Consider the following 115,343-nt stretch of genomic DNA (forward strand, 5'->3'; position numbering starts at 1 on the left):
AATGTTCGCAATTCTTTCTAAAGAGCCTATTTTTGAGATTTTTCATTCTTCAATTTTTGTTGCATTCTTTTCTGCAATGATTGTTGGACTTGCGTTCGTACTGCTTAACCGCATATTTTTCCACCTTCCTGCAGCCGACTGCACAATTGGCGCGCTTAATTCGCTTTACTTAAATTCCAATAATATTGGATTGCCGGTTGCAACTTATATTCTTGGAAATCCTGCACTCGTAGCGCCAATTTTGGTTATGCAACAGGCCGTTTTTACTCCTGTTGGCTTGACGGTTCTTGACATCACGACTACCGGCAAATTCTCGCTTAAGCGTATTGCTCAGCAGCCTTTGAAGCAGCCGCTTTTAATTGGATCTCTTGGCGGAATTGTGATTTCTGCAATTTCAGCTAAAGTCGGATATTTTCCTGTGCCGAATTTTTTATACGATCCTATTAAAATGATTGGCGATTCTGCAGTTCCTATGATTTTGATGGCTTTCGGCATGTCGCTTTACGGAAGTAGACCTTTGCAGAAGAATTCAAATCGCGCTGCGATTGCAACGGTTGCAGTGCTGAAGAATTTGATTATGCCAATTATTGCGTTTTTGCTGGCTTACTTTGTGATGGGTTTTCGCGGGGCGACTTTGTACGCGTGCGTTGTGTTAGCCGCGCTTCCAACAGGCCAAAACGTTTACAATTATGCTGCTAGATACAACGTTGGCTTAAGTTTCGCTCGCGACGGAATACTGTTTTCCACAGTTACCAGCCCGATTTGCATAGCTGTAATCGCCGCCATTTTGGGGTAACTAATTCTCGCTCCAAGCGCAATCACGCGCAATCCAAGAATATAAAAAGTCCCTTGCACGCATTACGCACAAAGGCCTTTTTATATTAGTCTCTACTGTATTCAGCACCATTCAGCACTAAATACAAGCGGTATTAGCTACGAATCTTACGGAACGCTGCACCAGCACCAGCCAAAACGCTAGCAGTCAAAACAATCAAAGCAATACCAACGCCAGTCTTAGGCAATCCTTCACCCTGAGCAGCAGTACCATTCGTTACAGTAATATTCGTCCAACCAAGCTGATTGCCCTTATCATCAACAAAAACAACCGTATGCTTGCCAGAATAGCCAGCTGGGAACATGACATCAAACTGAAGCTTACCATTAGTCGTGCGAGTAACAGTCATATAATCAGCACCATTAACACCCTTAAGAAGACGTGGGCTAGAGTAAATGAACGCATAAGCACGGTCGTGATGATTACTATTCAACCAATCAATGACCGTCTGGTTGTTAGAAATGTTCAAAGTCACTCTGTTAACAGCGCCAGCAACGGCAACATTATTAGCGCCAACCGTAAGCATGCCCTTCAACCCTGGCAACAAGTCAGCAACAGAAGCTGGAGCAGCAGGAATACCAGCATGTGGAGTCGTCGCAGCAGGAGTTGATGCAGGAGCAGACGACGTAGTCGTTGCAGATGGAACATCAGCAGATGGAGTTGTTACAGATGGAGTGTCATCCGATGGCGTAACAGACGGGGTAACCGATGGGTTATCACGATGAGGCGTCACAGGAGTCACCGGCTTTGGAGCTGGATTCTTATGCTCCGGAGCCACCTCCGGATTCTCATGCTCCGGAGCCACCTCCGGATTCTCATGCTCCGGAGTCTTATGCTCGGGATTCTTATGCTCTGGAGCCACCTCCGGATTCTTATGCTCCGGATTCTTATGCTCCGGAGTCTCATGCTCTTGTTGAAGTTCCTTAGTTTGCTTTTCCTGCTTTACGAGTTCTTCCTTAGCCTTAGTAATACCCTCATTAGCCTCTTTTAGGAGATCCGGCACGGTTTTAAGCTGTCCCTGAAGCCCTTTAAGCTCTTCAGCCGCATTATTGTATGCTGCCGAGTTCTTTGTTAATTTGTCAAGCCTGGCTTGAGTGTTTTTAACATCAGCTTCAATATCCTTAACAGAATTGCGAATTTTTTCCGCATTAGCATAAGCTCTAACCAAGCTCACAGCCTTATCGTTCAACACTTTGAAAGCGTCGGCAATCTTTTGAGCATTATCCAACTGTTCTTGAAGCTTTAGCTTATCGTCACCAGTAGCATTCTTAACCTTTTCCTGCAAGGCTTTAACATTATCTTCTGCCTTCTGCTTCAACGAAAACGTATTCTCAGCCTTCTTATCGGCTTCAGCTTGAGCCTTCTCAAAATCTGCATCACTAATAGCGCCATCATTCTGTTGCACATTCGTGCTTGGATTTGTAGAAGATTGTGATTGCACAGCAAACACAGTAGAAGCCGCAGGCACAGCAAGCGCTAGTCCAGAAACCAGCGTTGCAGCGGCAGCGAAAGCAGCAATCGCTTTCTTATTTAACATAACTCATCCTCTATTCTTTCTCTTCACGAATAACGTGGGAGAATCTAAGAGCCAAAAATCGCATTAAGCTTAAACGAAATTTCGACTTCTATAAACTAAAAATAATGTATACGGTGGGTAATATACCCCCCCCCTAAGCAAAATCAAGATTTTCACACAAAACGCACGTCATTTTTTACACAAACTTTGCTCAAACTAGCACACCATCAAACCATTAAAAATAGAAAACCTATTTCCAGATTGCAGCTACCTTAAGGCAAATATCTAGAGCCGCCGCATCTTCAGCCTTAGCAGAAGCCTTAGCAGCAGGACTAAACTTACCATTCAAAGCATCAGCATAAATCTGCTTCGTACCAGGAAAGCTGGGAAATCAGCAGCTTAAAAAAAAATTAGTGTATATAAAGCTAATAACTCCATAGTTCAAAATCTTGCCAATCGAAAGGAGCACCTGTAACACTAATCGGAAGACACTCAATATTTGGATAGCCTCTCAAAACAGATGGAAGTAACCTCAGATTTCCAATTCCAGTCTTCAGCAAAAAATATTGAACAAGAGTTAGCTCAACGAAACAACGATCAACAGAATCCACATTCGCTTCCATAACTTGGCCAACCTGCTTAGCAGTACGCGGCTTTCTAGGCGCAGAAAAAACGTTATTAAACATACGACCGTGGTGCGCTGCCCTATTACGAAGAAGATTGAGCGATTTCAACCAACTCTTCATCTCTACAGCTGTTAAACCAAACTCATCAGCAATAGCGTTCTGATCATTTATTGGGGAGAATCCATACAAATAAGATAGAGAACCCCAATCTAGCATTTCTGTAGCAACCCATATAGGAAGCTTCCCGCTGTAATACAGCTTATGATGCTTAACAAAATCATCCCTTGAATCCTGCAGAGTTCGGTTATATTTTTCTCTCCATAGCTCATACTCTTTACTACTTGCTTCCAACAAATCTTCTTTGAGATGTATAAGCGGATCAGTCTTCCCAAGTTGATGACCAAGCGATGCTCTCAATGCCGTCTCAATCGGAGCCATACATGCAAACACACAAGTACGAAGAGATTGATCAAAGTTATATATCCTAATCACATCATCAAAATCTGCATCGCTTCTAAAAGTGTCACTTCTTCTCGCAACATCCTCACCGGGCAATAATTTCCTAAACGGATACCAATACCCAGATAAGCGATAATAATTAATATTTTTGATAAGATCAGCAGCACGAGACTCATCCCGTATTTTCATTCCGCGACTCTTCAGAAGCTCAATTTGCTGGTCATACGTCTTAAACGTCTTCGTTGGCTTTTCAGACACGCTAACCTCACATAAAGAAAACCGGCCCTGGACTCTTTCGAGCGGAACCGGTCATGATGTTTAAAGCATAACAGGTCGCCTACACAACACGCCAGTAGCCAGTCCCCATCACTCACGACTCCTAATTACTCGAAAATAGTACATTCACTCACAGATTCTTCTCTTAAATGCACACTGTTTAAGCCACAAATTACTAACATGAGCAAAAAGAAACAAACGCGGGCGACATATAAAAGTATTTATTAATTAACGCAAAACCATTGAAAACACTACTGTTTTGCTATATGGATTTCACGAAATCAAGGGTAAAAATATGCTGGATTTTCACGAAAATCAAGGTATTATTTCTCTAAATCTTCACGAAATCAAGGGTATCGCGCGATTTATATTTAACACAAAATAGGGGTTACGTTTTAGCGACTCAGCGAATCGAGACGAGCGCGGAAAGACGGCCAATCCGTGCGCATCGCCGTAAGCAGCTTCAACTTCGGCACGTCGTCAATCGGCACCCACTTAATTTCCATACTCTCGTCGTCGTGCGCGCACGGCTCAACCCTATGCCCTGGCTTTTCAAACGCAAAAACCGTTGTATAACGCCAGTTTCCGTGGCTTTCGCAATACGCTCCAACAACATCAATATCTTGAGACGTTATGTTCGCTTCTTCAAACGACTCGCGCAATGCTCCCTCAATTGCGCTTTCACCGTCGGAAATTGCGCCGCCAGGAATCCCCCACGTGCCACCTTCAGCGCTCCAAAGCGCGCGATGCTGCATCACAACGTGCGTCACGCGCCCAGTGGCCTCATCTCGCCTAGCAAGCAGCACGCCAGCAGCACCATTATGACCCCAATGCCTACGACCACAATCGCACATAATCCATCCGTCTCCTGGCTGATGCACGTTTTCTTTAGGCACTTCTACGGAAGCTGGATCGTTCTTCGCGCAATCTTCCTCAAGAGTATTCTTATTCCACAAATCCGGCCACGCGTACCCAAGCTCGGCAACCATATTGCGAAGCAGCGGCAAGCTGATTCCAAGAACACCATGAGGATCTCCCTGAATCCCCTCAATAAAAGCTCCGCCAAAACCTTCTAGCGTAAAGGATCCTGCCACTTCCAGCGGTTCGCCAGTTTCTACGTACGCGCGAATTTCCGCGTCACTCATTTGCGAAAAAGTTACGCTTGCATGACTTGTTTTGCACACGATTTTGCCGGTTTTTGCGTCGATTAAGCAGTGACCAGTCCACAGTTGCCCTGTTTTGCCACTCATATTCTTGATTCTCTCAAAAGCAATTTCGGGCATGTGCGGCTTGCCGTAGCATTCGCCATCGAGCAAGAACATGGAATCGCATCCAACAATCAGTACGCTGTTGCAATTTTTAGAAGATTTATTTAGATGATCAAAATTGTGAATATCGAAAGTTTTTGTAGGCACAGTTACGCCTGAAAAGTCACGAGTTTGCGCGGTATCTACGTTATGCGTTACATCTGCTTGGCAGTCACTTGCTAAAGCATTACTAGTAGTTTTCGCAGCTCCCGTAGTTTCAGCAACTTCTGCTTCCAGCGGATACCCCACAATCAAATCGCCACTAGCCGAAGCAGCTGCATCTGCCACACACTTCCACGAATTGTACACTGCAGAAGCCTTCGCGCGAGCCAAAATCGAAACGCGCTGCTCAGCGCTCAACTCTTCAACGCTTGTTCCGCGCTCACTAGCCGCGTCTTGCAACGCCGCCGGCTCATCCACTTCACTTTCGTGAATCACAGGGATTACGCCAGCCGCCGCCAAAACAGCTCTACGCGCAGGCGACTTTGAAGCCAAAATCAACGTAACTGCCATACTTTACTCTTCCTTTTATCCTTCGCACAATCTATTCGCGAGTTATTTCTACACCCTCAGAATCAACCGGCACGTGAAGCACACGCCAGCCATCGCGCGAAAGCCACGGCTTTGCAATTGCGTCGATTTTTTGAGCAGCACTCTTTTTATACTCGGCATCTCCTGCATAAAATACAGCAACGCACGATCCTGCTCCCGAAATTGCTGCCGCAAAACCAGCCTCGCGCAACGCTTCAACCAGCTTCCATGAATCTTTCATAAGATTTGCACGATACGGTTGATGAAGAGCATCTTGGGTCGCCGCAAAAAGTAACGCATTTCGAGAAATATTAGATTTTACTGCACCTAATTCATTTTCAGAATCGCTATTTAACTCACCAAATGCAACCGGAAGAATTGCAGCGCGCGATACGTTAAATATTGCGTCACCATACGGTACTTTTGCTGGAAGCGCGCGCCTAGCAAGCTCTGTAGAAAGCTCAAAATTAGGAACGAATACCGACACAGAAATATCTTGCGAAACTTTGTATCGTACAGTATGAAAACCGGTAGAAAGCGGAGCTTCGCAATCTCCAGCCACGCGCACAGAACCTTTGCCTTCCCCAGCATCAAGCTTCCAGCTCATCGTCAAACCACCAAAAACCGCAGGAGCTACGTTATCTGGATGGCCTTCAATTGAGGCCGCAATTTCAAAAATTGCTTCGCGATTAAGCTCGCCTTCGTGCGCAAAAGTCCAAGCAGCAGCAACAGCAGCCACAATCGCCTCTGCGGAAGACCCCATACCGCGCGCTTGCGGAATCTGATTATGCGCTTCTAAAGTAAACCGTAAGTTTGGTAAACCAAAAATTTTGCAAGCTTTGCGAAAAGTTGATACAACTAAGTGCGTTTCATCTTTTTGAAGCGTATCCTCGCCTTCGCCGTGAATAATTACGCGCACGTTTCCAGCATAATCAAGCGAATCAAGCGAATTTTTAGACTGATTATCATCCAGAGTAAAAACTAAAGAATCCGCATAATCAAACGCAATTCCTGCAGTATCAAACCCAGATCCAAGATTTGCGCTGGTTGCTGGAACTCTAACTGACACGCTGTTGCATACTGGTTTCATTTCGCACCTTTTTCGTTAGAGCGTTTACTTAATAATTCGCAAAGCAAGCGGCTTGCCCAACACAAAATCTAAATCTTGCAAATCCTTACAAATAGATTGCACAGTAGTTTTAGAACATTCGCGCACAAGAACGCGCATACTTCCAGGCCCGCCAAGACCGCACTGTGGGCAATCCGACTCCCCTTCAGCCTGCGCGTATTGCGCTTCACAAGCCGAAGCCAAACGCTCAGCCTTAACGCCATAATCTGCAAAAACATCCATAACTTCGCCGCGCAAAGCCAAAGAAGTATCTTCCATATTGCAACGAATCACAAAATCTGCCCTAGTCTGTTCACTAGAAGCTGGCACGTACTTGTTGTACATTGGCACGCCAAAACCGGAGCATCCGCGCACAAGATTTCGAGCCGCACTAACAACATCTCCAACAACAGCGCTTGCTGTTGGAGCGCCGCCGGCACCGCGTCCGTAGAACATTAAGTCGTCTGCAGCTTGAGCCTTAACAAATACAGCGTTAAAACTGCCATGAACCGATGCCAAAGGATGTTCCGCACCAACAAGCGCCGGATACACACTAACGCTTACTCCTCCATACGAGCTTGGCTCGCCGTCGCCATCGTCGTCGCAGTGCCTCTCAACTGCCGCAAGAAGCTTAATCACGCGCTTTTCCACGCTCGCTGCCGCAATATCTTCAGCCGTAATCGCGCTAATTCCCTCAACAGAAACGTCGTCAATACTTACTGGCATTTGGAATGCAAGAGTTGCAAGAATAGCAGCCTTATTTGCAGCGTCGAATCCTTCAACATCTCCGGTTGGATCCGCTTCCGCGTAGCCTTTTTCTTGAGCTGCGCGCAAAGCCGAATCAAAATCAAGTCCTCGCACTGTCATTTCGTCAAGAATATAGTTTGTAGTGCCGTTTACTATGCCAAAAATTTGCGTAATTTCGTCACCAATAAGAGACTCTCGAAGCGGACGAAGAATAGGGATCGCGCCTGCCACTGCCGCCTCAAAGTACAAGTCAACTCCATGACTTTCAGCACATTCGTATAATTCCGGACCAAACTTTGCAAGAAGCGCTTTATTAGCTGTTACAACAGATTTTCCGTGACTCAGCGCGCTTTTTACAAAAGTATGCGCCGGCTCAAGTCCGCCAATAAGCTCGACTATAATATCAATGTCTTCGCGAGTACATAAAGAGGCGGTGTCTGTAGTTAGCAAATCGCGCTTAATCCAAGGCGCATCAACTTCTTCCGGGCGTAAGCACGCAACTGCTGCAAGCTCAATTTCAGCACCAGTTCGCTTCTTAAGCTCATTGAACTGTTCAACTATTAGTCGCGCTGTTTGAGACCCAACAGTTCCAGCCCCAAGTAGACCTACGCGAATAGTTTTAGTCGACTGATTGCTTTGCATAACTTTCGCCTCCTTCGTTGATTTATTTTATATTTTATTTTTATGCGATTATTTTTTACTCGCTTTTACACAAATAACATTAGCAAATTAAGAAGTATTGAAATAATCAAAAACGCTATTACTCCAACAGTTCCGTACAATGCTTTGTTGCCAGCTTTATTCGGAAGTTCTTGCGGAGCATTGAAGAATACAAGATACTTGCGGCGGCGAACTAGCAAAACCACGCCTACTATAAGCATGGCAATCATAAACATCCCATAAATTCCAGCTAGAATAAAACCGGTTGGTAGGCTAGTTAATTCCTGACGCGACATCTTTTCTACGTCAATCATATTTCCGCTTGCATCAACCAGCTGCTTTTCCAACCACATTGCAACTATGCTTCCTTGGAAATTCACAATCATATGAAGGAATATGCTGTAGCTCAATTTGGACGTACGAATATAAATGTAGCCAAAAACAAGTCCAAGTCCAAATGCGTAGAAGAATTGGAACACGTTCATATGGAAAAGCGCGAAAGCAAGTGCAGAAAATACAATAGCTCGCTTTTCTCCATACACGCGCAAACGAGAAAGCAACTGTTTTCTAAAAAGCCATTCTTCCACAATTGGCGCAAGAATTACCACAAATATGAAGGTTTCCCACATATTTCCCGCTGCAATAGTGTCTGAGACGCGATTTTCTGCTTTTCCGCCGCTAAGAACTGTTGCTAGGAAAATGCCAACTATATTACCAATGTACATAATCGGTATGCACACAGCAAAGAAGCCGCCAAATTGGCTAAATTTCATAGAGAATTGTCGAGTTTTTGCAGCAGGAACAGTGCGCATAATAAGCATTGCTATTGGCAAAGCGACTAAATACTGCGAAATATCCGACACAAGTAATGTGTTAAGAGAGTCGCTTAGCATGCTCTTAGGCACAAACTGCGAATAAAGAACTCCAAGAACATAGGCAACAGCAATCCAAACTACTAGGAATACGCATAAAGACATGCCAATAGTTCCTTGACGTTTGCGCGCTAACAAATAAGTGTCGTCGCGCCATGAATTTTGCAAATCTTGCATACTTATTCCTTTTTGTTTCTGCTTTTGTTGCTGTTTTTGCTTCTGCTTTTGTTGCTGTTTTTGTTGCTGTTTTACAGTTGATTAAATTATTTCAGAACGCCTTCAATAAGCTTTGTGATTAAATCGCTATAGCTTATTCCGGTTGCTTCCCAGGCTTTTGGATACATGGAAATTGGCGTAAATCCAGGCATTGTGTTGATCTCGTTAAGAATTACGCGGCCATCTTTAGTTACGAAAGAATCCACTCGACTTAATCCTCTTCCATCTGCCGCCTTGAATGCTGCAAGCGCTGTTTTGCGAACGCGCTGCAAAGTTTCTTCCGGAAGATCGGCCGGAACTTCAATATGCGAAGCTGCAGAATCCATGTATTTACTGTCAAAATCGTAGAACTGATCTTCACCAGCCTGACGCTTGTCTAGCACAACTTCTCCAGGCCAGCTCGCCTGAGGCTCTTCGCCGTCGCGAGCGGCAAGAACCGCGCACTCAATTTCTCGCGCGTCAATTCCTTGCTCTATCAATACTCGCCAATCGTGCTTTGAAGCCTCAAAAACTGCATCTGCTAAAGCTTTAGCATCGCGCGATTCAACTTTTGTAACTCCAAAACTAGATCCTGCACGGCTTGGCTTTACAAAAAGCGGATACTCTAGTTTTGCAGCTTCAACTTGCGCAAGAATTTCGTTTGCATACGCATCAAAATTGTTCGCCGCATCGCTTGCAAACTTTCGCGCATCCAGTGCGATTCCAGGAGCAACATTAATTCCGGCAGCCTTAAAAAGTTGCTTCGCGTAATACTTATCCATGCACGCAGCCGAGGCTAAAACTCCGCAACCAACGTATGGAACTTGCATCATTTCTAGCAAGCCTTGCAAAGTGCCATCTTCGCCGTTTGGCCCGTGAAGAACCGGAAACACTGCGTCAATATGACCCAAACTTGTAAGCGTGCCGTCTGCTTCTCGCACCAAAAATCCGTCTGCGCCTTTAGCTGGGTCTAGCACAACATCGCGCGTTTCAGCAGTTTTTGTTATTACCGGAAGCTCTCCTTCTTCCATGTGGAAGTTACGAGGATCTTCTCCGCCAACAATCCACTCGCCTTGCTTTGTGATTGCAATACGTACAATCTCGAATCGACTTTCGTCTACAGCACTGAGTACTCCAGCAGCCGATATGCAAGAAATCGAATGTTCGTCTGCTTTACCGCCATACAAGAACACTACACGCTTTTTCGTCATTTTTTTCCTTTATATATTTTATTTTTGATTATTTTAATTATTTACGATTATTTACGATTATTTACGCGCGCTACTTTTCGCAAAAGCTACTTACTCTTCGCAAACATCGTCGTCAAAAAGCATTGCGAGCATTTCTTGGCAGGAAATTCCTTCTTCAAGCACGCGAGCCATTGCGCTTGCGAGCGGAGTTGCAACGCCTAATCTCTTGCCCATTGCCACAACTGCGCTTGTAGTTGGCACGCCTTCCGCAACACCATTGCTCACAGCGGTTGCTTCTTCAACGCTCATGCCTTTTCCAAGATTTGCACCGAAAGTGTAGTTGCGGCTTAATGGTGATCCACAAGTTGCAACTAAATCGCCAAAGCCTGCAAGACCTGCAAAAGTGCGCGAATCTGCGCCTTCTGCAACGCCCAAAGCCGTCAATTCTGCCAAACCGCGAGTTTCGATCATAGCCGCCGTGTTTTCGCCGTATCCTGCGCCTCGAGCCATGCCAACTGCGAGCGCAACCACGTTTTTAAGCGAGCCGCACATTTCTACGCCGATTACGTCGGTTGACACAAACGCCTTAAAGTAGCTGTTTGAGCAAGCTTTTGCAACTACTTCTGCCTGAGACTTTTCTACGCAAGCAACTACTGCTGCAGCCGGATGGCGAGAGGCTACTTCCTTGCTTAAGTTTGGTCCGGAAAGTGCAGCGAAACGGTTACGCGGCAAGTTCAATGCTTCGCACACGACTTCATCCATACGCTTGCCGGTTGTGCGCTCAATGCCTTTCATAAGCGAAACAACAATCGCGTTTTGTGGAATCAAACCCACGAATTCTGCTAAGGCAACGCGAGCAAATTGTGCCGCAATAGCCACAACTACAATATCCGCGTTCGCAACAGCTTCCGCTCGATCCCCAGTTGCGGTCATGTTTTCTGGAAGTTTTTCTACGCTTGGCAAGCGCACGCCGTTATGATGATGGTCGCGAATTCCTTCAACGATTTCCGGCTCTATTGCCCACATCGTCACTTGATTTCCTGCGTCCGCAAGCACTTGACCAAACGCAGTTCCCCAAGCACCAGCACCCAACACCGTAACGTTCATGTTTACGTCCTGCCTTTCGGTTTGAAGTTTCGTGGGCTGCGTTATAGTTTCGCGCATTTCGCAAGCTAATTTGCAGCTCAATTTTGACTTATAATCACACTATTACTTAATACTACACACGCCGCTTTACGGGATTTTAAAAAGATACTTTATTTTATTCTTCCGTATATTTTTTATTCTTCCGTAACGCGTTTCATCTGCCTGTAATCAAAGTATCCAGCAGGAGCTTTTTCGCCGCGAATCTCTTCCATAATTTGCGTCATGCGCACTCGCACGCGACGAGCAAGCTCTTCGGCAGATTCCATTGGAGGCAATTCTCCCCAATTTTCGCTTCCCTGCAGCAAGTCGGAATAATCAAGCTGAGTATCGTAGCACATTACAACGTTTTTCTTCGGCCAAGGCCACCAGTGGTTAATGCTTGCAGCACCCCACACAACCGCGCAAAATAGCGGAATCTGATGTCCTAGTCTGCGCGAAGCTTCGAGCGCAATAATTCCAATTCCAGGCTTCATGCTCATAGGCCATTTTTTAGGATCGCGCGTTAAAGTGCCTTCTGGCCAAATGCTTAAAGGTCTTCCGTTCGTGAGGATTTTGATTGATTCTTCCTCAATTTCGCGCGCTTTTCCACTTCTGCGCGGAACCGACTGCATACCTACTAGCTGGAACCATTTTCCTAAGATTGGCCAGTGCGCTAGTTCTGCTTTTGCCATGTAACGAGGTCTACGACCTTGGTGGAATAGCGCTGTCATTGGTATAAAAACGTCAAACATTGTAACGTGCGTGCAAGCGGTAATAAACACGCCTTCTTCTGGCACGTTTTCTAATCCCCACGCCTTTACTTTGCAACGCGAACGCAATACGCGCGACGTTCCTTCAAGCAACCTTTCAGCGGCTTTAGGATTTTGCGCGTTGATTTCTGCCGTGTTTGGCGTCCGCGCGCCAGTTGGGTAGTAATAAGTAGGATCAACTAACTTGTGTGCGCGCGCTAAGCGTTCTACTTGCTCATCACTGAGCGGTTTAACTGCGCTTCTAGGCGAAGGTTTTCCTTTAGATACCATACGTCTATTGTGCCGCACACTATAAACCTGCGCTAAACCTGCTTTCTTAACCTTTTGTTTTTACCAGCGCCTTTGAAATCAGCCCATGCTTAGGCGAGCAAACCCACGAAAGCACAAAAAGCACCGTTGCAACAAGCACAATCGTGCCGCCTGTTGCAGTATCAAAGCTCCAAGAAATATACATGCCCACAATCGACGACGCGCAGCCAATAACCGGCGCCAAAATCATCATTATAGGCAGCCTATCTGTAAGCAGTCTTGCGGTTGCAGCAGGTGTCACCAGAAGTGCAAGCACAAGCACGTTTCCAATAATTTGTACGGAAACAACTACTGCAATCGCCACCAGCACATACAGCATTCCATCTAGCCATGCCACTGGCAATCCCATTGCGCGCGAAGTTTCGCGATCCATCGACACACACACAAGCTCTTTGTAGAACATGCTCAAAAGCGTCAAAATAATCAGCCCTGTAACAGCTACAACAGCAATATCGGAGTCCGGAATGCCTGTAATTGAGCCAAATAAGAAGGATTCCAAAGAGCCGGCGTAGCCCGAAGCTTTTGATATTATTACGATTCCGAGCGCGAAAGCAGATACGAAAAATACTCCAATAAACGAGTCTTCGCGAAGCCTTCGATTTTGGCTAAAAATAGATACTATTAGCGCGGTTGCGACTCCTGCTAACGCGCCACCAAGAAGCAGATTACCTTGCAATACGAAGGCGATTGCGAGGCCTGGAAACACGGAGTGCGCTACAGCATCTCCAATAAACGCCATTCCTCTAAGCACTACATAGCATCCGACTACGCCGCAAATTACGCTAGAAAGGCATGCCACAATAAGCGCTTTTAGCAAAAACCAAAGGTCCGGATTGCTTAAGTCTTGTATAAATTCGATTGGAGATAACATTTATTTTTCCACCTCTATTTTTTCCCTATTACTTGCTCAACTGCTTTAATAAGCGGATTTTCAGGCGCTACATGGAAAGTTTGCACCCACTTCTCCGCGGTCAAATTTTGCGGCTCGTCGTCTCCAACAATAGTGCCATCAAAAAGCATGATTCTTGAGCATGAGTTAATCGAGCCAATTATGTCGTGAGAGCTCATAAGAATTGCCTCTCCAGACTTTGCTAAATCCAAAAACAGGCTCGTAAGTAACTCCTGAGTTGGCATATCAAGACCAGTAAATGGTTCATCTAACAGAAGCAAACGCGGCTCTCCGGCAAGCGCTCGCGCAACCAGCACGCGCTGACGCTGGCCGCCGGAAAGCTCCCCAATTGTTCGGTCTCGAAAATCAGCCATTCCTGTGCGGTGAAGCGAGGCAAGCGCAATTTCGTAATCTTCTTTTTTTGCGCGACGAACGTAGCCAATGTGGCGAATCCTGCCCATCATCACCACATCTAAAACAGAAAGCGGAAAATCCCACGCAATATCATGTCTTTGCGGCACGTAACCAACGTAAGATACGCGCGAATTTACACTATCGCCTTCTGCGCTAGGAGCTTTAACTTCTAGTTTTCCAGCGTGCGGAATCAGCCCCATAATTGCGCGGAAAAGCGTTGTTTTCCCAGCGCCGTTCGCACCCAGTAACCCAACGAATTCGCCACTATTGATAGTAAAAGAAACGTCTTTTACAACAGCTCGATTTGCGTAGCTTACACTCAAGTTTTGCGCGTTAATAACAGTACTATTTTCGCTAATATTTTTATTCATAAATCCCATCCACTTCGCTATCACTTCGCTATCACTTCGCTATCACTTCAAACATTTCGCTAAAGAATCCGCGTTAGCTCGCATCATATCCACGTAAGTTCTAACCTTCGCGTCGAAAGCGTCACCATAAATTGGGCAAACTTTCACATGTGCTTCGGCTGCAAGCTCTTTAAGCACAGACGAGCGCGAAATCAAATTCGGCTCCAAAAACACTGCAGGAATTTCCAAGTCGCGCAAAATTTGCGAAAGCCTACGCCTATCTTGCACGCTTGGCTCGCTTGAAGGGTTAATTGTTACAAATCCTGCAATATTTACGCCATAAGCTTTACCTAAGTATGCAAAAGCGTCGTGCGTTGTGACCAAATTGCGGCGCTCTTTTGGAATTGATGCAACTTTTTTGCGCATATACGCGTCTACATCGAGAAGCTTGTTAATATAACGATCCGCATTTGCGCAATATTTACGAGCATTTTTAGGGTCGACTTCGCAAAGTCTATCTGCTATTGTTCGCACATAAGCAATTCCGTTTTTTACTGACTGCCATAAATGCGGATCAATATCTCCGTGAACGTGTTTTCCTAAAACAGCCTGCGGAAGCTGATACAACTTTTCGCGAGCAGCACCTAAGAAACGATACCCCTGCTCTGCAGGAATTTCTTTCAGCGCGTTAGTTGGAACTTCCACAACCACATCTTGCGGATTGTAGTACACACGTTTTGGCGCAGCAGAGCGCTTTTCTTGCAAAGTATCCACTCGGTACATAAACCCGTGCGACGCCAAATCGTATGCTAAATCGGCATGACCTTTATTCAAAACCACGCGAGCTCTTCGCTTTTTCGCTACTTTCTGCGCATTTACGCCAACAGCAAAACGCATTCTTGTATTACCTAAACTTGCAACTCTTGTACCTTGAGCATCCAAAATATCCGCATGCCAATCAAGCGTATACACTCCCGACTTGCTAAAAGCCCAGCTTAAATGCGTGTGCGCATCCGCCGGCAAGTCCACGTGATCTTCGTCGCTAATTCCGTTCGCTGAATTTACGTAAGTTTCTACGCTTCCAAAAGTGCCTGTAAGGTAAGCGAATAATGCTCCAGGTCCTTTTACTTTTGTTGCAGTTAAGCGGATTCTGTCAGAGCGCTTCATGTTGTATGCGTTTGGCTTTATTACGGTTGCGCGTCCTTCTTTTGTTACTGTTGAAGGCGCGTTTGATTGTGAAGACTGCGAAGATGTAGAAGATTGCGATTCTTCAGAAGATTTAGAATTTTGCGATTCTTCAGAAGATTTCACAGTTGCAGATTTCACAGTTGCAGCTTCTGCTCCAACTTGCGCAGCCATGCGTTCTGTAGCAAGACCAAGCCAAATAGTGTCCAACGACACATCTTCGACCATTGGAATAATATCCGCCGCATGTTTCACGCTTTCTTCAGCAAGTTGCACATTTGGCACGCCTTTTCGCAAATTTGCGTCTAAAGCAGTAATAACACCATGCTCCTCAAGCATCATGTAATTACTAAAAGCCACATCCGCATACACAACGTCTCGAATTGAACGCAATCGTGGCTCGTAAGAGTGCGGATCTGCATTATCAGGTACGATTGAACTCACATTTGCAGCATCCCCTGCTACATTCGCCACCATATCACGCAAAACGCCTGTAGTTGTAACTACATTAATGCGACCATCGCGATGTCCTGCACGATTCCCGTTAACACTACCACAAGCAGAAAGCGGCAAAATAAGCGCGACGACTGCAATTGCACCAATCGAAGAAAACAAAGTTTGCTTTACTCTTCTGGGCCTATGAATCACCCTCACACACTCCTACTACTAATAGCGCAACAGCCAGTTGAAGTTAATAAGTCCGCGATTGTAGAGATACCAAATCCCTGCACCCAAAACGCCAAGCACAGCAATAATTCCACCAGCAAGAAGCGAATAAGCAAGTAAAGGATTTCGCTTAAATAATCCTTTTACACCTTTTGCTTCAGACTTCGCAACATCGTCATTATCGTTCAATTTCTGTCGGTACAAACTTTTAGCGAGCCTCTTGTTACTAATTTTTGAAACAAGACCTTTATGCTTTTTAGCTTTTCTTGGTAATTGTTTTCCAGAGTGTGAATTGTTCAATCCTAAACCACGACCACCAACAAAAGGATTTCCGCCAAAACGAGAAGGATCAGCAGGTTTTGGTGGATTATAAGGTACAAAAGGATCACCTTTTCTGCCTCGTGGATCCTTTTTTCCATTATCTTCGCGACCGTCAGCATACCCCATTGGCGTTTCTTGTGGATCAACACCAACAGCAACATGAATATTGCGAGTTACTGTAGAATTTCCGTCAGAAGCTTGGAATTGCAATGTGTAATATCCTGGTTCGTCGAAATCCCAATTTGCATGAGCATGCGTATTTGCAGGTATTGTATAATCTGTTGCTCCTTGAGTGGAGAAGATCTCTTTATCTCCGCCGCCCAAACCTCCAAACATCCAAACGCGTACGTTTCCAGGACCTTCAACTCCTGTTAGGCTCAATTGAGTTGGCTTATGCGGATTCATAGACTGATTATTCCAACCCATCCATGGCACACCATCAATTTGTGTTTGCGGTATACGATACACGCCGTTAGTTTTACCAGCATCACCAACCGCGAATACAACTGTGTCTGGGTCTCTAAATACGTGGCTTCCTGTCACATCTTCTTGCACAGCCATATCAACTTTATTTGAATCGCCAGTATATACAGCAATATCAACGTGACCGTGGTCTATAACAAGTTTGTCACCCTTGATGTCTTTGAACTTTGTCACAACAGATTGCTGCTTTTTAGTATCTTGCTTTCCGCTTTTAGTGTTATGTTCTGCATTAAAAAGACCACCGTTATTACTTCCAGCAAATCCTTGTTGTTGCATTTTTGCTCCAGGCCATGGAGTCACATAAACAGTGTTGTTGTTACCGTTAATGAAGAAAGATCCGTTGCTTTGTTGCACATTAATGCTGTGATCCTCACTTTGAGAATCGTCATTATCATCAGAATCTTCGTCGTCTTCGTCACCGTCAAAAGACGCGCCGTCATAATCAGCAAAATCCCCAGCTGTTACATCATGATTAGTTACATGGAATGTATAAGTCTGCTCAGAACTTTGTTCCTTGCCACCAATGGTAGCAGTAGCCTTCATTTTTAACTTGTACACGCCAGGACGGTTAAAAGACCAATACATGTGCGAATGCTTGCCGTTAGTATCAGCAATGTCAACATCTTTCGGCCATCCGTCAGCAGAGCCAAGCATTTTCTCATATTCCTCACCGCTGCGAATGTACATAAAAACTTCGCCGTTGTGTGGTGCTTCTATGCCAGTTAATGACAGTTTGACTGTTGGATCAACTGAAGTAGAACCAGCTCCCGTATATAACGGTCTAGTATCTAAACCTGGCCATAATGCACCAGTTTCCCCAGCTCCCGACTGATCAAAGAACCAGACTACACCTTCGCGAGTTGTTGCGTAGATTTCTTTTATTACCGGATTGTCCTCATCTTTGGAAAGCTGCATGATGTTTTTAGAACCGACTTCAAAAATAAGTCGATTCGTATCGTAACGAGTGCCATCATGATCTTTACTTTCAAATGCATCACCCAAGGTGCCTAATACCATACGCTGGTTTGCAGCATCAAAGAAAGTTGCAAAAACGTCAGTGTGACCTTTATACGCGTGGCAGATTACAGCTTTATTATCAGCCGCAGGTTGCGAAGCAGTACGATCCAATCTAGCAGCCGTACACGCTTCAAAATTGGCTTCTTTTATGGCGGTAAAATCTTTAGAAGATTTCTTTCCGCTTACAGCAGTTGTGTCACCGCCATTGTCAGCAAAAGCCGCTGGAGTTCCAACCATCATGCCACACAAGCACACGCCCACCAACAAAGCGCGAGATAATTTCTTTATACTATTACGAACCATTTTCGTCACACCATTATTTCCACTGAGTACCATCAGATTGCATATTGTCTGATTGAGAATATTGAGAATTATTAATTGGTGACATTACTGTAGTTTCTTGATCACGCACTAGATTTGACAAAGTACTGTCGCCATTCGCACTATTCACAGAATTTGCATTATTTGCATACTGTTGATTAGCTTGTGCAGAAGCTTGCTTAGCGAGCGCAAGATTTCGCGCTTTCTTGCTTTTAACTACAGCTATTAGCACAAAAATCACAATAATTACGGCAATGATAGACACAAAAATAGCTATGATCTGAAGAACTAAAGCTGTATCGTCACTGTTTTCAGATGCTTTGTGAGAGTGCTTATGCTTGTTGTGAAGAAGTTTGTGATGATTGTTAGTTTCATCTTTTGTGGATTGATTGTTGTCTTCTTCATCTTGATTCTCTTCATCACCTTCGTTGCCACTTGCTCCAGCAGCAGCGCCCGCACCTAAAGCAGCCTGCGGATCTGTATTGTCTCCAACTGCAAAATTAAGAACGCGAGTATCGCTTACTTTTCGTCCATTCTTCAATTTTCCGGAAAAAGTGAGCTTTACATGATAAATTCCAGGCTTAGAAAACACCCAATTCACGTGAGTATGAGCATTGGTTTCAATCCAGCTGTTTTGCGGATATCCTTTAGTACTATCCCAAAGTTGCTGTGGATTATTGTTGCCATTTTCTAAGTAAACGTGCAATTTACCTGGGCCGCTTACTCCTTCAAGCGAAAGATTAGCCCCTCGATCAAGCTCGTTAAGCACGCCACCTTCCTGCGTATTCCAACCAAGCCACGGCACATCAGGATTCTGAGTTTGTGGAATTACGTAAAGCTTTGTTCCTGGCTTTTCGCCAATAAAACTGTAAGCAGCGTCATCAGGCATAGGGATTATTGAATTGCTACCTAATTTAAATACCACATTTTCTGGGTCTCGCCACACTGGCTCATCGCCAGTATCGTCGCGAATTTTCAATTTCCATTTGCCGTCGATTAGCGTTGGTCCAAAATCAGCATGACCCGCTTGAATCATAACTGGCTGATTACCTTCAGTAGCATAAGCAGTTTCATGCATTGGATTTGGTACGCATAAAGATGTTACCAAAGCTACTAAAGAAAATATGAGCGCAAGCAATGCAGTAGAATATACATACTTTCTTTTTACTCGCAATGTTTCATTTTGTTTGTAATTCATTATTTAAACTTTCTAGTGATAATACGAATATTATTTACAACAATTTCAATTTGGAACGCATCAATGCTCCACATGCACCAGTTATTGTGCATAAGCCAACGCTCGCGCTTGAAACCGCAGCCGCAACCCACTTAGTTGAGGAACCGCTAGCTTTCTTATCCTCTGGATTATCTTCATACGCTTCATTAGGTTCTTCATCGTATTGCCTTGTACTTTGCGAAGCATGGCGTTCATTATTCTTAACAAAATCAGAGTTATTGACAGAACTATTTCTGGACTTATTGCCAGAATTATTATCTGTTCTCACGAAATTACGAACAGTCTGACCACTTTTCTTAGAGCTCTTGTTCTTAGTATGAGTTCCGCCAGAAGTTTGTCTCGATGAATTATTCAACGATTTTCCGCTTGAATTTTCTGTTCTCATAAAAGAGCTAGCGCTAGAACCAGAACCAGAACCAGAACCAGAACCATTTTGCGTATTATTTTTAGAACTATTCTTAGGATTATTCTTACGATTATTGCGATTATTGTTTGTGCGATTTAATTTTTTGCCAGATTTATTAAAGAAATTAGATTCGAATCGGAATCCACCGTTAGAGCTAGATCCGAGTAATCCAGAATTTGCAGCACCGCCGAATACGCCTTTCAAGAAGCTCCTGCCACCAGCAAAATGCTTAGTTTTATTTTTGCGCTTATTATGACGCTTATTATGTCTCTTACCATGGCGCTTTTTTCTATGAGGATTATCATCATCCTCCGAATCAGAACCACTTTGATCATCATCGCCATCATTGTTATGAGAGTGAGGAACACCCTTCATCTCAATAACATAATCGCAAAACTCATCAAACATTTTATTACGGTAAAGTTCACCGTTCTTTAAAATTAATGAAGGACGAATCGTTGCACCTTGCATTGTTGCATCAAGTTTTAGATCCAACTTGCTGCTCACAGCACCAGGAATGCGCTTAAATTCGCTTTCTCCTTCCTTTTTCATCAACCAAACATAGTCCTTAACAATGGAAGTTACAGGATTTGTAGGGTCATCGGTTGGCTCACCAGTAATGCCATCGGTTGCAACATGAGGGTTAAGCAATACTGTTTTCGCATGTAAAGTATCTCCTGGTTTGAAGCGCTTATACGGAGCAATTGCTTTTACTACAGGATGACCGTCAGCACCGTGATCTTCAACAACTATGGTTGCGGAGGCAGTATCTTTTCCAACTTGCGTTTTGCCTTCAGTTGCGTGAGCATACACTTTCATCTTGTTCATTGCAGGCTCAGCTGGAAGCTGCAATCTCTCAGCAAAAAGAGTGGTTCCATACGCGTCAGGGCCTTCGTCAGCGCGCACATATCTCCACTCAATGCGAGCACCCTTCGGCTTGTTAACTACTTTTAAGTCTAAACCGCCATAACCTTCGTATGAATGATAATGTGGATGAGGTCCGGAATCACGAATATTACCGATACGCATATCGCCGCCATCATCTTTATCCGTGTCTTTATGCTCTTCAGAAGCTTTGTGCGCTTCTTCATCATCATCAGGATTAATAAAATCACCGCGACGATGCAAATCAAGCGTTTCCGTAAGGCCAGCAGGAACTTCCCCTGAATATGTGTCTTCTACTTCAAACGTATATTCTGCAGGCTCAGTTGTAATCTGCTTTTTAGTGTTTTTATTTGTAATAGTTGCTGATACTTTTAGCTTATACACGCCAGGTTGCGTAAATCCCCAGTTTGCATGAACGTGACCGGCAGTATGTTGATGAATCACACCAGGTAGCATGAATCGACTGCCATCAGTATCAGGTTCGTCGTCTAAATCATTCTCTTCAAACGACAATTTCTTCGAATTTGTACCAATGCCACTGGTAGTCCAAAGCAGAATGCGACCGTTCATTGGTGCAGTAACTTGCTGAATTGCAATATCTGCTGTTGCGTCATCTGCGTGAGATGCGCCAACTAAAGATGCAGCATAACCTGTGTCCCAACCTGGGAAGAGAGGATTTCCTTTTTGGTTTCCAGAAATATCGAGATAGTAGTATTCAGTAGCGAGCGCAGGAAGCTGCGATTTTGTAGTATACGTGCTTTTTGCTACGCGCAAAGTAGTATTTTCAGGCTTTAAGAAAGTGGCACCATCTTTTTCGACGGCCATAATGAACTTACCCTTGTATTGAATTGGATAGAATACGTCCGTATGACCGTGACTTAGCACTTCCTTTTTTGTAGGATTGTATTTTTCGCCAGGATTACTATTTTCTAATGCAACCGCAGGTTTTGCAGCACTAAATCCTGATGCCAGCACGGCAAACGCAAGTATTGCAACACTTGCCATTGCAAAAGCGCGTTTCGCAATATTCTTAATGACCTGAGTCATAATTATTATTTCGCTCTCTACACTTCATCTTCTCTATTTCGCCTATTCGCGCTCTTCTTTCACGAATGACTATTGAAGATATCTTAACAACGTCTATCAATAATAATAATGATTCTCATTAATTGCAAGTCAACACTCCGAATAAACAAAAACGCTGGCAGCTTAAAGCAACCAGCGTTGATTATTTAATAATTTTTAATATTTTTAGCTAAAATCCTTAGCCTTCTACAATATCAGCATTAAGGCAAGTCTTAAAATGACGTAACGCCCACTCGTGCCCTGCAGGATCAAAACTTGCCACGGCATCCTTATGAACCACAATCTTAAATCCAAGATTATACGCATCAACAGCAGTGTGCAACACGCAAATATCCGTGCAAACTCCCACCAAATGCAACTCCTCAATGTGACGTTCGCGAAGCTTAATCAGCAAATCCGTGCCATTAAACGAAGAGTAGCGAGTCTTGTGAATGTAATACACATTGCTTTTATCTTTATTCGCTTCGTAAAAATCGCCAAGCGTGCCATATAACTTCTGGCCGTGAGTTCCGGCGATATTGTGAGGCGGGAAAAGCTTAGTTTCAGGATGATACGGATCGTTCAAATGATGCGTATCAATCGCAAAAACCACGAACTCACCAGCGTCAAGAAATTCCTGCGAAATCTCAGTAATACGCTTCTCGAGCTTTTGCGCAGGCTCGCCCACAGTAAGAGAGCCGTCGCTTGCCACGAAATCATTCGTATAATCAATGTTAATAAGGGCTTTATTCATACTTACTCCTTGCGATTATCACCATTTAATCACTACCTTGCGGCAAGTGCGATACTCTGCTGCTTCTTATGACTGTTTCCAACCACATTTGCCGGAAAAACTCCGGCTTTTGCGCGACGACCTGCTTTCGCTCTTGCTTGATGTGGCGCGAGTTTCGGGGGATTTCTCTCCTAGCGATTTTGTTTACGTTATTCTTGAGTATAGTCTATGAGTTTTGTAACTGATTTAGTTTTTCGGTTTTGACGAGGCTAGAAAATTTGTGTTTGCGTGCGTCCCGTCCTTCGGGCGCTCTGGCTGCTACAGGCGCTTATTGTGTTCGCCTATATTTAAAGAATGTAGCTTCTCAGTCCTCTTTTAGCACTGAACACAATTTTTCCAGCCTCTCAACACACTAAATGCCAACACAAAACTCATAGACTCGTTAAGTTTGTTACGAAAGTGCGTGGTTTACTAAGTGCAACTAAAGTCGCATATTTAAGCTGCGGGTTGGTGCAACTATCTATTTTTTTTATTGTCTGTTTAGTGCGAAAAATCTCAAATCTCTACCACACTGGTATTCGTATACTAAAGTCGCAAAACAAACTGTGGGTTGGTGTGTGGTAGGAGTGACTAGCGTGATGCGTGCGGCAGCATGGAGTATGAAAAAAGCGGGGAACAATCAAGTTCCCCGCTAGAAGATTAATGCGGCAGCGTGCTAGTCTCCCACACCCTATCGAGTGCAGTACCCTCGCCGTGTCAGGCCTTAGCTTCCGGGTTCGGAATGGGACCGGGCGTCTCACCTGAGCCATGACCACCGCAAAACTATATTATACACTCACCAACAGTGAGTGGCAACGTGGCGGTTTGGGAACCGGACATGAACGCGAGCAATAAAAGCTTTTACTAACCAATCGTTAAGCGAATCGTTTAATACTCCATGATGCTAGAAAATAATACTCAAGTTTCAAACTAGCCCCTCCCAAAAAAGCAGAAGGGAAGAATGTCACCATCGCCCGTTAGTACTGGTCAGCTCCACCCCTTACAGGGCTTCCACGTCCAGCCTATCAACCACGTGTTCTACATGGGGGCTCACACACTAAAGTGCAAGGAATGCTTATCTTGGAGCAGGCTTCCCGCTTAGATGCTTTCAGCGGTTATCCCTTCCGAACGTAGCTAACCGGCAGCGCCACTGGCGTGACGACCGGCATACCAGAGGTTCGTCCACCCAGGTCCTCTCGTACTATGGGCAGGTCTCCTCAACATTCCAACGAGCGCAGAGGATAGAGACCAAACTGTCTCACGACGTTCTGAACCCAGCTCGCGTGCCGCTTTAATCGGCGAACAGCCGAACCCTTGGGACCTGCTCCAGCCCCAGGATGCGACGAGCCGACATCGAGGTGCCAAACCATCCCGTCGATATGGACTCTTGGGAATGATCAGCCTGTTATCCCCGGGGTACCTTTTATCCGTTGAGCGATGCCACGTCCGTACGCCGGCACCGGATCACTATCTCCGACTTTCGTCCCTGCTCGACCCGTCAGTCTCACAGTCAAGCCCGCTTGTGCGATTACACTCAACACCCGATTGCCAACCGGGCTGAGCGGACCATTGAGCGCCTCCGTTACTCTTTAGGAGGCAACCGCCCCAGTTAAACTACCCGCCAGGCACTGTCCCTAACACGGATAACGTGCTGAGGTTAGACGCCAGATATGGAAAGAGCGGTATTTCACCTGTCGACTCCACGCAAGCTAGCGCCCACGCTTCACAGCCTCCCGCCTATGCTACACGATCCACACCTAACGACAATACCAAGGTATAGTAAAGGTCCCGGGGTCTTTTCGTCCTTCTGCGCTTAACGAGCATCTTTACTCGTACTGCAATTTCGCCGGGCTCCTGGCCGAGACAGTGGGGAAGTCGTTACGCCATTCGTGCAGGTCGGAACTTACCCGACAAGGAATTTCGCTACCTTAGGATGGTTATAGTTACCACCGCCGTTTACCGGGGCTTAAATTCACCGCTTCACCGAAGTTAACGGATCCTCTTAACCTTCCGGCACCGGGCAGGCGTCAGAGCGTATACAGCGGCTTACGCCTTCGCACGCTCCTGTGTTTTTGGTAAACAGTCGCTACCCCCTAGCTTGTGCCACCCCCAACAGCTCAACAGTGTGAAACCATATCACCATCAGGGGTCTCCCTTATGCCGAAGGCACGGGAGTAATTTGCCGAGTTCCTTGGCCAGGATTCGCCCGATCGCTTCGGTATACTCTACCAGACCACCAGTGTCGGTTTAGGGTACGAGCGGAATCACACCTCACGTTGAAGCTTTTCTTGGCAAGCAGGATCACCGGAATCAGCCTTACAGCCTACCCATCACGCCTCAGCTTTAACATCCCCCGGATTTACCTAGAGGACAGCCCACACGCTTAGCCACGGAAAACCACCTCCGCAGCCGGCTACCTACCCGCGTCACTCCCACGCTAACCTACTACCGATACGCTCCCAACACAAACAAGCCAACAACCCCGAAAGGAAGCCAGCTTGCAAATGAAGGTTAGTACTCTCAGATTCAGTTCGAACGGTGTAACACCGGTACGGGAATATCAACCCGTTCATCCATTCGACTACGCCTGTCGGCCTCGCCTTAGGACTCGACTCACCCGGGGACGACGAACGTGGCCCCGGAACCCTTAGTCATCCAGCGGACGGGATTCACACCCGTCTCTCGCTACTCATGTCTGCATTCTCACTCCTGTAAAGTCCACGACACGTTCACACGGCCGCTTCACCCCTTACAGGACGCTCTCCTACCCCGCATGAAATAAATCATGCAGCCGCGTCTTCGGTGGCGTGCTTAAGCCCCGCTACATTGTCGGCGCGGAACCACTAGACCAGTGAGCTGTTACGCACTCTTTCAAGGATGGCTGCTTCTGAGCCAACCTCCTGGCTGTCTATGCGACTCCACATCCTTTCCCACTTAGCACGCGCTTCGGGACCTTAGACGACGATCAGGGCTGTTTCCCTTTTGACGACGGAGCTTATCCCCCGCCGACTCACTGCCGTGATAAACCTAACAGGTATTCGGAGTTTGGCTGCTATTGGTACCCGGTATGGGCCCGCAAGCATCCAGTAGCTCTACCCCCTGTAAGCAATAACACGACGCTGCACCTAAATGCATTTCGGAGAGAACCAGCTATCACGGAATTTGATTGGCCTTTCACCCCTAACCCCAAGTCATCCCCCCAGTTTTCAACCTAGGTGGGTTCGGTCCTCCACACGGTCTTACCCGCGCTTCAACCTGCTCAGGGCTAGATCATCCCGCTTCGGGTCCAGGACATGCGACTAAAACGCCTTTTAAAACTCGCTTTCGCTACGGCTCCCCCACCCGGGTTAGCCTCGCCACATACCACTGACTCGCAGACTCATTTTTCGATAGGCACGCCGTCACCCCACAAGAAGGCTCCGACGGATTGTAAGCGCACGGTTTCAGGAACTATTTCACTCCCCTCCCGGGGTGCTTTTCACCTTTCCCTCACGGTACTAGTACACTATCGGTCAGACAGGAATACTTAGGCTTACCCAACGGTCTGGGCAGATTCACGCGGGATTCCACGAGGCCCGCGCTACTTGGGAATAAGCATAAAGAGACATCGCACGACAAGCTACGGGGCCATCACCCTCTACGGCTGGGAATTCAATCCCATTCACCTAGCACGACATTTTATCACTCTTCTCAACCCCGTCAGAGGCTGAACAACCAATCCCACGACCCCGAATGCGCAACACCTGACGGTTATCACACGCACCCGGTTTAGCCTGATCCGCTTTCGCTCGCCACTACTCACGGAGTATCCTTTCCTGCAGGTACTGAGATGTTTCACTTCCCTGCGTACCCCCCACAAAAACTGTGGTGACCACCCATAACAGTGGCCGGGTCTCCCCATTCGGAAATCCTCGGATCAAAGCCCACTCGGCAGCTCCCCGAGGCATATCGCAGCCCGTCACGTCCTTCATCGGTCCTGTCTACCAAGGCATCCACCATACGCCCTTACCAGTGACACACACCAGTAAGAAACCTAACAGCAAAATTCTCTAGACAACAAATCATCACACTAAACGATCACAAAACGATCAAGACGACTCCACCAAAATGGAGCCGGTCGAAAATCAGTAAAAGCAAAAACATGAAACCCTAAAAAGAATCTCACATAATCACTCGCGTCCACTATCCAGTTCTCAAACCACCACAACACCAAGAACCCAAGCCAAACACTCAAAAAGCATCAACCTGAAATCCAAGGATCGCAAAGGACCGCAACCCCAAAACAAGGGGGGTGGCAATCCGGGAACCCAAAAGCATGCCCAAACATACTCATTCAAAAAACGTTAACTATTGTTTTCCACACCAGTAACCACACTCAATCCGAGCGTGCACAAAAACTCCGTAGAAAGGAGGTGATCCAGCCGCACCTTCCGGTACGGCTACCTTGTTACGACTTAGTCCCAATCACGAGCCTCACCTTAGACGGCTCCATCCCAAAAGGGTTAGGCCACCGGCTTCGGGTGCTGCCCACTTTCATGACTTGACGGGCGGTGTGTACAAGGCCCGGGAACGCATTCACCGCGACGTTGCTGATTCGCGATTACTAGCGACTCCGCCTTCACGTAGTCGAGTTGCAGACTACGATCCGAACTGAGACCGGTTTTAAGGGATCCGCTCCATGTCACCATGTCGCATCCCGTTGTACCGGCCATTGTAGCATGCGTGAAGCCCTGGACGTAAGGGGCATGATGATCTGACGTCATCCCCACCTTCCTCCGAGTTAACCCCGGCGGTCCCCCGTGAGTTCCCGGCATAACCCGCTGGCAACACAGGGCGAGGGTTGCGCTCGTTGCGGGACTTAACCCAACATCTCACGACACGAGCTGACGACGACCATGCACCACCTGTGAACCTGCCCCGAAGGGAAACCACATCTCTGCAGCTGTCAGGCACATGTCAAGCCCAGGTAAGGTTCTTCGCGTTGCATCGAATTAATCCGCATGCTCCGCCGCTTGTGCGGGCCCCCGTCAATTTCTTTGAGTTTTAGCCTTGCGGCCGTACTCCCCAGGCGGGACGCTTAACGCGTTAGCTCCGACACGGAACCCGTGGAATGGGCCCCACATCCAGCGTCCACCGTTTACGGCGTGGACTACCAGGGTATCTAATCCTGTTCGCTCCCCACGCTTTCGCTTCTCAGCGTCAGTAACAGCCCAGAGACCTGCCTTCGCCATTGGTGTTCTTCCCGATATCTACACATTCCACCGTTACACCGGGAATTCCAGTCTCCCCTACTGCACTCTAGCCCGCCCGTACCCGGCGCAGACCCACCGTTAAGCGATGGGCTTTCACACCAGACGCGACGAACCGCCTACAAGCTCTTTACGCCCAATAATTCCGGATAACGCTTGCGCCCTACGTATTACCGCGGCTGCTGGCACGTAGTTAGCCGGCGCTTATTCGAAAGGTACACTCACCCGAAGGCTTGCTCCCAATCAAAAGCGGTTTACAACCCGAAGGCCTTCATCCCGCACGCGGCGTCGCTGCGTCAGGGTTTCCCCCATTGCGCAATATTCCCCACTGCTGCCTCCCGTAGGAGTCTGGGCCGTATCTCAGTCCCAATGTGGCCGTCCGCCCTCTCAGGCCGGCTACCCGTCGAAGCCTAGGTGGGCCATTACCCCGCCTACAAGCTGATAGGACGCGACCCCATCCCATGCCACTAAACACTTTCCCAACAAGACATGCGTCAAGTTGGAGCATCCAGCATTACCACCCGTTTCCAAGAGCTATTCTGGAGCATGGGGCAGGTTGGTCACGCATTACTCACCCGTTCGCCACTCTCACCAACCAGCAAGCTGGTCAGATCCCGTTCGACTTGCATGTGTTAAGCACGCCGCCAGCGTTCATCCTGAGCCAGAATCGAACCCTCCACGAAAAAATTCAATGAAGAGCCAACAAAAGGCTCCAAAAAATAAGAAAAAGACGAGACATTCTTTAAGGAAAGAACATCCCACAAAACCTCACCACCATTTAACCATCTCTCAGGCACCCCACAATCTGTGAGGCAGGCAATGAACTGGCAATAATTAACTAATAAGTAGTACAGACACGCTCTTGAGTTCTCAAACCACCACCACACCAGCCGGCTCAATCAACCCCAAAGAGAAGAACCAGCCGCGCTGAGCAGCAAGAGATAAACTTACACCAAACCCAACCAAAACGCAAACCCACCCCACAAATCAGCCACAAAAACGTTGGAAATACTAGCATCCTCCGGAGTGTCGAAAAACTAGAAAAAGTAACTAAAAATACGTGCGTTAAAGAAATCCGCCAAAGCAGCAATATTCGGCTCACCATATTGATCCACCAACTGCAACCAACGGCAAGCATTTTCTTCACCAAATCGTGCAGCTTTGCAACGATACTCTTCAACAGTCAAAAAACGAGGCGGAATAGACTTACTATTGTATTTATCCGCAACCATAACAATTTCTTGTTCAACAGTTTGCGGCTTATAGTCGTCCACAGGAAGCGGCAGGTTTTGCAGAGCAACCTGTTCGCGAGTCAACCCAACTCCAGTATGATTGCGCGCAAACTGGGCAGCTTCCTCGCTAAAACCACATTTAAGCAAATAGTTGTATCCACGCAATCCGTGCAAAATATAATTCGGACCGTCAAAACTCAATTCGCCATCAAAATTTGCGGATCCATCTTTCTTCAGCACAAAATACGTGCCAATATCGTGCAACATTCCACCAATAAAAGCAGCGTACTCATCAATAGGTTGCTTTGGCGCACGTCCACCTTTAATAGGCGGAAGATCAGAATAATTATCCCCAATAAGTTTTTTAATACAAGATTGTGCGAGTTTAGAACGCTCCAAAATAGAAGACGAACACTTTGTTTTAGACTCAAGCAACATATTGCAATGATGCGCAATTTGCCAAGAGATTGTGGCAATTACCACACAATGACCGTGAATAAGGTTGTAAGCAGATTCAGAAGGCGCAGTAGTGCGATGCAATTGCTCTACCTGGCTAAAATCAGGCAAATCGGCATTTTTTACTGCATCGCACTGTAGCGTTTCTTCTGAATTGTTACGCATTTTATTCACGATTCCGTATTCATGATTCTGTATTAACAATCATGTATTTACAATTCTTTATTCAAGATTCTTTATTTTCCGCACGCGCAGCATCTTCTACAGCCTGTACAACGGCATGAGTTACGTTGGCGGCGTCAAGATTAGTTTTATCGCCACTAAAATTCGCGTTAGATGCCTTTGCTTGCGCCTTAAGCGGCACAGGACTAATGTTCCCAGTGTTTGCAAGTTTTTCATCTGCAAACAGAACATTAGCTGCAGCAATATCACGAGCGTTCATAACTGCAGTCTGCTCCGCATCAGTAGGCCGAATATCAGAATCAGCCTGCGTGGCAGTTTCAACAGCTGAAGCGCCTTGCAACGATTGCACTGCACGCTGCGAATAATCTTCACGACTCAAGCGTGGAGGTCTGCGCGTAGAAACAAACAGCGGCTGCACTTCGACCACAGGATTATAAGGCGCCAAGCCGAACCACTTAACTGGAGTTCCAGCAATATGACGAATCGCATACTTCATTTTTAGTGACAATGCGCCACGCACAGAAATATTAGACTCCGGCATTAAAGCCTTATGCAGCAGAACGTAACGTATTGGACCAATATCTGGATCCGCATCAACCTTTGGATACACAGATTTTTGACGAGGAAGCTCGCCGGTATGCGACAAATCGTGCATAATTTGATGCAAATAAGCCGGTATAGATGGCGAAACCTTAAAACCTAACTTTATTTTTACACGGAACAAATAATCCGTACCAAAATTTTCGACGCAATACTCACGCGTAAACGGAGCGTCGTCGGTTTCCACAGATACAGCCCACCAAGCTCTAGCTCGCTTAGGATGGTCAGCAAAAATGGAGAAGAAAATTCCAGTATCAAGTCGCTTCATTTCGCGATCAGAAGTCAAGTAAACAATATTGTCGGCAAAATACGGAATTCTAAAATCACCATGTAGCTTATCGAGCACAGGCAGGAAGTCTTTAGGTTTCATATGCAAACGCTGCGATCGCTCTATCTTGGTACCGTCTTTCCAAGTAACCATGATTGTTAAAATCGAAGCTCCAAGAAGCATGGTAAACCAGCCACCGTGCATAAACTTTGCCATGGAAGCAATGAAGAACATAAGCTCAATCATTAGGAAGATTACAGCAAAAGCAAGAGCTGCAAAACGCTTCTTCTGATACCACATATGAACCGTAAGCAAAATGGTTGTTGCTAGCATTGTAAGCGTTAACGCCAAGCCGTATGCGCCAGAAATATGTTCAGAGTCGCGGAAAACAGCAAGCACTGTAATAGTCGCAACGCAAAGCACAACATTCACTACAGGAATATAAAGCTGTCCACGAGTGCGTGCAGGGTAACGAACCTGCAAATGCGGCATCCAATTAAGGCTAGTAGCTTCAGAGACCATAGTGTATGCACCAGTAATCAAAGCCTGAGAAGCAATAATGCCAGCCGTTACAGAAAGAATAACTGCAATATATCGAACATTAGGTTCGAGCATTTGGAAGAATGGATTTAATCCTTCAACAGACCACAATGATTTATCGTTCTGATGTTGCAGCATCCACGCGCCCTGCCCAAAGTAATTAAGCAGCAGAGCAACTTTAATAAACGGCCACGTTGCGTATACGTTTCCTCGACCAACATGGCCCATATCTGAATACAACGCTTCCGCACCAGTAGTAGAAAGGAAGATTACGCCCATAACTGCCAGACCCTGCACGTTGTGCGAGCTGAACAGGAATTCCACACCATAAATTGGGTTAAGCGCTTCAAAAATAGTCCAATCTTGGCCAATATTCATAACTCCAACTAGCGCAAGGAAAGCAAACCAAAGCATAACTACTATGCCGAATACTTTACCAATACGCTCAGTTCCGCGCTGTTGAACAGAAAACAGTATGACGATGATAACAACCGTAATCATCATCGACAAATTCTCGTTTTCTAAGAATATTGGTTTAAACGCTGCAATAGTGCGCAAACCTTCTACTGCGGAAGAAATAGAAACTGCAGGAGTTAGCACAGAATCTGCCAAAAATGCAGCTCCGCCAATCATTGCCGGTATTGCAAGCCACGCACCCTTTTTGCGCAAAAGTGAGTACAGTGCAAAAATGCCACCTTCGCCTTTGTTGTCGGTTCGCATTGCAACGAATACGTATTTGACTGTTGTAATCAACGTAATTGACCAGAATAAGAGCGAAAGCATGCCGAATACGGTTTCGCGATTAATATTTTGCAATCCGCCTTGACCGGCCAAAAAAGTTTGAGCAGTATACAAAGGCGATGTACCAATATCGCCATAAACAACACCAAGAGCCACAATAGCCATGCCCAAGGTAAAGCGGTCAGAGCTTGTTTGCAGCTTTGCCCACCATCTGCCTAAAGGACCTCTAACAGCACTGGCAACAAGCTTTTCTGCTTCCTTAACTTCCTGAGCCTGCTGTTGAGCCATTACTTTTCGCTCTTCACGAGTTGTTGTTTTTTGAGACACCTTTGGTGCCTTTGTAAAAGACGCAGCTCGTAATATAGCATCCTTCGAACTCTTAGTAGTCTTCGGACTCTTCTCGGAATCTTTCGCGCCGTTGCGAGGATCCTTTGTGCCATCTTGTGACGGCACAGTAGTGCGTGACTTCGTCATGCTTAATTGTTCCTCCTAGGTAAGGCTCTTCTTGATGCCACAAGAAGATGCAGTCACCTTGCCCTTCACAGTTTTATTTCCGTACTTGGATATTGTATACAACGATAGCTATATAGTGCAAAAAATCTTTAGAAATCGTTGAAAAATAAGGATTATTAAGATTGGCTTTTTGCTTAAAATCCGTAAATTTTCTTCGTGTTTTCTCTAGTTACTTTAGCCGCCTTCTCAAGCGAAATATCGAGTACATTAGCAAGCACTTGCAAAGTATACGGAACCATATAAGGCGCGTTTGGCCGCCCTCTGTAAGGCATTGGCGTTAAATACGGCGCATCTGTTTCTACAGTTATGTGACTTTCGCCAATAATCCTGGCAGACTTACGCAATTCTTCGTTTCCTTTGTAACTTAAAGTTCCGGAAAAACTTGCGTACCAGCCGTGTTCTTTTAGTATTTGGGCTAAATCTTCGCCGCCTGCGTAGCTATGAAACACTGTTCGTTCAGGCGCTCCGTCTTGTAATAAAACTTTTACTACGTCTTCGTGCGCGTCACGATCGTGAATTTGCAACGGAAGATTCAGCTCTTTTGCGAGCGCAATATGGTCACGAAAAGCTTCTCTTTGTGCAAGCCTCGCAGACTCTCCTGTGCGAAAATAATCCAAACCGGTTTCTCCTATTGCAACAACTTCTTTTGGATGCGCAATTACAAGCGAACGCAAATGTTGCATAGCTTCGTCGAATGGAATATCGTGATACGGCTTATAAACTATTGGCAATCCGTCTGGACCTTGTGCTCCCCTGTGTCCGTGTAAAACGGCTTCGTTTGGGTGTATTGCAATTGCTGCACGAACGCAAGCCGCGTGTGATGCGGCAAACGAAATTGTCGGCTCCCAGTCTGGGTATTCGCAACCTACTTCTAGCATGTTGGAAACTCCAGCAGATTTTGCTTGCTCAACCAGATTATCTGTAGTTGGTTCTGCTATTAAGTCGCGTCCTTTTTCTGCTAATTCTTGGTTAAGATTATGCGCAAAATCAACGACACTAAGCATATGCGTGTGGTCGTCCGCAATTGTTACGCCGCTTTTTATTAGATTTTCCCATACTTTAGATTCTTCGGTTAATTCAGGCGCCCAATTATGCTCGCGATGATGTTTACTCATATTTTTAAGTCTACTCGCAAATAAAACAGTATTTTTACCAGCGATTTTTCTTCCAGCGATTTTCTACAAATACTTTTCTACAAATACTTTGTATGCTTACAAAATTGTTTTGCGAATTGCGTCGTATTGAGATTTAACAAGGCGATAGTAAGATCCTTTTTCTTCCATAAGTTCCTCATGCGTACCGCGCTCAACAATTTCACCATGGTCTATTACGCAAATCAAATCAGCATTTTCAATAGTAGAAAGCCTGTGTGCGATTACAAAAGACGTACGATTTTTAAGCAACTGAGCCAATCCTGCTTGTAGAGCTTCTTCCGTACGCGTATCAATATTGCTGGTTGCTTCGTCGAGGATCAAAATACGAGGATCTGCCAAAAGTACGCGCGCAAAAGAAATAAGCTGCCGTTGACCTGCGGAAAGAGTAGCTCCTCGCTCCTCAATTTCAGTGTCGTAACCTTTATCCATTTCACTAATAAACTCGTGCGCGTGAACAGCTCGAGCCGCCGCCTCAATTTCTTCGTCAGTTGCGTCTAGTTTTCCGTATCGAATGTTTTCGCGCACAGTTCCGCTAAAAATAAAGCTATCTTGCAGCATTACGCCCATTTGTTTTCTAAGCGACGCTAAGGTTACTGAGCGCACATCGTGGCCGTCTATAGTAATCGAACCTTCTGAAACATCGTAGAATCTAGAAAGAAGACTTACTAAAGTAGTTTTTCCAGCTCCTGTTGGGCCTACTAAAGCAACGGTCTGCCCAGGCGAAACGTGCAAGTCAACCAGGTTCAAAATCGGCCTTCCGCCTTCTTCGTAACGAAAAACAACGTCGTTTACATCGACCTTGCCACTAATTTGCGGCAATTCTTTAGCATCCGGCTTATCTACAATATTCGGCTTAATTCTTAGAGTTTCAAAAATTCGCTCCAAATAAACTGAGCATGTTACGAGCTGCGTGTAAAAGTTTCCAATATTTACTACTGGATCCCAAAATGTAGTCGAGTACCATACGAATGCTATAAGCGTTCCCGTGCTCACGTTCATTCCGCCTAAATTCGACACTCCAACGTAGTACAAAAGCGCTATTGCAGCGGTTTCAATAACTGAAGCTCCAGGCCAAAGCAGCATTTGAAACCTAACGTTTCGCATCCATGCGCTTCTTACTTCTGCTTGCTGATTCTGAAAAGTTTCGTATGCTGCAGACTCTCTTGCAAAAGTTTGCGTTGTTTTTACGCCTGCAATTGATTCGTGCAAATACGCGTTTAAATTACTTTGCTTGTTTGATAGTTTTTTAGACGCTTTTCGTTGCAGAATTTGCAAAACGCGCGTCCAGATTATAAATATTGGAAATAGCGCTAAGCTCCACAACGCCATTCGCCAATCTATAACGAACATTGTTATTAATGTAATAATCAGCACAAAAACGTCTGAAAATACGTTAATAAATCCCGAAGAAAGCGTATCCGAAAGCGTGTTTATGTAGTTTACTATGCGAATCAGAATCTTTCCGTGCGGGCGCGAATCAAAATAATCAAAAGATAACGATTGCACATGCGTAAAAATATCGCGGCGCATGTCTCTAATTATCATCTGCCCAATTCGCGTAATTGCAAGCGTTCTGTACGCTAAGCCCAGCTCATACAGCACAATAAGCACAATAAAAACCGCAATAATTGCGTATAAGTACGTGTAGCTTTTCTGCGGCAATACCACGTCGATTAGCATTTTTGTAATCATTGGCATTGCTGTCATAATTATGCTTCCGCTTATAACTACCAGAATTACGAGTAGAAGTTTAGTTGCGTACGGTTTCATGTATTTTTTAACGCGCATAAGCTCATGCACATTCACATGCTCTTCTTGTTCTTCGTCTTCGCGATAAGTGTTTCGTTGCGCCATTTCTACTCCCCCTTCGTTTCAAATCCTGCAGATTTGCCGCTTTGCAATCCAAGCTGCTTCCTGTAAATCTCCCAGTATCTTCCATGCTGAGCCACAAGCTCCGCGTGAGTGCCTCGCTCTACGATTTTGCCGTGATCTAACACAACAATCATGTCTGCATCTTTTACGGATGAAATTCTGTGCGCAATTGTGATTACAGTGCGCGTGCCGTCGAGTTTCTTTAGCTCTTGCTGAATATGCTCTTCTGTTTCCATATCTACAGCAGAAGTTGTGTCATCCATAATTAGGATTGCAGGATCGTTTGCTAAAGCGCGAGCTAAGCTTAAGCGTTGCTTTTGGCCGCCAGAAAGACCAACTCCGCGCTCTCCTACTACAGTTTCGTAACCTTCTGGCATGCTCATAATAAAATCGTCAGCCGCTGCGATTCTAGCCATTCTGCGAATCGTATCGTCTAGTTCTTTGCAATTTTCTTTATCTTGAGGCAAACCGAAGCCAATATTTCCTGCAATCGTGTCCGAAAACAGGAAAGTTTCCTGAGCTACTATGCTAACTTCATTTCGCACAGTTTCCAGAGGCCATTCGCGCACGTCTTTTCCGTCAATTAAAACGCGGCCACGCGTCGGGTCGTAGAATCTTGCAATAAGACTTACAAGAGTTGATTTGCCAGATCCGGTTTCACCAAGAATACCAAGTTTGCTTCCGGCAGGAACACTTAAATCAATATTCTTTAAGATTGGCGAGTCTTGATCGTCCGGGAACGCAAAATCAACATTCTCAAAAGTGATTTCGCCTTTTACTTTAACGCTTGCTTCCGCTTCTTTTGGAAGATTAATATGCGATTTTTGCGTAAGAAGCTTACGAATATTAACGCAGCCCGCGTTAAAACGCTGCCAGTCGTTAATAAGCCATCCCGTCATTCGTACAGGCATATTAAGCATCCAAAGGAAGCTGTTAAAAGTAACGAATGTTCCTAAAGTCATGCTGCCGTTCAAAACAAGCCATCCGCCGAAGCCAACTGTTATAAGCTCGAGCACAAATCCCATTCCGTCAAGCCAAGGCATGTATTTTTGCGTGTTTTTTGCAAGCGTAATATTTCGATTAAAGTAGTCTTCGTTACATTCGTCGAATTTTTTGGTTTCGTAAGCCTCGCGCACAAAAGCTTTTACAACACGATTACCTTCAATATTTTCTTCCACCATTGAATTCATGCGCGCAAAAGATTCGCGAATTGCAAGGAATTTTGGCCTAGCTTTTTTGCCCATAACTCTTGCAAGCAGGAACAAAAATGGAGTAATTGCTATAAGCGCTAAAGCAAGCTGCCATTGGATTGAAAACATTATTACTAGCGCAAGCACGAACATTACTAAGCAATCTAACGCCATATACGAAACCCAGCTTAGAATATGGCGAATCGCATCCGTATCCGACGTCATTCGGCTCATAATATCGCCTGTGCGCGTGTGATTAAAGTACGTGAAGTCCAAAGAGTGCAGCTTTTCGTACTCGTCGCTTACTAGGCGGTACACTGCGTTTTGGCCAAATCTTTCCATTTGAAGCTGGTAAATGTACCTTGAGCCTACGCGAATAATCATCATTGCAACCATCAGTACACATACGCCAACAAGCAGATTATGCTGTTTACCAATAATGATTTTGTCTACAATAAAGCCCGAAAGCAGTGGCATTGTCATTGCCATTGTGTCGTTAATTGTAAAAAGTATAAGCGATACGCCTACTCTCCACATGTCTTGCTTGCAGTATTGCAATACCCAGCGCACGTTACTCGCGTCTTTGCGTTTATTTGGGTTGACGTACATGCGCCGGATTCTCCTTTGTTTGATTTTGCGATTTATTTTTATTAAGTTTTATTAAGTTTACATTATTTTATGCGCGATTATTTTTTACGCGATTATTTTTTACGCGATTGCATGCAAAAAGATGTGGCGCGCAGTCAAAAGACTACACGCCACATTCTAAGTTAAGCAATCAGCTTAGTAAACTTGCGCGAATTGTCGCTACAAATTTACTTACTTCTGCCAGCCCATATCCTCTGGGTAGGTGGTTGCGTAACCAGCAGGGCCGTTGTTAGCAAAGCCCTTCTTGAACACCTGGTAAATAGGAGGAGCGGAAACTGGAAGAGTGCCGTACAAAGCAAGAGCTGCAGATTCTGCCTTGTTGGAGTACTCAGTCTGTTCCTTGTAATCGTAGGTCTTGCCGACCTTATCGAGCATGGCATCAATCTTCTTGTTGCCAACGAGACCGAGGTTGGAATCGCTGTCAGACTTGTAAACCTGGCTTGCTGAAGACAAGAAGCTCAATGGAGATGTGGACTGCCATGCCAATGGAAGCACCTGGTACTTGTGAGAAGCAACAACCTCGGAGAACTTAGCAACAGCCTGGTTCACAGTCTTGCACTTGATGCCAGCCTTCTTCATCATGGCCTGGAATGCGTTAGCAAGAGCTGCCTGAGTAGAATCGTCGCCGAAGAAGGTGAAGGAAATCTCAAGAGTCTTGCCATTCTTGGCGTAGTAGCCATCCTTGCCCATCTTGTAACCAGCAGCTTCAAGGGTCTTCTTAGCGTTTTCGGTGTTGTACTTGCCGTCAGCAGGAAGATTGTTCTTGTAGCCAGCCTGGAACATGGATAGAAGCTCAGAACCTGGCTGCTCGCTCTTCCAGTTCATGCCCTGGAACTGAATCTTGTTGTAGGTAGCAACGTCGAATGCCTGAACAATAGCCTTACGAACTGCAAGCTCGTTAAGTGGCTTGGACTTGGCGTTGAAGTTAAGCACGCGAACCTTGGTGCTGTAGCCGTAACGGAGCTGAGCGCCCTTAACGCTACGAGCAGACTTGATTGCGTCCTTAGCAGAAATGCTATCGGTTACAGCGTCGATTTCGCCGTTCTGGAAGGCGTTCAAAGCTGCGGTATCTTCCATACGCTTTACAACGACCTTATCGAGCTTTGCCTTCTTACCCCACCACTTTGGATTGCGGGTGAAAACAACCTGATTTTCGGTTGCGGATTCAATCTGGAATGGACCTGCACCCCACTCGTTGTGAGGATTGTTTACCCAACCCTGGTTGAAGGTCTTAACGTCACCGGCCTTTGGATGAACCAGTGGAGCGAAAAGCATTTCCCATGTTGCGCATGGCTTCTCATAAGTCACTATAACCTGCTTTGGAGTGGAACCTTGTTCAACACTCTTGATGCAGTCATAGCCTTCAGTACTTGGGACGGAGTAATCCTTGTTCTTTCCGTTCAAAGCCTGCCAAGTAGCCTTAAATGCGGTGTAATCAATATCAGTGCCGTCATTCCACTTGGCCTTTGGGTTCAAGTTGTACTGAACAACGAGTGGCTTATCGCTAACCTTCTTGACGGAAGTGATGTAGTCAGGGTTGTACTTAAGCTTTTCACCCTTAACGGTGTCATAAGCCATAAGATTTGGCTGGTAGAAGCCCCACAAAGTAGCCATGTAACTAGAATTACCATCGTTAGAAGCGTAATTCCAGTTTGGGCCGAGAACAGGAAGAGCAACGGTGTAAGTGCCGCCGTCCTTAACGTTGTCACGTGCCTGTGGATTATCGTAACGCTTGTTGACATCTGGCATTGGAAGTTCGCCAGTGTAAGAAGTGTCAACACCAGCAGCTGGCTCTTCAGTCATACCTGCTTTACCAGCATCGTTAGTAGCACCACCGCAAGCGCCGAGCAGCATCGCAACAGAAAGTGCAGCTGCGGCAAATACAGTCAGTTTACCTGCATTTGTATTTTTCATGATTCCTCTCATTCCCCGGATGATGTCCGTCTTCCGGTATGTTGTATGAGTATATACAACTCTATGACATTCGACAAATCGTTTTCACAAAATATTGATTTTTTTCTTTTTAAGTTTATGAAAATTAGGTAAAAAAGAATAATTTATTATCTATAATGGGCAAAACAGAAAATTTTTTAGTTTATTTTTGCTAAAAAACAAAATATATTACGTTTTTTAAATTTATGTTACACAATAAAAAATCGCGCATGTTGTAATAAACATGCGCGACTAAGTAATTTATTCAGATTGATGAAGATTAACTAAAATCGACAAGTCATGAATTACCTAACATCGTCAAAATTATCTTCTTCAGAAAGAATAATACGCTTACGGTTCTTCTCAATTGTAGGATCCGGAATTGGCACAGCGCTAATCAAAGCCTGAGTGTAAGGGTGCTTTGGATTATCAAACACCTCATCCGTTTCACCAGATTCAACAATTCGACCGTGATACATAACAGCAATTCGGCTAGAAATATGTCGAACAACAGCCATGTTGTGAGCCACGAACAAGTAAGCAACGCCAAGCTTATCCTGCAAATCTTCAAGCAAGTTAATAATTCCAGCCTGAATAGAAACATCCAAAGCAGAAACAGGCTCGTCAAGAAGCAAAAGCTTAGGATTCACAGCCAAAGCACGAGCAATAGCAATACGCTGACGCTGGCCGCCAGAGAACTGAGTTGGGAAGCGATCTACCTGATCAGGATTCAACTCAACAAGCTGCATAAGTTCAGCAATACGTTGGCGAATTTCTTCCTTCGACTTCTTTTGCACGAGCAAAGGCTCTGCAAGAATATCGTAAACCAACATACGTGGATCAAGAGAGCTCATTGGATCCTGGAATACGTACTGAATCTTAGAACGAAGTTCGCGACGCTGCTCACGAGTCAACTTATCGTTCAACTCAGTACCAAAAACTGTAATAGAACCAGACTCAGGTTTCTTCAAGCTCATAATTTCCATCAAAGTCGTGGACTTACCAGAACCAGACTCGCCAACCAAAGCAACAGTTTCGCCTTCACGAACTTCAAGATCAATGCCGTCAACAGCACGAACCTCACCAACCTTACGGCGCAAGAAGCCGCCGCTAGTAATTGGGAAGGTCTTAACCAAGTTCTTAACATCCAAAACAACTTTTCGTTGCTCACGAGGAATGCCATCAAACATAGGCTTGATTGGCCTTTCAGTTTCAGCGTGGAGCAAGGCGCGAACTGTTTCACTTTCGGCTTCAAGGCCCATCATTGTGCCGTCGTCCCCACCTTTTTCTTCAGCCATAAGCATATCCATAGTCGGCTTAGAAATTGGGGTTAAGCGGCGAGTGCGCTTTTGGTCAACGCGAGGAACAGCACCGAGCAAGCCGATTGTGTAAGGCTGAGTTGGGTGAGCAAAAATCTCTTCAACGCTATTATGCTCAACCAAATGGCCCGCGTACATAACAATAACTTCGTCTGCAACGCCAGCAATAACGCCCAAATCGTGAGTAATGAAAATCATTGCAGCGCCAGTTTCTTTCTGGGCCTTCTTCAAAACTTCCAAAACCTGAGCTTGGATTGTAACATCCAAAGCGGTAGTAGGCTCGTCTGCAATAATAATATCCGGATCGTTAGCAATTGCCATAGCAATCATCACGCGCTGGCGCATACCACCAGAAAACTCGTGAGGGAAAGCCTTCAAACGCTCAGCAGGCTTAGTAATACCAACCAAATCAAGCAATTCAATAGAACGCTCGCGAATCTGCTCTTCGCTCATGCCCGGGTTATGAATAACCAAAGCTTCCTTAAGCTGATCACCAATAGAGAAAACTGGAGTTAAAGCAGAAAGAGGATCCTGGAAAACCATGGCAATATTCTTGCCACGAATCTTACTCATCTCTAAATCGGACTTAGTTAAAAGCTCTTCGCCCTTATACTTCACAGAGCCCTTAACGCTTGCGTTTTTATCCAGCAAGCCCATAACAGCCAAGGACGTGACCGACTTACCAGAACCAGATTCGCCAACGATACCAATAGTCTTTCCGCGGTACAAATCAAAATTCATTCCGCGCACAGCATGCACAGTACCAGCTTCAGAAGCGAAGCTAACCTGCAAATCACGTACAGAAAGCAATGGTTCGTTGTTTTGATCTTGCATCGTAGTTTCTTCCTTAATTGCGTTATTATCCATATCAGTCATGTTCATACCCCCAATCAAGCCCTACTCGGCCTTACCAACAGACTTAGAATATGGATCGATAGCATCGCGCAAGCCATCTCCAATAAGCTGCACAGAGAAGGTTAACAAAACCAAAACTGCAGACGGCACCAAAAGTACCCAAGGAGAAGTCTGAACTACGCTTTGACCAGCATTTAGCAAAGTACCAAGAGAAGTATCTGGAGCCTTAATACCAAGACCCAAGAAGCTTAAAGCGGTTTCGCCGTTAATCGCACCAATAACACCAAGAACCGTGTTAATAATCAACACAGAACCCAAGTTTGGAACCAAGTGGCGAACAATAATTCGGAAGGAAGAAACACCTTCGAACTTAGCTGCGCGAACATACTCGCGCTCACGCAGGCTCAAAGTCAACGTACGAAGAGTACGAGCGTAACCAATCCAACCAAAAGCAGTTAAGCCAAATGCCAACCACAACCAATCGCTACCACCACTAGAAGCACTAATGATTAAAGCAATCAGCAGGAAGGAAGGAACAATCAGCAGCATGTCCAAAAGCCACATACCAACCTGCTCGAACCATCCTTCGAAGTAAGAAATAGCAGTACCAACCAAAGCAGCAATAACTGTAATGGTAATAGAGCTAACAATACCAATGGAAAGTGAACGGCCAAGTCCGCGCACAACCATTGCATACATATCTGAGCCGCCTGGCGTAGTGCCGAGCCAATGCTCTGCAGAAGGAGGCGTTGCGAGAGAAGAAAAGTCTGGTTCGTCATAACTCCACTTTGAAATCTTTGAGCCAAACAAAGCAAAAAGAATCAAAATTACGAGCATAACCAAGCCAACAACAGCTGATGGTCGACGGAAGAAACGACGCGTGTAAAGCGTCATCTTTCCAGTGCGCTTAAAATTGCCCCATGCGTTAGAAGTAGCCGTTTTATTTGCAGCAGACTCAAGAGGTTCTGAAGATACATCTTTTTTATTCATGTCAATGTCACCTACACTGTTGCACAATTAGTTCAAACGAATACGTGGATCAAGCCAAGCAGAGAAGATATCTGCAAGCAATGCACCAACTAAGGTACATACGGCACCAAATGCAGCAATAGCAACCGAACCGTTGATGTCGTTCTGCATAATGGTCTGAACGAAGTAGCTACCAAGGCCGTTAATAGCAAACACGGTTTCAGTAATAACTGCACCGGTGAAAACGCCTGCAATAGAGAATGCGACGTCAACAGCTGTTGGAATCAAAGAAGTACGCAAAGCGTGACGACGAATAGCCATATTCAAAGGTAAGCCCTTCGCCCTAGCTGTACGAACGTAATCAGCATTCATAGTATCGAGAAGATAAGTTCGCTGAGTTAAATGATACCCAACCATGCCAGGAACTGTCATAACAATTGTTGGCAAAATCAAATGCTGAAGGAAGTCAAGAAGGAACATAAACGGGTCAGAACCCTGGTAAGAGTGCAAACCAGTAACGTAGAAAAGTCGCACGCCTGCTGCGTGGTTAATGCTAATAGCAGCAAGCACAACCATCAAACCCAAAACTGCTGCAGGAACAACCAGCAGGAAGGTTGCGGTGGAATTAAGAACTCGATCTTGCCACTTGTACTGACGGATAGCAGTGTAAACACCAACGCTAACACCGAGAACAATACCAAGAATTGTAGCGCCAGTAACCAGCTGAACAGATGCGCCAATACGAGACATGATTGCCGGGCCAACTGGAGCCTGATCTGGGCTCAATCCCCAATCCCACTTAGTAAAAATGTTGTAAATCCAACGGCAATAACGAGTAAACACTGGAGTCTGGTCGTTAATATTTGCCAGATCCAAAGAACGGTTAATAGATGCAATTGGCGGATGCGGATGCCTAGACATGTAGTTCGAACGCGGTCTCATAAAAGCACTTGCCAAGAAATACGTCATGGATACGGCAACAAACAGCATCACCACATAATTCAGGCATCGTTTAACGATGTATCGTATCATTGTGACTCTTTTCTACGCCTAACCATTGTTTACCTCCATTTGGCATGCTGCAAATCGTCAAATCTACAGCGTAACCGCTTTAGCGTTTCGCCCTCAAAAGGGCGCGCTTGAACTGACCCTCGTCAATCCGGGACACATAATTAGTATATTTTTAGCCAAGCTATGTACAAAGAGCTTAACAGAAAATATTTTTGCACAATGCTTTTTTAAATATATAAAAGCAAAATTTAGAATATATAAGTTACATTATACAAATTACAACTTACACAAAAACGCAGAATTTCAACGTTTCTTTGATATATAATTACGAAAGAATATGTATTACAGGGTCAAAAAATTATTTTTATACATACAAAATACGCATTATCAGCAAATATAATAAATTCAAAAATTAATTACAAAAACTGAATATTTAACGGAAAAAGTCTAGTTTTACAAAAATAATTAAGGTTATTCGCACAAAGGCCGGAAATCGCTATAAACAAGAAACACACGCAAGACATTGTGCAGTATACAATATCTGTTATTCGTATTATCAACTCTAAAAGGAGACTGAGTAAACTCATGGCTGAAAACGTTAAAGCCGTAACTCTGGAACATGTAAAAAATTATTCCAAGCATTTCAACGAGCAGCGTGCAAATCTTTTAGCAGCAAATGCAGCAGTAACAAATGGCGTGCTTAAAGCTGCAACAAGCTATCAAGGCCAGCGCGCACTGCCACGCGAATTCTCTGTGGAATTAAAGCAAGGAAGCATTACAAATCAAAAACGTTCCGGACGCTGCTGGATGTTTGCATCCCTTAACACTTTGCGATACGAGTTAATGCATAAGTGGAATTTAGACGACTTTGAGTTTTCAGAAAGCTACCTGTTCTTCTGGGACAAGATTGAAAAAGCAAACGCGTATTTGGAAAACGTGTTGGCAACTTTGGATGAAGAACTTGATAGTCGAGTTTTTGAAAGCATTAACTACGGTCCGATTGATGACGGCGGTTGGTGGCAAATGTTCGTCAACCTGGTAAACAAGTACGGACTTGTGCCAAAGAGCGCCTACCCTGATTCGCAGAATGCAACTGATTCCGACTCCTTTGTGCAGTACATCAATACAAAGTTGCGCGAGTTTGCTTGCGAATTGCGCGAAGCTTATAAGAACGGCTCTTCTTTGGAAGAATTGCGCGAAATGAAAATCCGCGATTTGGAAACCGTTTACCGCATGACCACTATTGCGCTCGGCGAGCCGCCAGCAAAGTTCGACTTCTTCGCACGTACTAAAGATGACGACGATAAGAAGGACGAGAAAAAGAACGAAAACAAGGATGGCGAAAAAGCCGACGAAGAAAAGAAGGACAGCAAGGACGACAAGCCAAAGACTGGCAAAGACGAACGTCCGATGATTCGCGAATACGGCATTACTCCACTTGAGTTCGCTAAGAAATATGTTCCTGTTGACGTAAACGACTTCGTAACATTGTGCAACTCGCCTATGAAACGAACTCCTTTCAACAAGCGCTATCAACTCAAGTACAGCACGAATGTTGCTGAAACAGATGAGCTTGAATTTGTGAACGTTCCTCTTGAAGTGTTCCGAAAGGCAGCTGTAGCGCAGCTAAGCGACGGACACCCAATTTGGTTTGCTTGCGATTGCACACAGTTCTCTTTGCGCGATAGCGGCTTCTTTGATCCTGCAGTAGTTCGCGTTGACCAACTCTTCGATGTTGAATTTACATTCGATAAGGCGAAGGGTTTGGAATACATGGATATTCCAGGAAATCACGCTATGACATTTACAGGCGTGAACTTAGACGAAAACGGCAACCCGGATCGCTGGAAGATTGAGAACAGCTGGGGTAAGGATGCAGGCGAAGATGGCTACTACGTTGGCTCTGCCGACTGGTTCGACCGCTACGTTACTGAAGTAATCATCAATAAGAAGTATCTTGACGAAGCAACTCTTGCCATCTTAAAGCAAGAGCCTGTAATGCTTGAGCCGTGGGAGCCACTTTCAAAGCGCTGCCGCTAGTTTAAGTGCTTAAATTTATAAGCGCAGATTGCTTTTTGCAGTCTGCGCTTTTGTTTTAGCGCTTTTATGAAACATTTGCCGTGATCTTCCACGGCATTTGTTTTCGTTTCGACAGCATTTGACCACAAACGCCGTGATCTTTCCACGGCATTTGTTTTCGTTTTTGTGGGTTTTGGAAACATTTGCCGTGTAATTTTCCGGCATTTGTAGCTGTTTGGATTGGCGAATGCTTTCAAGCGATGAAACAAATGATAAAAAAGAAGCCCGGCGGGAGGAAACCCGCCGGGGCAGAGAGAAAGAGAGAAGAAGGTTTCAATTATGGGGTTCGCGAACGAACCTCGCTAATGGCGAACCATTAACATATGTTAGTATAGCTAAACTTTCGTCCAAAGGAAAGAGTTTTTCCTTAAAATTTCCTTAAAATATTTTTTATTAAGAAAACTTGCTATATTTTTTGTTATTTTATAACGATTTACCTAAAATTTTCAACCTATTCGCCACTATTTTCCAAAGATTTTTTTGCAGCAGCAAGTCTTTCTGCTTCAACACGCTGACGCTCAGCCAATGCAGAAGCAAAACGTTCAAGCTCCTCATCAACCGCTTCCTTAGGAATCTTAGCAAAAATAGGAGTTGGCTTAGGAACAGGCGTTCCCGCAACCAATTCCTCACTCTCCCACGGATGTACAGTTTCACCCAAACGATAATCACCCGTAATAATCGGATACTTAAAGTCCGGATTATCCAAATCCTCTACTTCCTCAATATGAGGCAACGGTGAGAACACGCCAGTGCCACCAAGAGCTTCCCAAACCTTTTGCGCTGCATGAGGCAAGAACGGAGCAAGAAGATGATTAGCATCCGAAACAGCCTGCGCAGCCACGTGCAATACGGTTCCGAGACGAGCTTCGTCATCCTTAATCTTCCACGGCTCAGTTGCGGAAATATATTTATTAATATCCGCAACTACTCGCATTGCTTCCGTAAGAGCATTCTTCTGACGATGACGCTCAATCAAGCTACCAACCAAAGCAAACGCATCAGAAGTCTGATCAAGCAAAGCGCGATCCATTGAAGTCATAGAATCTTCATCCAAAGGAGGAATCTCGCCAAAATTCTTATTGATAAGATTTGCCACACGGTTAACAAGATTGCCCCAACTTGCAGCAAGCTCTTCGTTATTATGACGAGCAAACTCAGCCCAAGTAAAATCAGCATCAGAATTTTCAGGGCCTGCAATAGAAATGTAGTATCGCACAGCATCCACAGGATAACGAGCCAAAATATCCTTCACGTAAATAACAATTCCGCGCGAAGAACTGAACTTCTTGCCTTCCATAGTCATAAACTCAGAAGCAACAACCTGCTCAGGCATATTAAGCGGTCCGTAAACACCAGACTCGCCGCCCTTTGATCCAGCTCCGTTATATGCGAGCATTTCCGAAGGCCAGATTTGAGAATGGAAAGTAATATTATCCTTGCCCATAAAGTAGTATCCAGGAGACTTAGGATCACACCACCAGTCGCGCCAAGCATCCGGCTTACCCTGCCTGCGCGCCCACTCAATAGAGGCAGACAAGTAGCCAATAACAGCGTCAAACCACACATACAAGCGCTTATTCGGGTTATCAATCCAACCTTCAACAGGAACCGGAATACCCCAATCAATATCGCGCGTAATAGCTCTAGGCTTTACTTCCTTAAATAAACCAAGCGAGAAGTTAATAACGTTAGTACGCCAACCTTCACGCGAATGAAGCCAATTAACATTCGCCTCAGCCAAAGACGGCAAATCCAAGAAGTAGTGTTCAGTTTCTTCAAAGCGAGGAGTTTCTCCGTTGATCTTAGAAACAGGATTGATAAGCTCATCCGGATCAAGCTCATTTCCACAAGCATCACACTGGTCGCCGCGAGCGCCATCCGCACCACACAATGGACAAGTTCCCTCAATATAACGATCAGGCAAAGTACGTCCGGTAGAAGGCGAAATTGCAACCTTCTGCGTACCTTTATAAATATAACCGTTCTTTAAGCACTGACGGAACATTTCCTGAACCACATGCTCATGGTTTGCGGTTGTTGTGCGCGTAAACAAATCGTAGCTTAAACCTAAATCGCATAAATCCTTAGTAATTACGCGATTGTAACGGTTTGCAAGCTCTTGCGCAGAAACGCCTTCTTTATCTGCCTCAACCAAAATAGGCGTGCCGTGTTCATCAGTTCCAGAAACCATCAACACGTCATTACCCTTCATGCGCTCGTAACGCGCGTACACGTCTGAAGGAACACCAAATCCAGCAACGTGACCAATATGACGAGGGCCATTAGCGTAAGGCCATGCAACATTCACCAAAATATGACTCATAGGCAAATATTATCTTGTTCAGCGCGGACAGTTCTAGACGAATATCAAAGAAAAATTTAGAGAAAAGCGCAGAAAATAGCGCAAAAATAGCGTAAAAATAGCAGATTCTTACGAATATTCTAATTGTGAATATGTGCAAAACTTTTAGCTAATACGAATTATATGCACTTAAAAACAATAACGATTCAATATTGATTAAGTATCTATTCAAATAGCAATTCACATATCCACAATTTATTTATTTAATCTTATTTACCTCTAAAAATTTTCATAATCTCAATTCTTAAATCAATAAAAAGAGAGGAAGAATATGATTGATCAACAAATGGCATATACGATTTGGAAAATCGGCAAAATAGACAACGAAGAATTCCCGCCTCTTCTTGATAACAACCATTTACCTGGGCCAATGTGCATGAAAAAGCTTTCTAAATTTGGAATATTTAACCGCTTAACATCTAATACCGGCTACTCGCACAAAACGGCTATTTCTATGTGCGGAAGAAGCAATATAGTAAACGATTTAATACCTTCGGAAAGCGTTGCTTGCTTATTTACAGCTGCGTGGGTGTGGCTTGGTGGAAATTTTCCTGAAAATATAGATGTTATTGATTACGGTCATTATAGAAGGAAACCACACGGTCACACAATTCGATCATTTCGTAGGAAATTAAACGAAAAAGACTATGTTACTCTTGGAAAAACTCGCATAACAACTCCGGAGAGAACAATATGCGATTTAGCATATACACAAGGAGATAGTGAAAATTACGAGTTATACAGAAAAAGCATTGCAAACTTACTAATATCTCACTATCGCGTAGATTTGCACGAGTGCAGACGTATTATTGACAGCAATCCTTATTTTCCAGGCTCTGTGCGCGCAAGAACTTGGCTGAATGATATTGCGAATGAAATAAGGAAACCATGGAAATGAAATTCAACTCATTCACGAAGGAGCATGCAAGCTCTCCTCCCAAGCCGCCAATACTCCTTACGCCTGTTGTTGCAAGCGACCCCTCAACAAATCCGGAAATCTTGTGGCATATTGCAAAACATATACCCGAATTGCGTAAATGGGTTATTGCAAATCCTTCTGCAGACGCTCATCTTTTAGAATACATTTCTCAACAAGGCGGACCGGATGTTCGTCACAGTTTTGAAGTGTTATTTGCATCTTATGATAGCGATATATGACATCTATTACGGCAGACTTACAGCAGGCTTACAGCAAGACTTACAGCAGGCTTTAAGGCAGGCTTACGGCAATAGTTTTAGGATTATTTGAAATTTATACGAAAATTCCCTACTCAGCCTCACCTTTTTGTTTAAGGCATGCTGCGTAAACTTGCTTACGATTTGCAAAAGAACCATCTAAAAGCGGATGCTCTTTTACTACTTTCGTAATTGCTTCTTTAATGCGCAAACCTTCCTTTTCTGCGCAATCAGCCGCAAGCTCAGCAAGAGCATCTACGCTTAAATCTTGACTTTCTGCTCTAACTTCATCATCGTTAGCTCCCCCAATAACCAGCACAATTTCGCCACGAGGAGGATCAGCCAGCACGCCGTCGTAAATACTTTGCACATTCCCGCGGCGAATTTCCTCAAAATCTTTAGTAAGCTCTCGGCATAATGCCATTGGTCTATTAGGGCCAAGCACGGCTAATAGATCTTCCATAGCTTCTGCAATTCGGTGCGGAGCCTCATAAAACACGATTGTTCTGCGCTCTGCTTTAAGAGAACGCAAATGTTGCTGTCGTTCACCAGACTTTCTTGGCAAAAAACCTTCGTAGCAGAAGCGATCAGTTGGCAATCCAGAAAGCGCAAGCGCATCAAGAACCGCACTAGGGCCTGGAGCACATGTAACAGGAAGTCCACGTTCAATAGCCCGGCGAACAATTGCTAAACCTGGGTCGTTAATAGTTGGCATTCCGGCATCTGAAACCACAAGAACCTTAGCACCCTGCTCTACTTCGTCGAGCAAACCGTCGGCCTTATTTCGCTCATTGTGATCGTGATACGCAACAACGCGCCCAGAAACATGAACCCCAAGTCGATTCGCCAAATCGTAAAGCCTACGCGTATCTTCAGCTGCCACAATATCTGCAGTTTCTAGGAGATTTATTAGCCTAGAAGAAGCGTCACCAATATTACCAATTGGCGTTGCGGCAAGAAAAACCTTGCCGCATTTACTACCAATAGGCGATTCTGCGAGAACGACTTTGCTACGTAAATTACGATTTCCTGAAGTATTATTTTTAATTTCTTCAGATTCGGTCTCGCTCATTTTTACTCCTTGCCAATTCACACAATTTTTGGCATTGGCGTTGTAAGAGATGCAGTAAGGTTTACTTGCACAACTCCAGCACCAGCGTGAACTTCCACCTTCTTTAAGGTAACTGTGCGCTCCCCAGCAGGCTTGTGATCGTCGTCCGTCATGGTTGCAGGAGACTTGACTGCCACTAACGCAAGGCTGTTGAAATCAACACCTGCATTTGCGCACAAATCTTGCGCTGCAGACAGAGAATCAGCAAAGCCATCTTTTTCAATAACACGATCAGCTGGAACGCCGTAAGCTTCTTCACACAGAAGCTTAATTCGATTCATAAGAGTATTTCCGCGCCTGGATTCAGGAGCATACGCTTTAGTATCTGCACTAATTACAGACACAAAATCGTCAAGCTGATCTGCCAAACCATCGCCGCCGTCGCGAAAAAGATTGCCAACAATCGGCTTCCTAAATCCCAAAGATTTCGCCTGCGCCAATAGTTCAGGAACCTGATCATCCTCACCTTCCCACAAATTAATAAGCGGGAAAGTAGGAATATTAAGAGATTCAAGACGAGCAACATGGAATGGGTAGCGCCAAGCCAAAGTTTCGTCATCTCGCCAAGTAGTTGCGCGAGTAACTACAACTGCAGCGGCAGGCCATTTTGCGCCAAATTCGCGGGAAGCAATATCAAGCCACTTTTGAGCACCAGCATCCGTACCATAACCAGCTTCTACAACAACAACATCATGCTCAGCGCAAGCCATTTCAACGCTTACAAGGCTTGGAATACCGAGCGAAACGTTTGCAAACGGACCGCAATGCACATAAATCGGCGAACCGTTAATAGTTTCTGTCTTTGCAGGATTTACAGCGTCGGAAAGAATATTTGTAATTCGCCACAAATCAACGAAATCACCAAACTTACGAGGAACACCATCCTTTGTGCCAGCAATCATTGAAGCAACGCGCTCGGAAATCTCATCCATGCTGCGCGAAAGAACAACAATTTGCATAAGCTCGCATGTTGGAGTCAAAACGACTCGCTCAGGAACAGTGCCCTTGCCATAATCAACAGCAATGCTGCGAAGTGAACGAGATGGAACTTCACTTACGCGAGGAACCAAAATCGTATCAAGCACGCCTTCATCAACTGCTTTTTCTGCAAACGACACAAGCAAATTCTGCGCGCAAGCAATAGCAGCCATCTCACCACACAAGCCCCAATCAATAAGCTCAGGATGAGAAAGCGAAGACTTACCGCCGCCGCTTGCGCCGCCTTTAGAACCAGCGGCCGTAATGCCCATGCTTGGCTGACGAAGAACCGCAGCCGCGTCAACACCGCGCTCACGCAAGGCATCAACCAAAGCAATCGTAGTAGTTGTTTTACCTTCACCACGAGATGCTTTCAGCGGAGTGTCTGCAGTAACAAGAAGCACTTTTCCATGCTTGCGAGGCTGATCAGGATTCTGCTTTAAATAGTCCAAATACCCGAATGCATCAATCTTTTTAACCAAGCCGAATGTTGTTGTGTATTTATCAATAATGCTCATGTTCCCCACTTTCATAGGCATAATGCATAAATGCATATTTTATATAATTTAATGATCAGAACGGTTAAAGCCATTTTTCATACGCATACTTGTAATGTAAAGAACATTGTCAAGCAACGCGTCTGTTTCCTTCTTCAACCTTTCTGCCATGCCGTCATTCGCGTTAGCCAAAGCCTCACGAACTTTTGCGTCGCGAAGAGCGGCAATAATTTCTTCCGGATTGCGCACAACATCGCCGCAATAACCGTCTTCATCGCATTCACGCTCTGGCTCGTAATCGCTTAAAGAAACGCCAAGCAAATCAGCAATTTCTTTATCTGTGCGCTTAACCATTGCATGCCCGAGAGAGCCAACAGTTTCCTGGTAACGCTCAATCGTATTAGCTGTATCGTTAAACGCAGCATCGGCAAGAGCTGCAATAATGCGATTTTCCCAATAGAAGTTTTCGCTTGTTACGCGAGTAGTTGTATCTTCCAAATATTTTGGAGTGCGATTTACGTTCGGATAAAACGGCACCAAAGCGTTGAAAGGATTAGAACCGTAAGTAATCCACTGAATTGCACGCATTTCTTCCGGCATGTAAGGACGGATTTGCATTACAGCAAGCTCGCTTTGACGGTTAATGCCGATTGGGCGCAACATGTGGCGAGTATGCTCGTCTCCAAGCTTTCCGTAAGGATCATATTCAGTGCCCTGATAGTGCGAGCTTAAAACGTACTTAACGTCTTCAATGGTTACCTTGCGTTCTGGCTGGCGAGCCCAAGGAATGTCGTTGCTGTCCGGACGATGATCAGCGTCTTTACCATCCCACACTTCGTCATACGGATTCAAGAAGCGCTCCATGAACCATGCGCGAGGAGTATTGTAAACATGATCAGAATCCGAATGAGAGCCAAAAGCATCGCGAGGATTGAAAGGAGAAGCGTTTTCAACCGACAAATCCAAGTGATTTTCTTTAATAAACTCAAGCAAATCAGCCGAGCACATGTGCTCTTCTTGCTCACCAAAAGCGTCATCCAAGTCAAACTCGTCAATACCAAGCTGGTTTGGCATAACAACGTAAGCTTCATCCGGCACGCGCTTAGCAATCCAATGATGGCCGCCAACAGTTTCAAGCCACCAAATCTCGTTTACGTCCGAAAAAGCAACGCCGTTCATTTCGTAAGTGCCGTATTTTTCAAGCAACGCACCCAAACGCTCAACGCCTTCGCGAGCGCTACGAATATAAGGCAAAACAATCGTCAGGAAGTCTTCTTCGCCAATTCCACCAGGCACTTCCGGCTTATAATCAGCATCTCCAACTTTGCCCTGTGCTTTTTGAAGCTCAACCATTGGATCCGCTCCGAGCACGCGCTCGTTGGACGTAAGCGTTTCGGTTGCGCTCATTGCAACGTTTGCTTCGTTTACGCCGGCCTCTCCCCAAATTCCTTCGCGCAAATCAGCGTTTGGCACGCTTGTGTATTGCATTGGATTGTCTGGAAGTTCAACCGTCACGTGACTAAGAACAGACTTATAAACGCGAGGCTGATCTTCTGGCTTTACTACTACTAAGCGCTTTGGATTAAATTCGCCATTTGCGGAGTCTTCGTTACGCGCAATAAGCGTAGATCCGTCGTAGCTTGCGCCGCGTCCGACGAGAATTGTTGTGCATGCCATTTGCAGCCCCCATTGTGAGTTTCAATATTTTACTAATTTTTTATTCCTGATTGATTCTATCGCTAGTTACTTAAATTAGGCGCGCCCAGTAAAGAACATTCCGCCCGCATCTACGCCGCTAGTGCAGTTACGAATTTCGCGCAACAATTCATTCATGTAGAAGCCTTGTTTAAGATTTGGCAAAGGTTGTTCCGTGCCGAAAACTTCAAGCATGTATTCGTGATCTTTATCCGGAGGCTGAGGACCGTTGTAACGCATAGTAATTGCTGGATCTTCACAACCAACGAATCTGCTTGCTTGTGAATTGCGTCCTTGAACTGCTTCCGGAATCATCGACGGCATTTTGCGCGAAAAATCTTCCGGAATTTGCAAAGCATGAGAATCGTTAAAATCAAACATTAACGCATCTACTGGCACGTTTGCAGCCGTCCAATGAATCCATTCAAAACCGCATACCGGTATTGCATCATCGTCAACAAGTCGCCAATGTAGGTAGTGCACAAAAGATGGCATATTGTCAATGTAAAACGGGAATGAAACTACTGGAACTCCGTTAATTTTATTCTGCGACGGTGCAGCTTTAGAATAATCGTCCGGAATAATAGTGAAATCTGTAGAAATATTCATAATTCAAGTATCTACTATTACATAGCACTAATCAACTGCGTTAATAAATTACTTATTCGTTACTAACGCAGCGCTACGACTGCGCCAGTAACAATAAAACGCAAATATTCGTTACTAACGCAGCGCGCAAACTGCACTAGTAACGATAAACAGGAATTCAGTGAGGAACAAGCGCTCCGGCAAGTCAATGCGCCCAGTCATAAAAGAACTGGGCGCACTGATTTAGAAAATGGAGATTTTATACTAGATTTTACTTTTCTGCAGCCTCCTCGTGAGCAGCAGCCTTAGCAGCCACAGCAGCCTTCTTGGCAGCACGCTCTTGCTCCTTAATACCTTCAATGAACTCAGCATGCTTTACTGCAGGAAGCCAGCCGGCGTTAACAACCTTAACCTGCCATACCCAAGCCAAAGCAAAGATTATAACTGCAAAAACAATCAAGCTTACAGAACCAACGCCTGCACCAAGGTGTGCAAAGTTACCAACAACAGTGCCAACCCAACCAAAGTCAGCATCACCGAAGGTGGAGTTTGCCAAACCGAAGGAACCCATAACAGTGAGCAATACTGCTGGTAGGAATGTAATAATCAAGCCGTTAATGAAACCACCGAGAATGGCACCACGACGACCGCCGGTTGCGTTACCGAATACGCCAGCACCGCCGCCATCGAAGAAGTGAGGAACCATGCCAGGAAGAATCAAGGCCAAGCCCCAAGCCGGTCCCATCCACACTGCAATAATGCCAAGAGCTACAAGGCCACCAACGAAGGAAGCCAAGAAGCCAATGAGGGAAGCGTTAGCACCGTATGGGAATACGATTGGAATATCCAATGCTGGGCGTGCGCCTGGAACAACCTTGTTAGCAATGCCCTGGAATGCAGGAACCAATTCGCCCAAGATAATACGAACGCCGTAGAGGATTACACTAACGCCAATGCCGAACTGCAAAGCCTGAGCAAAAGCAGCCATGTAGAATGCGCTGTAATCAGCAGGATGAGATGCGAAAATCTTGAAGAGTTCCTTTGCTGGCAAAACAACAGAAGCCCATACTGCAAACACAAGATAAAGCACAACCATCAACAAAGTGGTAGAAACCATGGAATCACGCAAGAAGCTCAAGCCCTTAGGGAAGTTGATGTCTTCAGTAGACTTTGACTTCTTACCAACAGCCGCACCAACAGCACCAGAAACAATGTAGCTTAAGGAGTTGAAGTGACCGATTGAAAGCTTATCGCTTCCGGTAATGCGGTTCATGAATGGCTGAGCAAAAGCTGGCAAAACAACCATAACAGTAGCCATAATAATGGAACCAACAATAACAATAAGAAGCTGGTTGCTTGCGCCGAAGCCTACAGAAAGCACCAAAGCAAGAAGCATAGACATGAACACCATGTGGTGACCAGTCAAGAAGATGTACTTTAGTGGAGTAAAGCGTGCAGCAAGAAGCATAAGAACAAAGCTAAGCACAATAATGTATGCAGAGGTAGCACCGTACTGTCCTGCAGCCTGAGCTGTAATAACTTCGTTAGTAGGAACAACGCCGTGTGCACCAGTAGACTTCAAAACTAAGTCACCAAATGGAGCAAGAGCACCAACGACAACGCCGGCACCTGCGCCCAAAATGAGGTAACCCATAGCAGCCTTTAAGCCGCCTGCAATAACTTGTCCTGCACTACGCTTTAGCGCAATAAGACCGATTGCTGCAATAATACCAATCAAATAAGCCGGCACATTCAAAATCTGCTGACTTATGAAATTTAAAACCTGAACTACAATGTTCATTTTTATTTCCTTCTTTTTTATTCCCTAGGGAAAAGCAAATACTATGAGTAATTACTATACGTAACGCTCAAGTATGCTCTTCACCTCTTCAACATCCATGAAATTTTCAATTGTTTCCACAGGAGTGGTAGTGCCCTCAAGCTCTGGAGCAAGCTGAGGAGATGTGAGAACGAGGTCGTTCATATTAGCGGTACCTTTTGCACTTCCAGCATCGGAAGTAGTAACCGTAACATCAAGACCAAGGTCTGCTGCTGCAGCCTCAACATTGATTTTGAGCAGTACAGACGTGCCAATGCCGTTTCCGCATACGCACAGAATATTCATAATAGCCTCTTTCATTGAGTGATCATTTTTAATTTTACAAAATTACTTTATGATTTAATATCTAACTTTTAAGAATCGCGCGAATTTCTTCAGCATTTTTTGCTTGCGCAAGTTCCTTAGTTTTTACAGGATTAGACAAAGCTGCAGCAACTGCGGCCATAACCCCAATATGCTCGCTTTCATCGTGACCTGCAAGACCAATAACTAAAGAAACCGGATCGTTAGCAGCATTGCCAAATTCAACAGGCGTGCTTAAACGAACCCAGCTTAAACCGCTTTTAAGAACCGCTGCAGATGGCCTTGAATGAGCCAAAGCCAAGCCTGGAGCAATAACAATATATGGCCCCATTTTCTCAACGGTTTCAATCATTTGATCCGTGTATTCGTCAGTGGTAAAGCCAGCTTCTCGCAAAGCATCGCCCGCAAGACGAATCGCATCGCGCCAATCCTTAGCCGCAATATCAAGATTAACTGCAGCGTCCGGAAGAAGCTCGTCAATATCAGCGCTCATATTTTCTCTTTTCTGATTATTTTTAATTTTTACTATTTTTTAAATTTTGTAATTATTAAATTTTGATTATTCCTGCATTATCGAACGGTAGAACTTTCCAGATAAAGCCTCTTGAGCTTTAACTTTTGCTTCATCAAATGTAGTCTGAGCAAGTTCTGCACGAACATCGTCCAAAGCAACTGGAGTCATAGAAAGCGAGTTGATACCAAGACCAGTAAGAACAACCGCCAAGTCTGGATCCGCCGCAGCTTCTCCACAAACTCCAACTGGCATACCATGAGCGTTACCAGCGTCCGCAATCATTTTAATTGCACGCAACACAGCAGGATGCCAAGCAGTTTGGTAATTAGAAACAGATCCAAGCGTTCGATCAGCCGCAAGAGTGTATTGCGTCAAATCATTCGTTCCAATAGAAACAAAATCAGCAACTTGAGCAACTTCTTCGGCAACCAAAGCAATAGAAGGAACTTCAGCCATAACGCCAACCTTCTTAAGACCTTTAGATTTACCAAGCTTTACAAAATACGCTGCTTCATGCTCGTCTGAAACCATTGGAGCCATTACCCACAAATCAGCATTAGTTACAGCATCAGCGCGAGCCAAGGCCTGCAACTGTCCGTCTAAAACATCCATATGCTGCCTTAAAGTACGCAAACCACGAAGACCTAGAGCAGGATTTGGTTCATCTTCCGGAGTCAGGAATGGCAACGGCTTATCTGCCCCAGCGTCAAGCAGACGAATAACAACTTTTTTGCCATCAAATTGAGATAGCAGCTTCGTGTAGGCTTCTGTTTGCTCTTCTACACTAGGAGGCTGCTCGTTACCGATAAACAGAAATTCTGTGCGGAACAAGCCGACACCTTCAGCACCATATTCATGCGCAACTTGAGCATCCGATGGCTTGCCAACATTTGCCAAAAGCGGAATCAAATGACCATCTTTAGTACTTCCAGGCAATCCGCGCAATTCACGAGCACGACTTAAGCGCTCACGAGACTCTTTAACATGCTCAATTTCTTCTTCGCTAGGGTCGCTTATAACACGTCCGCGAGCAGCATCAACTACAACCATTTGATGATTATTTAGTTGGCAAGCATCGTGCGCTCCAACAACAGCAACAATTCCGCGAGCGCGAGCAAGAATAGCAGTGTGACTAGTAGGGCCGCCGTCGATTGTAACAATTGCCTGAACCTTGCTTAAATCAAGCGAAGCAGTATCGGCAGGAGAAAGATCCCTAGCAACCAACACAAAAGGAGAATCGCTTTCTGGCACTCCAGGCGCTTCGACACCAAGCAAATATGCAATAACGCGCTGGCCAACATCGTGCAAATCTCCCGCACGCTCAGCCATATAGCCACCAAGATTACGCAACATATCTTCAAACTGCGCAAAGCCTTCCCAAGTAGCGCGTTCAGCTGTTTTTCCAGCGGAAATTCCAGCTTCAATCGCACTTATTAATGCTGGGTCCGACGCCATTTGAGCAAGAGCCTGCATAATTGGTGCTGCTTTTTTAGTTCCTTCATCCGCTGCTTTAAGAGCAGCTTGCGCGCGCTGTTGCAAGTCTTTGTTTACTGCATTTAGAGCGTTTTGTACCGAAATTTTGGCATCTTCGACTGATATTTCTGTAGGACGAGCCACATCTTGTGGCTCTCGCAAAGCAGGTGCCATACACAATACTTCACCAGACGCCATTGAACGACCAATACCAACACCAGTGATTACCATACTTAAACCCTCCTTTAGGTTTAGACGCTTTACCACAGCCGCAACGCCGCAGAAGCATTTCTTGTAGGTAAACGTTTCTTACTAATGAAACTATACACCATTAAAAACGTTGTTACAACAAGTGAAAACGTTTTCTGTATTTTTCAGTTAATTGTGTTACACTTAACATTAAAAATAGCAATAAGAAAAAACTTAAGAAAAAAAAACTTTGCTTTTATACGAAAGTAAGATAAAAGTAGAAATTATTAATTTTATTCAAAGGAGAAAAAATGTCAGTCGCAACTCGCACCGTTACCATTGAAGACCCTGTTGGAATTCACGCTCGCCCAGCATCTGAATTTTCACAAGCCGCAATAGCCTCAAATTGCACTGTAACAATCGCCAAAGGCGAAGGAACTCCAGTAAGCGCAAACAGCATTCTTTCAATTATGGGTTTGGGTATTACTAAGGGAGACTCAATCACAATTACAGTAGACGGCGAAGATGCCGAAAATGTGGCAAGCAAGCTTGTAGAAGTAGTCACGAAAGGCGAATAATATAGAGTTAAGTAAATAAATGAACAGATAAATAATATTCACTTTATAATATTCGATTTGCGGTGCTGCTTATTATTAGCTACAGCACCGCACTCATTCGGGGGCACATATGACAAATCAAACAAATCAGAATGCCTCCATTACTCATGTAGCGGCGCTCGCAAAAGTTTCAATCGCAACAGTATCCCGCGTACTTTCTGGTCGTCGAGCCAAAGATGACGATATTGCAAAACGCGTTAGAAAAGCTGCAGAACAGCTTAATTATTCAGTAAATTATGCAGCAAGCGCATTAAGAAGCGACACGACTAACACAATCGGCGTAGTAATAAGTACAAGCAACGTAGACGATTCGTTCAACGTAAACATGCTTTCCGCCCTTGACGAGGCAGCTCAGAAAATAGACAAAATACTTCTTGTTGGAACAGGCAAAGATGCCGAAACACAAGAAGAGCGCATTGAAGAACTTATTGAACACAATGTTGACAGTCTTATTGTGATACAGTCTAACAATATTGATTTAACAAGAATACTTGAAAACTACGTAAATAATCTTCCAATTGTTCAAATTGGCGGCACTGCAACTTCGTTCCACATTAACTGGGTTGGCATGGATCAAGAATCCATGATGGAAGCTGCTTTAATACATCTTTCACACCACGACGCGCACAATATTGCTTATTTAAGCGGAAATGTTGACTCCACACAAAGCGCAAACTTATTCGCTAATTTCCAGACTGCCGCAAGCCGATTAAGCCTACTTTCTGAGCCGGATTGGACGACTTTTGGCGAGCTTACTTATCAGCGTGGATTTAAGGATACTATGAGACTCTTTTCCACTTCTGCAGCTAAGCAAGCGCGCAAACCAGACGCTATTATTTGCGCAAACGACGCCGTGGCAATGGGAGCTCTTTTGGCTTTAGATGAACTTTCTTTAAAAGTTCCGCAAGATGTTCGCGTAATAGGTTACGGAGATAGCAGGCAGGCAAAAATATCTGAGCCTACGCTTTCTTCAATCAGGCCTCCATACCAGCAGATTGCTCGCGAAGCTATTCGCTTAACCGCTGTAGATAAATCTGAGCAGCATTGGCTTCCAGCACACATGGAATTTAGGCCAGAAATTATGCGCCGTGAATCAACTAACGCACCGAGAATAGGCACAAGCGATATGTCACTTCCGTGGCGAATATAGCAAACTCTACGTTACTTTTACAAAATAGAGCAGAATAACGCTTCAAAAACAAGAGTCGCGTTACCGTTCCTAGCCAAGCGTTTACGAGCTGTAGCAATGTTGTCAACAAAATCAAGAGCCTGCTTTACCGTTAGCCTTTTAGCAAGTTCCACAATTGCAGACTTGTATTCTTGATTTATTATTGGCGAAGAACCCTGCGCATTGTTAAGTATGACTAGAACGTCTCGATACACGCTGTTGACTGCGTCTAAAGAACGACCCAATACGTCGCGACTTACGCGAGTAACTTTGCGCTTTACCTCATCTTTTTTACCAATTGCGTTATAAGCTGTGCGCAATTTTGGCGCAATACGATCGCCCTCTTTTAAGCCGTTAATTCTTAAAAATTCTTTCTGCTGAGCTTCAACATTTCGCTGAACTTCATCTTCTGCTTGAGCTTTTGCGTCTGCAATAAGCATTGCAGCAAGCATAATTGCGTCAGCAGCATCATGCATACGAAGCAATCCCGCAACTAACTCATCTCGCCTACTTAAAGCACGCTCGTCGCTTGCGTAAATCAACGCGGTTTCTATATTTCCCTGAGAAAGTCTAGCTGCGCGACTTGCTAGCTTATTATCCGCATCCGTTTTTTTAATAAGATATTCTGCTACAGACTGCTCATCAGGCATGGCTAACTGCACAAGTTGCGTGCGCGAACGAATTGTTGGAAGCACATCTTTAGCGCTTGAAGCACAAAGAATCCAAATAGTGTGATTGCTAGGCTCCTCAATCTCTTTAAGAAGAACGTTTGTGCTGCGTTCCAACATTCTGTCAACGTCTTCAACAATTATTATTCGCCACGGAGCAGTACTAGGCATTTGCTCTGAAATTCCAATAACTTCACGAACATCGTCAATACTGAGAGTAATACCTTCGGTTGCAAGCGTATGAACATCCGGATGCGATCCCGCTAAAACTTCTCTAGCGGTTTTACTAAGCTCTTCTTCCCCATTAATATTTCGATTTGCGTCTAAACAATCCGGACTTTCGAGAGCAGCAGCAAAAGCGCGCGCAACTTGTACACTACCGAAGCCGGCAGCTCCACAAATTAGCCAAGATTGGGCTATTTTACTAGCGTCAGCGCAAGCAACTTTTTGCAAACGCTTAATCACCTGCTCTTGACCAACTACATTATCCCAAACGCTCACTGCTTCACCCCCTAAATTTCGATTTGCCGCATTTTATTTAGATTCAATTTGCGCAATTAAATTATTCACATCGCTAGAAATTAGTTCCGCTAAGGATTGTGCAGAACATGTTGCGTCTAATACACGATACCTATCTGCAGATTCCTGTGCTAAATCCAAAAAAGCTTCTCGAGTGCGACGTGCGAAATCTATTCCAGCTGACTCCATTCGATCTTGCTCACGATGCAAGCGCTCAAAAGCTGCTTCTGGCTGCATGTCTAACAAATAAGTGCGATTAGGCCACAGAGAGTCAGTTGCCCACTCGCTTAAAGTTCGCACATCATCCATAGTCAGCTCGCGGCCGCCTGCCTGGTAAGCAAGAGAAGAATCAATGTAACGATCTGTAATTACTACTGCTCCACGGCTAAGCGCTGGACGAATCACTTGAGCAACATGCTGAGCGCGATCTGCTGCGAACAATAAAGCTTCAGTCCTAGAGGACACATAAGATCCGTGCAACAATATTTCGCGCAGAGACTTTCCAAGATCAGTTCCACCCGGCTCGCGAGTAACTACAACTTCTCGACCCAAAGATTGCAAATGCTTTTTCAGTGCCTCAACTTGCGTCGTTTTACCAACGCCGTCAATTCCTTCAAAAGAAATAAATAATCCTTTATTTTCAGCATATTCTTCGCTGTTGCAACCACAGTTTCCTCCGCAAGCGCAACCGCCTGAAAAATCACCATTCTTAGATGCCATATTTTGTGACTCCATATTTTGTGACTCCATACGCAAGGTTTATTTAATCTTTAGATTTCATTCCTATGCTTTTTTAGCGGTAGATTTCTTTGAAGCGGTCTTCTTTGCAGAAGTTTTCTTTGCTGTAGATTTTTTCGCAGTAGACTTCTTTGCAGAAGATTTTGCAGTGCTTTTAGCAGCGCTCTTCTTGCGCTTTACAGGTCCAGCTGCGCGCTTTTGAGCCAATAGTGCAAATGCATCCTGCGGATCAATTGATTCAGGCGTATACTGCTTTGGCAAAGTGCGATTCGTTTCGCCATCAGTAATATAAGCCCCGTAGAAACCATCTTTAATTACAACAGGCTTTCCAGTTTCAGGATCCGCACCAAGCTCACGAAGAGGAGGCTTAGCAGCACCACGAGTACGCTTACCATACTTTGGTTGTGCAAATAAATCTTTTGCTTCTTGCAAAGTAACAGTAAAAATAGCGTCTTCACTAGCTAAAGAGCGCGTTTCTGGCTTAGATTCCACAGTTTCGCCAGCAGAAATATCTATAGCAGAATATGTTTTAGTTAAGTATGGACCGTAACGACCATTATTTGCTTCGATACAAGCTAGTTTCACCACACCTTCAGCATCAACTTCTTCATACTCGCCAACCAAACGCGGCAAGTGCAAAAGCTGCAAAGCATCTTGCAAAGTTAAGGTTGAAGGATCCATAGTCTTAAACAAAGACGCCATTTTTGGACGCGACTTAGAAGACTTTGCACCAGAATTAGAAGACCTAGTATCTTCATTATCCTGAGAGTCAACTAAAGCAACGTACGGTCCAAAACGACCATTGCGCACCTCAACAGTGCCACCAGTTTCAGGATCTTTGCCCAACACGCGCGGACCTTCAGCATTGTTATCCAACAATTCTCGCGCAACATCCACGCTAAGCTCATCCGGAGCTAAAGTTTCCGGAAGAGAGGCGTGTCGAGGATTACCCTCAGTGTCCAAATGCGTAGTATCTTCCAAATAAGGTCCGTAACGGCCAACGCGAACGTGCAATCCGTCACCAATATTTATAGTGTTGATTTCACGCGCGTCAATTTCACCAAGTTCCGCAACCTGCTGCTGCAAACCAATATGAGCTTCTTCAGCAGACTTCGCAGATACATCTCCAGAACCAAAATAGAATCTAGTTAGCCAGTCACGACCGGTTTCTTCACCGTGTGCAATCCTGTCCAAACCATTTTCCATATCCGCGGTAAACGCGTAATCAACATACTTTGGGAAGTTAGCTTCCAAAAGCTTGATTACAGCAAACGCAAGCCACGAAGGAATTAAAGCACGTCCACGCTCATACACGTATCCGCGATCAATGATCGTGGAAATAATAGTTGCATAAGTAGAAGGGCGGCCGATTTCCTTAGCTTCCAACGTTTTTACTAATGACGCTTCCGTGTAGCGTGCAGGCGGCTGAGTTTCGTGACCGTCTGCAGTAACGTTTTGAGCTGCAAGAACGTCACCTGCTTGCATTGGCGGCAAAGCTTTATCATTATCTGAATCGGATGCAGAAGACGCACCAAAAACCTTCATAAAACCAGCAAAAGTAATTACGGTTCCAGAAGCTTGGAACAAAGCCTCACCATATTCTCCAGCAGAAGCATTTAACTTAACTGTTGCTGTAAAACCAGTAGCGTCTTCCATCTGAGACGCAAGAGTTCGCTGCCAAATAAGCGTATACAATTTAAGCTGATCTGCAGGCAATTTATCCGCAAGCTCATCTGGGCTTAAGAAACGTGCTCCAGCAGGGCGAATACATTCGTGAGCTTCCTGCGCTCCCGCAGACGTAGTTGCGTACTGCTTAGGAGATTTAGAAACATATTCATCACCAAACGCTGCACGAGCGGCATTTCGCGCGGCCTCAATAGCCTCTTTAGAAAGCGTTACGGAATCCGTACGCATGTAAGTAATATAGCCGTTTTCGTATAAGGATTGCGCCGCTCGCATAGTTTGACGAGAGCTCATCGACAGGCGGTTTCCAGCAGTTTGTTGCAAAGTTGACGTAGTAAAAGGCGGCAAAGGACGACGATGATACGGCTTTGTTTCCATAGCGTTGACTATGAAATCTGCTTTTTGCAAAGATTGCGCAAGTTTGTTTGCAAATTCTGAATCTACATGCAAAGCAAGCTGTGACTCGCCTTTTGCAGCAATAAGCTCACCTTTTGAATTAAAATCTTTAGAACTAGCCAAACGACGACCAGAAAGCTCGCTCATTCGCGCTTCAAAATCAACGATTTTACCGTCAGAACCTTTAGAGCCCAAAACAGCACTAATATCCCAGTATGAAGCCTTCCTAAAAGCCATACGCTCGCGCTCGCGCTCAACAATAAGTCTTGTTGCAACAGACTGAACACGACCAGCAGAAAGACCTGGGCCAACTTTTCTCCACAAAACAGGAGAAAGCTCGTAACCATACAAACGATCTAGCACGCGACGCGTTTCTTGCGCATCAACCATATTGTCGTCAACATTTCGAGTATTACTAAGCGAGGCTTGAATAGCATCCTTAGTAATCTCGTGAAAAACCATACGCTTTACTGGCACTTTTGGTTTCAAAGCTTCAACCAAATGCCAGGCAATAGCCTCACCTTCGCGATCCTCATCAGTTGCCAAATACAGCTCGTCAGCTTTGGCGAGCGCAGACTTTAAATCGGCAACTGTTTTCTTTTTATCTGCTCCAACAACATAGTATGGAGCAAAACCATGATCAACATCAACGCCAAACTTGCCAAACGCAGCTTTGCGTGAGGCTGGAACTTGGCTTGGTTGAGCGAGGTCGCGAATATGCCCCACCGACGCCATAACCGTGTATCCGTTACCCAAATACCCGCCAATTTTGCGCGCTTTCGTGGGAGACTCCACAATGACTAGCTTATGTTCTGCTGTCATATTCGCTCCTTTCCTAACACAATCAAACATACACGCATTAACTGTATGCTTCGCACTAACTGTATCGCAAGTTACGCTGTACGTCTATTAAATTCCACCTCGGTGGATAAAAGCAGATAGAGTAGACATTTTTCATGCAGCAGACGGTGGCGTTGGAGGCGCACCAACTAATCCAAGCCTTCCAAGCGGAGAAGCTGTAGAATGACGCATTACCATAATCACGCCATAAACAAGCAAAGATACACCAATAGTCAGCCAATATGTTGCAGTATAAGACACATTAGCCGCCCACTGTGCAAAAATATCTACGCCTGGCAAAATTTGCCATATTAAATATAGTGCGTAAAGGCAAGCAAGAACACCCAAAGTAATCATAGAACTTCCTACAATTTGCACGCTAATTGAGGATCTTCTATACGCAGGCATGTCCATTCCGCTGCAACGCGTTAAAGCAAGCACAATAAGAGTTACTGCAGCAACTATTAGCAATGAAATAAGCACGTCGGAAGACCTATGCCAGTGACCAGCAACAAGTGAAAGTTGCACCAAAGTAGTTATTGCAGCGCTTGCAACAGCAACCCATGCGCGCCAAACTCTAGAAACAGTACAAATAAGCAAAGCACAAGACGCACAAATAAGTAGAGTATGACCAGAAGGTGCTGAATTTGCCGACAAATACTCAATATTAATAAGCATTGGTCGAGGAAGAATCTTTTTTAAAGGTTCAGCAGCTGCGGCCAAAATAATGATTCCTGCGCACTGACCAAGCAGCCACCAGCGTTTTCGAACACAAGCTAAAACTAAAGCAATTGCTGCAATAACAACACCAAGAATAATAACAACAAGTGAATTGCAAAGCGGTTTTAAGCAAGTAGATAACCATGCCGGCATTCCTCTAGAACCAAAACCATCAATTACCATTTCCTCATAGCTTTGGCCGAGTATTGTTTGCACGCTCACAAACCAAACACCAACTGCAGAAGCTAAAAATATGACTGCAAGCGCAACACACCATAATATTGTTGAAACACGCGGGCGCTTAAGAAGCGGATCAAACTCGTCAACATTGTCTTCTTGTAAGGAAGAATCTTTACTTGATTTTGATTTTGCGTCAGTTTCTACGCCAGCTTTTGCGTCAGTTTCTACCCCAGCTTCCGCAATCTTCTTTGAATCTAATAGCTCTACTTCAGATTCATCGCTACTAGGCACTGCAGAAAAAGCCTTAACTTCTGGCAAGTCTGGAAGCTCTTCAATATCTTTCAAACTATTGGCATTTAAGCCGTCATTTGTTCCTGTAAATTCTTCGCTCATACTTTAGACTTTACGACAGTCTCTATGACAGCGCTAGTTTTGCGCATAATAAAATTTTGGCAAAATAAAACCTCCACGCACCCACCAGAGGCCACTTACCCTTGCTGCATTTCTGCCCTGGGGGGATTGGGTGACATAGTGCCACGCGGAGGCTCTAACTATATTACACGATTTTCGCTACATGTCGAGTGGCAATAATGAGTAATAGAAACTAAAAGTAAACTAATAGCTACTATTAGCAATAAATTAGGCTCTCCAAACGCTTTTACCGCGCTCTTTCGCTTCTTCAACATCCGCATTAAGCTGCAGCTCATCCGCTTCAACTTCGCCAGCAATATAGCGCTCAACTAATTGGCGAGCTTCGTTATCTTCATGCTGAACTGCAGGAGACTTCATAAAGTAGGAGCTTGGAGCCAAAATCGGGCCAGAAAGTTTACGGTCCAAAGCGATTTTTGCAGCTCGAACAGCATCAATAACAATACCGGCAGAATTTGGAGAATCCCAAACCTCAAGCTTGTACTCCAAATTAAGCGGAACATCACCAAAAGTCGTACCTTCCAAACGCACAAAAGCAAACTTGCGATCATCCAGCCAAGCAACGTAGTCGGATGGACCAATATGAACATTGTGCTCATCCATTTCGTGAGGAACGATTGAAGTTACTGCGCGTGTCTTAGAAATCTTTTTAGACTCCAGCCTTGAACGCTGAAGCATGTTCATAAAGTCCATGTTTCCACCAACATTCAGCTGATAGGTGCGGTCTAAACGAACACCACGATCTTCAAAAAGTCTAGCCATAACACGGTGAGTAATAGTTGCACCCACCTGGCTTTTAATATCGTCACCAATAATAGGAACTCCGGCATCGCGGAACTTCTGCGCCCATTCAGGATCAGAGGCAATAAATACCGGTAAACAATTTACAAAAGCGCAACCAGCTTCCATTGCAAATGTTGCATAAGCTTTATCCGCCTCTTCAGAGCCGACTGGCAAATAAGAAACAAGCACATCAACATGCTTATCTCGCAAAACTTGAGCTACGTCAACAGGCTCAGCCTCGGACTCATCAATCATCTCACGATAATAATCACCTAAACCGTCATAAGTAGGGCCGCGCATAACTTCCACACCCAAATTTGGCACGTCAGCAAAGCGAATAGTATTGTTCTGCGAAGCTCCAATTGCTTCGCTTAAATCATGCCCAACTTTTAAAGAATCAACATCGAATGCTGCAACAAACTCAATATCGCGCACACGATACTGTCCAAAAACAGCGTGCATCAACCCTGGAATTTTCTCACCGTCATCAGCGTTTTTGTAATATTCAACGCCCTGAACCAGCGACGAAGCGCAATTACCTACTCCGGCAATGGCAACGCGGATGCTCATATAGACTCCTTGCCTGCAAAAAATCAGCGGCATTACGTTATGCCGCACTCATACACATTTCATAATACTATTTCCATAAGCATTATGTGCAATATGGGAGATTTTCAGTCGTTTCTACGCCGAAACATGTAATTTCTGTGAAAAATTCAATACCGAGCGCTACGGTGGAATGTATGGTTGTAAATAAAGCTGGAAGACGAGCGTCTAATTCGCGCAAAAACGAGACAAGAAGCGTATCGTCGCAATCACAAAAAAATACGAATACGCCAGCCTCTCTTCCACCTCGTGGACAAGGCTCATACGGCTCATATCATTCTTCAGGTTCCGGCAATAGCAACCGTGGCTCAAGACGAGAACGCTCACGCGCATACACGCGTCAGCAGCGCAGAAAGACTTGGCGCGGAAGGCATCCTATTATTTTTTGGGCGCTAATACTAATTTTTGTACCTATTTTAATTGGCGCAGCAATTTTCGCTTATATGTACGCAACTACCGACATACCTGCTCCTGACAAAGTTGCTATGGCAGATAAAACCAAGGTTTATTACGCAGATGGAAAAACAGAGTTGGGGTCTTTTGCTGAACAAAACCGTGAGATTATTAATTGTTCAGTTCTTCCTAAATACGTTGGACAGGCAATAGTTGCTTCAGAAAACCGCTCCTTCTACCAAGATGGCGGAATTGATTTTAAGGGAATTGGCCGCGCTCTTATTCATAACGTTACTAAACGTGGTCGCTGGGGCGGCTCTACCATTACACAGCAGTACGCTGAACGCTACTATCTTGGCGAAACTAAAACGTATCTCGGTAAACTTCACGAAGCTATTTTGGCTTTGAAAATCGCTCAAACACAAGATAAAGATACTGTTTTATGCAATTACATGAACACTATTTATCTTGGACGCGGCGCTTATGGTATTCAAGCGGCAGCAAAAGCTTATTTCGGCGTAGAAGCTAAAGATCTGACATTATCTCAGGCAGCTCTTTTGGCGGGCATAATTCCTGCTCCAAGTAGTTGGGATCCTGCAATCGGCCCTAAAGAAGCCAGCATTCGCTTTAAGCGAGTGCTGAAAATTATGAAAAAAGACGGTTATATTACGGCTTCTCAAGCAGCAAAAGCTAAGATTCCAAAAACAATTACACAAACTACGCAAAATATGTATGCAGGTCCGCAAGGATACTTACTGCACATGGTTCGCGACGAGTTGACTGGGAATGGTGCTTTTAGCCAGGAAGATCTCGATAGCGGCGGATACCGTATTATTACTACGATTGATAAGTCTAAACAAGATTTAATGTTTAATGTTGCAAGCCCTTCTCAAGGCGGACGTGGGATTGTGCCGCAAGGATTGCAAATTGGCGGAATTTCTGTAAACGCAAAAGACGGCTCGATTATTTCGGTTTATGCAGGCGACGACTATTTAACAAAACAGTTAAATAACGCAACTCAAGCACTTTATGAGCCTGGATCTACAATGAAGCCTTTTGCTTTAATTGGCGCAATTCAAGCAGGCACGAGTCTTGACACAATGTTCAACGGAAATTCGCCGCGCAAGTTTGACGGTATTGAAAAACCTGTTGGAAACTTTGCAAACGCAAGCTATGGCATGATTAACTTGTATAAAGCAACTGCAGATTCCGTCAATACGGTCTATATGGATTTGCAGAGTAAACTTGGCGCTAAAAAAGTTGCGCATACAGCTGTTACTGCAGGACTAAGTCCTAAGAGAGTTAATGGTAAAAACCCGTTTACTGTGCTCGGTAATGATTCTGTACATGTAAGCGAAATTGCGCGCGCTTACGCAACTTTTGCCAATCAAGGCAGACGCCCAGATTTGCATATTGTTGCTAGCGTAAAGAATCCTGATGGCAAAGAGTTTTATCGTGCGCCAACTGTTGGAAAGCAAGTTTTCTCGCCAACAGATGCTGCATTAGCAACAAAAGCAATGGTTGGAGTAGTTCAACACGGTACTGCAACCGAAGCCAGATCAATTGGAAGGCCTGTAGCTGGTAAATCTGGAACAGCAAACGACGAAACCGCTGGAAGCTTCGTAGGATTTACGCCAAATATTGTTACGGCTTTTGCAATTTGGAATCCAGACGCAAATGGCAGTCCACAAGTAATTAAACCGTTCCACGGATATCTTGGAGGAAGCGACTACCCTGTTCACTTGTTTACTAGGTACATGCGCCAAGCTGTAGCAGGAACTCCTGTTGCTAAATTCCCTGAAGTAAAAGATACTGGTAAGATTGGTGGGCCGGACGGCACGTGGGGCTTAGGCGATAGACATGCTTACACTCATGATGAAGATGAAGAAAATAAAAATAAGGACAAAGATAAAGACAAGGATAAAGATACAGACAATTTAGACCCTGACCATATTAATCGTGGAGACAATCCGTGGGATAGCTATACAAATAGTGGAAGCTACGGAAATAGCGGAAACTACAGTAATAGTTACGGCGACAACTACGGAAATTCGAAATCTGAGAACACTGGTGAAAGCCAGTCAGATGCTTCTACGCCACACAGCGGGCAGTAATTACAGAAAGTATAAGGAATCATAAATAGTGGAACAAAAGACTGAAAAATCAGAAAAAATTACGAATACACAATCAAATAAGAATATTTTGCGTGCGGTATTTTGGGATATGGATGGCACGCTTATTGATTCGGAACCGTATTGGCACGAGTCTGAATTTTATTTAGTAGAAAAATACGGCGGATATTGGGATGAAGATTTAGCTTGGAAATGTTCTGGCGGTTCTTTGGAAACAGTTGCAAATAAAATGATTCCTTCCGGAACTAAACTTACGGTAGAAGAAATCGGCAAAGGGATGGTCGATTACGTTGCAGCTCGTGAAGCTGAGTGCGTGCCGTGGATTCCAGGAGTTCTAGATCTTCTTAAAAGCCTCACAAATGCTGGTATTCCTTCTATTTTAGTCAGCAATTCTCCGCGCTGCTTAGTAGAAAATATTGTTAAGCATGCTCCAGAAGGCGCTTTTGCTGGATACGTTTGTGGCGACGATGGTTTTAAGCCTAAGCCAAGCGCTGAGCCATATTTGGCTGCTGGGAAAATGGTTGGTATTTGTGGAAGCGCGGAAGAAATCGCTGAGCAAATGGCTCACTGCGTAATCATAGAAGATTCTTTATCTGGTCTTACTGCTGCAGTTAATTCTGGAGCTACTGTAGTTGCGCAAACTGGTTTTTCGCGCGCAAATATTGAGGAAAGTAAGCATCACGCTGAACTTAATGGATATGAAGGCGTGAGCGCAAAAACTCTTGAAAATATTGTTATTAAACGCGCCAAGCTCGCCACAGAACAACAGATTTCTCGTCTTTAATTGCGTTATTATCGCTTGCGTTTGCATACTCTGATGACGAATAAGACGACGGCAAAGCTCGGCGCTCAGTGCGAATATCTCGTCTCCAGCGCCTAGCATTGCGAGAACGCTGCATTTCCACAATGTCACCATCTGCGTTTGCGGCAAAAATATTGCGTTCTGAAGACTCTGCAGCTTCTGTTAAATGACGAACTTGCCTTTTAAGCTGTCGATTTTCTTCTTGCAGATCCAGAATTTGCATAATTCCAGCTAAATTGATACCTTCATTTTGGCTTAAAGAGAGTGTACAATATTTTGTGTAAACACAAAAAAGAGTATAAAAAAAGAAGCCACTAGTTGTATAATTAATCTACCAAAACAAATTAACAAAGGAGTGACTTCTAAATGGATTTTAACACAGAATTGACAAAAAGACTATTACAAGGTGACAATATTAATCACTTATTAAAAGAAGCGATTGAAAATGGGATTAATCAATTACTTCAAGTTGAATTAACAGAGCATTTAAACTACCCTAAACATTCTGTAGAGGGATATAACACCGGAAATTCAAGAAATGGTGGCTATAATCGTAAAATTTATTCAGAATATGGTATTTTAAATATCCATATTCCACGAGATCGTAACGGAGAATTCGAGCAAAAAATTATTAAAGCTTATAAAAGAAATTCCGAAAAATTAGAAGAGGTTATTATTAAACTTTATTCTAAAGGCTTTACTAACCGTGAAATTGCAGAGTGTATCGAAGATATTTACGGTCATCACTATAGCCCTACTACCGTAACAAATATTACAAAACAAGTTGAAGACTCTGTTAAAGAATTTCATCAAAGAAAAGTTCAATCTCGTTATGCAGTGATTTATGCTGATGCAACGTATGTTCATTTAAGAAGAGCTACTGTTCAAAAGGAAGCTGTTCACTTTTTAGTAGGAATTACTCCAGAAGGCAGTAAAGAAATTCTTGATTATGCAATCTATCCTACTGAATCTGCTGAACACTATAAAGAAATGTTGGAATCATTGAAACAAAGAGGATTACAAGAAGTTTTACTATTTATTACAGATGGACTTAGTGGGGTTAAGACTGCTCTTTTAAGCGTGTTTCCTAACGCAAAATATCAAACTTGTTGGGTTCATTTAATCCGACAATTACAAAAGAAGGTAAGAGTTGAAGATAAAAGAGAATTAGTAGATTCACTTAAGAAAGTTTATCAATCAAACAATAAAGAAGATGCAGAGAAAAAATTAAACGAATTTCTAGAAAACATACACAAACGTTATCCTAAAGTCTGTGCAAGTATTGATTCAGTTTATGACGATTTATTAGTCTTTTTTGACTTCCCTAAACAAATTCGTCAAAGTATTTATACGACTAATTTAATTGAAAGTCTCAATAAGCAACTAAAAAAACGATTAAAAGCAAAGGAACAGTTTCCAGCAGAGGATAGTTTAAATCGTTATCTAGGAGTATTTTGTATTGAACAAAATGAATTATCTAAAGAAAGAATTCATAGAGGATTTGGATTAGCGTCTTATGACCTGCACGAAAAATTCGAAATCCAATAATATTTGCTTTTCGTAGAAAAGCAAATATTATTGGATTGATAGCTTGATTGACAACTAGTGGAGTTTACACAAAATTCTTGACACTGCCGGCTTAAATTCTGCGTTTGTACAATTCTGCTTATATCTCGCAAAGAGTATCTGCGAGCGCCACCTTCTGTGCGCTGAGGCATGATTAAACGCAAACGATCGTATTGACGAAGGGTTTGCGGATGAGTATTGGTAAGGCGCGCTACATGGCTGACGGTAAATATTGGCAAATCGATTGTAAAACCTACTTCGTCCGCGCCGTCAAGCGTTGCACTACCACGCACTAAAGCAACTGCGCACATTTCATACAGTGCTTTAGTTTCACGCGTTATAGGTGTCATAGCACGCCTTCCTTTACTTTTACTTTTCTTAATTTATTTTTACACTAATTTTGTCTCAAATTATTAATTTCTTCCGAGTAAGATTCGCCGGCAGTCTTATCAAATTCTTTTGCAGCATGCTTAAGTAGCATAGTTGCGCGCTTTGGTACGCGAATTTGCACAATACCAATAAAATCGCCGTTGGAACCTGGCACACCGGAGCCTTGAGCACGAATCTCGTCTCCACTAGAAGACCCAGCAGGCACTTTAAAAGTCACAGCATTGCCATCTACGTCATTAAGCGTAACTTTTGCGCCGTGCACAGCTTCGCTCAAAGTTACCGGAAGAGTTGCGACCAAATCGTTTGCGCGCAAAGTGAATTTATTAGATTCTTCTACATGAACTTGTAGGTACAAATCTCCTGCAGAACCGCCAAATCTTCCTGGCTTTCCTTTGCCTTTTAAACGAATTTTTTGACCGTTTTTTACTCCGGCTGGAATATGCGTTTTAAAAGTTTCGCCTGCCGCGCGAAGGGACACAGTGGCACCTTTAAAAGCCTGCTTAAAAGTGAGTTTGATATCTGTTGTTATATCGTCACCTTTTGTAGGCACATTTTGGTTTTGCGCACTTTCGTACTGCTCGCCAGCAAAACTATTCGCGCTTTGGAATCCAGACGCACCAGAATTTTGACGCCCACCGCCAAACATGGAGAAAATATCACCCATATTTGGGCCAGCGCCACTACTTGCGAAACGAATGCGCGAGCCGTTGCCGCCCATTGCGCCCATTCCTGCACCGCCGTTAAACATGGAGAAAATATCCGAGAAGCTTGACGCATCAAATCCGCCTGCTCCCCCAGCGCCACCGGCAAAACGAGCACCTCCTGCACCAAATTGACGAATAGCATCGTAGCGTTGGCGCGTTTGGCTATCTTTTAGAACATCATAAGCTTCAGAAACGTCCTTAAACTTTTCTTCAGCTTCTTTTGTTTTGTTCAAATCCGGATGATACTTACGCGCTAACTTACGATACGCTTTAGTAATCGTTGCTTCGTCAGCGTCTTTGGAGACACCTAAAACTTTATAAAAATCTTTAGCTAACCACTCATTTTCAGCCATTTGTGCCTCCTTTCTTTACAAGCACATTGGCTATTTCGCTTTTTGACCAAATATAGCCTGCTCGTGCCAACTCTTATGAGCTAGCACGAGCAAGTTACGCAATAAAGTTACGACTAAGAGTTTCGTTAGGAATTACTTGGTGAAGAAACGACCACACGAGCAGCGCGAATAACACGCTCTCCTATGCGATACCCTGCCTCAACCACAGCGTCCACAGTTTCTTTTGTAGCGTCTGGATCAGGACGATGTAAAACAGCATCGTGCTTTGTCGGGTCAAAGTCTTCGCCTTTTTCGCCGAACTTTTCTACGCCAAACTTCGCAAAAGCCTTATCAATCTTGGTTGCAACAGCCTTGAACGAATCATCCATTTCGCTGTGCTCGCGAATACGGTCAATATCATCCAAAGCTGGAAGCAATGCTGTTAGCACGTCGATAATTCCATGCTGTCTGAAACGATCCTGTTCTTTCGCAGAACGATTGCGGAAATTAATAAACTCTGCTCGCTCGCGTTGCAACGCTTCTAAGTATTCAGCAGCCTCTTTTTTGGCTTTACCTAAAGGCGTTAAACTGCTGTCGTCTGCATCTTTATTATCTTTCGATTCAGAAGATTCAGAAGATTCAGAAGAATTTGCGATATTTGCAGAATCCGCAGAATCTGCAGAATCCGCAGAAACATTAGCATCAGACTGAGCGTCATCCGTTTCTGCACGATTCACGTTTTCAGCATCTTGATCTGAAGACTGTGCAGAAGTCTTCGCAGAATCTTCTGCAGGTTTCACATCCAGCGAGTCAGAATCTTCCATTCCTTGCAAATATTCGTTGGTGTTAAAGTCGGACATTACTTGTTGTCCTTATCGTCCTTGTCGTCGTCCACCACTTCGGCGTCAACCACGTCATCATCCTTAGAGGCAGATTCAGCACCAGCATTTGCACCAGCATTTGCACCAGCCTGAGCACCAGCAGCAGGACCAGCTTGAGCACCAGCAGCGCCCTGCTGAGCGTAAAGCTGCTGACCAATCTTCTGAGCAGAAGTCATCAACTCGCTCTGAGCAGACTTAATCTTCTCAACGTCATCACCCTTCAAAGCTTCCTTCAAAGCGTTAACCTTTTCGGTAACTTCCTTGGAGATTTCGTCGGAAAGCTTGTCTTTATTATCGTTTACAAGCTTTTCAGTTTGGTAGGCAAAAGCTTCTGCCTGGTTGCGAACTTCAGCTTCTTCCTTACGCTTCTTATCTTCAGCTTCGTGAGCTTCAGCTTCCTTAACCATGCGATCGATTTCGTCCTTTGGAAGGCCAGAACCACCGGTAATAGTCATGGACTGCTCCTTGCCAGTGCCCTTATCCTTAGCGGAAACGTGCACAATGCCGTTAGCGTCAATATCGAAAGTAACTTCAATCTGAGGAACGCCACGAGGAGCTGGAGCAATACCAGTCAACTCAAAAGTGCCAAGAGGCTTGTTATCGCGAGCAAACTCACGTTCACCCTGGTAAACCTGAATCAACACGGATGGCTGATTATCTTCTGCAGTGGAGAATACTTCCGAGCGCTTCGTAGGAATAGCAGTGTTGCGATCGATAAGCTTTGTCATAATTCCACCCTTGGTTTCAATACCCAAGGAAAGTGGAGTTACATCAATAAGCAGAACGTCTTTGCGGTCTCCCTTAATAACGCCCGACTGCACGGCTGCACCAACAGCCACGACTTCATCTGGGTTCACGGACTGGTTAGCTTCCTTACCGCCGGTAAGTTCCTTCACCAAATCCTTCACAGCTGGCATACGAGTAGAGCCACCAACAAGAACCACGTGATCAATCTGGCTTACGGAAATTCCAGCGTCAGAAAGCACGTTGTTAAATGGCGTACGGCAGCGACCGAGCAAGTCGGAAGTCATTTCCTCAAAGTGAGCGCGAGTCAAAGTCTCATCCAAATGCACTGGAGTGCCGTCAGGAGTCATTGCCAAGTACTGCATAGAAATTGAAGTGGAAGTAGAAGAGCTAAGCTCCTTCTTCGCCTGCTCAGCAGCTTCCTTCAAACGCTGCAAAGCAATCTTATCCTTGCTCAAATCAACGCCATACTTGTTCTTAACTTCGCCAACAAGCCAGTCGATAATCTTCTGATCCCAATCGTCGCCACCCAAGTGGTTATCACCATTAGTAGCCTGAACCTGAATTGTGGAGAATCCGTCGTCATCCTTACCAATTTCAAGCAAGGACACATCGAAAGTACCACCACCCAAGTCGAATACCAAAATGCGCTCGTCTTCCTTGCCCTTTTCGAGGCCGTAAGCCAAAGCTGCAGCAGTTGGCTCGTTAATAATACGAAGCACGTTCAAGCCTGCAATCTTACCTGCGTCCTTAGTTGCCTGACGCTGAGCGTCGTTGAAGTATGCTGGGCAGGTAATAACGGCGTCGGTTACTGGCTCGCCCAAGTAAGCTTCAGCATCGCGCTTCAACTTCATCAAAACCTGTGCGGAAATCTCCTGTGGAGTCCACTTCTTACCGTCGATTTCAACAGTCCAATCAGTGCCCATGTGGCGCTTTACGGAGCTAATTGTACGATCAACGTTTGTTACAGCCTGACGCTTAGCGACTTCGCCAACCAGAATTTCGCCGGACTTGCTAAATGCCACAACAGATGGTGTGGTGCGAGCGCCTTCAGCGTTCACAATAACGGTTGGGCTGCCGCCTTCAAGAGTAGCGATGCAAGAATTAGTTGTACCCAAATCAATACCTACTGCACGTCCCATAATTTCTCCTTAACTAGGTATTGCACGTTTTGTGCAATTACGTTTTCCTTTAAGTTTTGTAGTTACGTGAGCTGAGCTTTATTTAGATTCCTTATTGGAAACTAGGTAAATCACCAGCTTTTTTACTTTCCAAAACTTGAGCCTACTACACTCAACTTGTAAAAGTCAACTTTTATTCCCAAAAATTACAAAAAACTTTATACAACCAGACTCAAGTTTTGAATAAAAGCATAGTTTAAGGATAAATTACGCAAGTTTCACGCGCTGAACTTAAAATGCCGCAAAGAGTTATCTAATGCGTTATAGCGCGCTAAAACGCCAATAAGAGGCGTACCGATACCTGTTATGAGTTTGATTACTTCAGTTGCCATCATTGCGCCAACAATAGCCGCAGTTGCTCCCAATACCGCCGATTTCGGCAGCTTTTCTTCCGGAGGTGGGCAAGGGTACAAGTCTCGCAAGCACGGCCCCTCACCAGGCATAAAAACGCTTACTTGACCTTCATAATAAAGCACCGAACCATAAACTTCCGGCGTTCCTGCGTTCCACGCGGCATCCGCGATCAAAAAGCGCGTAGCAAAATTATCACAACCATCAATTATTAAGTCATGATTTTCTACAAGTTGCTTCGCGTTATCTTCATTAAACCTAGGTATAAGGTTGATTTTTAGCCCGGGAGATAATGCTTGCAGACGTTTAGCCGCAAGTTGCGCTTTAGATTTGCCACACTGATCAACAGTGTACAAAGTCTGCCTTTGCAAGTTAGAAAGCTCAACAACGTCATCATCGCAAATCGTGATTTCTCCAACTCCTGCAGCGGCAAGCGAAAGCAGGCATGGAGAACCAAGTCCACCAGCACCAACCATGCAGATTTTTGCATTTCGAAGTAACTGTTGATGCGCGTGCGTAAAGCCAGGCAGGAGCAAGTGGCGGCAAGTGCGTTCCGCCTCAAGCTCCTGCAGGCTGTCGTAAATTTTATTAATCGTCATGCTTAAATAATTATGCCGAAATTCATACTACGAAATTTACAGCACGGAATCAGCCCAAGCGCGACCCTCAACAGGCGAGGAAGCAAGAGCATGATTTCGCATTGGAATACGTCCAGCATCGTGAGCAAGCTTGCCAGCAGTTACAGCAGCGGCCATTGCGCGACCCATTTTCACTGGATCTGGGCAGCGAGTTACAGCGCTTGCAAGAAGCACACCAGAGCAGCCGATTTCAAAAGCTTTAACAACATCGGAAGCGGTGCCAACGCCGGCATCCAAAATTACAGGAACGCCAGCTTCCTTGCATTCGCGCACAATCAGCTCAATATTTCGAGGATTCAAAATACCAAGACCAGTGCCAATTGGAGCGCCACCTGGCATAACAGCCTTCACACCAAGAGAAACTAAACGACGAGCCACAATTGGATCGTCATTCGTATAGCACAGAACGCTAAAGCCTTCTTCAACAAGCTTTTCTGCAGCAAGCAAAACTTCTCGAGTATCCGGAAGCAAAGTATCGTCATCTGCAATAACTTCGAGCTTAACCCAATCGGTTCCTAGAGATTCGCGAGCCATTTTTGCAGTAAGCACAGCGTCATGTGCAGTTTTACATCCTGCAGTATTCGGCAAAACGTTAATATTATGGCGTTGCAACATTCCATAAATATCTACGCCTGTTTTTGCGTGACGGCGCAAAGCAACCGTAGCCACTTCCGCCCCCGAAGCAACAAGCGACTTCTCCATAATGTCAATGCTCGTCATACCGCCAGTGCCAAGCAAAAGCCTTGAATGTAAGGTCTTACCACAAAGTTGCCAAGTGTCGGCACTTTCTTCTGCATTATTTTCAGAATTATTTTCTGTCATTTTAAGCCTTTTATTGAAAATTTAATATTTTGTAAGCGTCAGCCGCCTTGAACTGCGCTGAGAATCTCAATTTGATCCCCATTGCAAATCACAGTAGACGCCCACTGATTACGCTTAAGCACATCGTCGCCAATTGCAACAGCTATGCCAGAGCCAGCATCAGAACCGTAACGTTGAGCAATAAGCTCAGCAACAGTTAACCCATCTTGAACTTCAATAGTTTCACCATTGACGACGATTTGCATAATTCAACCTTTATTAACGTCTATTAAAACTTGCGTAATTAGAACGAGTGTCACTAGAAACTTAAGTTACTAGAAACGAGCAGGATCGCAGCTTTCCAAGAATCCCTTTTCCTTCTCAGTCAACTCTTGCTCAAGCACAAGCTTTGTAGTCAAAGAAGAACCCAAAGCGGTGAGCAAAATTCCATGACGGAAGTAGCCGGTGGAAATCGTTGTGTGAGTCTTAGGATCAATACCAATGAATGGCAAATCGTCTGGAGTGCCAGGGCGACCGCCAGCAGTAACCTCAGTAATCGAGCATTCCTGAATGCCAGGAAGCACACTTGCAGCATCGCGAAGCAAGTCGAGAACGCCACCAACCTTTGGAATATCGCGGTCGTCTTCGCGAGATGTAGCGCCGAGCACAAGCTCACCAGTTTCCTTAGCGCGAGGCACCAAATACACTGGGCGATCGTGCACAAATCCACGAACCACGGAGCTCAAAATTGGACGCAAAGGCTCTGGAATAGTCATACGAATCATATCGCCCCACACAGCGCGAAGCTTAAGCTGCGGAAGCATGTCCTTAGCTCCCAAGCCAGATGCCAAAACTGTGTCTGGACCCAAATCGTCTGGAGTGCTTGCGCGACGCTCAATAACAACACCGCGCTTTTCGAGTGCATCAATCATTGCTGCAGTGAAAAGACGAGGGTTGATTTGATGATCGTCCGGCACGCTTACAGCGCCAGCAATAGTTGGCGAAAGAGCAGGTTCAATTTCACGAAGCTTACTCACAGAAATATGCTCAGCTCTACGTCCGTAACGGTGCTGCAAGTTTAGCAACTCGTTTACGTGCTCGTTATCTGCAGCGTCGCCGCCGATTACGTAAGAGCCGCACTCTAAATAACCGGTTGGCTTATCAGTATACTTTGCAACCGAATCAACCAATTCCTTATACATGGTTGCGGACTCAAACATAAGTGGATACAACGCTTCTTGCTGATATTGCATTTCTGCGGTAGGAGCTAACATGCCGGCAGCATGGTGAGAAGCGCCAGAGACTGGATCCGGATCAATTATGCTAACTTTTACGCCGGCTTCCGTAAGTCTCCACGCTGTTGCTAAACCAATAATACCTGCACCAATAATACGAATATTTCGCATATATACTCCTTCCCTACGGCGGCATTACCCGCATCAGGTTTACGGTCGGCTTTCGCCCTCTCAGCCTGTATAGAACAAGCTCCCGCGTTTCGTAGCTTTGACCTTCAAAACTGCGATTGTAAAGCACTGCAATATTGCCAACTTTAGCGATATTACAAACGCTACAGATAGACGTGACGAAATTATGTGATTTTCGTCACACTACCGTGTAGCATTTTAGCACTTTTACAAAAAATCTGTTAATTTAGCCGGCATGTCAAGCGGTAAAACTAAGCAATTTTCGTTACCAGTGCAGATTGCGCACTGCGCGCGTAACGGATAAACACACTTTTTTGTTACTCACGCAGTTGGCGTTCTGCATTAGTAACGTATAATGTCGTTTTTTCGTTACTCACGCAGTTTGCGTACTGCGTGAGTAACGCTAGAGCCTACTCGTTAGAATGCTTGCGACGGCGAGAAGCCACGCCTGCAGCACCAAGACCTGCGAAGATTGCGGCAAATCCTGCAAACAAGCCAGTTGCAGCACCAGTCTTAGCAAGACTATGACCAGATGCTCCACTCAAACTATTAAGCAGCGCAGCCCTAGCAGCCTTAAGCTTACTCAAAGCCACATCAACTTGAGCCTGAGTTGCGTTAGGATCTGCAAGCACTCTGTTAGCCTCAGCCAAAGCCTGCACAGCATTAGCATTAGTTTCCACAGCATTGTTAACTTCGATTTGCAAAGCGGACTTATCTACCAAAGCACTCTGAGAATCACTAGTCTCAAAACCAGCAGCAGAACCGGAACCAACACCAGAGCCACTTCCGTTCCCGCCGCGACCGAATGGATTATTAATCTTATTCTTAGCTGCAGCGAGCCTCTTCAAAGCCTCATCAACCTGAGCTTGAGTTGCGTTAGGATCTGCAAGTACTCGCTTAGCTTCAGCCAAAGCTTTCTCATACTCGGAAATATCATCCCTACTACCAATTATAAAGTAAGGCGACTTACGGAAATCATCATCACCGGCAGCCTCATCCTGAAGCTTAGACTTATCGGTCTTGTTAGAATCAGTAATCTTCTTCTTAGCATCCTGAAGTCTCTTCAAAGCAGCGTCAACAGTCGACTGGCTAGCAGAGGAGTCATTTAGCACAGAATTGGCTTCATTTAAAGCATTCGTGTAATTTTCGAGATCTTTCTTCGCATCCTCGTCTGCAGGAGTTGCGTTAGCCTTAGCTTCAGCATTCTTATACTCCGCAGATTCATTGAACTTTGGAATTATTATATTTCCGTCAGAATCCTTACCTTCTACTTCGTTTCGAAGCTTAGATTTATCTGTACTAAACTGTCCGATAGCTTTCTTAGCATCCTGCAAAGCCTTCAAAGCATCATCAACCTGCTTTTGCGTGGCGCTTGCATCATTTAGAACCGTATTTGCATCTGCCAGAGCCTTTGTATACGCAGCAGCAGCACTAGAGCCAGCAGCATTATTAAACTCTGGAGTATCTTCGAACTTCGGAGTAATTACTTTGCCGTCTTTATCTTTACCTTCAACCTCATTTTGCAATGAAGATTTATCAGTGTTGAACTGCGCATCGTTTTCAATGTCGGTTTTTGCTTTCTTCAATGCTTTAAGAGCCTCGTCAACTTCTTGCTGAGTTGGATGTTTGCTAAGCGTTTGATTTTCAGCATTCTTTACAAGCTCACGCGCGCTCTTTAATGCCGCGTTATAAGCATCAAGCTTATCTTTTGCATCCTTGTAAGCAATAGAATCTGGACTGTCTTTAAGCTTTTCAAGAAGATACTTAGCATTCTTAACTGAAACTTTATTCTCAAACGAATCAGCAGCAGGCTCACCAGTTGCGCCTTCTTCCTGAGATTTCTCAGTTTCAGCCTTAAGATCTGCAGAATTGGTCTTATACGCATCAAGCCCTGTTCGAGCCGCTTCAAGTTCAGCAAGAGCAGCATTTACCTGCGCTTGTGTTGGCTTTTCACCCGCAGGAGTGGCGCTATCCTTACTCTTTGCAAGCAATTCATTGGCTTTAGCGAGCGCAGAATCGTACGCTTTCTTTGCTTGTGCAGCTGCGTTATTTCTATTAGCATCAGGAATAAGATTTCCAGATGCGTCTGCCTTCATAAATTGCGGGTTAGAAGCATTTCTATACGCGTCAGAAGTTACAGTTCCCTCAACGGCTTCAGCAGTACCAGTCTTAGGAGAACCGTTCTTGCCAACACTTTCCTGTAACTTAGCAAAATCAGTGTTGTATGCGTCCAAAGCTTTACGCGCTTCATCAAGCTTCTTGAGCGCAGCATCTACCTCAACTTGAGTTGCGTCTTGCTTTGCAAGTACATCCTTAGCAGAGTTAAGAGCCTGATCGTACGCTGTTTTAGCAGCAGAAGCTTGCGTGTTCTTTGCTCCATCTGCATCGCCGCTATTGTTCTTAAATACAGGGCTATCCGTGTTCTTATATTGAGGTAGCTGCTTTGTGTCAGCATCAGCATCCACCGACTTACGTAAATCATCCTTCTTGGTAGCGTAAGCAGAAAGTGCAGCGCGAGCTGCGTCTAAGCGCTTAAGAGCTGAGTCAACATCTGTCTGCAAAGCCTTGTTTTCAGGATGCTTTTGCACACCATTGAGGAATGTTGCAGAGCTTGGAACGCCTTCACCATCTAGCTTGGTTATCTCTGTACCTTGTGCATTTGTGTCTTTATCAACCTTGTTTTCCAAGACTTTCTTTGCAGCAGCAAGCGCGGAAGCATACTCATCAACAATCTTCTTAGCTGCATCTGCTTTAGTTTTTTCTTCCGCTGTAAGCGATGTATCGCTTGCCTTATCCGCCAGCGCTTGCGCATTCTTATATGCAGTTGTGTTTTTCGTTACATCATCTTGATCTGCAGAAGTTTGCAAAGCAGACGGTTTAGTTGCATAGGTTACAATAGCACCGCGGGCTTTATCGAGTTTAGCTTTTGCCGCATCTATTTCCTGCTGCGAATACGTAGAAGTTCCAGCTTTAGCGTCATCAATCTTTTGCTTAATAGTTTTAGCTTCTGTATACGCCTCGTTATACGCAACAAAGTCCCTACCAGCCTGCGTCTTTTTAGCAGCATCAGCTCCGTTTTGGCTTTCCTCATACGCATTAAAGTATGCAGGAAGCTTATTTCCACTGAAATTATTTGCAAGGACCTGAATTAAGTCATAGCTATTCGTTTTAAGCTTATGCAAATTCTCTTCGGCTGTTTTAAGATTGTTTAGCGCCTCGTCTACCTGCGCTTGCGTTGCCTTAGGATTATTAATAACTTCCTTTGCTTTTGCCAAAGCGTCATCGTATTTAGATGCGTACTGCTTAGCTTCTTCCTTATTTAAGCCTGCAGGAAGATTGCCATCAAAGTATCTGTCATACGTGCCGTTCTCATAGAAGACGCTCTTTTTGTCGCCGTCGTGATCGTGACTTTGTAGAACTATCGCGTCAAGAGCCGCCTTATTCGTAGCCTTAGCATCAATTGCTTTCTTGGCATTCTTAAGATTTTCTATTGCAAGATCAACATCGGCTTGCGAAGCGTTCGGGTCAGCAAAAAGCTCTTGTGCTTTCTTTACAGCTTCGTCGTATTTATTGCGCTCGTCTTCTGTAGCGTTCTGATACGCAGGATCAGCTGTTGAGATATCGCCAGACGTACCAGTTTTAACCTTGGCATCCGATGAAATAATCTCACTCAACTTGTCTTTGTTGGTTTCAAACTCGTCCAATGCTCTGCGCGCTTTATCAAGCTTCTCTTTGGCAGCGTTTACTTCTTTTTGCGTTGCATACTGATTTGCGTTTACCTTATTAGCTTCTGTAAGAGCTTCATCGTACGCAGTTTTTGCCTGAGCAGCTTTATTGTTCTTATCGGTATCAAGTGTGCCATCAGACTTCTTAAATTGAGGATTGGCTACGTTCTTGTACCTGTCAGTTGCATGCGTTCCAGTAGCCGCCGCACCCTGTGTGGTCGCAGCAGTTCCCTGATCCGTAATATCTTTATTAAGGTCCGTTTTATTTGTATCTTCACCATTAAGCGCTTGATAAGCTTTATTGAGCTTAATAGCCGCGTTATCAATATCGGCTTTCTGCTGCTCTGTAAGATTCTCTTTAGCAGTGTCTTTAACGCTTGCGTACAAGTTATTGGCAGCGCTAAGCGCAGTATCGTAATTATTCCTCAAAGTATCAGACGCATTGTAATACTTTGACTTAGTTGGCACTGTTTTGTACCCAACCTGCGCAGTTGTATATTCATCAATCGATGCCTTCAGCTTAGTTTTGTCGTGCGAAGGCTGTGGCACAAATAGTAAGTTAATAGAGTGCACAGAAACTGCATATTTAAAATACGAATAATCGTAAGGAGCCAAATATAAATGGGCTGGGTATACTTTGCCACTCTTAGCAGCAAGATTCACCTTTGCATCTTTGCCAAAAGAATAATCCTTTGCATCTGAATTATGTTCATCTAAATTGCGATCCGAATTATCAATTGCGGGATTACCATTCCAATACGGGCCGCTCATATTGCCCATCGTAAGCGAAACTGTTGGGTTGTTTTGATCATCAAGCAAATAATGCATATTAGATCTTTGCGGTTTGCCATTTCTGCCTTCGCTAGCAAGCGTCTCTCCGCCAATTATCGTGCGCAAACCAGAGTTAATGTCTTTTGGCGTTGCTTTCAAATATTTAACAACATCTTCCGTGTTGAATTTTTGCGCTTTTGTGGAATCATAGTGGTAAATAAGCGTATTCTTGTCGCTACTCCAGCTAAAACCTTCATCTGTGTCGCGGCCATCCATTTTCTGCTTAGTCCACTCAAGGTTATAGTCCTTACGAATATCAACCACGCGCGTAAGCTTGTTTTTCTTAATATTCGACGTAAACTGCACATACGCTTTGTCGGTCTTGATTGTAACAGTTATGGTATTTTCTGCCATACCACTTGAAATTGCCCTATGAGGACCATCATTAATCCAGTGAGCAGTATTACCTGAATACCAATCAAATTTGATTTGATCTTTGCTAGTAAGCCCAAGCTGAGCATTGTTTTTATTATCGTCAAATAACTTCTGCTTAATGCGCTCAAACTCGGCATCAGAAAAACCGATTGGATTATACACAGGAACAGCATCATCACCAGAAGGAATAGTAATCTTAGATTCATCAATCTCTTTTATAATTGCATCATCCAAGTTAATTGTGTCTGTATAATCCTGACCTGGAATTATTTGCCCAAAATTAATAACAATCTGATTATTGTTATTAAAAGTCACTTTATCTAGAGCAACATTATTTGCTTTAGATACACGCTTCCTAATCTCAAGTTTTTCAGAATCAGTTAAATGCTCAGGATCTTTGATTACTGGCTTATCAAAATTAAGATCAGTATTTGGGAATAATGGTGGCATTTCATCATTGTCATCGCCGTCACCATCAACATTAGAAGCCAATACCATGAATGGCGAAGCTGCAGATTTTAGCTTAGACTGCGCTGCCTCGACTTTACCTGCTTCAGACTGTTTCTCTTCAGTTTGTTTTGATTGAGTCTTCTCTACTTCAGGATTCTCTACTTTAGTCTGCTCAACATCCTTCTTAGAAGGCAGACCCCCCCCCATTTGGTTTTTAGGAGTTTCAGTTACATTCTTCTTCTGAATCTGCTTATCGCTAGACTGCTTATCATTAGCCTGTTGCTCGTGCTTATGTGGCTCGCCTTTTTGAGCATCACTCTGAACAACCTGTGAATCTTTCTCCTCTGCAGCCATTGCAGTATTCGCAGGAGTCACACTAAACGCTAATGCAGCACCGGCAAGCACACCTGCAGCACCTATAGTAAACGCTGCAACTTTACGCGTATCCACAGCTCTCGCAATAGCATTGCTAGCAGAAGCGTCCAAGCTCACCTTATGCCCGCGCTTTACAGACTTTACACCCATAATTCCTCCTCTTCAAAATGCACCCATGCTCTCTAGGATTTAATTATGCCTTGTATGCACCTAAAAATGCATCCAAATATGCGTCAGTGTATATTTCTGCATAGAGCAATCTTTTAGCGTATTAATTGCACATATACAGCGATTCAGTGTGAATTATACCACTTTGGAAGCGATTTTCATAGGGCGCATTTACTAATAAACAGTACTATTTACTCAACCGAACGCAGCAAAATCTCCTCAAGCGCATGCTTTACAGAAACAGGCAACGTACAACGCCACTGCGCCCACTTAACCACGGAAGGCTGATCGGTTGCGTAAGCGTTAAGCATATCAACATTGTTGCGATACTTTTCTGCTTCCGATTCGTTTTCGTATTCAAGAGTTGATATTGCAGCAATAGCACTTGCACTTCCGCCTGTTTCGCGTACTGCGTCAAAAGCCATTTCCTTACCACGGTACGGCACTTGTGCTTGAAGCAAGAATCGGTAAGCGTCGCCAACTTTAGGGTCGGCAGCAATTTGCAATCCTCCGTCAACAATTACGCGAACTTCTAAACGAGCTGGCACGTCTTTTACAGAAACAGTTAAGCTCAAAGTCGACTCTTCACCTTCGTAAGAAATCGCAAACTCGCTTGCGCTAAGTTCTCGACTTCCTACCAATACGCGCACGTGCGCAAAATCTGCGCAATCAACCCCTCTAAACACCACATTCCAGTTGCGTTTTTGCGGCACAGATTCTACAGCATCATCCTCTCCGGAAACGCCGGAAATAATAAATTGCGTAGAAGAATTGCCGTCTCGCCACACAAAATTCATGCGAGTATTAGCAGTATTCCCAGCAGACGCTGCAGCAAAATCACCGTTATCTTCGCGCATCACAAATTCGCCGTCAGCTCCAGGGAACACGAGCACGCGCAGATTACGAGGATTTTCAATGCTATTAACAGATTCAGCAGCCTCATAACTACGCGCGCAATCTGCAACTTCCGGCAAAACTTGCAGAGGCACAATAGCTCCAGCGCGAGCAAAAACAGGCACGCGGTCAAGCGTGCGCCACGCTTCAAATCTGCGACCATTCCAGCCGCGAGACACGTACCTGCGCCCGTCAAACAAATCGTACCAGTCACCTTCCGGCAACCAAACTCCAGCGCATCCACGCAAAGTAGCCGCATCGTTAGGCGAAACAATCGGCGCCACTATAAGCTCGCTTCCAAAACGGTACTCGTTAGGAATTTCATAAGCCATGCCAACTTCCGGCGACTGCCAGTACATTGGCTCAATAATCGGTCTGCCATCAAAAGCTGCACGATAATTCATCGTATAAACGTATGGCAAAAGTTCAGCGCGCAAGCGAAGCATTTTCACCATTGCTTCGCGAGTTTCCTGAGGGAAATTCCACGGCTCTTTTCCAGCAAACGGAGAGCAAGTCGAGTGCAAACGATTAATAGGGCTAAATGCACCGAAAGCATACCATCTCGCTTCCAACTCGTTATTTCGCACGCCGAGCATGTGGCCGCCAATATCGTGGCTCCACCATCCGTAGCCAATATTTGAAGCCGTAGAAGTGAAGTAAGTTTGGAAAGCAAGAGAATCCCAAGTAGTAACGGTATCTCCCGAGAATCCAACTGGGTAGCGATGCGAACCAGGGCCCGCGTAGCGCGAGAACGTTAGCGGCCAGCGTCCTTCGCGAGCAGAATCCTCATAATGCATGTGGTTTAGCATCCAAAGCGGATCCAAACCAGGCTCGCGCGTCACACCACCCTGCTGCCAGTCAATCCACCAGAATTTGACGCCTTCATCTTCCATACGATGATGCATGTTGAAATAAGCTTCAACAAACTGCGGATTCGTTAAATCAAATTCCACAGCTTTACCGCTTGCCGGATCAATGCCAGCATCTTGCGCAACTTGCGCATAATCTTTTTCGAACTCACGCACGCCGTCGCGCGGATGCAAGTTCAAAGTTGGAGATAATCCAGCCGCGTTAAGTTTACGCAAGAAAGCACGATGATCTGGGAAAAGCTCCTCGTTCCAAGTGTAGCCCGTCCAACCGGAACCATATTTTGCATCAACATCCGTCACATGCCAGTCCATATCTATAACAGCTGTACTGAACGGTATGCCTTCGCGCTTAAAGCGATTATGCAATTGCAAATATTCGTCTTGATGGTAGCGATAGTATCTGCTCCACCAATTACTTAGCGCAAAACGTGGAAGCAGCGGTTGAGCACCCGCTAGCTTATAAAAGTCTTGAATTGCTTGAATATAGCGATGTCCGTAGCCGAAGAAATACAAGTCTTTATATCTTCCAGCTTGTTCGCTAACTTTTTGCGCACGCGACTTAACCCAAGCCCCATACGGGTTTGATTTGCCGTTTATTTCCTCAGCCGGCGCAATTTCGCAAGTTGCAGAATCGTCTAAAACAGACCATCCGTCGCGCGAAAGTATTCCTTTACCAAGTTTTACCGGTCCGTTCGCCTGATCCAAAGTTCTAAAAGTTCCAAGGAGATTTCCAGGACACGCATCACCGTAATGCCACGTATTAAATTGAGTACACGGCACTCCGCGCACAACAATACTTAATCCTTCTTTACTAAAAGCTTCGCAATTATAAGTAAGATGCAGCTTTTCAGTTTCGACTTCCAACCATCCGTTTTCGTTTTTGCGCGCACTAAATTGCGGCTGAGCATCCGCACTTTTGTGAGCAAAATTGCGGCAGATTACAGTTTGCGTAGGATTGTCAACAAACTTTCCGTCGTCGCTCCATTCAAGACGCAACAGCGAATCTGTAATAACTGTAATTCGCCACTTTTCGCCTTTAATTACCTGAGTATCCTGTGCTTTTGCGTTTGAATCAGTTGCGTACTTATAAAAAATTCCCGACTTGGAAAAGTCCATTTTTGCACCTTTGCTTTTTATTAATTAACGCACGCTTTTATTTGACGAATACTGCGAATAATGCTGCAATCGATAGCATTACCGGATACCATGCGTACATTGTCCAGCGAAATACTGGCGAATCCTTATGACCGTCTCCGTAAGGGCTGCGATAGTGCAAAACTGCCACGCCAATGCCTGGCGCGAGCATCGACATAGCGCCAAACATGCCGGAAATCAGCTCCATGCGAATTTCATGCTTTTGCATCAGCTCAAAAATCAGCACAAACACAAGGAATAGCGCGCCTCCCCAGAAAATTTGCTGACGCACATAAACTTTGCCAATAATATTCCACAATAATCCTGCAATTACTACTGCAGCATACGCAACACTGCGCAAAAAACCGCTAAAACGCTCTCGAACCATGTCAATTCCCATAAGAACAAACAGCGCAATTACGAGCGCAAACACTGGATTTTGCGAGCGCAAATCAAACGCGCAACCGGATGTAGTAAGATCGTACGGCACTTCGCAAATTATTGCTAAAATCAAAAGTCGCAGTATGTAAAGATTCACGTTATGCGTATTGTGGTATCCGCGCATAAGAATCCACGCATACCATGGCAGCGCAGTCCAGCTAACTACTTCGCAAAGAACCGCAAATGTGAGAGCAAGCATATTATCTTTGCGTAATCCGCCAAACAAATGCGGTATTACGGGAGCGCTAAATGCACTAAGCATCATCATGAATGCGCCAAGCATTTTAAACTTGCGCAAAGTAATGCCCATTTTTATGTTTTTATCTGCACGAATTTTAGGCTTTAGCACATCCATTACTTGCACTCCTTTGTATTTCCACGCATTGTTTCGCATAACACTTACTTTAAGTAACGTTCTTTTTAAGTAACGCGCTTATTTTTACTGCTCTGTTTTACTAACGTTTATTGTATCGCAGTATTTATTGTGACTTAAAGCGGAAGATTGAATATTGCGAAACTTTGCGCACCGAGTTTCAAAGAATTTCCGCAGCTTAACACTTCGCCGATTTTTAGCAAAGGATTTTCGACTGCTTCCTGAGTAAGATTTGCCAGCGCTTCAAACGGTACTGCTTCTGCGTTTACTCCAGGGTTCATAACCACGATGCTTCTTTCGGCATCCGATTCTCCCTCGCTGCTTTTTGCGCAACGCTCGTAAGCAAATCCGCGTCCATCAACAGGAGCGTATAGTACTCGCCATGACGCGTCAGCTTGCAAAGAAGCGCGACTATGACGAAGCTCAATAAGCGCGCGAACCCAAGAAAGGAAGGAATCTTCGCAATTAATTTGCGCAGAAACTGTTGGAATTTCGCCACTTTCTACTGCTTGTTTGCGAGAATTTGCGCAAGTTCTTCCGTCTGCTCGCACTTCAACAGGCAAATATAGTTTTGATTTTGCAGCTGTTGAGAATCCGAGATTTTTTGTTTCATCCCACTGCATTGGCGTGCGCGTGCCGGTTCGAGCGTAGCCGCCTTCTTTTGTTGGAATATCGCGATATTTCATGCCAATTTCGTCGCCGTAGTAAACAAAAGGCACTCCAGGCATTGTAAGCAGCATTCCGAAAGCAACTCTGCGCTCACGCTCATCTAATCGCGGAGCCATGCGAGACGTATCATGATTGCAAGTAATGAAACTAAAGTAGCCTTGATCACAGGTTGACTCATATTGCGGGCAGTAGTCGTCTAAGAATGGGCAAATGCTTCCGCCGCCGCGCGCCGAAAAGTAGCTGTGATCATGTTCAGGATTGCTATCTAAAGCGTTATCAACATCACGAGCTAAACGTGCGTAGCCGTTAGGATTTCCGTCCCAGCGCCAGCTTAAATAAAAGTCCATGTCAAACCCAGCTGCCAACGCCTGACGCGGCCTGCCCCATTCGGAAACGAAAGCAGCCTGCGGATACTCCTCTTTAATAGTGCCAAGCATTTCCTGCCATGCACGAATTGTGTTGTCTTTCCCAAGACTTCCTTCACCATTATTGTCATCGTTTTTTACAAGCGAATCAGCCATATCAACACGGAAACCGTCAGCGCCTAGCGAAAGCCAAAATCGCATAACATCAACCATTGCAGCGCGCGTTTCTGCTGCCTCTTTAGAATCTGGCGAAGATTGCCAAGCTCGATCTCTATGCACAAAACCGTAGTTTAATGCTGGCTGACATTTGAAAAAGTTCAGAATATAGGTGGCATCTCGCTCGGTTTCGCCGCCAATAAATGGCATAGAATAGCCGCTAAATGCACTATCCGTCCAAATGTAGCGCTTACTGAACTCGTTTTTTTCAGCGCGTGAGCTTTCTTTAAACCACTCGTGTTCTTCGCTAGTATGCCCCGGCACTAAATCAAGCAAAATACGCATTCCACGAGTGTGTGCTTCACTAAAAAGCTGCTGCAAATCTTCGTTAGTACCATAGCGAGCAGCTACTCTTTTATAGTCACGCACATCGTAACCAGCGTCTTTAAAAGGAGAGTCGTAGCAAGGATTAAGCCAAATTGCGTTGCATCCAAGCGATTTTACATAATCTAATTTCTTTATAATTCCTTGAATATCACCTATACCATCGCCATTTGCATCATAAAAACTTTGCGGATAAATTTCGTAAAAAACAGCGTCTTTAAGCCATTGAGCATGATTATATAATCCCATTGTTTTACCCTTCTTTTGTTGCTATATAAAGTTTATACGACGACACTTTAAAAGCATATTATTCAATAAAATACAAATAACCCGCCACTCATTTGCAAACGGCATAATATACGTGTATACTACACATTGCTTACGAACGGATTTTTGTGAGACTTGTGACGCTGATTTACGCAGCTATCGCAATGTTGCGCCACAAAGAAATCCGTTACTACGCCACCAAGTGATATGCCAGTTTTGGCATGATATAGGAGGTCAAGGATGACGAATATTAAGAAGATGCTGGGTGCAGGTCTTGCTGTTGCCACATTATTTGGATTTGCAGCTTGCGGCTCTAGCACAAATAGCGATAAGAAAGCCACTGAATCTGGTCCTGTTCAGCTCACAGTTTGGTCTGCTTCTGAAGATCAGAAGGCAGGCGGCTGGGTTGACACCGTTGAGAAGGAATTCCAGAAGGCTAACCCAAACGTTAAGTTCAAGAACACTGTTGTTGAGCCACCAAAAGCTGCTGAGTCTGTAAAGAAGGATGCAAAGGCTGCTGCCGATGTTTATCTCTTCCCTAACGATCAGCTTGGCGACTTGGTTAAGGCTGGCGCAATTGGCCAGTTGAGCGATGACGCCGTAAAGCAGGTTAAGGAACAGAACGAAGATACTTTAGTTAATTCCGTCACTGCTCAGGACGGCAACATGTACGGCGTTCCTTACACCGGCAACACCTGGTTCATGTACTACAACAAGTCCAAGTTTGCTGCTGACGACGTCAAGTCCCTCGACAAGATGCTCGAGAAGGGCAAGGTTGCATTCGATCTTAGCAACGCTTGGTACCTCCCAGGCTTCTACCTCGATGGCAACATGACACTCTTCGGTGAGAAGGGTACCGATGCCAAGGCTGGCATGAAGCTCGGCGACAAGGCTGCTGAAGTCACCAAGTATATCGCAAAGCTTTTCGCAAACAAGAACTTCGTTCTTGATGGCAACAGCGCTGGCTTGAACGGCCTCAAGAGCGGTAAGGTTGACGCTTACTTCTCCGGCTCTTGGGATGCTGCTGACGTAAAGAAGACTCTCGGCGACAACTATGCTGCTGCTGCTCTTCCAACCTTCAAGACCGAATCCGGCGAACATCAAATGAAGTCCTTCGCTGGTTCTAAGGCTGTTGCTTACAACCCTAACTCCAAGCACCCAGAGATGGCTGCTAAGTTTGCTGCATTCTTGGGCTCCAAGAAGTCCCAGCAGATTGCTTACGAGAAGCAGGGCGTTATTCCTTCCGACAAGTCTCTTGCTGACAGCGTAAAGTCTGATCCAGCTGCTGTTGCTCAGATGGAAACCATTGCTAAGACTTCTGTCTTGCAGCCAGCAATCCCTGAGATGGGTAGCTTCTGGGAGCCAATGGGCAACTTCGGTAAGGCAATTGCTAATCATGAAGTTACCGAAGCAAATGCTGATGCTAAGACCGCTGACTTTGCCAAGGGCTTAGCTGGCGCCGTAAAGTAAGCGTTTACTTTCGCTAATTAAATAAATCTATATAAAATGCGTAAGTGAAAATTACAAGTAACTTGTGCATTTGCGAATAGCACGCCCCAGTCCCCACTCTAGTGAAAAGGGGCCGGGGCGTGCTATTTATATATACTTCTCTAAAGCACTCACTGTTTATATGAAAGGTATGTCATGACTGGCACGACATCCACAAAGCGAGAAAGGCGCCAGAAGAAGACGTCAAATATAGAACGCTTTGCTCCTTCACCATATTCACTGAAAGAGGCTGCAGAGCACGCAGACATTCTTTCGTGGATTTCCGTTATTATCTTTGGTTTCGGCACTTTTGTTCGCAAACAATTCACTAAAGGCATTTTGTTCCTTCTGTGTGAAGCTGTTCTTTTCGGATTCTTATTCACAACCGGTGCAGAGTACCTTCCAAAAATTCTTACGCTTGGTACAAAAAAGCAAGGCAGGATTAAAGTCAATGGTTTCTATCATTACACTGCCGGCGATAATTCTGTAGAAATTTTGCTGTACAGCGTTATGGCGATTGCAGCAGTTATCGTGCTAATTTATTTAGCAACGCTATCTCTACGCAGCGCTTATAAGGCACAGGCTATTACAGCAAGCGGCCAAAAGCCAGTAAACTTTATTAAAGACGCTTCGTCTTTGCTCGACAGCAAAGCGCACATTGGTTTAATGACGCTTCCAACCGCAGGTATTGTTCTCTTCACCATTTTGCCATTAATCTTCATGATTTCTATGGCATTCACCAGCTACGATAGGAACCACCCAGTTCTGTTTACTTGGACTGGATTAAACAACTTCTTCGCAATTGGTAACGCTAAGAGCTCTATTAACGCAGCTACATTCTTCGATGTTTTGCTGTGGACTCTTATTTGGGCATTCTTTGCAACATTCCTGAACTTCTTCTTCGGTATGTTTATTGCAATGATTATTAACCGCAAGTCCACTCGTCTTAAGGGATTATGGCGTACTTGCTTCTCTCTTACCATTGCAGTTCCACAGTTCGTGTCCTTGCTTGTTATGAACAACATGCTTCAGCGAAATGGTGCTATTAACAGCATCCTTCTGGAAAACCATTGGATTGCTCAACCTCTTCCATTCTTCCAGGATGTGACTTGGGCTCGCGTAACAGTTATTCTTATTAACCTTTGGGTTGGTATTCCATTCACTATTATGCAGATTACGGGTATTTTGCAGAATGTTCCTGCAGAACTTTACGAAGCTGCAGAGCTCGATGGTGCAAGTTGGTGGCAGCGTTTCATGAACGTCACTATGCCATACATCATCTTCGTAATGACTCCATACTTGATTACAACCTTCACTGGCAACATCAATAACTTCAACGTTATTTACCTCTTGTCTGGCGGCGAACCGACACCACTTGATTCTTCCGCAGGTAAGACAGATTTGCTTATTACTTGGCTCTACAAGTTGACAGTGGATCGCGGAGACTACAACATTGGTGCTGTTATCGGTATTATGACGTTCATTGTTCTAGCCGTCGTAGCACTTATTACGTATCGCAACTCTGGATCTTATAAGAACGAGGAGGGATTCCGGTGAGTAATAAAAATACCGCTATGCAGCAAGAACCTGTTGTACACAGCACTCGTAGCGTCTCTCTGTTTAAAGATCAACGTATACGAAGAATAATCGGAGATATTTTCTCCCACCTATTCTTGGCTGTACTGTCGATTATTTGGTTGATTCCAATTGTTTGGGTTTTCTTGGAAAGCTTCAACAAGAACGAATCCCCATTCCAGAAGACATTCTTCCCAACAGAGTATTCGTTCAATAACTATATTCGCTTGTTCACCGAGCGCGAAGCCCTAGACTTCCCGCGCATGTTCTTGAACACTTTGGTTGTGTCCATTTTCGTGTGCATTATTTCTTTGCTCTTCGTACTTGCCGTGTCGTTCTGCATGTCTCGCCTTCGCTTCCGCGGACGTAAGACATTCATGAATATTGCTTTGATTTTGGGCATGTTCCCAGGCATCATGGCAGTTATCGCTATCTACTTCATTTTGAAGGCTCTCGGTTTGACGAATGGTTCGGTTGTTCTAATCGCACTTATTATCGTCTACTCCGCAGGTAGCGGCGCCGGCTTCTACGTTATGAAGGGCTACATGGATACGATTCCAAAGTCTTTGGATGAAGCTGCTTACTTGGATGGCTGCACTACTTGGCAGGTCTTCTACAAGATTATCCTTCCAATCTGCAAGCCTATGATTGTGTTCCAGGCAATCACAAGCTTCTTGGGCCCATGGCTTGACTTCGTTATGGTTAAGACGATTGCCAACAGCCAGGACAACTACACTGTTGCTTTGGGCTTGTGGAAGATGCTTGATAGGGAATTTATTAGCCACTGGTTTGCACGATTCTGCGCAGGCGCTGTGTGCGTTTCGATTCCTATTGCAATCCTGTTCATCATTATGCAGCGCTTCTACGAAGAGTCCATGTCTGGCTCTGTTAAGGGCTGATATTCTGCAGACAATCTGTAGTATTAAAAAAAAGATGAAGGCCGAGGCGCTTTCGAGCGTTTCGGCCTTTTTATTACACAACTCAAAACGATACTGGCTAACAAACCTTACTACATTAAGCCAAATAACGCTTGAATAAAGTTACGTACAAATAAAAATTCCAACTAATAAATTAAAAATAAGTAAATCGTAAAATTGAATATCACACTTAATTGCAAAACATACAGTAATATAGTATTTACGAAATAACAAAATAAGAAGGATATTACACATGACGTTCCCATCTTCGGCAACCTGGCCAGTGTACGAAGGTCCTCTCGGTTTTACTCTGAACTCAAAGTCTACAACTTTCACCGTGTGGGCTCCTACTGCACAAACTGTAACTTTAAGACTTTTTGAAACAGGCAATAACAGCGAACCTACTCAAACACATGAACTAAAACCGCTGCACGATGGCGCTTGGCGTATTAATTTCCGCAAACGCTTGGACGGCGTGTACTACGATTACCTAGTAACTTTCCAAGATGGCACTGTAAATCGCACAAGCGACCCTTGGGGTATTGCAAGCGGAGTAAACGGCGAGCGCAGTCTTGTTGTGGACGAAGAGCGCATATCTCCTGCCAATTGGCATAAAGATAAATCTCCTAAGTTTGTGCGCCATGCAATGGTTGTGTGGGAAACGCATGTTGCTGACTTCAGCAGCAATCCTAATGGCGGTTTTAAGCCGGAGCATCGCGGCCAGTATCTCGCTTTTACCGACGAGCATACGACTTTACAAAACCCAGATTCTTACGACTGCAATTTCCCTACCGGATTGGATTATTTAAAGAAGCTTGGTGTTACTCACGTACAGCTCGAACCTATTTACAATTTTGCAACAGTTGACGAAATTGCAATCGACGGTGCGCGCAAAAACGGTGCTTCAGCAGAAGAATTAGATTCTCTATACAATTGGGGTTACGATCCTCACGCTTATAACGTTCCAGAAGGCGCATATTCTAGCAATCCTTACGATGGCACTGCACGCATACGCGAATGTAAGGCAATGATTGCGGCATTACACGCTAATGGTCAACGCGTAATTATGGATGTTGTTTATAATCACATGTACAAGTCTGCAGAAAACGCTTTTGAACGCGTTGCTCCTGGATACTTCTGCAGGCGTAACGCAGATGGATCATTTTCTAATGGTTCTGGATGTGGAAATGAAATGGCTTCTGAACATCCTATGTTCCGCAGGTTTATTATTGAATCTTTGCTGCATTGGGCGCGCTGCTACCATATTGACGGATTCCGCTTCGATCTTATGGGTTTGACGGATACAGAGACTTTGAATCAGGCTCGCGCAGAACTAGATAATCTTCCTGGCGGCAAAGATATTGTTATGTATGGCGAACCTTGGGGCGCTTCAGACCCTGCTGTCGACGAAACAATTTATCTTGGCAATAAGGAAGGGCGTCATACTCTTAACGAGCGCATTGGCTGGTTTAGCGACGAATCTCGCGATTCCCTTAAAGGCAATGTTATGAATCATCGCGACCGCGGCTATGTTAATGGCAACGAATTTTGGTGCTGCGATGCTGCTCGTCAAGCGTTGGACGCGTGGAGAGATACGCCTTCTGCAGGTAAAGAAGTTGGACAAATCGTTCAGTACACTTCTGCTCACGACGATTTAACTTTGTGGGATAAGCTTTGCATTTCTATGCGCGACAATGCTGGCGATTTTGAGTTTAATGCCCAAGACAAACAGCAGGTTGCAGATATTTTGAACGCAAATATGTTTGCAGCAGGAATAGTTCTTTGCTCTGCTGGAATCCCATTTATGCTAAGCGGAGAAGAGTTTGGACGCACTAAGCACGGCTGCGATAATTCTTATAATCGCGGCGTTTTGCTAAACCAGCTTGATTGGGCGCGCGCTGAACAATTCAAGCCTTTGGTTAATTGGTATAAGGATCTTATTGCGCTTCGAGCAGAATACAGTGCATTTTACGACGGCAAGCGAAAGCAGCTTACTACATCTAATCGCACTGTTTTAGCTACTAGAATCGGCAATAATATTATTGTTTGCGCAAATCCTATGTATCATGAAGACGCAACTATTGAGTTACCAACAATTCACAGCACAAAGTCTAAGGGCTGGAATTTCATACTTAATTCGAATGATTATTATTCCGACTGGACGGGATCTCAGCCTGATTCTGACGCATTTATTGCAAATGAAGAAAATAACATTACTCTGCATTTGCCAAGCCGCACTTTCGTAGTGCTTAGTGCTAAATAACTGCGTTTTAAAAACTTACACCTGATATCGCAACGCTAATTTGCAAACGATATCAGGTGTTTATATAATTGACAGACAGAGCGTACTTCAATCCAGAGATGTATTGAGTGCACTCTACCGCCATAGTGGCACGTTTGGCACGCTTACGACGACGTTAGGGATGTGCCAAATTAATAGATAGAAGGAGCACCATGAGCAAAACAGCTAACGGCACAGCTGACACTGATAAGCCTATGGAAGAAAGCGCTGAGCGTCTTGCACGCCCGCTTATAAAACTTGCAAAAGCATGCGGTGTTGCCACTTTTTATATTGATCAGCAGGGAAGCTATACAGAAATTACAGACGAAGCATTGGTTGGAGTGCTTGACGCATTAGGAATGCCTGCTGACACTCAGGATAATATAGCGTCATCGTACAAGCTAGTGCAAGCCAAGAGAGCCAGTGAACTACTTCCTCCAACTGTAGTTTCATTTAACGGCACAAAAACTTGTGTACCAATTCATGCTGGAGATGCCAAGCCGGAAGATATTAGACTTTCGCTTACGCTTGAAGACGGCACTGATTATGAGGGCAAATTAGGGAATGTCCTAGCTGAGGACGACGGCGACCTATACACTGAACTTCCTGACGATTTGCCAATGGGATATCACACTTTGCACGCCCAAGTTCTTGGGAATCATGGGGATATTACTTCGCATGCAGACGTTACTTTAATAGCAGCTCCTGCACGTATTCCTCTTCCGCAAAGCGTAAAAGAACACCACCGTTGGGGCTTTATGACGCAAATGTATTCTGTGCGTTCTAAAGACTCTTGGGGAATTGGCGATTATGGCGATTTGCGTCGCCTACTTAAGGATGCTGGAGAAATCGGCAAGGCTGATTTTATGCTGATTAATCCAATTCATGCATGCGCTCCTGTAACTCCACTTGAGCCTTCTCCATACTTGCCTGAATCGCGTAGATTCTTGAATATTACGTATATTCGTCCACAAGATATTCCAGAATATGCTGAATTAAACGGAGAGGATCTTGCTAAAGTTGAGCAATTACACGAATCTATTGCTCCTCAAAACAACAATCCAAATCCTATGGATATTAACGCTGCTTGGGACGCTAAGCTTCCTGCTCTGCGTATAATCTTCAAGCAGCCTCGCTCTGCAGAACGCGAGCGCGAGTTTACTGAGTTTAAACATCGTTCCGGTGAAGATCTTGATGCTTTTGCCACTTGGTGTGTTGCTTTTGAAGTTTGGGGCGCTCCTTGGGGAGAAAACTTGTGGTTTGACACTACTGGTAAAGGAACTTCGCAAATTGAACGACTTAAGCGCGAGCATGCTGATTTGTTTGAGTTCCATCGTTGGCTTCAGTGGATTGCGGACGAGCAGGTTGCTGCAGCTCACGCTGAAGCTAAAGCTGCAGGCATGGCAATTGGTCTTATGCAAGACATGGCTGTTGGCGTGCACGGCTACGGAGCCGATGTTTGGTGGAGTCCGGAACGATTCGCTAACGGCGTAAGCGTTGGCGCCCCTCCTGATTTCTACAACCAGCAGGGCCAGGATTGGGGTCAGCCTCCATTTGATCCAAATTACCTGGACGAAACAGGCTATATTGCTTACCGAGACATGGTTCATAACGTATTCTTGCATGCTGGAGCTGCACGTATTGACCACGTTCTTGGGCTTTTCCGCCTGTGGTGGATTCCACAAGGCCAGAGTGCAAGAAACGGCGCATACGTGTACTACAACGTAGACGCAATGATTGCAGTTCTTACAGTTGAAGCAACTCGCGCAGGCGGTGTTGTTATTGGCGAAGATTTGGGTACTGTACCGAAGTATGTTTCTAAAGTGCTTGCTTCTCACGGCGTGCTTGGCACTGTTGTTGAGTGGTTTATTCACGACGACGAAGCTGAGGCTGCAACAAAGAAAGCTGGAAAGAAGCAGATTATATTTGCTAATCCTTCTACATATCGAGAGTATGCTCTTGCTTCCGTCACTACGCACGATATGCCGCCTACAGCGGGTTATCTTGCCTTTGAGCATGTAAAGCTTCGCGAACAGCTTCACCTGCTTACAGACTCCGTAGAAAGCTTCCAAGAGACAGCTCAAGCTGAGCGTGATGCAATGATGAAGATGCTTCTTGACGGCGGCTGGATCAGTAAAGAGGCTGCTGAAGACGTAGAAGGCCATGTGCAAGAGATTGTGGAAGCTCTGCATGCGATCATACGCACTTCCCCATCGTTGCTGCTGCAGGTTGCTTTGGTTGATGCTGTTGGCGAGCACCGCTCTCAAAATCAGCCTGGCACTAGCACGGAGTATCCAAATTGGCGTATTCCACTTGCTGATGCAGAAGGTCGCGTAGTCCACACTGATGAAGTATTTAAGTCGCCACGAGTGCTTTCTATGACAGCAGTTATGCGCGGCGAAAATACACAGAAGTGAGTATAATTAAAACGTTGGTTTACTGTGAACCGACTCAATTCCCCGCAAGAAATACGGTTTGCATAGTAGCAAATCAAAAGTATTGATTGCAATGATGTCCTATGTGAGGCGAGCGTCTACGATGATGCTCGCCTCATTAATTATTTGCATAAATTACTTCTTAATATACTTTGCAAAAACACGCTCCAACAAAGGCGTGTGAAGCATAATAGTCGATCCCCAACCAATGAATAATAGCAAAGGTAAACCTTGCGGAAAGTAAATAACTGATGCAGCCACAAGGCCTATAAAAATAGCGTCAATAATAATCATTCCAAGCGTTGCTTGCCAGTATGAAACGCTGAAAATAAAAGCATTCAGAATAGTTTTGCCAATAGAATTTTCAAAACGCGCTTGTAATGCGAAAACCCATTCTGCTATAAGAATCCAGATTATGCTTATTGCAAATTGCGGTATTAAAAGCGGTGGTATTCTAACTGCAATCCAAGCCCATAATATAAGAGCCAAAAATGGGGCCATTACAATCCAGATTACAGTTGATTTCAAAAAGTTACTGGCAAAAGCGCGGAAGTATGCAGAAGTCATGTGTCCTTCAGCATTTTCTACACGTCTTGCAGCATCGTGCGCTGCGCTAACAGCTGCGCCAATGGTGATTAAAGGTATGCTAGTAACAATCATAAGTATGGTAAGCCACACTGTATTAGCAAATGTTTCCATACCTTGCGCAAACTTTGAATACGGGCTTCCAAACGAGAACATTTATATATCTCCTTTACGCTTTGTTTGCGCTATTTATAGCTGACTTACTAGCAATACTTACTAACAATACCCCTACCAACAATACAATGGTGGTGACTTACAAATCTTACGACCGTAGTCACCACCATTATTTTCACCACTTGAGATTTTGGAGGAGAAGAAATCTCAGCCTTTTACCGCACCTGACATAACGCCTTTGATAATATACTTCTGGCAGATGAGGTAGAAGATAATAATTGGAAGAATGGCAAGAACCAAGCAGCCCATCATGGCACCCATTTCAACGGAACCATAGCCACCCTTCAAATACTGAACTGCAATCGAAACCGTCTTGTACTTGTTCAAGTCCAAGGTAAGGTACGGAAGCAGGAAGTCGTTCCAAATCCACATAGTTTGCAGAATAGCCACAGACACAATCGATGGTCGCATAATTGGAATAATAATCTGGAAGAATATGCGCGGCACAGAAGCACCATCAATCATCGCAGACTCTTCAAGTTCTTGTGGTATTCCCTTAATTACACCAGTGAAAATAAACACTGCAAGACCAGCACCAAAGCCTAAGTAGATAATCCACAATCCCCATGGAGTGTTCAATCCGAGCTTGTTAGTTATGTCGGAAAGAGTGAACATAACCATCTGGAATGGCACAATCATGTTAAATAGGAACAACACGTAAAGCATTACAGCGAACCAATTGTTGACTCTAACAATCCACCATGCACACATTGATGTGCAGAGCAGAATCAGAGCAACTGCGCCAACAGTAATCACAATGGTCCACCAGAAGCTCATTATAAGATTCGTACGTTCAATTCCTAAAAGATAGTTATCGAATCCAATAAAAGATTTTGGAGTTAAGCTGAAAGGCTCACTCGCAATATAAATCTTCGACTTGAAGGAATTTATAAAAACTATAGCGATTGGGAAAATCCACAGCAAACTTACAACAGTAAAGAAGGCTGTCCACAGTGCAGAATGCTTCATTTTCTCGTTCATGCCACTACCTCCTTAGACCTAGTAAGCATATTTTGAACCAAAGCAAGCACAGCCACAATCAGGAAGAACACAACTGCCTTTGCTTGGCCAACGCCTTCACCATTTGTACGACCGTAGAACGTGTTGAAAATGTTCAACGCTAACATTTCAGACTTATGAGAAGGCATACCGTTCGTCAAAGCCAAGTTCTGATCGAATAGCTTGAAGCCGTTGGTGACTGTTAAGAATGTGCAAACAGTAATCGAAGGCATCATAAGAGGAATTGTAATCTTAAACAGCGTTTGCATCGGGGTTGCACCATCAACTGCTGCAGCCTCAATAACATCTCCTGGAAGAGCTTGCAAACCGGCAATATAAATAATCATCATATAGCCAATTTGCTGCCAGCAAATAAGCAGCACCAATCCCCAGAAACCATACACGGCAGAATATGTAATAGAACGGCCGAAGTATGCCAAAATACCATTAAGTACTAACTGCCAAACATAGCCTAACACAATGCCGCCAATAAGATTTGGCATGAAGAACACAGTGCGGAAAACGTTTGATCCCTTAAATTTCTTAGTCAACATATATGCAATTGCAAAAGCAATTACATTAATAAGAATAGTTGTTACAACAGTAAATGCCATAGTAAAAATCAACGAATGAACAAAGTGTGGATCCCTAAATGCCTTGCGGTAGTTACGAATACCAACGAATTTACTATCTGTAACAGCGTGGAATTTAGTAAAACTTAAATACACGCCCATAATAAACGGTACAACAAAACCAATAATAAAAGCCGCAAATGTTGGCAAAGCAAACAATGCCCACCATTTACGTATTGCCTTTCCGCTCATACTAATCATGACTCGTCACTTTCTCCTCCTTGAGTGCGACGCCACCATAGACGTCGATGTCGAACCAATATCTTCATTCTACTACATGAATGAGCAATGTCAAACGTTGTCATTTTCTTGCAAAGAATTTGTAGCAAATTGCAATTCTATAATTAAAAATTGCTTGCTATCATTGGCTTTTCAACAAATTCTGCTAGAATGGAAACGGTTGCAAACGTTTGTTTATTACGACCCACAAAAATCCGTATCAAACAACCTACACGATGCCGTGCTAAAATGCGTATGGGAATAAAGGAGTTCACATGCCGGCAAATATTCAAGATGTTGCAGATAAAGCACACGTGTCTGTTTCTACCGTGTCTCGTTCATTTACACGCCCAGATTTAGTTTCATCTTCAACTCGCAACAAGGTATTGGAAATCGCAGAAAAGTTGAACTTTTCTATTTCTAAATCTGCAGCAGCATTAAAATCCGGACGAACTTTGCGCATAGCTTTACTTGTAAGCGACCAAATTCGCCTATGGTTCAGCGCATCTATTATTCAAGGTCTTAACCAAATATTCCACAGCGCAGGCTACGATTTATCTATTTTCCAGATTTCTAGTAGTGAAGAGCGTAACGAATTTTTCACAATGCTTCCAACTAGGCGCAATGCAGACGCGGTTATTGTGTGTTCTTTTGATGTGAATACCAAGGAAATTGAGCAGCTTAAAACTACAGGCGTGCCTATTGTTGGCATAAATTGCTTGCATCCTAAAGACTGCGATTTTGACGCAACTATTAATATTGACGACGATCAAGGCGCGAGGCTTATGGCACGTCACTTGATTGGATTAGGACATCACAATATTGCATATGTTCGCACTACTCGCGATGTTTCACTACATTTCAGCGTTTTGCAACGTTATCATTCATTCATTGACGAGTGCAAAAAGAACGCGATTACGCCAATTGAAATTGTTGCTCCAGCTAATTTAGACAGAATAAGCGCTATAGTTTCTATGCTTCTTGGAAACGCAACAATGCCAACTGCTATTGCTTGCCAGGAAGACGGAATCGCAATACCTCTTATGTTCCAGCTTGCTCGCAGCGGTTACGCAACTCCTAGCGATGTATCAATTATTGGTTTTGACGATAGTTTTTACGCTCATGAAACTGGTCTAACTACTATTAGGCAAGATCCGGTTGAGATTGCGGCAACCGCAGCTAAAATAACACTTTCGTTTATAAACGATCAGAAAGTTGACAATCCTTATAGAATTGTTCCAGCTCAACTTATTGTGCGCTCAAGCACATCGGCTTTATTAAGCGAGTAAATATTTTATTTTATTTAAGCAAGTAGCTTTTTATAATTCTTACACACTATAAATAACAAAATCCGCTAGGACTTAACACTAAACTGTGTCAGTATCCTAGCGGATTCGCTTACGTCGCCTTTGCTTACTTACGTCAGAGGTGCAACGTTTATTAATTTATTTGAATGAAGATTAGTCCTCATCTTCGTGAGACTGAGCATATTCCTTAGCCCAGCCATCGACGAATGCAGTCTTGACCTTATCCCACTTGCCAGTGCCCTGAGCGTACTCAAGCAAAGCAGAGCCAAGATCATTCTTCCAGTTGTCAGATGGCATAACGGTGAAGTTCCAGCTTACTGGGGTCTTACCGGACTTTGCATCCTCAACAGCTGCCTGAGTCAATGGGTTGTCGGACTTAATGTCTGCGAAGCTCTTGAATGGAGTTGTGAAGCCCATCTTCTTGGACAAAGCATCCTTACCAGCATCGGAAGTAAGCAGCCACTTCAAGAAGTCCTTAGTAGCCTTCTTGTTTGCGTCAGAAGCCTTATCGTTAATGCACCAGTAATTCTCAGAACCGGTGGCCAAGCCCTGCTTCTCTTCGCCCTTAGCGCCAATGTAAATTGGGAGCATGCCAAGATCTTCAGCCTTCATACCGGCCTTGGAGAGATCACCCCAAGCCCAAGTACCATTCTGGTAGAACACAGCCTTGTTCTGGGAGAATTCAGCGTTTGCATCTTCACCAGTCTTGGAGCTGAGCTGAGTTGCAGGAGTGGTGGAATCAGTGATGTAAAGATCGAAGATCTTCTTGTAACCATCAAGGAACGTACCCTTAACCTTTGCAGGCTGCTTGGTAACGTGATCTTCCTTGAACTCGTAGTACAGAGGAAGATTTGCAAGGTGGGTCTTGAAGCGCCAGTCAGAGCTGGAATCGAAACCTGCAGAAGTGAAAGCACCGTCTACGCCAAGATCTGCCTTATGAGCCTGAATATCGTCAGCAACAGCCTTCAACTTATCGAAGGAGTTGATTTCTTCAGCAGACTTAACCTTAGCATCCTTAAGTTCGGTGTACTTCTTAAGCAAAGTCTTGTTGTAAATCAAGCCGTAGGTTTCCATTGCGTATGGAACGCCAACAACCTTATCGCCATCCTTAAGAGCAATATCCTTGTTCTGAAGCTGGTTGTAAAGCTCAGTATCCTTCAAGTCAGCAGTGTAATCCTTCCAGCTTGCATAGCCAACTGGGCCGTTAATCTGGAAGAGTGTAGGAGCTTCGTCACCCTTGCTGATTTCGCTCTTCAAAGACTGCTCATATGTACCAGAAGCAGCGGTCTGAACCTTTACCTGAACGCCAGTCTTCTTGGTATATTCCTTAGCAACTTCCTTCCACTGGTTTGCAGCTTCTGGCTTGAAGTTCAGGAAGTAAACCTTGCCCTTCTCAGCGGCTTTTTCGCTGGAAGAGGAACCGCAAGCTGCGAGCGCGCCAAAAGCCATCGCTGAGCAAGCTACCAGTGCAATTGTTGACTTAATCGTACGATTCATCATCGAACCTTTCTCCTATGCCGACAATCCCGTCATTGGACTGCCACACCTTTAGGTGTCCTTATCGACAATACTTATTATGCATCAACTATTTGAATATTGCAAACGATGGCATAACCTAAATTAACGCGTGTCGCCATAAAAACGGCACATAATAATATCTTTAATGAAATTGGAAGGTATTTTTGGAAATAATTAAAGGGATTGCGCAACAATTTAGCAAACGATTGCGCAATCCCTTGAGGATCATAGTTTAAAACAAATTATTCAATTAAGCTAACTCTGCCCATGAGCAATCTTATATTCCTTAGCCCAGCCGTCAACAAATGCGGATTTAAGAGTATCCCACGCCTTATTAGCGCCAATAGAAGCCATACCGTCTTTTGTTGCTTGAGCGTATGTAAGCAGATCAGAGCCAACATCGTCTTTCCAACCGTTAGATGGCATAGTAACAAACACCCATTTAACAGGCACTTTGCCTTCTTTAGCAGTGTAATCAGAAGCAGCCTGAACAAGAGGATTTTCTGCTTTAGGGAAACCTTTGAAAGGAGTAGTAAAGCCCATTTTATTAGCTAAAGCATCCTTACCATAATTTGTAGTAAGTAACCAACTAAGGAAGGCATTAGTTGCCTGCTGATTCTTTTTTGAAGCCTTGCTATTAATGCACCAATAGTTTTCAGAACCGGTTGCCATGCCTTGTTTCTCTTCACCAGGAGCACCAATGTAAATTGGTAGCATGCCAACATCGTCAGGCTTTATGCCAGCTTTTGAAAGATCACCCCAAGCCCAAGTACCATTCTGGTAGAACACAGCTTTACCAAGAGCAAACTCATAAACAGCATCCTCACCAGTTTTAGTGCTTAACTGACTTACAGGAGTTGTTGAATCAGAAATATAAAGATCAAAAATCTTCCTGTAATTATCAACATAGTCGCCATTTATCGACTGCGGCTGGCCATTAATATTACGTTTAGTGAACTCATAATACAAAGGCATATTTGAAAGATGCGTCTTAAAACGCCAGTCTGAGCTTAAATCAAATCCTGCAGACGCAAAAGCACCATCAATACCAAGCTCATCCTTGTGTTTTTGCAAATCGTCTGCAACGTCCTTCAACTTACCAAAATTAGTTATTTGATCTTCAAAAGATTTGCCGTCTTCTTCCGGCTTCAACTTTGCGTCTTTAAGATCCGCATACCTAGCAAGTAAAGCTTTGTTGTAAATCAAACCGTAATTTTCAGTAACGTATGGAACACCAACAACCTTATTGCCATCCTTAAGAGCAAGATTTGAATTAGTAAGCTGCGTATAAAGAGGAGAATTAGTTAAATCTGCAGTGTAATCCTTCCAGTTAGCGTAGCCCACAGGACCGTTAATCTGGAATAACGTAGGCATTTCACCTGGACTGTTTTTATATTTATCGACTGCGGTTTTAAGTCCCTTTTCGTACTGACCACCAGTTGGTGTAACTATGCTTACTTCAACACCAGTTTCACCCGTGTACTTTTTAGCAACTTCTTGCCATATAGGAGTAGCTTCAGGCTTAAAGTTGAAGAAAATAACCTTCCCATTAGCAGACCTATCGGTATTTGCTCCAAAAGACTTAGAAAAACCTAAAGCAGTAAACGCGCAAGCCGCCAAAACAGCGCAAACCACTAGCGCAATAATCGACTTAACTGAACGACTCATCATCGAACCTTTCCACATACTGCTAATCTCTTCCAAACTAACTAATTACTGCTATTGAATACTGAATAAATCACAGTAGTGGATTAATATTACAGCAAACGCAAGACTCAAATATATAAATATCTTTGCAATAAAAACTGTGCAAATCGCAATAAAATATATGAAAATATCTGAAATTCCAAACCGTATTTCAGCAATTCCAATGCACAATCACATTGTCGCCTTTGTACTCGCCAAGCACAGAATAATGCGCTGTATCCATACGAAGAAGTCGCGCAAAATCTGGGTTTACTCCAAGCCAGCGCGAAGTAAGAATACGCAACACATGAGCATGCGCAACAACAAGCACATCCTTACCTAATTTCAATTTAGGCATTGCCATATCAATAATCTTTTGAGTACGATCCGAAACCTCTTGCAAGCTTTCTCCAGAAGTTCTGTGCACATCCACTGCTTCTCCACTAGGAAGCACTTCTTTAGCATCACTAACCATGTGGGAAGGAAGAACTTTAGGACCATGCTTCCACACATCCCAAGCCTCAACTCCACTTAGTTCAGCAATATCGCTGCGCGTGCGCCCTTCAGCCGCACCATAATCCCACTCCAACGCGCTATCGCAAATAGTATACGAATCAAAACCAGCAAACTGAGCTGTTTGCTGCGCGCGACGAAGCGGACTTACAAGCACACAATCCTTATCAAAACCTTTTGCGAACGCACACTGCAATCTAGCGCCAGCCTCTTTTGCCTGCTCAACACCAACTTCAGTAAGCGGCAAATCCGTGCGACCAGTATGCTGTCCAGACACACTCCAAGCTGTTTGGCCGTGGCGAAGCAACACCAAGCAACCCTGATTCAAGCACTTTTTTTCAGATAATTCTTGAGTAGTGTTATTTTGCATAGCTTCACATTCCTTTAGCGCGCCAAGTACCCTTCTATCGCGCCGGACGCCAAGCGGCACGAGTTTGTTCACGTATATTTCTCAAAATGCATCCACACTGCTACAAATCGAGATTACTGTTCTATGTTACCGCCAAAATTGGTATTTCGTTACCACTAACATAGAAAATATGACGCAATTATCATCGGCAAATAATAAATCCGCTCGCAATCATCACGCGGCTCAGGCTACTGTACAGCGACTTAATGCAGCCAATCATAAGATTGATGCGCTTCGCGAGCGCCGATTAAAAAATCCAAATACTTTAGGAGATTCGTTGCTTAAAGCCGCACTTCCGTCTTTTGCAACGTTTATAGCTGGGCAAATTGCGCATGTTGTATGGAAAAAACATGTTGATACTAGAAAAATCAATTTAAACTCTAATAATCGTCCTAACAATCTTTCTAAAGAAAAAATCGCGCAAAATCAACGTGTTACGCAAGAAGAGCCGTTGCTAATGTCTATCGGTTTTGCAGTATTTTCTGCGATTCTTACTACGATTGTTGGCCGCTTGGTAAGTCACGGAACCTTGTCTTATGTTGCGCGAAGGCAAAGAAAGCGTCAATTTAGAAAAAATAAATTCTAATTTTGAACAAATGAACTGAGAATGCAAAAAATAAGCGAAATTAAAAAAGATAAAAATAATAAGTAGATATAAATAATAAGAAATAATAAGGGATAATAATAACGTGCAAAACTTACGTCATAACGAAACTATAGATACTTTACTAAACCGCCGCTCTATTCGCGCTTTTCGCAACGAAGCAATTGACGAAGATACAGTTACAACTCTTGAAACCGTAGCTCAGCGAGCCGCTTGCAGCCAGTTTTTAAACGACTGGTCAGCGATTAAAATTACGGATAGCTCAATTAAGCAGAAGCTTTCCAAAATCGGCAACCAAACCTATATTGCCACTGCTCCGCTACTGTACGTTTTTATTATTGACCAACACAGAAACGCTGCAATTGCGCGAAAAAATGGCGTAGATACCAGTAGCGACGAGTTTATGCTTAAAACGCGCTACCGTTTTACTCAAGCTCAAAACGACGTTATTTTGGCGCTTCATGCCATGGAAACTGCTGCGGAATCTTTGGGGCTTGGTTGCGTAATTCTCGGTTCAATTTTGAACAGTAGAACTCAGCTTATTGATATTTTGAATTTGCCTGAATACACGTACCCTGTGCTCGGCTTGGCAATTGGTAAGCCTGCGCAAAATCCGGAATTAAATCCGCGAATGAACGCCAGCATGCAGATTTTTGAAAACACTTACCCTGCTGACGACGCTGAATTATTAGAAAATCTTGCTGATTTTGACGCTCGCGTGCACCAGTATTACGATTTGCGAAATGCTAGCCGACCAGTTGACGCTTTTAGCGCGCAAATTGTTGCGCTGGCAGCGGATAGTAGCGCTAAAAAGCATGAGGCAGAGGATGTTGAGCAGGCTGCAAGGCAAGGTTTTAACGTTGAGTAAAAAATGAACGTTACACAAGATTGCGTTGAGCAAATTAACGACGTCTTGGCTTTAGCACCGCATTAGTTTAACGCCGTCTTGGCTTGTATCCGCGTTTTCTAGATTTCGGCTTCACGCTCGCAGACGGCGAGCGCATATCGGAATACATGCGATCCACCGGATTTTTATGCGTCAAATGCCAGCAACCACAATATTCACAAGCATAAACCCATAACTGTGTTCCACGCTCTCGCAAACTTTGCTCCGCCGCCATAAGAGCCTGCCCTTTATTCTTATACATGATCTTTTGGGTAGATTCACAGCGCTTTGGAGTAAAGAAATACATAGCTTTATGGTAGCAAACCGCTTAACAGAGATTATACAAGCTACGCACAATGGCGTAAATCATGCAATATTCCTAAACTTAAGCCACAAAACACATTCACAAAAGTTCAATATAAATTCAATTTCTTATACTTTAGTTCAATTTTTTCTACTATTTCCTATTATTTTTCGTCATTTTTTAAAAAAATACTATACAAAAATAATTTTAGCGACTACCATTGGGCAAACAATTCAATTTAATACTTATATTTTGAACTTTATTGTGAACTTTGCTATCAGTTTGTTCAATTTATAAATGCTGGTTTTATGAGAAAGACGGATTATGGCACAAAATTTTGCCGATGAGCTTAAGAAAGCTATGAAACGCAATGGGTACAAGCAGATTGATGTAATCGAGCTTGCAGCAAAAAGCGGCCATAAGCTTGGCAAAAGCCAGTTAAGCCAGTATTTAAGCGGTAAAACTGAACCTCGCAAAGACGTGCAAAATATGCTTGAAAAAATTCTTGAAATTAGCGGCAGCGGAATCAAAAGTGGGCATTCTTGCGCAAAAAGCGCGCAAAAGTCGCAAGAAGATTGCAGCGAGCAGCACGAGGAAAATCGCCCATTAACAGAAGATGAGCTTTCCCAAACACTCAAACATAGAACATTCAACAAATCCACAAAACTTGAACACGTGCTTTACGACGTTCGCGGCCCTGTTGTAGAAGAAGCAAACCGCATGGAAGCAAACGGAACGCATATTCTAAAGCTCAACATTGGAAATCCTGCACCTTTTGGATTCCGCGCTCCAGACGAAGTGATTTACGACATGCAGCAACAGCTTATTGACTGCGAAGGCTACTCGGATAGTCGCGGACTTTTCTCTGCGCGCAAGGCGATTATGCAATACGATCAGCTTAAGGGCATTCCAGGCGTGCAAATGGAAGATATTTACACCGGAAACGGCGTTTCCGAGCTGATTAACCTTTCTATGCAAGCGCTGCTTGATTGCGGCGACGAGATTCTTATACCAAGCCCAGACTATCCTCTGTGGACCGCGTGCGCGAGCCTGGCAGGCGGCACTCCTGTGCACTACATGTGTGACGAAAAATCGCATTGGTACCCAGATATTGCCGACATTCGCTCTAAAATCACGCCGCGCACTAAAGCAATCGTGATTATTAACCCAAATAATCCCACGGGCGTGCTGTATAGCCGCGAAGTTTTGGAAGAGATTGTTAAGATTGCGCGCGAGTTTAATCTGATTATTTTCGCGGACGAGATCTACGACCGTCTTGTTATGGACGGCAAGAAGCATATTTCGATTGCTTCTCTTGCTCCAGACGTGTTCTGCGTAACTTTCAGCGGACTTTCTAAATCGCATATGATTGCCGGCTTCCGCATTGGTTGGATGAGCCTTTCGGGAGATAAATCCAAAGCTCGCGACTACATTATGGGACTTAACATGCTGTCTAATATGCGATTGTGCTCGAACGTTCCTGCGCAATCGATTATTCAGACTGCTTTGGGCGGATACCAAAGCGTTGAAAAGTACTTGGAGCCAGGCGGACGCGTGTACGAGCAGCGCGAATACTGCTATAACGCGCTTCAAGAGATGGATGGCGTAAGCGTCGAGCGACCAGACGCTGCTTTCTACATGTTTGTAAAGCTTGATCCTGCTCGCTACAACATTCACGATGACGAACAGTTTGCGTTAGATTTGCTTCGCGATCAGAAGTTGCTGATTGTGCACGGAAAAGGCTTTAATTGGCAGACTCCAGGCTACTTCCGCGTAGTCTACTTGCCGCGCTTGCAAACGCTTCGCGACGCAATGGGCAAACTCTCTAACTTCCTCTCCTACTATCGCCAGTAGCCGCAACCCCCACCTATAAACTGCGACAAAACACTCATTTCGCTCGCAGTCCAGAAAAAGGTGTATATCAAGAGGCATATATCATTCAGAATATGAAAGACATTCATAACATGAAGAAAGAAAAAAGAGAAGGAAATGAACGCTGCGGCACGAATTCGCACAACTCTTATTATTGCCGTTTTATCTCTTAATGCTTTTCTTTTAACAAGCTGTAGATTTGGCGTAAGTCTATATCTTTTAATACATGTCGACTTATCTCACGCAGCGCTTAACGCGGTTTCCGTAGCACTTATGACCTGCGTAGCAGCACCGCTTGGCGGAATTATTGCAGATAAATATCCACCAACTAGATTGTTTATAGCGCTAACGTTTTGTTTTGCCTTGTTGTGTACTGGATACGGTTTCGCTTTAGTAGCACAGCATAATCTTATTGCTATTACGGTTACACTACTCGGCATAATATTCGGGTTCTTTACCGCATTTTCTTCGCCTAATCAAAAAGTATTAATGGCATATAGCGCGCCAGCTGGCGAAAAAACCAAGTTTTTGGCAAGCATGCGTATGTGGATTAATCTCAGCAGGCTTGCTGCACCAGCGATTACTGGCATATTTGTTGATATATGCAATCCGCTCATTTTCTTTACTAGCATTGCTATTGTGATGATACTAGCGGCGCTACCTCTACTGTTAGTTAATCTAAACCAGCAAGCACAAAATAGCGCAAACAATACGAAGACAGGAAGCAATAAAACTGCTGGTTTTGCAGCTTCTCTACACTATATGAAATCTACACCATGGTTAATAGTCTTAGGAGTAGTATCAGCATTACAATCAGGCTCATGGCTTGCTGCATTCAGACTAATGGGAGCACACCATTGTCTTACACTTTTTCATTCGGCATCCACGTGGGGTTCAATAGTCAGCATATTTAACATTGGCATGATTGTAGGTTCAGTATTATGCAAATATATTGTGCTTCATTATGAGATTTTATACTCTATTTTATTACCTGGATTCCTTTCTATTCCTTTACTTATTTTCGCACTTAATAATTGGATTGCTCTTTTTCTTTGCTCTGCTTTCATTGCAGGTATTATTTTTGACGCAACTATTGTCTATGGGCAAACAGCTCTTCTCGACGGCATACCAACACACATTCTCGGCGCAACTACTACTTTTACTTCTATTATGGAGCAATGCGGCATTATCGTAGGGTATGCAAGCGTACTAGCATGGGGAAATCTAAATTCATCATTATTCATAATGATTGCTTCTGGCGTAATACTTGTTTCAACAGGTATGGCCTTATGGATTATTCAAGCTCGTAAACAAACATACCCATCAATGCTTACCAAAGATTATTGGACACCATCAACATGGGTAAAAAGAAGCATATAACAAGCTATTTAGTGCGAAAGCACAATAAAGCTATGCAAATGCAATTACATCACAGGACAATTAGTTTGCACATCCTGTTGGAATCCTGACGGATCTCCTAGTTTTGCTTTACGCATATGCTCTTTGAAAAAGTTTCGCGTTGCATCATCACAACGGTCTGGACCCATAAACGGCATGCTAAGCACTTTTTCGAGCTCATGCAAAGCTTTACTTGCCGCTTGCTCATCACTAGCATACGTGTCTAACCATTGCCGTTCCCAAGCACACTGATAATAATTAGATGCTTGCGTATCACCATATCCACTCTGGAACTGGCTGTCTTTTTCTTCTCCAACCAAGTTTGCAGGAGCTTTATATTTTTCAGGCCAACTAAGCTTTGCCACAGATTCCTGATACTCCTTCTCTATATGAGCAAAATCAACAGTCTCTCTAGACGAACTATTTTGCGATCGCGCACCATCCACACCACTCGCATTATTGTTGCCTATTCCTCCACACGCATTAAGCATAAGAAGCGCACTAAGCACACCAACAATAAGAGTTGCTTTACCAATAGTATGATTATTCATTATTCCTTCTTTCTTATTTTTTGAAAATTAACGCAATGCTAATGCTGGCTGTAAACGCGATGCTTTTATTGCCGGCACCACACTTCCAGCAAGCGCTGTAATAAAAGCCGCAATAACAGCTCCAATAGCAGCTTCATATGGGTAAACTGGCGGACTAACTGGGCTTGCTGCATCCCAAAAACTTGATGCTATAGACACAAAACCAAAAGAAACAGCAACAGCAGCAATCGAAACTATTAGTGCTAAAATAATCGCACTGCCTAACACGAGTGAAGCAATCGACCATTTAGTAGCACCCAAAGCTCTGCGTATAAGCAGTTCATGCGTGCGCTGCTCCAACGATGCTAAACCAATATTGATTAAACCTAGCGCGGAAACAAAAAGCAATAATGCTGCTACGATAGCAAAACTTAATTGCAATACTATTATCACATTCTCGTAATCATCACTATTATCATGTCTTCTAATTTCGTTTACTTGTCCACCACAACAGTCGTAAAGAGCATCTGAAACATAAGATTTAATTGATTTTTGAGGACGATTTTCTTTATTCAACCAGTAGATTGAGCCTTGAACTTCTTTTCCAGAATATTCCCAAAGAGTTGGAGCGTAACGTAATAATCCTAGAATATTCACGTATACTTTTGCTGAGTCTACGCCATCGCTCACAACTCCAACAATCCTTATAGGACTCATTTGTGTTGTTTTGCGAGAAGTAATAAACGCTACTTCACCAATCTTGTATCTTTTGCTAGCAGATTGGTTTACTACCATTTCTAATGCGTTGCTTTTATTGCTATTACTAAACCATCTTCCACTTACAATAGGTAAGTTATAAACTCTGTTGTATCCTGCCGTAGTGTAAACAGCGTCAACATATTGAAGATTGCCAGTCTTATATTCTTTGCTTATTTTTACACTCTTCGAGGCTGTCATAGAAGTGCTAAACAGTAGTCCAGTGTTTGGTTGTAGCATAACGTTAGCATTACGGTTTGCGGATTCAATGCGATTTAAGAATTTGTCAAATACTGAATATTCGTCAAAATTTTGTGCTGAAAAAGTAATCTCGTATGTTGGTCTACGACCGTTTAGCTGTTCGTTAGTTGCAATAAGATAGCCCTTACCAACCGTGCCAATAAGCACTGACGCAATAACGGCAATGATGCCTATAAACATTGAAAAACCTGTAAGGAAGGATCTCATAGGAGACAGGCGCAAATCTTTAAGCAGCATGATCATAAAGAACACCGCCTTCCATAGTAAAAATGTGAGAGCAAGAACGAGCTACTTTCATATCATGAGTGACTAATAGTAATGTTGTTCCAGATTCTTGAACACGATCATGCAACACTTGAAGCACTTTTTCTCCCGTACTACTATCGAGCGCACCAGTTGGCTCATCGCAAATAAGTAATTCGGGATTAGTAACGAGAGCACGCGCAATCGCGACTCTCTGCTGTTCACCGCCTGATAGACTTCCAGGGTATTCGTTTAGTTTATCTTGCAATCCAACAGCACATAATGCTTCTTCTATCGTTTTTCTTCTTGTCTGCTTGCTTTGTTGTAGTCCTGCGTATAAAAGCGGCAACTCAACATTTTCTCTAATACTTAAATGCTTAATGAGAGAATAGTTTTGAAAAACAAAACCAATATTTCGAGCGCGCATATGCGATACTGTATTATCACTACACTTTTGGATTGACTTGCCAGAATAATAGTATTTTCCAGTAAAATTTTTATTCAAAAATCCAATA

80 protein-coding genes, 3 rRNA genes, 1 other RNA gene and 1 pseudogene (2 of these 85 cut by a window edge) are annotated in these 115,343 nt (G+C 44.3%); 19 read left to right on the plus strand and 66 right to left on the minus strand.

From position 1 onward, the window contains the following. A protein-coding gene (locus HXT35_RS02725) for an AEC family transporter (RefSeq protein WP_004129111.1) crosses the window boundary here: on the plus strand, positions 1-796 show its 3' portion. The gene continues 146 nt to the left of window position 1, outside the view; the window shows 796 of its 942 coding nt (coding positions 147-942); its start codon lies beyond the left edge, outside the window; the stop codon is at positions 794-796. Between the two features lie 133 nt (positions 797-929). On the opposite strand, the gene HXT35_RS02730 is transcribed toward HXT35_RS02725, so the two are convergent. From HXT35_RS02730 to HXT35_RS02865, 28 genes are all read right to left on the minus strand, one after another. Then, positions 930-2,372 (minus strand): coiled-coil domain-containing protein, encoded by a 1,443-nt coding sequence (locus tag HXT35_RS02730; protein ID WP_004129113.1) that lies wholly within the window; start codon positions 2,370-2,372, stop codon positions 930-932. 404 nt (positions 2,373-2,776) lie between these two features. Beyond that, positions 2,777-3,694 (minus strand): Abi family protein, encoded by a 918-nt coding sequence (locus HXT35_RS02735; RefSeq protein ID WP_004129117.1) that lies wholly within the window; start codon positions 3,692-3,694, stop codon positions 2,777-2,779. Positions 3,695-4,107: 413 nt separating this feature from the next. Further along, positions 4,108-5,532 carry a Maf family protein gene (locus HXT35_RS02740; RefSeq protein WP_421788353.1) on the minus strand — a complete coding sequence of 475 codons (1,425 nt, stop codon included), beginning with the start codon at positions 5,530-5,532 and terminating at the stop codon, positions 4,108-4,110. A gap of 31 nt (positions 5,533-5,563) precedes the next feature. Further along, positions 5,564-6,640: a homoserine kinase gene (thrB, locus tag HXT35_RS02745; protein WP_004129126.1), complete on the minus strand. Its 1,077-nt coding sequence runs from the start codon at positions 6,638-6,640 to the stop codon at positions 5,564-5,566. A 24-nt stretch (positions 6,641-6,664) separates the two neighbouring features. Next, positions 6,665-8,047, minus strand: coding sequence for a homoserine dehydrogenase (locus HXT35_RS02750; RefSeq protein ID WP_421788356.1), 1,383 nt, complete (start codon positions 8,045-8,047; stop codon positions 6,665-6,667). Positions 8,048-8,112: 65 nt separating this feature from the next. Further along, positions 8,113-9,114 carry a CPBP family intramembrane glutamic endopeptidase gene (locus HXT35_RS02755; protein WP_004129129.1) on the minus strand — a complete coding sequence of 334 codons (1,002 nt, stop codon included), beginning with the start codon at positions 9,112-9,114 and terminating at the stop codon, positions 8,113-8,115. 86 nt (positions 9,115-9,200) lie between these two features. Next, positions 9,201-10,343, minus strand: coding sequence for a D-alanine--D-alanine ligase family protein (locus HXT35_RS02760; protein WP_004129131.1), 1,143 nt, complete (start codon positions 10,341-10,343; stop codon positions 9,201-9,203). Positions 10,344-10,433: 90 nt separating this feature from the next. Further along, a complete protein-coding gene (locus HXT35_RS02765; protein WP_004129133.1) occupies positions 10,434-11,429 on the minus strand; it encodes an NAD(P)H-dependent glycerol-3-phosphate dehydrogenase in 996 nt (331 codons plus the stop codon). 173 nt (positions 11,430-11,602) lie between these two features. Beyond that, positions 11,603-12,487, minus strand: coding sequence for a lysophospholipid acyltransferase family protein (locus tag HXT35_RS02770; RefSeq protein WP_004129135.1), 885 nt, complete (start codon positions 12,485-12,487; stop codon positions 11,603-11,605). A gap of 46 nt (positions 12,488-12,533) precedes the next feature. Next, positions 12,534-13,397 (minus strand): anchored repeat-type ABC transporter permease subunit, encoded by an 864-nt coding sequence (locus HXT35_RS02775; protein WP_004129137.1) that lies wholly within the window; start codon positions 13,395-13,397, stop codon positions 12,534-12,536. Between the two features lie 14 nt (positions 13,398-13,411). Then, positions 13,412-14,209 (minus strand): anchored repeat-type ABC transporter ATP-binding subunit, encoded by a 798-nt coding sequence (locus HXT35_RS02780; protein WP_032843656.1) that lies wholly within the window; start codon positions 14,207-14,209, stop codon positions 13,412-13,414. Positions 14,210-14,242: 33 nt separating this feature from the next. Continuing rightward, positions 14,243-15,979, minus strand: a complete 1,737-nt coding sequence (locus tag HXT35_RS02785; protein WP_421788360.1) for an anchored repeat ABC transporter, substrate-binding protein — start codon at positions 15,977-15,979, stop codon at positions 14,243-14,245. A gap of 51 nt (positions 15,980-16,030) precedes the next feature. Then, the gene (locus tag HXT35_RS02790; RefSeq protein WP_004129143.1) at positions 16,031-18,154 is read right to left on the minus strand and encodes a choice-of-anchor M domain-containing protein; all 2,124 of its coding nucleotides are present in this window, start codon (positions 18,152-18,154) and stop codon (positions 16,031-16,033) included. A 13-nt stretch (positions 18,155-18,167) separates the two neighbouring features. Beyond that, positions 18,168-19,370 carry a TIGR03773 family transporter-associated surface protein gene (locus HXT35_RS02795; RefSeq protein ID WP_004129144.1) on the minus strand — a complete coding sequence of 401 codons (1,203 nt, stop codon included), beginning with the start codon at positions 19,368-19,370 and terminating at the stop codon, positions 18,168-18,170. Between the two features lie 34 nt (positions 19,371-19,404). Then, a complete protein-coding gene (locus HXT35_RS02800) occupies positions 19,405-21,747 on the minus strand; it encodes a choice-of-anchor M domain-containing protein (protein WP_004129146.1) in 2,343 nt (780 codons plus the stop codon). A 217-nt stretch (positions 21,748-21,964) separates the two neighbouring features. Then, positions 21,965-22,519 carry a cysteine hydrolase family protein gene (locus tag HXT35_RS02805; protein WP_004118531.1) on the minus strand — a complete coding sequence of 185 codons (555 nt, stop codon included), beginning with the start codon at positions 22,517-22,519 and terminating at the stop codon, positions 21,965-21,967. Between the two features lie 681 nt (positions 22,520-23,200). Next, positions 23,201-23,317 (minus strand): 5S ribosomal RNA (gene rrf, locus HXT35_RS02810). A 178-nt stretch (positions 23,318-23,495) separates the two neighbouring features. Then, positions 23,496-26,556, minus strand: a 23S ribosomal RNA gene (locus HXT35_RS02815). Positions 26,557-26,942: 386 nt separating this feature from the next. Next, positions 26,943-28,469, minus strand: a 16S ribosomal RNA gene (locus HXT35_RS02820). Together the 16S, 23S and 5S rRNA genes form the textbook arrangement of a ribosomal RNA operon. 354 nt (positions 28,470-28,823) lie before the next feature. Then, positions 28,824-29,639, minus strand: coding sequence for an HD domain-containing protein (locus HXT35_RS02825; protein ID WP_004129217.1), 816 nt, complete (start codon positions 29,637-29,639; stop codon positions 28,824-28,826). A 61-nt stretch (positions 29,640-29,700) separates the two neighbouring features. After that, positions 29,701-32,280, minus strand: coding sequence for a KUP/HAK/KT family potassium transporter (locus HXT35_RS02830; protein ID WP_421787771.1), 2,580 nt, complete (start codon positions 32,278-32,280; stop codon positions 29,701-29,703). Between the two features lie 173 nt (positions 32,281-32,453). Next, positions 32,454-33,434 carry a TatD family hydrolase gene (locus HXT35_RS02835; protein WP_004129220.1) on the minus strand — a complete coding sequence of 327 codons (981 nt, stop codon included), beginning with the start codon at positions 33,432-33,434 and terminating at the stop codon, positions 32,454-32,456. Between the two features lie 96 nt (positions 33,435-33,530). Then, the gene (locus HXT35_RS02840) at positions 33,531-35,327 is read right to left on the minus strand and encodes an ABC transporter ATP-binding protein (RefSeq protein ID WP_004129223.1); all 1,797 of its coding nucleotides are present in this window, start codon (positions 35,325-35,327) and stop codon (positions 33,531-33,533) included. A 2-nt stretch (positions 35,328-35,329) separates the two neighbouring features. After that, positions 35,330-37,144 carry an ABC transporter ATP-binding protein gene (locus tag HXT35_RS02845; protein ID WP_004129225.1) on the minus strand — a complete coding sequence of 605 codons (1,815 nt, stop codon included), beginning with the start codon at positions 37,142-37,144 and terminating at the stop codon, positions 35,330-35,332. A gap of 210 nt (positions 37,145-37,354) precedes the next feature. Continuing rightward, on the minus strand, positions 37,355-39,097 hold the full coding sequence (locus HXT35_RS02850; protein ID WP_004129227.1) for an ABC transporter family substrate-binding protein: 1,743 nt from the start codon (positions 39,095-39,097) through the stop codon (positions 37,355-37,357). A gap of 323 nt (positions 39,098-39,420) precedes the next feature. Beyond that, positions 39,421-41,310 (minus strand): ABC transporter ATP-binding protein, encoded by a 1,890-nt coding sequence (locus HXT35_RS02855; RefSeq protein ID WP_004129230.1) that lies wholly within the window; start codon positions 41,308-41,310, stop codon positions 39,421-39,423. Between the two features lie 21 nt (positions 41,311-41,331). Continuing rightward, positions 41,332-42,279 (minus strand): ABC transporter permease, encoded by a 948-nt coding sequence (locus tag HXT35_RS02860; protein ID WP_004129231.1) that lies wholly within the window; start codon positions 42,277-42,279, stop codon positions 41,332-41,334. A gap of 27 nt (positions 42,280-42,306) precedes the next feature. After that, a complete protein-coding gene (locus HXT35_RS02865) occupies positions 42,307-43,290 on the minus strand; it encodes an ABC transporter permease (RefSeq protein WP_019260545.1) in 984 nt (327 codons plus the stop codon). Between the two features lie 564 nt (positions 43,291-43,854). Here HXT35_RS02865 and HXT35_RS02870 point away from each other — a divergent pair. Beyond that, positions 43,855-45,309 (plus strand): aminopeptidase C, encoded by a 1,455-nt coding sequence (locus HXT35_RS02870; RefSeq protein WP_004129237.1) that lies wholly within the window; start codon positions 43,855-43,857, stop codon positions 45,307-45,309. A gap of 490 nt (positions 45,310-45,799) precedes the next feature. Here HXT35_RS02870 and metG read toward each other — a convergent pair whose 3' ends face one another. Continuing rightward, a complete protein-coding gene (gene metG, locus HXT35_RS02875; protein ID WP_004129240.1) occupies positions 45,800-47,671 on the minus strand; it encodes a methionine--tRNA ligase in 1,872 nt (623 codons plus the stop codon). Positions 47,672-47,981: 310 nt separating this feature from the next. On the opposite strand from metG, the gene HXT35_RS02880 reads away from it, so the two are divergent. Then, positions 47,982-48,608, plus strand: coding sequence for a hypothetical protein (locus tag HXT35_RS02880; RefSeq protein ID WP_004129241.1), 627 nt, complete (start codon positions 47,982-47,984; stop codon positions 48,606-48,608). Beyond that, a complete protein-coding gene (locus HXT35_RS02885) occupies positions 48,599-48,868 on the plus strand; it encodes a hypothetical protein (protein WP_004129243.1) in 270 nt (89 codons plus the stop codon). The genes HXT35_RS02880 and HXT35_RS02885 overlap by 10 nt, the downstream gene beginning before the upstream one ends. Positions 48,869-48,977: 109 nt before the next feature. Here the strand turns inward: HXT35_RS02885 and rsmI are convergent, their stop codons facing one another. The 8 genes from rsmI to ptsP all read right to left on the minus strand — a co-directional run bounded on the left by rsmI (position 48,978) and on the right by ptsP (position 58,116). Then, positions 48,978-49,958: a 16S rRNA (cytidine(1402)-2'-O)-methyltransferase gene (gene rsmI / locus HXT35_RS02890; RefSeq protein ID WP_004129247.1), complete on the minus strand. Its 981-nt coding sequence runs from the start codon at positions 49,956-49,958 to the stop codon at positions 48,978-48,980. 17 nt (positions 49,959-49,975) lie between these two features. Next, complete coding sequence (locus HXT35_RS02895) at positions 49,976-51,493, minus strand: formate--tetrahydrofolate ligase (protein ID WP_004129250.1); 1,518 nt, start codon at positions 51,491-51,493, stop codon at positions 49,976-49,978. A gap of 48 nt (positions 51,494-51,541) precedes the next feature. Then, positions 51,542-53,149 (minus strand): C69 family dipeptidase, encoded by a 1,608-nt coding sequence (locus HXT35_RS02900; protein ID WP_004129253.1) that lies wholly within the window; start codon positions 53,147-53,149, stop codon positions 51,542-51,544. A 75-nt stretch (positions 53,150-53,224) separates the two neighbouring features. Then, the gene (locus tag HXT35_RS02905) at positions 53,225-53,776 is read right to left on the minus strand and encodes a YbhB/YbcL family Raf kinase inhibitor-like protein (RefSeq protein WP_004129257.1); all 552 of its coding nucleotides are present in this window, start codon (positions 53,774-53,776) and stop codon (positions 53,225-53,227) included. 250 nt (positions 53,777-54,026) lie between these two features. Then, positions 54,027-55,556 carry a PTS ascorbate transporter subunit IIC gene (locus HXT35_RS02910; RefSeq protein ID WP_421787777.1) on the minus strand — a complete coding sequence of 510 codons (1,530 nt, stop codon included), beginning with the start codon at positions 55,554-55,556 and terminating at the stop codon, positions 54,027-54,029. Between the two features lie 54 nt (positions 55,557-55,610). Beyond that, positions 55,611-55,880, minus strand: coding sequence for a PTS sugar transporter subunit IIB (locus HXT35_RS02915; RefSeq protein WP_004574742.1), 270 nt, complete (start codon positions 55,878-55,880; stop codon positions 55,611-55,613). A 61-nt stretch (positions 55,881-55,941) separates the two neighbouring features. Next, positions 55,942-56,391 carry a PTS sugar transporter subunit IIA gene (locus HXT35_RS02920; protein WP_004129264.1) on the minus strand — a complete coding sequence of 150 codons (450 nt, stop codon included), beginning with the start codon at positions 56,389-56,391 and terminating at the stop codon, positions 55,942-55,944. A gap of 66 nt (positions 56,392-56,457) precedes the next feature. Beyond that, positions 56,458-58,116 carry a phosphoenolpyruvate--protein phosphotransferase gene (ptsP, locus tag HXT35_RS02925; RefSeq protein WP_004129265.1) on the minus strand — a complete coding sequence of 553 codons (1,659 nt, stop codon included), beginning with the start codon at positions 58,114-58,116 and terminating at the stop codon, positions 56,458-56,460. Positions 58,117-58,385: 269 nt separating this feature from the next. Between ptsP and HXT35_RS02930 the strand changes: the two genes are divergently transcribed. Together HXT35_RS02930 and HXT35_RS02935 are read left to right on the plus strand one after the other, a co-directional pair. Then, positions 58,386-58,652 (plus strand): HPr family phosphocarrier protein, encoded by a 267-nt coding sequence (locus HXT35_RS02930; RefSeq protein WP_004129267.1) that lies wholly within the window; start codon positions 58,386-58,388, stop codon positions 58,650-58,652. A gap of 109 nt (positions 58,653-58,761) precedes the next feature. Continuing rightward, positions 58,762-59,841, plus strand: coding sequence for a LacI family DNA-binding transcriptional regulator (locus tag HXT35_RS02935; protein WP_004129269.1), 1,080 nt, complete (start codon positions 58,762-58,764; stop codon positions 59,839-59,841). Positions 59,842-59,858: 17 nt separating this feature from the next. Here HXT35_RS02935 and HXT35_RS02940 read toward each other — a convergent pair whose 3' ends face one another. The 6 genes from HXT35_RS02940 to HXT35_RS02965 all read right to left on the minus strand — a co-directional run bounded on the left by HXT35_RS02940 (position 59,859) and on the right by HXT35_RS02965 (position 67,385). Next, positions 59,859-61,028, minus strand: a complete 1,170-nt coding sequence (locus tag HXT35_RS02940) for a DNA polymerase III subunit delta' (RefSeq protein ID WP_004129271.1) — start codon at positions 61,026-61,028, stop codon at positions 59,859-59,861. Positions 61,029-61,061: 33 nt separating this feature from the next. Next, positions 61,062-61,766 carry a dTMP kinase gene (gene tmk, locus HXT35_RS02945; RefSeq protein ID WP_004129273.1) on the minus strand — a complete coding sequence of 235 codons (705 nt, stop codon included), beginning with the start codon at positions 61,764-61,766 and terminating at the stop codon, positions 61,062-61,064. 63 nt (positions 61,767-61,829) lie between these two features. Then, on the minus strand, positions 61,830-64,685 hold the full coding sequence (gene topA / locus HXT35_RS02950) for a type I DNA topoisomerase (protein WP_004129275.1): 2,856 nt from the start codon (positions 64,683-64,685) through the stop codon (positions 61,830-61,832). A 132-nt stretch (positions 64,686-64,817) separates the two neighbouring features. Further along, positions 64,818-65,996, minus strand: coding sequence for a hypothetical protein (locus HXT35_RS02955; RefSeq protein WP_004129276.1), 1,179 nt, complete (start codon positions 65,994-65,996; stop codon positions 64,818-64,820). A 61-nt stretch (positions 65,997-66,057) separates the two neighbouring features. After that, positions 66,058-66,154, minus strand: an RNA gene (gene ffs / locus HXT35_RS02960) — signal recognition particle sRNA small type. Between the two features lie 88 nt (positions 66,155-66,242). Further along, positions 66,243-67,385 carry an inositol-3-phosphate synthase gene (locus HXT35_RS02965; protein WP_004129278.1) on the minus strand — a complete coding sequence of 381 codons (1,143 nt, stop codon included), beginning with the start codon at positions 67,383-67,385 and terminating at the stop codon, positions 66,243-66,245. 173 nt (positions 67,386-67,558) lie between these two features. Here HXT35_RS02965 and HXT35_RS02970 point away from each other — a divergent pair, with 173 nt between their 5' ends. Next, positions 67,559-69,928, plus strand: a complete 2,370-nt coding sequence (locus HXT35_RS02970; RefSeq protein ID WP_004129281.1) for a transglycosylase domain-containing protein — start codon at positions 67,559-67,561, stop codon at positions 69,926-69,928. 28 nt (positions 69,929-69,956) lie between these two features. Then, entirely contained in the window at positions 69,957-70,730 is a 774-nt protein-coding gene (locus HXT35_RS02975; RefSeq protein ID WP_004129283.1) for an HAD family hydrolase, read from the plus strand. Here HXT35_RS02975 and HXT35_RS02980 read toward each other — a convergent pair. Then, on the minus strand, positions 70,684-70,971 hold the full coding sequence (locus tag HXT35_RS02980; protein ID WP_421787781.1) for a hypothetical protein: 288 nt from the start codon (positions 70,969-70,971) through the stop codon (positions 70,684-70,686). The two genes, HXT35_RS02975 and HXT35_RS02980, sit on opposite strands and share 47 nt — an antisense overlap. 143 nt (positions 70,972-71,114) lie before the next feature. Here HXT35_RS02980 and HXT35_RS02985 point away from each other — a divergent pair, with 143 nt between their 5' ends. Further along, a complete protein-coding gene (locus HXT35_RS02985; protein ID WP_004126753.1) occupies positions 71,115-72,296 on the plus strand; it encodes an IS256 family transposase in 1,182 nt (393 codons plus the stop codon). A gap of 83 nt (positions 72,297-72,379) precedes the next feature. Here HXT35_RS02985 and HXT35_RS02990 read toward each other — a convergent pair. From HXT35_RS02990 to HXT35_RS03045, 12 genes and pseudogenes are all read right to left on the minus strand, one after another. Then, positions 72,380-72,664: pseudogene (locus tag HXT35_RS02990) on the minus strand (MerR family DNA-binding transcriptional regulator); the annotation flags it as partial. A gap of 44 nt (positions 72,665-72,708) precedes the next feature. Then, positions 72,709-73,761: a DnaJ C-terminal domain-containing protein gene (locus HXT35_RS02995; RefSeq protein WP_004129286.1), complete on the minus strand. Its 1,053-nt coding sequence runs from the start codon at positions 73,759-73,761 to the stop codon at positions 72,709-72,711. Between the two features lie 125 nt (positions 73,762-73,886). Further along, entirely contained in the window at positions 73,887-74,600 is a 714-nt protein-coding gene (grpE, locus tag HXT35_RS03000; protein WP_004129288.1) for a nucleotide exchange factor GrpE, read from the minus strand. Then, entirely contained in the window at positions 74,600-76,507 is a 1,908-nt protein-coding gene (dnaK, locus tag HXT35_RS03005) for a molecular chaperone DnaK (RefSeq protein WP_004129290.1), read from the minus strand. The genes grpE and dnaK overlap by 1 nt, the downstream gene beginning before the upstream one ends. 257 nt (positions 76,508-76,764) lie before the next feature. Beyond that, the gene (locus HXT35_RS03010; protein ID WP_004129292.1) at positions 76,765-77,496 is read right to left on the minus strand and encodes a HesA/MoeB/ThiF family protein; all 732 of its coding nucleotides are present in this window, start codon (positions 77,494-77,496) and stop codon (positions 76,765-76,767) included. 36 nt (positions 77,497-77,532) lie between these two features. Next, positions 77,533-78,357 (minus strand): thiazole synthase, encoded by an 825-nt coding sequence (locus HXT35_RS03015; protein ID WP_004129294.1) that lies wholly within the window; start codon positions 78,355-78,357, stop codon positions 77,533-77,535. 38 nt (positions 78,358-78,395) lie between these two features. Then, on the minus strand, positions 78,396-78,602 hold the full coding sequence (gene thiS / locus HXT35_RS03020; protein ID WP_004129296.1) for a sulfur carrier protein ThiS: 207 nt from the start codon (positions 78,600-78,602) through the stop codon (positions 78,396-78,398). A 69-nt stretch (positions 78,603-78,671) separates the two neighbouring features. Then, positions 78,672-79,742, minus strand: coding sequence for a glycine oxidase ThiO (gene thiO, locus HXT35_RS03025; protein WP_004129299.1), 1,071 nt, complete (start codon positions 79,740-79,742; stop codon positions 78,672-78,674). 428 nt (positions 79,743-80,170) lie between these two features. Continuing rightward, positions 80,171-85,666, minus strand: coding sequence for a hypothetical protein (locus tag HXT35_RS03030; protein ID WP_421787784.1), 5,496 nt, complete (start codon positions 85,664-85,666; stop codon positions 80,171-80,173). A gap of 209 nt (positions 85,667-85,875) precedes the next feature. Further along, on the minus strand, positions 85,876-88,563 hold the full coding sequence (locus tag HXT35_RS03035; RefSeq protein WP_421787786.1) for a TIM-barrel domain-containing protein: 2,688 nt from the start codon (positions 88,561-88,563) through the stop codon (positions 85,876-85,878). A 37-nt stretch (positions 88,564-88,600) separates the two neighbouring features. After that, on the minus strand, positions 88,601-89,377 hold the full coding sequence (locus HXT35_RS03040; RefSeq protein ID WP_421777709.1) for a TraX family protein: 777 nt from the start codon (positions 89,375-89,377) through the stop codon (positions 88,601-88,603). Between the two features lie 134 nt (positions 89,378-89,511). Then, positions 89,512-91,218, minus strand: a complete 1,707-nt coding sequence (locus HXT35_RS03045) for an alpha-amylase family glycosyl hydrolase (protein ID WP_004129314.1) — start codon at positions 91,216-91,218, stop codon at positions 89,512-89,514. A gap of 258 nt (positions 91,219-91,476) precedes the next feature. On the opposite strand from HXT35_RS03045, the gene HXT35_RS03050 reads away from it, so the two are divergent. The 5 genes from HXT35_RS03050 (at position 91,477) to malQ (ending at position 99,914) form a co-directional block, all read left to right on the plus strand. Further along, positions 91,477-92,706 (plus strand): extracellular solute-binding protein, encoded by a 1,230-nt coding sequence (locus tag HXT35_RS03050; RefSeq protein WP_004129316.1) that lies wholly within the window; start codon positions 91,477-91,479, stop codon positions 92,704-92,706. Positions 92,707-92,880: 174 nt separating this feature from the next. Next, on the plus strand, positions 92,881-94,281 hold the full coding sequence (locus HXT35_RS03055; RefSeq protein WP_421787788.1) for a carbohydrate ABC transporter permease: 1,401 nt from the start codon (positions 92,881-92,883) through the stop codon (positions 94,279-94,281). Then, positions 94,278-95,198 carry a sugar ABC transporter permease gene (locus HXT35_RS03060; protein ID WP_004129320.1) on the plus strand — a complete coding sequence of 307 codons (921 nt, stop codon included), beginning with the start codon at positions 94,278-94,280 and terminating at the stop codon, positions 95,196-95,198. The genes HXT35_RS03055 and HXT35_RS03060 overlap by 4 nt, the downstream gene beginning before the upstream one ends. 271 nt (positions 95,199-95,469) lie before the next feature. Continuing rightward, entirely contained in the window at positions 95,470-97,479 is a 2,010-nt protein-coding gene (gene pulA / locus HXT35_RS03065) for a type I pullulanase (RefSeq protein ID WP_421787790.1), read from the plus strand. 191 nt (positions 97,480-97,670) lie between these two features. Next, positions 97,671-99,914 (plus strand): 4-alpha-glucanotransferase, encoded by a 2,244-nt coding sequence (malQ, locus tag HXT35_RS03070; RefSeq protein ID WP_421787792.1) that lies wholly within the window; start codon positions 97,671-97,673, stop codon positions 99,912-99,914. Positions 99,915-100,067: 153 nt separating this feature from the next. Here malQ and HXT35_RS03075 read toward each other — a convergent pair whose 3' ends face one another. From HXT35_RS03075 to HXT35_RS03085, 3 genes are all read right to left on the minus strand, one after another. Beyond that, positions 100,068-100,673, minus strand: a complete 606-nt coding sequence (locus tag HXT35_RS03075) for a DUF624 domain-containing protein (RefSeq protein ID WP_004129327.1) — start codon at positions 100,671-100,673, stop codon at positions 100,068-100,070. Between the two features lie 165 nt (positions 100,674-100,838). Then, complete coding sequence (locus tag HXT35_RS03080) at positions 100,839-101,672, minus strand: carbohydrate ABC transporter permease (RefSeq protein ID WP_004129331.1); 834 nt, start codon at positions 101,670-101,672, stop codon at positions 100,839-100,841. Further along, the gene (locus tag HXT35_RS03085) at positions 101,669-102,523 is read right to left on the minus strand and encodes a carbohydrate ABC transporter permease (protein ID WP_004129333.1); all 855 of its coding nucleotides are present in this window, start codon (positions 102,521-102,523) and stop codon (positions 101,669-101,671) included. The genes HXT35_RS03080 and HXT35_RS03085 overlap by 4 nt, the downstream gene beginning before the upstream one ends. A 293-nt stretch (positions 102,524-102,816) precedes the next feature. Here HXT35_RS03085 and HXT35_RS03090 point away from each other — a divergent pair, with 293 nt between their 5' ends. Beyond that, positions 102,817-103,830: a LacI family DNA-binding transcriptional regulator gene (locus tag HXT35_RS03090; RefSeq protein WP_004129336.1), complete on the plus strand. Its 1,014-nt coding sequence runs from the start codon at positions 102,817-102,819 to the stop codon at positions 103,828-103,830. 171 nt (positions 103,831-104,001) lie between these two features. Here the strand turns inward: HXT35_RS03090 and HXT35_RS03095 are convergent, their stop codons facing one another. The 3 genes from HXT35_RS03095 to HXT35_RS03105 form a co-directional block, all read right to left on the minus strand. Continuing rightward, the gene (locus HXT35_RS03095) at positions 104,002-105,348 is read right to left on the minus strand and encodes an ABC transporter substrate-binding protein (protein WP_004129339.1); all 1,347 of its coding nucleotides are present in this window, start codon (positions 105,346-105,348) and stop codon (positions 104,002-104,004) included. Positions 105,349-105,621: 273 nt separating this feature from the next. Further along, positions 105,622-107,037, minus strand: coding sequence for an ABC transporter substrate-binding protein (locus tag HXT35_RS03100; protein ID WP_032843685.1), 1,416 nt, complete (start codon positions 107,035-107,037; stop codon positions 105,622-105,624). A gap of 187 nt (positions 107,038-107,224) precedes the next feature. Then, positions 107,225-107,935: a histidine phosphatase family protein gene (locus HXT35_RS03105; protein WP_421787795.1), complete on the minus strand. Its 711-nt coding sequence runs from the start codon at positions 107,933-107,935 to the stop codon at positions 107,225-107,227. A gap of 169 nt (positions 107,936-108,104) precedes the next feature. Between HXT35_RS03105 and HXT35_RS03110 the strand changes: the two genes are divergently transcribed. Beyond that, a complete protein-coding gene (locus tag HXT35_RS03110; RefSeq protein WP_421787797.1) occupies positions 108,105-108,560 on the plus strand; it encodes a DUF4235 domain-containing protein in 456 nt (151 codons plus the stop codon). Between the two features lie 103 nt (positions 108,561-108,663). Then, positions 108,664-109,446 (plus strand): nitroreductase family protein, encoded by a 783-nt coding sequence (locus tag HXT35_RS03115; RefSeq protein ID WP_421787799.1) that lies wholly within the window; start codon positions 108,664-108,666, stop codon positions 109,444-109,446. Positions 109,447-109,513: 67 nt separating this feature from the next. Here HXT35_RS03115 and HXT35_RS03120 read toward each other — a convergent pair whose 3' ends face one another. Beyond that, a complete protein-coding gene (locus HXT35_RS03120) occupies positions 109,514-109,771 on the minus strand; it encodes a hypothetical protein (RefSeq protein WP_421787801.1) in 258 nt (85 codons plus the stop codon). Positions 109,772-110,092: 321 nt separating this feature from the next. On the opposite strand from HXT35_RS03120, the gene HXT35_RS03125 reads away from it, so the two are divergent. Next, complete coding sequence (locus HXT35_RS03125; RefSeq protein WP_421787803.1) at positions 110,093-111,622, plus strand: aminotransferase class I/II-fold pyridoxal phosphate-dependent enzyme; 1,530 nt, start codon at positions 110,093-110,095, stop codon at positions 111,620-111,622. Between the two features lie 135 nt (positions 111,623-111,757). Further along, entirely contained in the window at positions 111,758-113,020 is a 1,263-nt protein-coding gene (locus tag HXT35_RS03130) for an MFS transporter (protein ID WP_421787805.1), read from the plus strand. 44 nt (positions 113,021-113,064) lie between these two features. Here the strand turns inward: HXT35_RS03130 and HXT35_RS03135 are convergent, their stop codons facing one another. The 3 genes in view from HXT35_RS03135 to HXT35_RS03145 are tightly spaced (at most 27 nt apart) and all read right to left on the minus strand, a layout consistent with a single transcriptional unit that may run on beyond the window. Beyond that, a complete protein-coding gene (locus HXT35_RS03135; protein ID WP_004129367.1) occupies positions 113,065-113,589 on the minus strand; it encodes a hypothetical protein in 525 nt (174 codons plus the stop codon). 27 nt (positions 113,590-113,616) lie between these two features. Continuing rightward, positions 113,617-114,828 carry an ABC transporter permease gene (locus HXT35_RS03140; RefSeq protein WP_421787807.1) on the minus strand — a complete coding sequence of 404 codons (1,212 nt, stop codon included), beginning with the start codon at positions 114,826-114,828 and terminating at the stop codon, positions 113,617-113,619. Beyond that, positions 114,812-115,343, minus strand: partial view of an ABC transporter ATP-binding protein gene (locus HXT35_RS03145; RefSeq protein WP_004129373.1) — the 3' portion only. 179 nt of this gene lie beyond the right edge of the window; 532 of the gene's 711 nt are visible here — the last part of the coding sequence; its start codon lies beyond the right edge, outside the window; it ends in the stop codon at positions 114,812-114,814. Before HXT35_RS03145 ends, HXT35_RS03140 begins: the two co-directional genes overlap by 17 nt.

This window comes from Gardnerella sp. DNF01141 (genome assembly GCF_049244255.1).
Classification (GTDB): domain Bacteria; phylum Actinomycetota; class Actinomycetes; order Actinomycetales; family Bifidobacteriaceae; genus Bifidobacterium; species Bifidobacterium vaginale_E.

Bases quoted from the DNA above. Each gene is read 5' to 3' on its own strand.
- HXT35_RS03030 (WP_421787784.1), bottom strand. From the start codon at position 85,666: ATGGGTGTAAAGTCTGTAAAGCGCGGGCATAAGGTGAGCTTGGACGCT.
- HXT35_RS03075 (WP_004129327.1), bottom strand. From the start codon at position 100,673: ATGTTCTCGTTTGGAAGCCCGTATTCAAAGTTTGCGCAAGGTATGGAA.
- HXT35_RS03105 (WP_421787795.1), bottom strand. From the start codon at position 107,935: ATGCAAAATAACACTACTCAAGAATTATCTGAAAAAAAGTGCTTGAAT.
- HXT35_RS02790 (WP_004129143.1), bottom strand. From the start codon at position 18,154: ATGGTTCGTAATAGTATAAAGAAATTATCTCGCGCTTTGTTGGTGGGC.
- pulA (WP_421787790.1), top strand. From the start codon at position 95,470: ATGACGTTCCCATCTTCGGCAACCTGGCCAGTGTACGAAGGTCCTCTC.
- HXT35_RS03095 (WP_004129339.1), bottom strand. From the start codon at position 105,348: ATGATGAATCGTACGATTAAGTCAACAATTGCACTGGTAGCTTGCTCA.
- HXT35_RS03015 (WP_004129294.1), bottom strand. From the start codon at position 78,357: ATGACAGAAAATAATTCTGAAAATAATGCAGAAGAAAGTGCCGACACT.
- HXT35_RS02765 (WP_004129133.1), bottom strand. From the start codon at position 11,429: ATGAACGTTACGGTGTTGGGTGCTGGTGCTTGGGGAACTGCGTTTGGT.
- HXT35_RS02830 (WP_421787771.1), bottom strand. From the start codon at position 32,280: ATGACGAAGTCACGCACTACTGTGCCGTCACAAGATGGCACAAAGGAT.
- topA (WP_004129275.1), bottom strand. From the start codon at position 64,685: ATGACAGCAGAACATAAGCTAGTCATTGTGGAGTCTCCCACGAAAGCG.
- HXT35_RS03120 (WP_421787801.1), bottom strand. From the start codon at position 109,771: ATGTATTTCTTTACTCCAAAGCGCTGTGAATCTACCCAAAAGATCATG.
- HXT35_RS02865 (WP_019260545.1), bottom strand. From the start codon at position 43,290: ATGATACGATACATCGTTAAACGATGCCTGAATTATGTGGTGATGCTG.
- HXT35_RS03100 (WP_032843685.1), bottom strand. From the start codon at position 107,037: ATGATGAGTCGTTCAGTTAAGTCGATTATTGCGCTAGTGGTTTGCGCT.
- rsmI (WP_004129247.1), bottom strand. From the start codon at position 49,958: ATGAGCGAGACCGAATCTGAAGAAATTAAAAATAATACTTCAGGAAAT.
- ptsP (WP_004129265.1), bottom strand. From the start codon at position 58,116: ATGGTAATCACTGGTGTTGGTATTGGTCGTTCAATGGCGTCTGGTGAA.
- metG (WP_004129240.1), bottom strand. From the start codon at position 47,671: ATGAGTCATATTTTGGTGAATGTTGCATGGCCTTACGCTAATGGCCCT.
- HXT35_RS02935 (WP_004129269.1), top strand. From the start codon at position 58,762: ATGACAAATCAAACAAATCAGAATGCCTCCATTACTCATGTAGCGGCG.
- HXT35_RS03125 (WP_421787803.1), top strand. From the start codon at position 110,093: ATGGCACAAAATTTTGCCGATGAGCTTAAGAAAGCTATGAAACGCAAT.
- HXT35_RS02970 (WP_004129281.1), top strand. From the start codon at position 67,559: ATGGTTGTAAATAAAGCTGGAAGACGAGCGTCTAATTCGCGCAAAAAC.
- HXT35_RS02795 (WP_004129144.1), bottom strand. From the start codon at position 19,370: ATGAATTACAAACAAAATGAAACATTGCGAGTAAAAAGAAAGTATGTA.
- HXT35_RS02905 (WP_004129257.1), bottom strand. From the start codon at position 53,776: ATGAATATTTCTACAGATTTCACTATTATTCCGGACGATTATTCTAAA.
- HXT35_RS03040 (WP_421777709.1), bottom strand. From the start codon at position 89,377: ATGGATGTGCTAAAGCCTAAAATTCGTGCAGATAAAAACATAAAAATG.
- HXT35_RS03045 (WP_004129314.1), bottom strand. From the start codon at position 91,218: ATGGGATTATATAATCATGCTCAATGGCTTAAAGACGCTGTTTTTTAC.
- HXT35_RS02885 (WP_004129243.1), top strand. From the start codon at position 48,599: ATGGAAATGAAATTCAACTCATTCACGAAGGAGCATGCAAGCTCTCCT.
- HXT35_RS03080 (WP_004129331.1), bottom strand. From the start codon at position 101,672: ATGAACGAGAAAATGAAGCATTCTGCACTGTGGACAGCCTTCTTTACT.
- dnaK (WP_004129290.1), bottom strand. From the start codon at position 76,507: ATGGGACGTGCAGTAGGTATTGATTTGGGTACAACTAATTCTTGCATC.
- HXT35_RS02835 (WP_004129220.1), bottom strand. From the start codon at position 33,434: ATGAGTAAACATCATCGCGAGCATAATTGGGCGCCTGAATTAACCGAA.
- HXT35_RS02850 (WP_004129227.1), bottom strand. From the start codon at position 39,097: ATGAAAAATACAAATGCAGGTAAACTGACTGTATTTGCCGCAGCTGCA.
- HXT35_RS03010 (WP_004129292.1), bottom strand. From the start codon at position 77,496: ATGACGATTAATAAAATTTACGACAGCCTGCAGGAGCTTGAGGCGGAA.
- malQ (WP_421787792.1), top strand. From the start codon at position 97,671: ATGAGCAAAACAGCTAACGGCACAGCTGACACTGATAAGCCTATGGAA.
- HXT35_RS02955 (WP_004129276.1), bottom strand. From the start codon at position 65,996: ATGAGCGAAGAATTTACAGGAACAAATGACGGCTTAAATGCCAATAGT.
- HXT35_RS02915 (WP_004574742.1), bottom strand. From the start codon at position 55,880: ATGAATATTCTGTGCGTATGCGGAAACGGCATTGGCACGTCTGTACTG.
- thrB (WP_004129126.1), bottom strand. From the start codon at position 6,640: ATGAAACCAGTATGCAACAGCGTGTCAGTTAGAGTTCCAGCAACCAGC.
- HXT35_RS02880 (WP_004129241.1), top strand. From the start codon at position 47,982: ATGATTGATCAACAAATGGCATATACGATTTGGAAAATCGGCAAAATA.
- HXT35_RS02800 (WP_004129146.1), bottom strand. From the start codon at position 21,747: ATGACTCAGGTCATTAAGAATATTGCGAAACGCGCTTTTGCAATGGCA.
- thiS (WP_004129296.1), bottom strand. From the start codon at position 78,602: ATGCAAATCGTCGTCAATGGTGAAACTATTGAAGTTCAAGATGGGTTA.
- grpE (WP_004129288.1), bottom strand. From the start codon at position 74,600: ATGTCCGACTTTAACACCAACGAATATTTGCAAGGAATGGAAGATTCT.
- HXT35_RS02965 (WP_004129278.1), bottom strand. From the start codon at position 67,385: ATGAGCATCCGCGTTGCCATTGCCGGAGTAGGTAATTGCGCTTCGTCG.
- HXT35_RS02755 (WP_004129129.1), bottom strand. From the start codon at position 9,114: ATGCAAGATTTGCAAAATTCATGGCGCGACGACACTTATTTGTTAGCG.
- HXT35_RS02920 (WP_004129264.1), bottom strand. From the start codon at position 56,391: ATGAGCGCTGATATTGACGAGCTTCTTCCGGACGCTGCAGTTAATCTT.
- HXT35_RS02825 (WP_004129217.1), bottom strand. From the start codon at position 29,639: ATGCGTAACAATTCAGAAGAAACGCTACAGTGCGATGCAGTAAAAAAT.
- HXT35_RS03135 (WP_004129367.1), bottom strand. From the start codon at position 113,589: ATGAATAATCATACTATTGGTAAAGCAACTCTTATTGTTGGTGTGCTT.
- HXT35_RS02910 (WP_421787777.1), bottom strand. From the start codon at position 55,556: ATGAACATTGTAGTTCAGGTTTTAAATTTCATAAGTCAGCAGATTTTG.
- HXT35_RS03050 (WP_004129316.1), top strand. From the start codon at position 91,477: ATGACGAATATTAAGAAGATGCTGGGTGCAGGTCTTGCTGTTGCCACA.
- HXT35_RS03110 (WP_421787797.1), top strand. From the start codon at position 108,105: ATGACGCAATTATCATCGGCAAATAATAAATCCGCTCGCAATCATCAC.
- HXT35_RS02985 (WP_004126753.1), top strand. From the start codon at position 71,115: ATGGATTTTAACACAGAATTGACAAAAAGACTATTACAAGGTGACAAT.
- HXT35_RS02845 (WP_004129225.1), bottom strand. From the start codon at position 37,144: ATGTACGTCAACCCAAATAAACGCAAAGACGCGAGTAACGTGCGCTGG.
- HXT35_RS02980 (WP_421787781.1), bottom strand. From the start codon at position 70,971: ATGCAAATTCTGGATCTGCAAGAAGAAAATCGACAGCTTAAAAGGCAA.
- HXT35_RS02750 (WP_421788356.1), bottom strand. From the start codon at position 8,047: ATGCAAAGCAATCAGTCGACTAAAACTATTCGCGTAGGTCTACTTGGG.
- HXT35_RS03085 (WP_004129333.1), bottom strand. From the start codon at position 102,523: ATGATTAGTATGAGCGGAAAGGCAATACGTAAATGGTGGGCATTGTTT.
- HXT35_RS02805 (WP_004118531.1), bottom strand. From the start codon at position 22,519: ATGAATAAAGCCCTTATTAACATTGATTATACGAATGATTTCGTGGCA.
- HXT35_RS03090 (WP_004129336.1), top strand. From the start codon at position 102,817: ATGCCGGCAAATATTCAAGATGTTGCAGATAAAGCACACGTGTCTGTT.
- HXT35_RS02770 (WP_004129135.1), bottom strand. From the start codon at position 12,487: ATGGTATCTAAAGGAAAACCTTCGCCTAGAAGCGCAGTTAAACCGCTC.
- thiO (WP_004129299.1), bottom strand. From the start codon at position 79,742: ATGCGAAATATTCGTATTATTGGTGCAGGTATTATTGGTTTAGCAACA.
- tmk (WP_004129273.1), bottom strand. From the start codon at position 61,766: ATGGCATCTAAGAATGGTGATTTTTCAGGCGGTTGCGCTTGCGGAGGA.
- HXT35_RS02780 (WP_032843656.1), bottom strand. From the start codon at position 14,209: ATGGGATTTATGAATAAAAATATTAGCGAAAATAGTACTGTTATTAAC.
- HXT35_RS02870 (WP_004129237.1), top strand. From the start codon at position 43,855: ATGGCTGAAAACGTTAAAGCCGTAACTCTGGAACATGTAAAAAATTAT.
- HXT35_RS02840 (WP_004129223.1), bottom strand. From the start codon at position 35,327: ATGGCGCAACGAAACACTTATCGCGAAGACGAAGAACAAGAAGAGCAT.
- HXT35_RS03130 (WP_421787805.1), top strand. From the start codon at position 111,758: ATGAACGCTGCGGCACGAATTCGCACAACTCTTATTATTGCCGTTTTA.
- HXT35_RS02730 (WP_004129113.1), bottom strand. From the start codon at position 2,372: ATGTTAAATAAGAAAGCGATTGCTGCTTTCGCTGCCGCTGCAACGCTG.
- HXT35_RS02760 (WP_004129131.1), bottom strand. From the start codon at position 10,343: ATGACGAAAAAGCGTGTAGTGTTCTTGTATGGCGGTAAAGCAGACGAA.
- HXT35_RS02900 (WP_004129253.1), bottom strand. From the start codon at position 53,149: ATGGCATGCACAACAATTCTCGTCGGACGCGGCGCAAGCTACGACGGA.
- HXT35_RS02930 (WP_004129267.1), top strand. From the start codon at position 58,386: ATGTCAGTCGCAACTCGCACCGTTACCATTGAAGACCCTGTTGGAATT.
- HXT35_RS02740 (WP_421788353.1), bottom strand. From the start codon at position 5,532: ATGGCAGTTACGTTGATTTTGGCTTCAAAGTCGCCTGCGCGTAGAGCT.
- HXT35_RS03055 (WP_421787788.1), top strand. From the start codon at position 92,881: ATGACTGGCACGACATCCACAAAGCGAGAAAGGCGCCAGAAGAAGACG.
- HXT35_RS02995 (WP_004129286.1), bottom strand. From the start codon at position 73,761: ATGGCTGAAAATGAGTGGTTAGCTAAAGATTTTTATAAAGTTTTAGGT.
- HXT35_RS02775 (WP_004129137.1), bottom strand. From the start codon at position 13,397: ATGTTATCTCCAATCGAATTTATACAAGACTTAAGCAATCCGGACCTT.
- HXT35_RS02855 (WP_004129230.1), bottom strand. From the start codon at position 41,310: ATGACTGATATGGATAATAACGCAATTAAGGAAGAAACTACGATGCAA.
- HXT35_RS02860 (WP_004129231.1), bottom strand. From the start codon at position 42,279: ATGAATAAAAAAGATGTATCTTCAGAACCTCTTGAGTCTGCTGCAAAT.
- HXT35_RS02895 (WP_004129250.1), bottom strand. From the start codon at position 51,493: ATGAGCATTATTGATAAATACACAACAACATTCGGCTTGGTTAAAAAG.
- HXT35_RS03035 (WP_421787786.1), bottom strand. From the start codon at position 88,563: ATGGACTTTTCCAAGTCGGGAATTTTTTATAAGTACGCAACTGATTCA.
- HXT35_RS03140 (WP_421787807.1), bottom strand. From the start codon at position 114,828: ATGATCATGCTGCTTAAAGATTTGCGCCTGTCTCCTATGAGATCCTTC.